Annotated in this window: 99 protein-coding genes, 2 tRNA genes and 2 pseudogenes (1 of these 103 running past the window's edge); 58 read left to right on the top strand and 45 right to left on the bottom strand. The window is 64.8% G+C overall.

All coding sequences use genetic code 11. From position 1 onward, the window contains the following. Both M9921_09465 and M9921_09460 read right to left on the bottom strand, forming a co-directional pair. Positions 1–462, bottom strand: partial view of a hypothetical protein gene (locus tag M9921_09465; protein ID MCO5297071.1) — the 5' portion only. Its footprint begins 39 nt before the window's first position; only the first 462 of its 501 coding nucleotides appear in the window; it begins with the start codon at positions 460–462; the stop codon falls past the left edge of the window. 45 nt (positions 463–507) lie between these two features. Next, entirely contained in the window at positions 508–1,287 is a 780-nt protein-coding gene (locus tag M9921_09460; protein MCO5297070.1) for a nitroreductase family protein, read from the bottom strand. Between the two features lie 127 nt (positions 1,288–1,414). Here M9921_09460 and M9921_09455 point away from each other — a divergent pair, with 127 nt between their 5' ends. Continuing rightward, complete coding sequence (locus M9921_09455) at positions 1,415–1,915, top strand: hypothetical protein (GenBank protein MCO5297069.1); 501 nt, start codon at positions 1,415–1,417, stop codon at positions 1,913–1,915. Positions 1,916–1,934: 19 nt separating this feature from the next. Here the strand turns inward: M9921_09455 and M9921_09450 are convergent, their stop codons facing one another. Further along, on the bottom strand, positions 1,935–4,775 hold the full coding sequence (locus M9921_09450; GenBank protein MCO5297068.1) for a hypothetical protein: 2,841 nt from the start codon (positions 4,773–4,775) through the stop codon (positions 1,935–1,937). Beyond that, positions 4,772–7,663, bottom strand: coding sequence for a hypothetical protein (locus M9921_09445; GenBank protein ID MCO5297067.1), 2,892 nt, complete (start codon positions 7,661–7,663; stop codon positions 4,772–4,774). Before M9921_09445 ends, M9921_09450 begins: the two co-directional genes overlap by 4 nt. 104 nt (positions 7,664–7,767) lie before the next feature. Between M9921_09445 and M9921_09440 the strand changes: the two genes are divergently transcribed. From M9921_09440 to M9921_09430, 3 genes are all read left to right on the top strand, one after another. Further along, complete coding sequence (locus M9921_09440; protein MCO5297066.1) at positions 7,768–8,331, top strand: hypothetical protein; 564 nt, start codon at positions 7,768–7,770, stop codon at positions 8,329–8,331. Beyond that, positions 8,332–9,534, top strand: a complete 1,203-nt coding sequence (locus M9921_09435) for a M48 family metalloprotease (protein MCO5297065.1) — start codon at positions 8,332–8,334, stop codon at positions 9,532–9,534. It begins immediately after the preceding gene. Between the two features lie 93 nt (positions 9,535–9,627). After that, complete coding sequence (locus M9921_09430; GenBank protein MCO5297064.1) at positions 9,628–10,356, top strand: DNRLRE domain-containing protein; 729 nt, start codon at positions 9,628–9,630, stop codon at positions 10,354–10,356. A 101-nt stretch (positions 10,357–10,457) separates the two neighbouring features. Here the strand turns inward: M9921_09430 and M9921_09425 are convergent, their stop codons facing one another. Beyond that, on the bottom strand, positions 10,458–11,141 hold the full coding sequence (locus tag M9921_09425) for an ankyrin repeat domain-containing protein (GenBank protein MCO5297063.1): 684 nt from the start codon (positions 11,139–11,141) through the stop codon (positions 10,458–10,460). Between the two features lie 896 nt (positions 11,142–12,037). On the opposite strand from M9921_09425, the gene M9921_09420 reads away from it, so the two are divergent. The 3 genes from M9921_09420 to istB all read left to right on the top strand — a co-directional run bounded on the left by M9921_09420 (position 12,038) and on the right by istB (position 17,588). Next, complete coding sequence (locus M9921_09420; protein MCO5297062.1) at positions 12,038–13,165, top strand: Fic family protein; 1,128 nt, start codon at positions 12,038–12,040, stop codon at positions 13,163–13,165. 2,119 nt (positions 13,166–15,284) lie between these two features. Continuing rightward, a complete protein-coding gene (gene istA / locus M9921_09415) occupies positions 15,285–16,820 on the top strand; it encodes an IS21 family transposase (GenBank protein ID MCO5297061.1) in 1,536 nt (511 codons plus the stop codon). A 12-nt stretch (positions 16,821–16,832) separates the two neighbouring features. After that, positions 16,833–17,588, top strand: coding sequence for an IS21-like element helper ATPase IstB (gene istB / locus M9921_09410; GenBank protein ID MCO5297060.1), 756 nt, complete (start codon positions 16,833–16,835; stop codon positions 17,586–17,588). 1,655 nt (positions 17,589–19,243) lie between these two features. Here the strand turns inward: istB and M9921_09405 are convergent. The 5 genes from M9921_09405 to M9921_09385 all read right to left on the bottom strand — a co-directional run bounded on the left by M9921_09405 (position 19,244) and on the right by M9921_09385 (position 22,656). After that, on the bottom strand, positions 19,244–19,756 hold the full coding sequence (locus tag M9921_09405; GenBank protein MCO5297059.1) for a hypothetical protein: 513 nt from the start codon (positions 19,754–19,756) through the stop codon (positions 19,244–19,246). A 17-nt stretch (positions 19,757–19,773) separates the two neighbouring features. Continuing rightward, positions 19,774–20,964, bottom strand: a complete 1,191-nt coding sequence (locus tag M9921_09400; GenBank protein ID MCO5297058.1) for an ISL3 family transposase — start codon at positions 20,962–20,964, stop codon at positions 19,774–19,776. Between the two features lie 173 nt (positions 20,965–21,137). After that, entirely contained in the window at positions 21,138–22,040 is a 903-nt protein-coding gene (locus tag M9921_09395) for a hypothetical protein (protein MCO5297057.1), read from the bottom strand. Between the two features lie 83 nt (positions 22,041–22,123). After that, positions 22,124–22,279 carry a hypothetical protein gene (locus M9921_09390; GenBank protein ID MCO5297056.1) on the bottom strand — a complete coding sequence of 52 codons (156 nt, stop codon included), beginning with the start codon at positions 22,277–22,279 and terminating at the stop codon, positions 22,124–22,126. Between the two features lie 301 nt (positions 22,280–22,580). Next, positions 22,581–22,656, bottom strand: a tRNA-Asn gene (locus M9921_09385). Positions 22,657–22,829: 173 nt separating this feature from the next. Between M9921_09385 and glpX the strand changes: the two genes are divergently transcribed. Next, positions 22,830–23,795, top strand: coding sequence for a class II fructose-bisphosphatase (gene glpX / locus M9921_09380; GenBank protein ID MCO5297055.1), 966 nt, complete (start codon positions 22,830–22,832; stop codon positions 23,793–23,795). Between the two features lie 81 nt (positions 23,796–23,876). Here the strand turns inward: glpX and M9921_09375 are convergent, their stop codons facing one another. After that, positions 23,877–24,149, bottom strand: coding sequence for a hypothetical protein (locus tag M9921_09375; GenBank protein ID MCO5297054.1), 273 nt, complete (start codon positions 24,147–24,149; stop codon positions 23,877–23,879). Between the two features lie 151 nt (positions 24,150–24,300). Between M9921_09375 and M9921_09370 the strand changes: the two genes are divergently transcribed. The 5 genes from M9921_09370 to M9921_09350 all read left to right on the top strand — a co-directional run bounded on the left by M9921_09370 (position 24,301) and on the right by M9921_09350 (position 32,018). Continuing rightward, positions 24,301–25,800, top strand: coding sequence for an AAA family ATPase (locus M9921_09370; GenBank protein ID MCO5297053.1), 1,500 nt, complete (start codon positions 24,301–24,303; stop codon positions 25,798–25,800). 66 nt (positions 25,801–25,866) lie between these two features. Further along, positions 25,867–26,625 (top strand): hypothetical protein, encoded by a 759-nt coding sequence (locus M9921_09365; GenBank protein MCO5297052.1) that lies wholly within the window; start codon positions 25,867–25,869, stop codon positions 26,623–26,625. Positions 26,626–27,197: 572 nt separating this feature from the next. Then, positions 27,198–29,300, top strand: coding sequence for an acetylornithine transaminase (locus M9921_09360; protein ID MCO5297051.1), 2,103 nt, complete (start codon positions 27,198–27,200; stop codon positions 29,298–29,300). Between the two features lie 14 nt (positions 29,301–29,314). Further along, the gene (locus M9921_09355; GenBank protein MCO5297050.1) at positions 29,315–30,526 is read left to right on the top strand and encodes an argininosuccinate synthase; all 1,212 of its coding nucleotides are present in this window, start codon (positions 29,315–29,317) and stop codon (positions 30,524–30,526) included. Between the two features lie 97 nt (positions 30,527–30,623). After that, positions 30,624–32,018, top strand: a complete 1,395-nt coding sequence (locus tag M9921_09350; protein MCO5297049.1) for an MBL fold metallo-hydrolase — start codon at positions 30,624–30,626, stop codon at positions 32,016–32,018. A gap of 116 nt (positions 32,019–32,134) precedes the next feature. Here the strand turns inward: M9921_09350 and M9921_09345 are convergent, their stop codons facing one another. From M9921_09345 to pckA, 4 genes are read right to left on the bottom strand one after another with little or no spacing between them, the layout of a single operon-like run. After that, entirely contained in the window at positions 32,135–33,301 is a 1,167-nt protein-coding gene (locus M9921_09345; GenBank protein ID MCO5297048.1) for a GNAT family N-acetyltransferase, read from the bottom strand. Then, entirely contained in the window at positions 33,288–34,676 is a 1,389-nt protein-coding gene (gene argH / locus M9921_09340) for an argininosuccinate lyase (GenBank protein MCO5297047.1), read from the bottom strand. The genes M9921_09345 and argH overlap by 14 nt, the downstream gene beginning before the upstream one ends. A gap of 25 nt (positions 34,677–34,701) precedes the next feature. Beyond that, on the bottom strand, positions 34,702–37,179 hold the full coding sequence (locus tag M9921_09335) for a hypothetical protein (protein MCO5297046.1): 2,478 nt from the start codon (positions 37,177–37,179) through the stop codon (positions 34,702–34,704). 42 nt (positions 37,180–37,221) lie between these two features. After that, on the bottom strand, positions 37,222–38,754 hold the full coding sequence (pckA, locus tag M9921_09330) for a phosphoenolpyruvate carboxykinase (ATP) (protein ID MCO5297045.1): 1,533 nt from the start codon (positions 38,752–38,754) through the stop codon (positions 37,222–37,224). Between the two features lie 98 nt (positions 38,755–38,852). On the opposite strand from pckA, the gene M9921_09325 reads away from it, so the two are divergent. The 4 genes from M9921_09325 (at position 38,853) to M9921_09310 (ending at position 41,742) form a co-directional block, all read left to right on the top strand. After that, positions 38,853–39,143: a 4a-hydroxytetrahydrobiopterin dehydratase gene (locus M9921_09325; protein ID MCO5297044.1), complete on the top strand. Its 291-nt coding sequence runs from the start codon at positions 38,853–38,855 to the stop codon at positions 39,141–39,143. 84 nt (positions 39,144–39,227) lie between these two features. Next, complete coding sequence (locus M9921_09320; protein MCO5297043.1) at positions 39,228–40,064, top strand: tetratricopeptide repeat protein; 837 nt, start codon at positions 39,228–39,230, stop codon at positions 40,062–40,064. Next, the gene (locus M9921_09315) at positions 40,061–40,708 is read left to right on the top strand and encodes an ankyrin repeat domain-containing protein (GenBank protein MCO5297042.1); all 648 of its coding nucleotides are present in this window, start codon (positions 40,061–40,063) and stop codon (positions 40,706–40,708) included. The genes M9921_09320 and M9921_09315 overlap by 4 nt, the downstream gene beginning before the upstream one ends. Positions 40,709–40,800: 92 nt before the next feature. Beyond that, entirely contained in the window at positions 40,801–41,742 is a 942-nt protein-coding gene (locus M9921_09310) for a PEP-CTERM sorting domain-containing protein (protein MCO5297041.1), read from the top strand. Positions 41,743–41,783: 41 nt separating this feature from the next. Here the strand turns inward: M9921_09310 and M9921_09305 are convergent, their stop codons facing one another. Next, the gene (locus tag M9921_09305) at positions 41,784–42,215 is read right to left on the bottom strand and encodes a hypothetical protein (GenBank protein ID MCO5297040.1); all 432 of its coding nucleotides are present in this window, start codon (positions 42,213–42,215) and stop codon (positions 41,784–41,786) included. An 88-nt stretch (positions 42,216–42,303) separates the two neighbouring features. Here M9921_09305 and M9921_09300 point away from each other — a divergent pair, with 88 nt between their 5' ends. The 3 genes from M9921_09300 to M9921_09290 all read left to right on the top strand — a co-directional run bounded on the left by M9921_09300 (position 42,304) and on the right by M9921_09290 (position 46,063). After that, on the top strand, positions 42,304–43,710 hold the full coding sequence (locus M9921_09300) for a M20/M25/M40 family metallo-hydrolase (GenBank protein ID MCO5297039.1): 1,407 nt from the start codon (positions 42,304–42,306) through the stop codon (positions 43,708–43,710). Positions 43,711–43,838: 128 nt separating this feature from the next. Continuing rightward, positions 43,839–45,230 carry a M20/M25/M40 family metallo-hydrolase gene (locus M9921_09295; GenBank protein MCO5297038.1) on the top strand — a complete coding sequence of 464 codons (1,392 nt, stop codon included), beginning with the start codon at positions 43,839–43,841 and terminating at the stop codon, positions 45,228–45,230. After that, the gene (locus tag M9921_09290; GenBank protein ID MCO5297037.1) at positions 45,230–46,063 is read left to right on the top strand and encodes a glycosyltransferase family 25 protein; all 834 of its coding nucleotides are present in this window, start codon (positions 45,230–45,232) and stop codon (positions 46,061–46,063) included. The genes M9921_09295 and M9921_09290 overlap by 1 nt, the downstream gene beginning before the upstream one ends. A 179-nt stretch (positions 46,064–46,242) precedes the next feature. On the opposite strand, the gene M9921_09285 is transcribed toward M9921_09290, so the two are convergent. Continuing rightward, positions 46,243–48,042, bottom strand: a complete 1,800-nt coding sequence (locus M9921_09285; GenBank protein MCO5297036.1) for an L-fucose isomerase — start codon at positions 48,040–48,042, stop codon at positions 46,243–46,245. 19 nt (positions 48,043–48,061) lie between these two features. Between M9921_09285 and thyX the strand changes: the two genes are divergently transcribed. The 11 genes and pseudogenes from thyX to hisC all read left to right on the top strand — a co-directional run bounded on the left by thyX (position 48,062) and on the right by hisC (position 59,462). After that, complete coding sequence (thyX, locus tag M9921_09280; protein MCO5297035.1) at positions 48,062–48,934, top strand: FAD-dependent thymidylate synthase; 873 nt, start codon at positions 48,062–48,064, stop codon at positions 48,932–48,934. Positions 48,935–48,943: 9 nt separating this feature from the next. Further along, positions 48,944–50,032, top strand: a complete 1,089-nt coding sequence (locus M9921_09275; protein MCO5297034.1) for an adenylate/guanylate cyclase domain-containing protein — start codon at positions 48,944–48,946, stop codon at positions 50,030–50,032. An 8-nt stretch (positions 50,033–50,040) separates the two neighbouring features. Next, positions 50,041–50,355: a hypothetical protein gene (locus tag M9921_09270; protein MCO5297033.1), complete on the top strand. Its 315-nt coding sequence runs from the start codon at positions 50,041–50,043 to the stop codon at positions 50,353–50,355. An 18-nt stretch (positions 50,356–50,373) separates the two neighbouring features. Continuing rightward, complete coding sequence (locus M9921_09265) at positions 50,374–50,616, top strand: hypothetical protein (protein ID MCO5297032.1); 243 nt, start codon at positions 50,374–50,376, stop codon at positions 50,614–50,616. Positions 50,617–50,678: 62 nt separating this feature from the next. Beyond that, complete coding sequence (locus M9921_09260; protein MCO5297031.1) at positions 50,679–51,350, top strand: hypothetical protein; 672 nt, start codon at positions 50,679–50,681, stop codon at positions 51,348–51,350. Positions 51,351–51,436: 86 nt separating this feature from the next. Next, positions 51,437–52,645 (top strand): bifunctional 3,4-dihydroxy-2-butanone-4-phosphate synthase/GTP cyclohydrolase II, encoded by a 1,209-nt coding sequence (locus M9921_09255; GenBank protein ID MCO5297030.1) that lies wholly within the window; start codon positions 51,437–51,439, stop codon positions 52,643–52,645. A 141-nt stretch (positions 52,646–52,786) separates the two neighbouring features. Beyond that, the gene (locus M9921_09250) at positions 52,787–54,076 is read left to right on the top strand and encodes an adenylosuccinate synthase (protein MCO5297029.1); all 1,290 of its coding nucleotides are present in this window, start codon (positions 52,787–52,789) and stop codon (positions 54,074–54,076) included. A 52-nt stretch (positions 54,077–54,128) separates the two neighbouring features. Further along, positions 54,129–55,427 (top strand): TolC family protein, encoded by a 1,299-nt coding sequence (locus M9921_09245; protein MCO5297028.1) that lies wholly within the window; start codon positions 54,129–54,131, stop codon positions 55,425–55,427. Positions 55,428–55,513: 86 nt separating this feature from the next. Beyond that, positions 55,514–56,074 (top strand): annotated as a pseudogene (locus M9921_09240) (ABC transporter ATP-binding protein). A 168-nt stretch (positions 56,075–56,242) separates the two neighbouring features. Continuing rightward, positions 56,243–58,357 carry an alpha-L-fucosidase gene (locus tag M9921_09235; GenBank protein MCO5297027.1) on the top strand — a complete coding sequence of 705 codons (2,115 nt, stop codon included), beginning with the start codon at positions 56,243–56,245 and terminating at the stop codon, positions 58,355–58,357. A gap of 25 nt (positions 58,358–58,382) precedes the next feature. Next, entirely contained in the window at positions 58,383–59,462 is a 1,080-nt protein-coding gene (hisC, locus tag M9921_09230; protein MCO5297026.1) for a histidinol-phosphate transaminase, read from the top strand. Positions 59,463–59,584: 122 nt separating this feature from the next. Here the strand turns inward: hisC and M9921_09225 are convergent, their stop codons facing one another. Further along, the gene (locus M9921_09225; GenBank protein ID MCO5297025.1) at positions 59,585–60,847 is read right to left on the bottom strand and encodes a hypothetical protein; all 1,263 of its coding nucleotides are present in this window, start codon (positions 60,845–60,847) and stop codon (positions 59,585–59,587) included. Between the two features lie 32 nt (positions 60,848–60,879). Here M9921_09225 and M9921_09220 point away from each other — a divergent pair, with 32 nt between their 5' ends. Together M9921_09220 and M9921_09215 are read left to right on the top strand one after the other, a co-directional pair. Further along, positions 60,880–61,803 carry a sugar phosphate nucleotidyltransferase gene (locus tag M9921_09220; protein MCO5297024.1) on the top strand — a complete coding sequence of 308 codons (924 nt, stop codon included), beginning with the start codon at positions 60,880–60,882 and terminating at the stop codon, positions 61,801–61,803. Positions 61,804–61,869: 66 nt separating this feature from the next. Then, on the top strand, positions 61,870–62,226 hold the full coding sequence (locus M9921_09215) for an STAS domain-containing protein (protein MCO5297023.1): 357 nt from the start codon (positions 61,870–61,872) through the stop codon (positions 62,224–62,226). Positions 62,227–62,506: 280 nt separating this feature from the next. On the opposite strand, the pseudogene M9921_09210 reads toward M9921_09215, so the two are convergent. Continuing rightward, positions 62,507–62,860 (bottom strand): annotated as a pseudogene (locus M9921_09210) (methylated-DNA--[protein]-cysteine S-methyltransferase). Between the two features lie 191 nt (positions 62,861–63,051). Between M9921_09210 and M9921_09205 the strand changes: the two are divergent. The 3 genes from M9921_09205 to M9921_09195 all read left to right on the top strand — a co-directional run bounded on the left by M9921_09205 (position 63,052) and on the right by M9921_09195 (position 66,270). Further along, complete coding sequence (locus tag M9921_09205; protein MCO5297022.1) at positions 63,052–64,404, top strand: ABC transporter substrate-binding protein; 1,353 nt, start codon at positions 63,052–63,054, stop codon at positions 64,402–64,404. Continuing rightward, positions 64,401–65,315 carry a sugar ABC transporter permease gene (locus M9921_09200; protein MCO5297021.1) on the top strand — a complete coding sequence of 305 codons (915 nt, stop codon included), beginning with the start codon at positions 64,401–64,403 and terminating at the stop codon, positions 65,313–65,315. Before M9921_09205 ends, M9921_09200 begins: the two co-directional genes overlap by 4 nt. Before the next feature lie 100 nt (positions 65,316–65,415). Beyond that, the gene (locus M9921_09195; GenBank protein ID MCO5297020.1) at positions 65,416–66,270 is read left to right on the top strand and encodes a carbohydrate ABC transporter permease; all 855 of its coding nucleotides are present in this window, start codon (positions 65,416–65,418) and stop codon (positions 66,268–66,270) included. Positions 66,271–66,326: 56 nt separating this feature from the next. Here the strand turns inward: M9921_09195 and M9921_09190 are convergent, their stop codons facing one another. The 3 genes from M9921_09190 to M9921_09180 form a co-directional block, all read right to left on the bottom strand. Then, the gene (locus M9921_09190; protein MCO5297019.1) at positions 66,327–66,698 is read right to left on the bottom strand and encodes a hypothetical protein; all 372 of its coding nucleotides are present in this window, start codon (positions 66,696–66,698) and stop codon (positions 66,327–66,329) included. A gap of 51 nt (positions 66,699–66,749) precedes the next feature. Further along, a complete protein-coding gene (locus M9921_09185; GenBank protein MCO5297018.1) occupies positions 66,750–69,296 on the bottom strand; it encodes a DPP IV N-terminal domain-containing protein in 2,547 nt (848 codons plus the stop codon). A gap of 222 nt (positions 69,297–69,518) precedes the next feature. Next, positions 69,519–70,430, bottom strand: a complete 912-nt coding sequence (locus M9921_09180) for a universal stress protein (protein MCO5297017.1) — start codon at positions 70,428–70,430, stop codon at positions 69,519–69,521. A 194-nt stretch (positions 70,431–70,624) separates the two neighbouring features. Here M9921_09180 and M9921_09175 point away from each other — a divergent pair, with 194 nt between their 5' ends. Continuing rightward, positions 70,625–71,056, top strand: coding sequence for an Hsp20/alpha crystallin family protein (locus M9921_09175; GenBank protein ID MCO5297016.1), 432 nt, complete (start codon positions 70,625–70,627; stop codon positions 71,054–71,056). Between the two features lie 174 nt (positions 71,057–71,230). Here M9921_09175 and M9921_09170 read toward each other — a convergent pair whose 3' ends face one another. The 3 genes from M9921_09170 to M9921_09160 all read right to left on the bottom strand — a co-directional run bounded on the left by M9921_09170 (position 71,231) and on the right by M9921_09160 (position 73,196). Further along, a complete protein-coding gene (locus M9921_09170; GenBank protein MCO5297015.1) occupies positions 71,231–71,875 on the bottom strand; it encodes a PAS domain S-box protein in 645 nt (214 codons plus the stop codon). Positions 71,876–71,946: 71 nt separating this feature from the next. Beyond that, positions 71,947–72,429 carry a DinB family protein gene (locus tag M9921_09165; protein ID MCO5297014.1) on the bottom strand — a complete coding sequence of 161 codons (483 nt, stop codon included), beginning with the start codon at positions 72,427–72,429 and terminating at the stop codon, positions 71,947–71,949. A gap of 20 nt (positions 72,430–72,449) precedes the next feature. Further along, entirely contained in the window at positions 72,450–73,196 is a 747-nt protein-coding gene (locus M9921_09160) for a PEP-CTERM sorting domain-containing protein (protein MCO5297013.1), read from the bottom strand. 194 nt (positions 73,197–73,390) lie between these two features. On the opposite strand from M9921_09160, the gene M9921_09155 reads away from it, so the two are divergent. Then, complete coding sequence (locus M9921_09155; GenBank protein ID MCO5297012.1) at positions 73,391–75,283, top strand: hypothetical protein; 1,893 nt, start codon at positions 73,391–73,393, stop codon at positions 75,281–75,283. A 64-nt stretch (positions 75,284–75,347) separates the two neighbouring features. Further along, on the top strand, positions 75,348–76,340 hold the full coding sequence (locus M9921_09150; protein MCO5297011.1) for an NAD(P)-dependent glycerol-3-phosphate dehydrogenase: 993 nt from the start codon (positions 75,348–75,350) through the stop codon (positions 76,338–76,340). A gap of 133 nt (positions 76,341–76,473) precedes the next feature. Here M9921_09150 and M9921_09145 read toward each other — a convergent pair whose 3' ends face one another. After that, entirely contained in the window at positions 76,474–77,880 is a 1,407-nt protein-coding gene (locus tag M9921_09145; GenBank protein ID MCO5297010.1) for a CRTAC1 family protein, read from the bottom strand. A gap of 70 nt (positions 77,881–77,950) precedes the next feature. Between M9921_09145 and M9921_09140 the strand changes: the two genes are divergently transcribed. Beyond that, positions 77,951–78,026 (top strand) — tRNA-Val (locus M9921_09140). 93 nt (positions 78,027–78,119) lie between these two features. Here M9921_09140 and M9921_09135 read toward each other — a convergent pair. From M9921_09135 to M9921_09120, 4 genes are read right to left on the bottom strand one after another with little or no spacing between them, the layout of a single operon-like run. Next, positions 78,120–78,674, bottom strand: a complete 555-nt coding sequence (locus tag M9921_09135) for a hypothetical protein (protein MCO5297009.1) — start codon at positions 78,672–78,674, stop codon at positions 78,120–78,122. Then, a complete protein-coding gene (locus M9921_09130; GenBank protein ID MCO5297008.1) occupies positions 78,671–79,009 on the bottom strand; it encodes a winged helix-turn-helix domain-containing protein in 339 nt (112 codons plus the stop codon). Before M9921_09130 ends, M9921_09135 begins: the two co-directional genes overlap by 4 nt. A gap of 22 nt (positions 79,010–79,031) precedes the next feature. Beyond that, positions 79,032–79,310 (bottom strand): type II toxin-antitoxin system HicA family toxin, encoded by a 279-nt coding sequence (locus tag M9921_09125; GenBank protein MCO5297007.1) that lies wholly within the window; start codon positions 79,308–79,310, stop codon positions 79,032–79,034. Continuing rightward, complete coding sequence (locus M9921_09120; protein ID MCO5297006.1) at positions 79,300–79,611, bottom strand: nucleotidyltransferase domain-containing protein; 312 nt, start codon at positions 79,609–79,611, stop codon at positions 79,300–79,302. The genes M9921_09125 and M9921_09120 overlap by 11 nt, the downstream gene beginning before the upstream one ends. Before the next feature lie 442 nt (positions 79,612–80,053). Here M9921_09120 and M9921_09115 point away from each other — a divergent pair, with 442 nt between their 5' ends. Further along, positions 80,054–80,347, top strand: a complete 294-nt coding sequence (locus M9921_09115) for a nucleotidyltransferase family protein (GenBank protein ID MCO5297005.1) — start codon at positions 80,054–80,056, stop codon at positions 80,345–80,347. Further along, a complete protein-coding gene (locus M9921_09110; GenBank protein MCO5297004.1) occupies positions 80,337–80,687 on the top strand; it encodes a DUF86 domain-containing protein in 351 nt (116 codons plus the stop codon). The genes M9921_09115 and M9921_09110 overlap by 11 nt, the downstream gene beginning before the upstream one ends. A gap of 715 nt (positions 80,688–81,402) precedes the next feature. Here the strand turns inward: M9921_09110 and M9921_09105 are convergent. Next, positions 81,403–81,621: a type II toxin-antitoxin system HicB family antitoxin gene (locus M9921_09105; protein ID MCO5297003.1), complete on the bottom strand. Its 219-nt coding sequence runs from the start codon at positions 81,619–81,621 to the stop codon at positions 81,403–81,405. 990 nt (positions 81,622–82,611) lie between these two features. On the opposite strand from M9921_09105, the gene M9921_09100 reads away from it, so the two are divergent. Beyond that, positions 82,612–83,331: an NAD(P)-dependent alcohol dehydrogenase gene (locus M9921_09100; protein ID MCO5297002.1), complete on the top strand. Its 720-nt coding sequence runs from the start codon at positions 82,612–82,614 to the stop codon at positions 83,329–83,331. Here the strand turns inward: M9921_09100 and M9921_09095 are convergent. The 3 genes from M9921_09095 to M9921_09085 form a co-directional block, all read right to left on the bottom strand. Further along, entirely contained in the window at positions 83,309–84,142 is an 834-nt protein-coding gene (locus tag M9921_09095) for a helix-turn-helix domain-containing protein (GenBank protein ID MCO5297001.1), read from the bottom strand. The two genes, M9921_09100 and M9921_09095, sit on opposite strands and share 23 nt — an antisense overlap. Before the next feature lie 150 nt (positions 84,143–84,292). Next, a complete protein-coding gene (locus M9921_09090; GenBank protein ID MCO5297000.1) occupies positions 84,293–85,699 on the bottom strand; it encodes an MFS transporter in 1,407 nt (468 codons plus the stop codon). Next, entirely contained in the window at positions 85,696–86,139 is a 444-nt protein-coding gene (locus tag M9921_09085; protein MCO5296999.1) for a MarR family transcriptional regulator, read from the bottom strand. The genes M9921_09090 and M9921_09085 overlap by 4 nt, the downstream gene beginning before the upstream one ends. 102 nt (positions 86,140–86,241) lie before the next feature. Here M9921_09085 and M9921_09080 point away from each other — a divergent pair, with 102 nt between their 5' ends. Both M9921_09080 and M9921_09075 read left to right on the top strand, forming a co-directional pair. Further along, positions 86,242–88,662 carry a PQQ-like beta-propeller repeat protein gene (locus tag M9921_09080; GenBank protein MCO5296998.1) on the top strand — a complete coding sequence of 807 codons (2,421 nt, stop codon included), beginning with the start codon at positions 86,242–86,244 and terminating at the stop codon, positions 88,660–88,662. Between the two features lie 129 nt (positions 88,663–88,791). Then, complete coding sequence (locus tag M9921_09075; GenBank protein MCO5296997.1) at positions 88,792–90,897, top strand: heavy metal translocating P-type ATPase; 2,106 nt, start codon at positions 88,792–88,794, stop codon at positions 90,895–90,897. 51 nt (positions 90,898–90,948) lie between these two features. On the opposite strand, the gene M9921_09070 is transcribed toward M9921_09075, so the two are convergent. Genes M9921_09070 through M9921_09055 form a run of 4 tightly spaced genes read right to left on the bottom strand, consistent with a single transcriptional unit; the run spans position 90,949 to position 94,174 of the window. After that, positions 90,949–91,398 carry a YdeI/OmpD-associated family protein gene (locus tag M9921_09070; protein ID MCO5296996.1) on the bottom strand — a complete coding sequence of 150 codons (450 nt, stop codon included), beginning with the start codon at positions 91,396–91,398 and terminating at the stop codon, positions 90,949–90,951. 6 nt (positions 91,399–91,404) lie between these two features. Then, entirely contained in the window at positions 91,405–91,878 is a 474-nt protein-coding gene (locus M9921_09065) for a DinB family protein (protein MCO5296995.1), read from the bottom strand. Between the two features lie 33 nt (positions 91,879–91,911). Further along, complete coding sequence (locus M9921_09060) at positions 91,912–93,414, bottom strand: serine hydrolase (GenBank protein ID MCO5296994.1); 1,503 nt, start codon at positions 93,412–93,414, stop codon at positions 91,912–91,914. Positions 93,415–93,457: 43 nt separating this feature from the next. Further along, on the bottom strand, positions 93,458–94,174 hold the full coding sequence (locus M9921_09055) for an AraC family transcriptional regulator (protein MCO5296993.1): 717 nt from the start codon (positions 94,172–94,174) through the stop codon (positions 93,458–93,460). A gap of 107 nt (positions 94,175–94,281) precedes the next feature. On the opposite strand from M9921_09055, the gene M9921_09050 reads away from it, so the two are divergent. From M9921_09050 to pip, 3 genes are read left to right on the top strand one after another with little or no spacing between them, the layout of a single operon-like run. Beyond that, positions 94,282–94,785 (top strand): hypothetical protein, encoded by a 504-nt coding sequence (locus M9921_09050; GenBank protein MCO5296992.1) that lies wholly within the window; start codon positions 94,282–94,284, stop codon positions 94,783–94,785. Positions 94,786–94,790: 5 nt separating this feature from the next. Beyond that, on the top strand, positions 94,791–95,969 hold the full coding sequence (locus M9921_09045) for a winged helix DNA-binding domain-containing protein (GenBank protein ID MCO5296991.1): 1,179 nt from the start codon (positions 94,791–94,793) through the stop codon (positions 95,967–95,969). 25 nt (positions 95,970–95,994) lie between these two features. After that, positions 95,995–96,936 carry a prolyl aminopeptidase gene (gene pip, locus M9921_09040; protein MCO5296990.1) on the top strand — a complete coding sequence of 314 codons (942 nt, stop codon included), beginning with the start codon at positions 95,995–95,997 and terminating at the stop codon, positions 96,934–96,936. Here the strand turns inward: pip and M9921_09035 are convergent. Next, entirely contained in the window at positions 96,908–98,644 is a 1,737-nt protein-coding gene (locus M9921_09035) for an alpha-L-fucosidase (protein MCO5296989.1), read from the bottom strand. The two genes, pip and M9921_09035, sit on opposite strands and share 29 nt — an antisense overlap. A 72-nt stretch (positions 98,645–98,716) precedes the next feature. On the opposite strand from M9921_09035, the gene M9921_09030 reads away from it, so the two are divergent. From M9921_09030 to M9921_09005, 6 genes are all read left to right on the top strand, one after another. Next, a complete protein-coding gene (locus M9921_09030; protein MCO5296988.1) occupies positions 98,717–99,694 on the top strand; it encodes a metallophosphoesterase in 978 nt (325 codons plus the stop codon). Between the two features lie 7 nt (positions 99,695–99,701). Further along, positions 99,702–100,493 carry a hypothetical protein gene (locus M9921_09025; GenBank protein MCO5296987.1) on the top strand — a complete coding sequence of 264 codons (792 nt, stop codon included), beginning with the start codon at positions 99,702–99,704 and terminating at the stop codon, positions 100,491–100,493. Positions 100,494–100,550: 57 nt separating this feature from the next. Beyond that, on the top strand, positions 100,551–101,486 hold the full coding sequence (locus M9921_09020) for a prepilin-type N-terminal cleavage/methylation domain-containing protein (protein ID MCO5296986.1): 936 nt from the start codon (positions 100,551–100,553) through the stop codon (positions 101,484–101,486). Then, a complete protein-coding gene (locus M9921_09015; GenBank protein ID MCO5296985.1) occupies positions 101,486–101,641 on the top strand; it encodes a hypothetical protein in 156 nt (51 codons plus the stop codon). The genes M9921_09020 and M9921_09015 overlap by 1 nt, the downstream gene beginning before the upstream one ends. 86 nt (positions 101,642–101,727) lie before the next feature. Further along, positions 101,728–103,149, top strand: a complete 1,422-nt coding sequence (locus M9921_09010; protein ID MCO5296984.1) for an alpha-L-fucosidase — start codon at positions 101,728–101,730, stop codon at positions 103,147–103,149. Between the two features lie 80 nt (positions 103,150–103,229). Continuing rightward, on the top strand, positions 103,230–103,967 hold the full coding sequence (locus M9921_09005) for a YwiC-like family protein (GenBank protein MCO5296983.1): 738 nt from the start codon (positions 103,230–103,232) through the stop codon (positions 103,965–103,967). Positions 103,968–104,023: 56 nt separating this feature from the next. Here M9921_09005 and M9921_09000 read toward each other — a convergent pair whose 3' ends face one another. Next, entirely contained in the window at positions 104,024–104,647 is a 624-nt protein-coding gene (locus M9921_09000; protein MCO5296982.1) for a hypothetical protein, read from the bottom strand. 35 nt (positions 104,648–104,682) lie between these two features. On the opposite strand from M9921_09000, the gene M9921_08995 reads away from it, so the two are divergent. Beyond that, entirely contained in the window at positions 104,683–105,213 is a 531-nt protein-coding gene (locus M9921_08995) for a hypothetical protein (GenBank protein ID MCO5296981.1), read from the top strand. A 37-nt stretch (positions 105,214–105,250) separates the two neighbouring features. On the opposite strand, the gene M9921_08990 is transcribed toward M9921_08995, so the two are convergent. After that, complete coding sequence (locus M9921_08990) at positions 105,251–106,993, bottom strand: hypothetical protein (protein MCO5296980.1); 1,743 nt, start codon at positions 106,991–106,993, stop codon at positions 105,251–105,253. Positions 106,994–107,082: 89 nt separating this feature from the next. Here M9921_08990 and M9921_08985 point away from each other — a divergent pair, with 89 nt between their 5' ends. Beyond that, positions 107,083–107,652, top strand: a complete 570-nt coding sequence (locus M9921_08985; protein MCO5296979.1) for a DUF1080 domain-containing protein — start codon at positions 107,083–107,085, stop codon at positions 107,650–107,652. A gap of 34 nt (positions 107,653–107,686) precedes the next feature. Here M9921_08985 and M9921_08980 read toward each other — a convergent pair whose 3' ends face one another. Genes M9921_08980 through M9921_08970 form a run of 3 tightly spaced genes read right to left on the bottom strand, consistent with a single transcriptional unit; the run spans position 107,687 to position 110,162 of the window. Then, positions 107,687–109,093, bottom strand: coding sequence for a hypothetical protein (locus M9921_08980; protein ID MCO5296978.1), 1,407 nt, complete (start codon positions 109,091–109,093; stop codon positions 107,687–107,689). Further along, entirely contained in the window at positions 109,090–109,914 is an 825-nt protein-coding gene (locus M9921_08975) for a 50S ribosome-binding GTPase (protein MCO5296977.1), read from the bottom strand. Before M9921_08975 ends, M9921_08980 begins: the two co-directional genes overlap by 4 nt. Further along, entirely contained in the window at positions 109,902–110,162 is a 261-nt protein-coding gene (locus M9921_08970) for a ferrous iron transport protein A (GenBank protein MCO5296976.1), read from the bottom strand. Before M9921_08970 ends, M9921_08975 begins: the two co-directional genes overlap by 13 nt. 85 nt (positions 110,163–110,247) lie before the next feature. Between M9921_08970 and mntR the strand changes: the two genes are divergently transcribed. Both mntR and M9921_08960 read left to right on the top strand, forming a co-directional pair. Further along, positions 110,248–110,655: a manganese-binding transcriptional regulator MntR gene (gene mntR / locus M9921_08965; GenBank protein MCO5296975.1), complete on the top strand. Its 408-nt coding sequence runs from the start codon at positions 110,248–110,250 to the stop codon at positions 110,653–110,655. A gap of 41 nt (positions 110,656–110,696) precedes the next feature. After that, entirely contained in the window at positions 110,697–111,233 is a 537-nt protein-coding gene (locus M9921_08960; GenBank protein MCO5296974.1) for a redoxin domain-containing protein, read from the top strand. 85 nt (positions 111,234–111,318) lie between these two features. On the opposite strand, the gene M9921_08955 is transcribed toward M9921_08960, so the two are convergent. After that, positions 111,319–114,975, bottom strand: a complete 3,657-nt coding sequence (locus M9921_08955) for an Ig-like domain-containing protein (GenBank protein ID MCO5296973.1) — start codon at positions 114,973–114,975, stop codon at positions 111,319–111,321. Positions 114,976–115,343: the final 368 nt, after the last annotated feature.

Here is a 115,343-nt window from a genome sequence, read left to right as displayed (position 1 = left end):
CGCGAGAATGACGATGAGCGCCAAAAAGAGGCAGCAGGCACCCGACTCCACTGTTCGTTGCCGCGGCTGGTAGATGGAATCGGAGGGCGGCTCGGTCCCGTAGGTCTTGCGAAAGCGGTCCTTCTGTGCCTCGACGCGTTCGCGAACCATGGGCTCGAAGGAGGAGGCGGCCACGCCACGCAGCCGCAATCGTTTGAGTACGATCCGAGGGTCGTGTTGGCAGGAGTGAAGGAAGGCTGCGAAGGCCTCCTCCGCGTGCTCGCCGGGCTCGGGAACGAGGAACCAGTACTGGCCAGCCGAGGCGGGGTATCCAAGGCTCCAGTAGAGGTCGCCGAGCTTCTTTCGTAGGGCCAAATCCTCTGGATACGAGCCGACGAGGCCGTGGAGCCGGTCTCGGGCCACGCCAAGCCGCCCCTGACGGATCTCCTCATCGATGCGGGCGAGGGTGGTTTCCTTCGACATGGCGACGTTTACCCGTATCGGGGTTCTCCTGGCCACCCCGGAGCGCTAGGGCAGGAACCCCTTCTCCTTCAGGACCTGCAGGATGTCCTTCGAGCACTCGGCGAAGAACTCGGGGTCGTACTTGATTTCGCTGGTGTAGAACTGGGCGAGGGTGGTGATTCCCCGCTCCTTCGCCATGGCTTCGAGCTCGGGGTAGGCCATGTAGCGTTCCCATCCCCGAACCTCGCGTTCGGCGTACACCTCGTCGATCTCCTCGGGGGTCGGCATCCGGTAGGTCTCGTCGTGCAGGAACGCTTGGAGCGGGAGGCGGTCCCGCTTGGGCGGGTCTTCGTCCGGGTAGCCGACCACGATCGTCGTGACGGGGATGCAGGTCTCCGGAAGGCCGAGCGCTTCGCCGATTTCGCGAAGTTTGAAGAGCGTCGTGCCCATGTAACAGATGCCCAGCCCCTCGTCTTGGAATCCCAGGCACACGCTTTGGGCGAGGATCATCGCGTCGTACGCCCCGACGTGGTACCCGAGGAGGTTGTTGAAATTGTCCCGCGCGCCGCGCAGGCGCAGCCATTCGCGGGTCCGCCACCAGTCGGCGCAGAACGTCATCACGAGCGGGGCCTGGAGGATCATCTCTTGCTCGGAGTGAAGCTCGAACAGGCGGCGTTTCCGCTCGGGGTCTCGGGTGAGGACGATCGAGACCGAGTTGAGATTCCCCGAGGAGGACGTCCCGATGATGGCTTCGTGACAGACCTTTTCGATCAGGGCGGGGTCGATGGGGTCCGGCTTGTACCGGCGGATCGAGCGGTGCGAGGTCAGCAGAGGGGAGAGGTCCACGTAGGGATTCTACTGGGCGTCGCCTGATCCGGGGTACGGCGCGATGGGCGATGAGGTGTTGCACAATGACTACGAGATGATGCTCGCGATTCCCTCGTTGTTCGCACTGTGTTGCCAACCTGTCCGAATGGCCATCCCGGACGATGCTAGACGATCGATCGAAGTTGAAGAGTGCCTCGTCCAATTCAGCGGGTTCGTGCAGAAGGGGACCAACTACCATGTCGTTCTCGACTCAAGCGCGGTGCCCCGGTCTCTCAAGATCTTCTCGAGCCGACGCAGGGACCTCGTGGGCTCGATCGAGGAGTGTGCTTGGCAAGTCGTGGGAAATCGAGTCCACGTGAAGATGGACTTGACAAGGCGTGCAGCATCGAAGTTGGCAACGGAAGGGGTCCCGCCCAAGGTGCTGCAGGCTTGCTTCAAGGAGGTGCTCAAACTTGACCCGAGTACGACCACGTGGGATTTTGAATACTCCGGCCTGGGAGCACTCCCAATCGACTCCAAGGTAGACGGCAAAGACGTGCGATGCCACTGCGTTTGGATTCAGAGTTGGCCTGTAAGGATTGGATGGGATGCGAACGTTGGCCTAGGCGAGGATGGCCGCGTTCTCTTTGTCAACCGAGGGATGTGACGCACGCGTCCGTCCGGTCTCAGTTGCCGTTTTCCCAGGGGGTGCGACCCACCTCAATCAGGTCCTCCAGTTCCCGCAACCCGCTCAGGAATTCGCCGGGCGTGACGCGAACCGGGGGACGCCGGTTGTTGGCCGGACGGCTGCCTGCGGCCATCGAGCGCTTCGATGCCTCCAGCGGATAGAGGGGTCCCTCCGGTGCCGTGGGCGCAGATGATGTTGCCTTGTGGTACGCCAGCCACAGACCCGACTTGTCGCTGATGCTCCCGTACGCGGGGCTGATGGTGTAGGACTGCGCCGACCCAGGGGACAAGCCGATCAGAGCGAGCAAAGCCTCCTCGATTTGCTTCTTGGACACGACACCGCTTGGCGCGAGGCTGGCGATGCCAGACCATGCTTGAATGCATCGGGGGTCGATCTTGAGCGCCTCCTCATAACTCGCAAGCGCCTCTTTGTCTTGTCCCGTTCGAGACTCGAACTGGGCACAGGCCACGAGGATTCCCAGATCCCGTGGATGGTCCCCTTTCAGGCTCTCAAGCAAAGAGCGTGCTTGGCGCCGATCGGTCTCGTTCTGAAGAATCCGTACGTTGGGCAACGCGATGGCTCCCGCTTGGTGGCCGGGGAGGATCTCAAGCGACTTCATGGACGCGGCGACCGCTTCTCGATGGTTGCCAAGGCTCTCCAAGGCCTGGGCGTATTGAGCTTGAACCGAGCCCTGAGCCGGAGAGAGGTTCAAGGACTGACGGTAGTGGTCGGCGGCTTGGGAGTAGAGTCCGACCCGCCACTCTCGATCGCCCTGATCGGCAAGACGTGCCGCCTCGACCCTTTGGCGATAGGCCTCTGCGCCCGCGTGATCCCCCTCTGCATCGAGGATGGCTGCGAAGATCTCCAGTTCCTGATGATGCGAAGTGACGCCCGAGGGATTGAGGGCCATCGCTGCGCGAACGCTCGCCTCTGCTTCCTTGAGCCTCCCAACCCTCAGCAGGAGGTCCCCCTTCCACACGAGGGAGCGGGCGTCCAGAGGGTTTGCAGCGACGCGCTGCTCGTAGAAGGACAGGGCGGCCTCGCCCTCCAATTCGTTGAGCAATGCGCAGGCTGCGTCGCTCCTGGGCTCGAATGGGATCAGGGAGTGCAGGATGCGCACGGCCAGAGGTGTGCGGCCGGTCTTTCCAAAGGCCCAGGCGGCATAGAACCCCAAGGGCTCGGTCTGGCCCCCGATGCTTGGGTAATAGTAGGTGCCCGAACGGTAATCGACAAGGTCGAAGAGATCGTTCGCTCCCCAACTCGGATACTCGTCGAGCAGCGTCAGGATCTCGGCAGGTCTGTCTGCTTTGTAGTACAAGTGAGCCAGTTGGACTCCCCTGTCTGGATACGCGTTGAGCAAACGTCCCTGACCTTCCGCGCTGAGATTGACGTTCTGAGTGTCCTGAGCCGCCGATAGGACGGCCTCCTGAGCGTCGGAGACCCTACCCTGAGACAGGTAGGCGCCGAAAAGGTCGAGGCGATTCACGTCGGTGCCCATCGACTTTGCCGCCTCGGCGACGAAGTCCAACGCTTCCCGATCCCCCACCACGGCTGCCAGGCGAAGGAGGGTGTCCGCATATTGCCTGGCGTTCAGACGTACGCACTCTTTGTACGCAGCGACGGCCGCCTTCGAACGGCCTTGTGCGAGGTCGAGAGTTGCCCTTTGGGCGAGGCAGAGCGCTCGGGATTCGGGTGCCAGATCGGGGTTGGAGATCCAGCGGTCCAAGCGTTGCGCGACCTCCTCGGATCGGCCAAGCGATCGGCCCAGAGCCGAGTAGAGCGACCAAAGCGCGTCAAAGGGCTTGCGATCGAGGAGCGTCGCAACCAGGTCGAAGAGCGTCTGTTCGTCCCAACCGCCGTTCACGTAGGTGGCGAGGTCGCCGCTCCACCCTCCGGCGATGCCAAGCACCCGTTCCGCCTGCTCCATCTGGCCCCTCTTGGCCAATCCGAGGGCATAGATCAAGCCCGCGGCTCCGGAAGTTCCATACTGAGTGAACGCGTCCTCGCCGAATCGACCCACCAGCGCGGCCACGTAAGGAAAATCGGCCAGGCCCCTGGCCAAATACCATTGAGGCATCTTCTGAGTGGAAAGCGTGGCGACGACGACGGCCATCGCAAGGTCCTGCGTTGCGGTTCCTTGGAACTGCGTGAACGGAGTCCCGGACCCCTCGAAAATCTTGTGGAGCATCGATTCGGCCCTCTCCTTTCCGAACTGCCGAACCAGGTCTGGAATTCCGTCCCCGCCCCAGAATGCGTCCCCGCCAGCCAACCGAACATAGACCTCCTCAAGGAGAGCGAGGTCTCCAGTTCGTAAGGCGATGGGTCGCTCGGCCTTTGAAATGGGGCTCTCGGGGGAAAAGGCGTCTTCCTTCTTCGAGTCCCCGTTCGGGCTGCGCATGCCCTCCAGGGAACGCAACACATCAGCGTCCTTTCCGAGAAGGTCGTCGAAGAGAAGGATCACCCGGTTCCGCTCTGCGTCGGCGGGTTGCTTGGCCAGGTCCGCCCGGATCAACGGCCAGGCCGCGGGCGCAGGGAGAGGCGGCATCATGATCTCCGCCCATTGGTATCCATTCGGATGGGATGGCATCGTCGAAGTGTCGGTTTCCCATCGCTTCAACAGGGCCAACCACTCGGCAGCGGCTTGCTCGGGCGACAGCGCATCCAACCGGGCGGACAGAGCCCGCGACGCGGCTCGAACGCCCTCAAGGGGACCCGATTCCGTCGACCGCGGAGGGTTCGCTGCGAGTCTATGCGTCACCTCGTCTGCTCCGAGCAGCCCTTGTGGGTTGGTGCGGTCTTGGAACCCTGCGACGATCAGGAGCAAGGGAATCAACATCATTCGAACGGGTACCGGGTGGGATGGAAGAGCTGAGCGATTTGGCCGATGTCCGACTGTTGGAAGAACGAGCCGGGAAGACGACCACGGGTATCGAGACTGTCAAATACGGGGAAGATCGTCTGCCCAGGATAAGGCTCCGCGCCGTGAAGTGCGAAGAGCGGGCCGTGGTCCTGTTCGGGCAATGTCCCGAGCTTCGTTTGGATCGCTTGGTAGGCCGATCCCAGATCGCTCACTGCGTCGAGATCAACCCACCTATCCCATGCGCGGTTCGAAATTGCATTCAGCTCGATCAACTTGAAGACGGCCTGTTGCGCCTCGGTGGGGCTCGGGAGCCCCTTGCTCGCCAACGATGCCAGCGACGCCCATGCGCCGACATGCGTTGGGTCCAGATCGGTCACCTTTCTCATGTCGGAGACCGCCTCCTTCGTGTCGCCCAGATTCATGTCGAGCAGACCCAGGGCGTAGTGGACAGAGGCGCTTTCGGGACTCTCAAGGAGGCGTCTGGAAAGGATCACCTTTGCCATCTCGCGCACCCTCGCGTTCCTGAATAGGACTCCCACTTCTGAAGGAGCTTCTGGACCGTTGCCAAGACACTCGGACACGTTTTCCAGCGCCATCCTGTAGTGCTCCATGGCGCGTTCCGGCAGACATTGGGCGACGAAGACCTCGGCCAACCGGGCTTGGAGGATGGCATCCTCTGGCCAGAGTTCCACCGCTTGCTCAAGCGCTTGACGAGCTTGGGGGAGCAGTTTGACCGCTTCGAGTTCCGCAGCCCGAGCCGCCAAACCGAGGGCGGTCGCTCGATGCTCGCCCTCTTCAGCCCCGACCGGATCGCCCTTCTTCCTTCGGATCTGGCCGAGGAGTTCGTAGAGCTTCGTTCTGTAGGAGCTTGTGGCGACGGGGTCGATCGCCACAGCCTTTCGCAAACACGCCTCGGCCTCGTCGGTGTTGCCAAGGCCAAACAGAAGATCACCCTTCCACAGCAAGGGCATCGCGGCGCAGGGATCGGCCTGAATGACGTCGTTGTAGATTCCAAGCAGGGAATCGCCGCCGATTTTGTTGAGAAGCGCGTAACAATGGTAGAGCTGGCTGTCGCGCAGCAGCAAGTTGCGGAGGATGGAGAGGGCCACCACCGGCTGTCCGGTTTCGCTGAGCGCCCAAGCCGCGTAGAACCCCAGGGGCTGGCTAACTTCGCTCTCGGCGTCGCTGTAGTCTCTGCTGGATCCGTTGTCGAGTTCCGAGAGATCCTTCCCAGGCCAGTCCGGGTAATTCCGAAGAAGCGCGAGGACGTCGATGGGGCGCTTGGCAAGATAGTAGATCGTGCAGAGTCCCTTCGCGTGGTACCAGTCATTCCCCTCTCGTTTCAGCAGCGAGTTCAACTCGAGCTGTTCCAACAGCACCCACTTCCCTTGCTGGGAGAGCGCCCGGAAGAGCGATCCACCTGGCCAAATGGGGTTCCCTGTTGCCGCCAAGTCATGCTGGATCCCGTCTTCGATGAGTCCCTCGTCACGGGCAGCGAGTCCGATTCCGAGGATCATGGAGTCCGGGTCGTAGTCGGAACGCGTTCGGTCGAGGCTACCAAGCATCTCCCTGTCGCGGGCAAGCGCCGGAAGGTCGCCCTGTCTCGCGTCCAAGCCATAGAGAGACTGGAGCAGCCGAAGCCTCAGCTTCGGAGCGACCCCTGGATCGGCGACTACGGAACGAAGCCGCGTTGCCGCCTTGTCGGTGTGGCCGGAAGCGACGGCCGCACTCTCGTACAGGTCCCACAGATCCTTCGACGGAACCCGCTCCTGCAACTTGGCGACGAACGCATCGAGGTCCTTCGCTGCTCCCCAATCCTCCGGATCGATCCGGGGCGCCTCGTTGCAATCCTGAATCAATCGGGCGGCTTCCTCCAGCTTGCCGGTCAGGGCGAGATCCCGAAAGTAGATCTTCTGGGCGGAGGATCCTAGATTCCGTGGGTCGAGGAGGCTTGCGTATCCGTAGTGGTCGATGAGCTGGCGCACATAGGATGAATCGCTCCAATCGTCGGCCAAGTCGAAGATCGCCCGGGGAAGGTCTTCCAAATGGTCCAGGACGGTCTGTCTGGCAACTCTCCGATTCTGTCGATTGCGGAAGGGTACCCAGTGCTTGGCTTGCTGAACCGCATGAAGCATCACCTGCTGGAGCTGGCCCGGAGGCAACAGGTCCGCAAGGTTTGGCAGCTCTTGAACAGCGTCAAAGTCTCCGAGCATTCTCTCGATCAGCCGTGGATCGCCAAACCTTCCGAGCCGGCGCGCGGCGGCCATCCGGATCCTCGTCGTCCCAAGAGGGGGAAAGACTTCGCGCTTCTCGGGGCCGAGGAGGCGGTCGTACTCGTCGCAGAGCTTCAGCACCTCTTCGTCGTCGCCCACAAGCCGCGCGCACAACATGAGCAGCGCGGTCCGATCCAACGAGGGCGGCCTCTTGGCCACGAGGGCGCGAATGTCGAGCCAGACCTGGGGAGTGGGAAGAGTGATGAGAACATTGAGCAGGGTCCCGACGGGTTGCGGCGGCATACCTGCCATAGCACCGTTGAAACTGCGATGCGGAAGCGCGATCGCCTCGTCGACCAGTGCCAACCACTCGGTCGCCAAGGCCGAGGACGCGGTGTTGCGGCGATCTGCGAGAGATCGTGCGTGCTCGGCGAGCGCCTTCTCCGCGCGCTCGATCTTGGCCTCGGGATCGTTCTCCGAGATTCGTCGAATAACAGTACGGGCGTCAAGGAGCTCTTGCTGCTGTCCGAAAGAGGAGGTCACGAGAGCTGGTGCAAGAAGGACCGCAACGACGAGATGCCTCGCGAACGTCAGATTCGGCGATGTGGAGCACCAAGAGTCGATGCGCGCGTTCGGTGATCGATCCCAACGCATGCTCCCAGTGTACGACTCAAGTCGTCTTCGTGGGGCCGCAACCTCTCGGGCGTGCCGCTGCCCTCTGTTCGGGTGTTAGGCAAGTAACGTATCCTGTCATCAGAATGTTCACTTTTCTTCCAGCGATCCTTGCCCTTTCGGTGGCGTCCGCCGCGCAAGACGTGGCGACCAACTGGGAGGTGTTTGCATTAGGTCGCATGAGGTCGGAGGACCTGGTTGCCGGGTATCCCGTACACTTCCACAACGGCGCTTGGTCGAAGTTCGAGCTGGCGGTCGCCGCCCACGCGACCACCCGCCATTTGCGGGAGGTGGTGTCTGAGCGAGAGAAGTTGTTGCGCGACGCCAATCCCGGTCCTGATCGAGATGGGGTCGTCAAGATGATACAGGCCAGCAGTGGTTGGCGCTATCTCTTCGCCGATCTTCGCAGATTGACCGTCATGCGGCGTTACGAACTCGAGGCCATGGAGATCAATGTGGACGCCCTCTTGACCTCTCAGAGCGAATACGTTCGGCGTTATCTTGTGCTCACCGCGCAAGCAAACGGACCGTTCGTCGATGTACCCAACGACCACTGGGCTTCTGAGGCCGTGGAGGAGTTGCGGTTGGCTGGCATACTCGTGGGCAATCCCGACCTGAGCTTCCAAGGCGGTCTCCCTGAGTTGAACTAAGTGGAACTCGCGTACTTTGCTCTGGGATTCGTCTTGCTTTGGCAGACCAGTCTGTCGGTTTACGCGCGTCGCCCACGTTCCTCGAGTGCTGAGGAGTATGCGTGGCCGAGCTTCGCATCGCTCGCGGAGCTGCACTCTCGAATCGCCCGGCAGATCGTGGGCTGTTGGGTGGGGCTCTCGATACTGTTCGTCGTCGGCCTGTTCGGCATGGCTTACCGTTGGAAGCCGTGGATGTTGTGGACAGATGGGAGGTTGGCCTTTGCGGTGGCCGGTTTGCTGCCCGCGGTCCCGATGCTCCTCTACCTCGCCGGCAATCTGTTCATCCAGTTTCGTTGGGAGCGAGCGTTCGGCAAGCGTTACCCTCGGTTTGTGCATTGTGTGCCGTCGTTCGGCAGCCGGCTGGTGGGCGTGGGTGTCCTGGTGCTTGTAGGGGCGATCGTGGGACTCACGGCGCCCCTTTTGCCGAGGTCGATCGAATTCCTTCTCCGCTTGGCGATCGTGTTGCTCATCGCCCAGATCGCGCTCCTGTTGGCGAGACGCCTTGTGATCGTGTGGGCGCGCTCGACCCGGGTGCGACTGCCGGAGGATTCGTCCTGGCACGAGGTCGTACGCAGTGCGGCCGATGCGAGCGGCGTCGAGGTGGGGCGGACCTACGTGCTCCGATCGCTGGTGGCCAATGCCATCGCCGCGCCGACTGGAGACGTGATCACGACAACGGCTCTGCTCGAGCTGCTGGAACCCGAAGAGGTGAAGGCGGTGCTCGCCCACGAGTTCTCACATCGCATCGACAAGGACGCGAAGAAGACGACGGGGGTGTACTTCGTGCTTTCGATCGCGGTCCTCGTCCTGCTGGTGGTGCTTGTGGGCCATCCAGCCGAGGCTTATCGTGACGCGTCGGGGATCTTCTGGTTCCCGATTGTCCTGTGGTCCGGCCTTCCGATCGCGGCCTGGGCCGCCCGCATCCTGTACTCGATCGGGTCTCGTGCCCGGGAGTTCAAGTCGGACCGGTTTGCCGCCGAGAGGGTTTCCGCCGAATCGCTCGCGACCGGTCTGCTCAAGCTGCACGCGTTCCTGAACCAGCCCCTCGAGTGGTCTCCTCTGATGGCTTTTACGCTCACACACCCGTCGGTGGGCCGGCGGGTGCAGGCGATGGGGGTCGACTTGGACCAGGCGTTGGCCTCGGCCGGACTTTCAAGAGTGTAGGAAGGGGCGAGGAAGTGGCATCGAGCCTCGGGATCGTCGGACCGGCAGTATTGCCAGTTTTGCCACGTTGTGTGCTCTGCAGAAGTCGGTTCTGTGGAGAGTTTGTTACACTCATGGATAGGTTTTTTGGCAATTAAGGGAGAAATCAATATGAAGCAATTTTTTGTCCGTTTGGCTCTGGTGGGTGCGCTGTCGGCGTTCATGGTCGGAAGCGCTTTTGCGCAGGTGACGCTCGGTGCGATCGGGGACGCTGACGCCATTGCGGGCGGCGCCTCAGGCAACGATTATAGCGATGACAATTTCGGCGGTCGGCCTTGGATCGCTGAGAACTGGGATGGCGCGACCGACGTGATCGCGCACATCCAGTTCGATGTCTCCAGCTTTGCAAGCGGCACGGTAACTGGCGCAACTCTGCGGCTCTTTCAGGACTTCAACGGTGTATCTGGGATCACTTACAACGTGTTTCAAGTTCTTGATCCCTGGGCCGAAGGAACGCTGACCTACGCGACTCGCCCAAGCCTCGCCGCCACGCCTTCCGCGAGTCTGACGACAAGCTCGAGTGCGACCGGTTGGAAGGAGTGGGACGTGACGTCGCTCGTCCAGTCTTGGGTCGATGGTGGCGCCACCAATTACGGCATGGCGATCATTCGCGATCCCAACACCTCGCCTTGGCCCTACTTCCGATCCAAGGAGAACACATCTGGCAACAACCCGGAACTCGTGGTGACTGCGAGTCCCGTTCCCGAGCCGGCAACGATGGGTCTCGCTGCGTTGGCCCTGGTCTCGGCGGCCCGTCGTCGACGGAAGGGCAAGAGCTCCTGAGTCTATCCCTGTAGGGACTTAGGATCGACGGCATCTGCATGGGTGGGGTTCCTCTGACCCCGCCCATGCCCCTCAACAGAGGATCGACGCGCATCGAATGCCTAGCCGCCCGCGGATGGGCGGAGAAGGCTCAGGAGTTCGCCCTCCCCCGACCTCCCTTTGAAGAGTCCCGTCGCTGCCCAATCGTAGGCGGTCTGGCCCTTCGCGTCCTTTGCGTCGAGGTCTGCACCGAGGTCGATCAGCAGCCGGACGATTTCAATCGGAGCCTTGTCTTTCGGGAGACCGGAAGAGAAGACGCTGTGCATCAGCGGGGTCATTCCCCGGTTGTCCTTTGCGTTTACGTCCAAGCCCTGATTCACGAGGAACTTCACGATTTCGAGATCTCCGCCGTTGGCGGCGTAATGGAGGATCGTCTCCCCGCTCTGACCCCGTTCATCCAACCGTGCGCCAGCCGCGACAAGCCGCTTGAACGGCTCGGGGCCCGTCTCCGATGCGAGACCCACGGCGTAGGAGAGCGGGCTTAGGCCGTTTGCGTCCTTCAGGTTGGGGTCGGCCCCGTGGGCCAGCAGGACGTCGAGGATGTCGAGGTGCTCCAGGCTCGAGATCAAGACCGAGAAGCCGCGTGCCGGGTTGGGGTCCCGCGCGTTGGGGTTTGCGCCTTGGGAAAGCAGTTCACGGGTCTTCGCGAGGTCCCCCTCTCCCACGGCCTTCACAAGCGCTGCATCAAGTTCGGCATGCGAGGGCCCGCATCCGCCGGCAAGCACGACCAGGCAGCCGAGGAGCATCCCGAGGGCATTTGTGGCCGTTCTTCGATCACGGGAAAGGGACTGTCGCATCTTCTTGTCCCCACGATTCCAAGCGTCGCAAGGATGACCCCATTCTAGGCCAAACCCGTGTGGCGTCTACCGGGCATCAGAGATCTCGGAACTCCTTTGGTTCATGCTTACGACCGGCACTCGCATTGGAGAAGCTACCGGAGTCCGTTGGGTTGATCTCGATTTGCCGGCGAGACAGGTCCACTTCACGGGCCAGCTTCAGCGAGACGGGAGCAAGCTCGTTCGACGCGTGGGCACCAAGACCAACCAAGACCGCATACTACCCATCGGCTCTGACCTCGTTGCGGCGCTACGGACATGGAGTCCCGTCAGATGTTCGATGGAATCAAGGACCCCGAAGGGATCGCGTTTCTGAACGCCTACGGTCGTCGGCTCGACCCGAAGTACGTTGCGCAACGCCTGAAGGCACTCTGCCGGAAGGCGGGCTCCCCGAGGTTTCGCCTCACAAGCTCCGCCACCCCGCTGCGAATCTGGCCTTGGCCGAAACGGGGGACCTCCACGCGGTGGGAAAGATGATCGGACACGCACTGATCGCGCTGACGGCCGATCTCTATGGGCACGCTGACGCAAGACGGTTGAAGCCCGTGTCGGTTGCTTTGGGTTTGGGGGGGCCTTGACGGGCAATCATTCGGGGAAGCTGAAGGCTCAAGGTTCGCAGGGTCCTTCATTGTCGGCTCTTCTGTGGCTCAGGTATCTGTGCACGGGCTCAAGAACCCTCGGAATACGGGCTGTGGAAAACCGTTGAGTCTTTTTTGGCCATTTGTACGTCTTCCGTGACATGTTATCCTCTGTTGTAATGGATAACGCCACTTGGCATTACAACTCCAATCGGGATGTCACGGATCATGATCGGTAGATATATTTCTCAGCCAGCAGGTTACAAGGCCTTTATTCCAGAGGCATTCCCACCCATAAATCTAACACTCAGTGAGAGTGTCCTGTCCGTTCTTGAGGCTGCCAACCTAAGCTTGGGAAGGCTTGATGGCATTACTGAGTTACTGCCCGATCTTGACCTTTTCATCTTGATGTACATCCGCAAGGAAGCTGCCCTTTCCAGCCAGGTGGAGGGTACTCAAGCCACTATGGTGGATGCCATGAAAGCTGAGGCCCAGATGATCTCGGGGCTCCCAGATGATGTTGACGACATCCGCCGCTACATACAAGCGATGAACCAAGGTCTGGCTCGCCTCAAGGAACTTCCTCTCTCGCTTCGATTGGTTCGGGAAGTGCACGAGACACTTCTTGCTTCGGGGTGTAGATCCCATGGCCACGTGTATCCCGGCGAGTTCAGAACGACGCAAAACTGGATCGGGGGAGGATCGCCGGCAAATGCACGGTACGTTCCCCCTCCGCCGGATCCCATGAAGAGCGCTTTGGCCGATCTTGAGAAGTTCATCCACGCGCCCTCATCACTACCAATCCTCATTAGGGCAGGACTTGCCCACGCCCAGTTCGAGACGATCCATCCCTTCGTGGACGGCAACGGACGGACTGGCCGCTTGCTAGTGACGTTCTTTCTCTGTGAAACAGGCGCGCTGAAGCGTCCAGTCCTGTACTTGTCGGAGTTCTTCAAGCGCTACCGAGATGCGTACTTTGATCAGTTGCAGGCATATCACGATTCCTCTGACATCAATGGATGGCTCTCCTTCTTCTTGGAAGGCATCCGTCAAGTTGCCGACGAGGCGATTGAGACCGCAAGAGGAGTCAACAGACTCCGCGACAAGGACATTCCTCGAGTTGCGGCATTTGGCCGAAACCAGGCGACGGCCATGACTCTCCTCAAGCACCTTTACGGGAGCCCCTTCATTTCGGTGAAGACTGTCGAACGCGTCACTCAACTCTCGCGAACAAATGCGAATCGCCTCGTGGCCAAGTTCACCGATGCCGAAATCCTGGTTCAGACCGACGAGACTGTCGAGTACGGGCGGAGATTCGTCTATCGAGAGTATCTGGACCTGTTCACCTCAACGTAGGCGGACCACTTGGCCCGGCAGATCCGCACTCGCCCACAACCATCGATGCGGGCATGGTGTTGAGCCGTACCGCTCCTCCCTCGCCCACCGCTACGGGTGGGACTCGGTCCGGCGAAGGGTTTGCCAACCACGCGAGACACGGCTCTCATAATGGCGATTATCAGTTCGCTTCGCAAAGGACTCCCCCCCGCTGCGCGGGTCCCCCCTCTCTGATAATCGGGCATTATGAAGCCGCAGGAACCATGAGGATTGCCGTCTCTTGCCCTTCTCCGTGGCTCGTGCGAGGCGTAGACGGTCTCTAACGGTGCCGCCCCGGTGTACGGTCCGTGCGCCTTCTTCGGCGCTCTCCCCTGCCACCGATTCGGCTCCTCACCCCGTTCCCCTTGTCCTACCCTGCAACTCGGTACCCGCTTCGCCGCCGTCCCGCCCTTCCGCTACGACGGTCTCCGCCCACGCCCACGACGCCAGGACTCAGCCATGCCCTTTCGGGCCGCCTGATCGATCCCTTCGCTTCGCTACGGGCTATGATCGCCCTACGGGCACGGCTATGGCTGGCCCTGACGACGCGGTACCCACCGTCTCTGCTCCAGTTCGTGCCAGCATCGGCGCTCACGGGTGGCAGCCACTAATGCCGACGCGGTCAGCCAAGCCCCAGAAGTGCACTTGCAACCACCAAACCCATTTTCGGAGCTACAGCATTTCCAATGGCTTAACTTAGCTCCGTACGAGTTGCACTTGGATATGGCCCCTGGGTTACTTGATGGGTTGCCTACATAGTACGAGTATGGATTTGGACCAATGAGTTGACCATCGATCGTATTTCACGTTGCCAAGTCAAGGCTCAGGCAGTCCTTGGTGCGGCCGTAGACCTCGGACTGGCTCAGGCTCACGTCACCATTGAAACCGTCGATTCCTCGCCACCCGAACCTCGCATTCGACCCGACACCAGCACTGATTGCAGGATCGGAGGTACCTGCAACCTGAAGCAAAGCAATCAATAGAAGGAAATCGAGTACACCTAGGACTACCACTCCAACCACAGATTTCCATGATTTTAGCAGACTGGCGATAAGCAAGCACGTGGACCCTACGCAATAACAAGCGCCGCCGACAACGCTTAGAAATCCTGCTTGGAAATACTGAGACGAAGGAGCTTGTCCCTGACTTAGGCTTAGGATCAGCGGTACTGGCGACGCAAGCAGCAGCGTAAAACCTGCAACGCTCAGAAATCTAATAAAATGGCCTTTCAACGTCTTCACATTCTCTTTGCTTGTTGCGATAGCCGCCGTCTTCGCAGTATCCGTATTTCGTTAGACTGGCACAAAGAGCAAGCAACTGCTTATAGTATATATTCCACAGACCAACCACGAACTCCAGCTGGTCTTGCCTGGAAGACCACATTTCCTGTACATTGCATTGGTCGTTGCGGTTACTGCTACGCCGGCTCCAAGAGTGATCGTGTCAGAGGTGCCCCAATAGCCAGTATACGACAGGATGTGTGTCCGTGCTGTAGAAGTCTCCCGCTGAACCTCGAAGGGGAATCGAACTCCGCAACAGAGGGAGTTCAAACCGTTCCCATTAGGCGTCCCAATGTGAGAACCATCAGGTTAAGATGTGGGAAATTCAGCATTCCCCTTCGGTGGGCTTGGCGGGAGCGCATTCGCACTCTGTTGGCAGGTTTGTCCGAAGACGACCAGCGTTTCGTGGATGCAACTCCTTTTGACCGCAACCCAGACTCATCGAAGAATGGAGGAGTAGCATGAGCAGGGCGAACCATTCTGACTTGACCGCATCCTATCAACACATCTCCGAGATGGGAAGACTGGAGATTGCCAGGAGGCGAGCTCAGGGGAAACGATGGGTCAGGCACCACTGGGGTTCCGAAAGGTCCAGGTGAACGGCAAATCCACCATTGCATGCACCGGCCCAAAGCGATCGCTCATTCCGGGCCATGCCGATCACGGATTCCGGGGCATGGCGATCACGGATTCCGGGCCATGCCGATCGGTTTTGGGCTCTTGTCCGGAATGAGCGATCGGCATGCTCCGGAATCTTCCCAGGTGCTGGATAACCGAATCCGCCATCCTTGGCTTCTCGGAGTTCGCTCCAGGAGGTGGGAATGGCACAGGAGAAGTTGTCCGTGCGCAAGATCAGAGAAGTCATCAGGTTGAAATTGGGCTGCGGGCTGCCCAACCGGGCGGTGGCCCGGAGTTGCCGCGTTTCGCCCAGCACCGTCAGCGATTACGTCAATCGCGCCAAAGCGGCAGAGCTCGGTTGGCCGTTGCCGGAAGAGATGGACGACAAGGCGTTGTTCGCTCTTCTGTTCCCGGTGCCGCAGCGCGAATCCGGGACATCGGTCCCCCTGCCGGAGTGGGCCAAAGTCCGCGCCGAGCTGAGCCGCAAGGGGGTCACGCTCCAGTTGCTCTGGCGCGAGTACCGCGCCGAGCACCCGAACGGCTACGGCTACAGCCAGTTCTGCGAACTGTACGGACGCTGGAAGAAGACGTTGAACCCTACGATGCGGCAGAGCCACGAGGCGGGAGAAGGCTACGTCGACTACGCGGGGTTGACCATGTCCGTGGTCGATCCATCTACCGGAGAAGTGCGCGAGGCGCAGATCTTCGTCTATACGCTGGCGGCCAGCAACTACATCTACGCCGAGGCGCAGTGGACACAGGAACTGGCCAACTGGATCGGCGGCCACATCCGCGCCTTCGAACACTTCGGAGGCGTTGTGCCGCTGACGGTGCCCGACAATCTCAAGTCGGGTGTTCACAAGGCGTGCCGCTACGAGCCTGACTTGAACCCGACGTACCTGGCGTTCGCCGTCCACTGCCAAGCAGCGGTGGTGCCCGCGCGCGTGAGAACCCCCCGGGACAAGGCCAAGGTCGAGACCGGCGTGCAGATCGTCGAGCGCGACGTGCTGGCGCCGTTGCGCGACCAGACCTTCATCGGGCTCGCAGCCGCGAACGACGCAATCCGCCAGCGCCTAGCGATCGTCAACGAACGGACCATGCGTCACCTCGGGCAGAGCCGCAGGGAGCTGATGGACCTGGTCGACAGGCCAGCACTCCTGCCGCTGCCCGATCGGCCCTTCGAGATGGCGGATTGGAAGCCGGCCAAGGTCGCCATCGACTACCACGTGGAGTTCGACCACCACTTTTACAGCGTGCCCTACCAGCTCATCGGCAAGCAGGTCGAGATCCGCGCGGCCGCGCTCACCATCGAGGTTTTCGAAGGGGGCGTGCGCCTGGCCAGCCACGTGCGCTCGCAGCGTCGGGGCGGGCACACGACCGATCCCGCGCACATGCCCGAAAGCCACCGCGCCCACGCCCAATGGACCCCCGAGCGCTTCATCGCCTGGGCGGCGCGCATCGGTCCCCAGACGCAGGCCGTGATCACCGAACTCCTCGAAAGGCGCGTCCATCCGCAGCAGGCGTTTCGCTCGTGTCTGGGGGTGCTGCGCCTGGGAGACCGGTACACCCCCGAGAGGCTTGAAGCCGCCTGTCGGCGGGCGCTGGTCTTCGGGCTGGCCGGATACAAAGGCGTCAAGAACATTCTCGATACCGGGCTGGACGCAGCGCCGCTGCCCCAGCCTGAACTCGAACCGACGGCCGCCCATGCCAATGTGCGCGGCCCCGACTACTACACCTAAAGAGGAAAGAACATGCTCACGCAACCGATGCTCGACAAGCTGACCGCCATGCAACTGAACGGCCTTCGCGCCGGGCTGGCGGTCCAGATGCAGAGCGCCCAATACGCCGAACTCTCCTTCGAAGAGCGGCTCGGGCTGCTCATCGACGAGGAATGGACCGCGCGCCAGGCCGCGCGGTTCCAGCGCCGGCTCAAAGCCGCCCGCTTACACCAAAACGCCACTATCGAGGACCTGGACATGAAACCCGGCCGAGGAATGGACCGCGCGCGCATTCTCGGTCTTGCCGGGGGCGATTGGATCGCGCAGGGGCAGGGCGTCATCGTCGTCGGTCCAACCGGCGCGGGCAAGACCTACGTCGCTTGCGCCTTGGGCCATTCCGCCTGCCGCGCCGGGTTCACCGTGCGCTACGAGCGGCTCGGGAGGCTCCTCTACAGCTCCACGCTCGCCCACGCTGACGGCTCGTATCCCAAGTTCCTCGACGCGCTGCGGCGAGTCGAGCTCCTCATCCTCGACGACTGGCTTCGCGATCCCCTTACCATCGCCCAGGCTCGGGACCTTCTCGAAGTGCTCGACGACCGGTACGGCTCAAAGGCGACGCTTCTGGCTACCCAGATCCCGGTGGAAGAGTGGCATTCGCGGCTGGGCGATCCAACCTTGGCCGACGCGATTCTCGACCGGCTCGTCCACAACGCCAACCGTATCGATCTCAAGGGAGAATCCCAGCGCAAGGCCCGGTCCTCCTTGACCATGCCGATCGCTTCACGCTAACCTATGACCATCCAGCGCCAAGGCTCTGAACGTGATCGCCATGCTCCGGAATTGGTGATCGTTTTCGCCGGAATATGCACCACCATCGCTCCAGGCCCCGAGACCTTCCCTTTGGTCTGTCCCTCGGGAGCCGATAGCGAGAATCGAATCCCATTAACGTCCACGCTTTGAATCTTGCGACGTGGAACATGCCACCTCTGGTACCTCGGCCACAGAAGCCAGGCCTCAACCCGCTCGCCGGGCCGATAAAAGGAATCCGTTGGAGGTGGCAATGTCAAGCTATCTCCCTCGATACGCCATGGCACCACCTCATAACCCGGATCGCGTTCAGGCCACGGATCGAGTCGCACCAAGACCCTCAACTTCTCCTCTTCAGGAAGTCTCACCGACCCAAAGAAACGGAAACGATCTCCCCAGTCGGATTGATAAGAACGGACCTCTTACTTGAATAGCCCTTAAATGGACTGAAATCGACCGTAACCCAGATGCCTTGTCGAACTGAGGACAGCGTTGTGTGATGACTCTCGCCAATCAAGCTCAGAAAGTCTTGATCATGCATTGCGACCCTAAGAGCGTCAAAGCGCGCTGGATCGATTGGTGTCCGAAGGCCACTTGATGGAGGCGGAGACCCCTTCAAAGACGTTTCTATATGCACGTTCTTGCCCGGAAAGATCCGGACGACAAATTCAAAGTCGTGGCCGTTTAGGGGCCTGATGTGCATCACCGAAACCCCACCCTCAACCGAGGGCTTGCACACCCAACCACCACGCCCAAAACCCAACCTATAGTACATCAACTCCGCCTTGGCCACCGCCTGTGGGCTTGGATGAGCGCCGCCCCCTAAGCATCCAGTTGCCATGCCGGCCAGCACGAGAGTCACAATCCACTGTAAGACATTCATAGCCAAAGATCGCAGATTCGGGGTAATGCCCCCTGCTGGCAAACGATTCCTCTCCTTTGTAGGGCTCACATGTGGAGTCTATCCCTTGTGCACTCGCCCAAGCACCCGAGGTCGATCCGGACGATCTGTTCTTCGCTGAATCTCGATTTCTTCAATGCACGACTCCTCGTCTGTTCAAGACGGAGAGCCTAACGCTTCGGATGGTCTGAATTCTCGGGGGCACTCCACCAGTAGCGAGGTCAAACTCCGCCGATCCATAGGTCCAATTCCAATCTCGTTCGTTTCCCTGCTCAAAGGTGACAACCACAGACGTCTCGTCGGGAAAGAACGCATTGGAAGGATTTTGCCATCGTCCATTGTGGATCAGAGAAAGTCCTGTCGGTCCTAAGGCTGCCAGTGCCACCCGTCCACCCGAACCTCGGATCCGCCCGGGCTCCCGTCTTGGCCAGCCGCTCCCCATAAGGCTTGTAGCGGTAGGTGTTGAACACCGTGCCGGAAGAGTTCGCTGTTGCAACAACGGAACCCAAAGCATCGGTCAGGTAGTCCGTGCTGACACCGCCCGTGCTCTGCCCTCGGATCCGCCCGTTCACCGTGTGGTAGTACGTTGTCGCCATCAGCTCTTCTCGCCAAGATAGTCCGAGCCGTCCCAGATCAAGGTGGTTGGTGAACCATTCGCAAGTACTCGGCGTTTCAGACCATCGCAATCACGCATGGGTGATTATCCTATCATTACACACGCAAAGAAGCACGAAACCTACTTACCTTCCCTAAACAAGCCACTATCGCCCACGCCGATTAATCTGATGAGTCTCTCTATAGTTGCCCTTACTCTCTCTAAATCGCTCGGCCTGCGGTTCTCAGGGAGCCTCAATGCACATTCCAGTACATCGACGGACACTTCGAGTTGCGCCACGGTCACGTATTTGCGGTAACCTTGGTTCTTGTCAAGATCAGCAGTATATAAGAACAGTCTATCTACTATGTAGTCCGTGCAAATGACTTCGCTGTACCAGTCACGTAGGTAGCAAAGCATGAGACCACCAAAGTAGTACCATTTATATTGGAACTGCTCAATCTCCTCAAGCGGCGGATGTATCCGCCCTAGCTCCTCGCAGTTTAGTCGATCAAATGGACGATCATTAATCTCGCGAATCATCTCCGCAGCCATGTAATCATAAGGCGGATCCCCGTGAACGTCGCGTATCGTGGGCGTTTCGAAGACCGACCATGCTTGGAGGATTCTATCGTGGAGTTCTTGATCCAACATTTGTGGTTCCTCGCTATTTACTGTGGGTTCTCCTCCGCCAGTTTGCCATGGAGCAGATAGCTCATCGCGATGAGGTTCTTGGTGGTCCGATAGCCTCTGGCCTTGCGTTTGGTGGCCTGGAGCACGCTGTTGTAACCCTCAAGGAGGCCCGTCGAGATTTGGGTTTCGAACCAGTTGAGCACGTTTTTGGCGGCGTTGAAGAGCGTGACCGCGGCTTCCTGAATAGGCCGGACGCCGGATTCGAAGGCCCGTGCGATCCACCTGTAGAACTCGTGGCAGGCCTGCTCTCTGGGAAGGTGGAACAGCTCTTGGAACTCGAGCTTGAGGCCGTAGCACCTTGCGGTTTTGGAGAACGGCTCGGCTGTGAGCGCGGCTTCCAGCGCCAGCCGCTGCTTGTCCGTCAGGCTGGTCGGATTCTTCAGCCAGAGCCACCGAGTGCGCTTGAGGCTCCTACATCCCCGGCTCTCCTCGCGCCTGACCTCGTCCAGGGCTCGGGAGACCAGAGCGACCAGATGGTATTTGTCCAGCGTGACTCCAGCTTTTGGAAAGTGTCGGCGGATTCCCGAGAGAAACGCCGGGCTCATGTCGCAGGAGAACTCCAGCACGCTGCCCGGCTTGACTCCCTTGGAGCGCAGGTACTTCTTGAACTTGCCGAGCGTGCTCCCCGAACGGCCCGCCGTGACGAACAGGGTTCTCCTCTCGACGAGGTCGACGAAGGCCGTAACGTAGTCGTGGCCGCGTCTGGCCGACGTCTCGTCCACTCCGACCCTGCTGGGCTCGCCGATGTCGGTCGCGGCGAGACACCGCTTCACATATGCGTGGAGAATCCTCCAAAGGCGCGTGTCGTGCACCTTGAGCTTGCGCGCGGCCGCATACACAGGCATGTCACGCATCAGGGAGATCGCACACGCTTCGAAGTCCATCGTGAACCCGCTGCCGGGCCGGGCCCACGGAACCTCGACCGTGCGCACCTTCCCGTCCTTGCCCTTCACGCGCGGCACTCTGGCCTCGATGTAGCACGGGTACTTGAAGAAATCCAGATGCCGCCAGCTGCGCTTGGCCGTGTCGTGGACCGGAAGGCCCTCGAACCTGCCGCCCCGCTCGAAGTCCACCTCGATGTGCACCTCGCCGTCTCTGAACTCGAGTTCGACGATCTTCCAGGGCGAGACGAGTCCGAGGCCGAGTTCGAAGAGCTTGGTGGAATCCATGCCGCCGAGCATACGCCAGCACGAGACCGACTGCCAAGACCGTCGACGGACCCGTCAACCCGCCGTTTGGAGGCGCTACACTCGTGAACCTCTACCCACAGTAAATAGCGAGGAGCCACAAGCTCTTTCTTCTGCTTCAGTTCAGGCAGAACGGGAATGTGTGTCCTCTGTCACTACTTCATTCTACGCCAGCTCGGCTCTCCAAGATCCTGTATTCCTAACCGCTGAATGTACTCCTCAATAGCAGCCTTCGCGCTCTGGCGTTCGGCGAGGATCTTCTGCCGTACCTCCGCAAGCACCGGGCCGAAAGCGGATGTCGCTAGGACCGGTTCCGCCGCGGCAAGGAGCTTATGAACATGATCCAACGTGACCTTTCTACGCATGAATGCGTGGTTTGCCGGCAAGAACGCCGGCTCGATCTGTAGGCTATCTAGATCATAAAGACGGATCTTGGCCATCTGAACACGCCCCCGCCATGCTGAAGGAACATCGGTACCCATCAGGCCAGCGCCAAATGCGGTCCACCATTGCCCACGTCCAGCAGTCTTAACATCGCACAATTGGTCCCAGATGCGATCGGTGATAGCGAACGAACACCCCAGGGCATTGAAGATCGACAGAGACATGGAGCATTCCCTCTCATCAGGCATATGTCTCTCCGCACTAGTCCCGGCCGTGGGATTATCAATGGCATCGATGAACGCATCGACCATCCACGTGAGCACGGCATTGCGTTCTCGCTCATCGAGCATCCTTTCCAGAACCCCTCCGTCTGTCACGGACCCATAGAACTTCTGGGGCCCCCCTGATCGATCCGCCATCCCTCGCCACAACGTGATCAAGAGAGAGGGAAAGAGATACGTAAACAGATCCGGTTGTAGTTCTTCAAATCTGAGGTCATCTAGATAGCCAAAGAACTCGTGTTGTTTCGTCTCGCCCCATGGAGCACGCAGGAGCTTCCATAGCTCCTCCTGATCAAAGTCGAATTGAATCTCCGTGATGACACTCGGGCGCCTCGGCTCGCCAAAGATCTCGACAAGTCGAGCTATGAGGGGGTGCCCTTCATTGTCGATCATCCATAAACCTCTCTCTGCCCACAGTATGTGCGACTCACAGTTGACTCATTCAGGGGTGCTTAGCAGAACCCACAATCCCGCAATCAAGCCTCCCGGAGTTCGCCCTGCTTCCTGCGGATCTCGTCGGCTGCGACCAGAATCGCCCGCTCGTCCATCTCGGCCCTTTCTCTTTGGATGATGCCGATCTGCTCCAGCAGTTCCTCGTCCGTCAGGTGGGCATACGGACCCTCGATCCCCACAGCCCTCTAGGTTCGGCATCGCCTTGTCGAGCAGTAACCTGGCACCGTGAATCCGCTGATCTAGGTTCGCCTTCTCGCCTGCGATCTCGTCCCCGCGCTGTACGGCGGCAAGAAACTCCAGCGGGTTGCCATTGCCTCGTCGCCAAAGTGTCAAGAACATCAAAGGACTCTTTCCGGTTAGCTCGGCACGCTGCACGGAAGGCGGAAGCGAATCGAGGAGCCCCGTAAGCCCTCTGCTGTCAATCCGGTCGCAGTCGAGGGGCGAAGTAACCCGGCCATGGCGGATTTGAACCTGGAAAAGTGGCTGCCGCACATGGACTCGAACCATGGACCCGCTGATTAACAGTCAGCTGCTCTACCAACTGAGCTATGCGGCAGCGCCAGAGGAGAGATTATACCTCTCGGGTTGATTCTTGGCTGGAAGTTCGGCCCGCCTTAGAGCGAACTCGCCTGCGCGCCGGGTTCGGCCCGGAGATTGCACCCGCAAGTGATAAACTGGAGACCCCGCGGCCGCAACGACGCGCCCGGGGCGCAAGGGAGCGTTCTTTCTATGTCACTCGACCGCAATCACCATCTCGACTTTCTCCGCGTCACCGAAGCCGCGGCCCTCTCGTCCGCGCGCTGGGTCGGCAAGGGCGACCGCAACGGCGCGGACAACGCCGCCTGCGAGGCGATGCGGCGGACCCTCAACGAGCTCGACATGCAGGGCACCATCGTCATCGGCGAAGGCGAACGCGACGAGGCGCCGATGCTCTACATCGGCGAGGAGCTGGGCACCGGCGACGGCCCCAAAATCCAGATCGCCGTGGACCCCTTGGAAGGCACCAACCTGTGCGCCAACGGCACCCCCAACGCCATCGCCGTGCTCGCGGCGGCCGAAGAGGGCGAGGGCTTCCTCATGCACGCCCCCGACTGCTACATGGAGAAGCTCGTCGTCGGCTCCGAGTGCGTCGGCGTCATCGACATCACCCTCCCGCCGCGCGTCAACGTCCGCCTCATGGCCAAAGCCCTGGGCAAGGACGTGGACGAGCTGATCATCGGCGTCCTCGAGCGCGAACGCCACGACGCCCTCATCGCCGAAATCCGCGAGGCGGGCGCGCGCGTCCACCTCGTGCCGGACGGCGACCTCTCCGTCGCCATCGCCGCGCTCGATCCCGAAGCGGGTATCGACGGGCTGATGGGCATCGGCGGCGCCCCCGAAGGCGTGCTCTCCGCCGCCGCCGTGCTGTGCAACGGCGGCGAAATGCAGGCCCGGCTCAAATTCAGCACCAAGGAGCAGCGCGAACGCGCCGAGAAGATGGTGGACGGCGACATCGACCGCGTGTTCCGAGGCGAAGACCTCGCCAGCGGCAACGTCATGTTCTCTGCGACCGGCATCACCTCGGGCGACCTGCTCAAGGGCGTCCGGTACCGCCGCGGCTACGTGCTTACCGAATCGATCGTCATGCGGAGCGGGACGGGAACGATCCGTCGCATCGAAACGATGCACCGCTACGCCGAGCGGTATGAGTTTTGAGGGGACGGGAATCGGGAGACGGGAATCGGGAGACGGGAATCGGGAATCGGGAGTCGGGAGACGGGAATCGGGCCTAGTTTGTTAGGTCAGTTCTTGGACCAGGTGGGTCCACTCTTCCTGGAACGAGCCTGAGAACACCGAGGCGCCGGTTCGGGTGTACCAGTAGCGCGCGTTGTCGAGATCGCCTTCCTTGCGGTGCAGATACGCGTGCACGAGGGCGGCCTCGCGGCCGGGATCGTCCTGCACCAACGCGTGGGCCTTGCCCCACTCGTCGTGGGCGTCGTGCCAAAGGGCGCGAACGGCTGGAGGCCCCTCGGGGGGCGTCGTGGATTCAGCGAAGATGCCGGGGTCCATAGATCCTTAGATTCTACGACAACTTCGATCAAGGCGTTGCCCCAACTCGGTTCCCGACTCCCGTCTCCCGATTCCCGCTCCCGAATCCCGATTCCCGACTCCCGATTCCCGATTCCCGATTCCCGGCCCCTCCAGAGGTAGCATCCCGGGGATGGACGCTTCCAGCCGCATCGAGGTCCTCATCCGGGCCAAATACCCGATCCTCTACGTCGTTTCGTGGGAGGAGCGGCGCGTCGAGGAGGCGGTTCAGAAGGTGTGCGCGGGCCTCAAACGCACCCTCCACACGTGGACCATCACCCAAGGGATGCGGCCGCCCACGACCGGTCGGGGCACCGGCTCGAAACCCAGCCTCCCCGGCGAGCTGGAGGCGCTTGCGCTCGTCCACGAGGCGCAGGACTTCACGGTCTTCCTGCTCAAAGACTTCCATCCCTACATGAAGGACTCGCGGGTCATCCGCCTCCTGCGCGATCTCGCCCAGCGCCTGCGCGGCCGCGCGCAGACCGTCGTCCTCATGGGCCCGATCCTCAACCTCCCCACCGAGCTTCAAAAGGACATCACGGTGGTGGACTTCGGCCTGCCCGATGCGGAGGACATCTCCAAGTCCCTCGACAAGATCTGCGAGGCCGTCCAGGAGAACAAGAACGTCGATTGCACGCTCACGCCCCTCGAGCGGGAGCTGCTCATCAAATCCGCGCAAGGGCTCACCCTCGACGAGATCGAATCGGTGTTCGCGCGCAGCCTCGTCGAAAAACGCCGCTTCGACGTGGACGTCGTGCTGGAAGAGAAGCAGCAGATCATCCGCAAATCGGGACTCCTCGAGTACTACCCCGCCTCGAACCACCTCACCGACGTCGGCGGCATGGAGCTGCTGAAAGACTGGCTCCGCAAACGGACCCAGAGCTTCACGGACAAGGCGCAGGCGTTCGGCCTCCCCGCGCCGAAGGGCGTGTTGCTGCTGGGCGTACAGGGCTGCGGCAAGTCGCTGATCGCCAAGGCAATCGCCGCGCATTGGAACCTGCCGATGCTGAAGATGGACGTGGGCCGCATCTTCGGGAGCCTCGTGGGGCAGAGCGAAGAGAACATCCGGCGCGCGATCGCCGTCGCCGAGTCCGTCGCGCCCTGCGTCCTGTGGGCCGACGAGCTGGAGAAGGGCTTTTCGGGCCTGTCGGGAAGCGGCGCCGGCGACTCCGGAACCACCGCCCGCGTGTTCGCGACGTTCCTCACGTGGATGCAGGAGAAGACCGCCCCGGTCTTCCTCATCGCGACGGCCAACGATGTCACCAAGTTGCCGCCTGAAATGTTGCGCAAAGGCCGGTTCGACGAGATCTTCTTCGTGGACCTGCCCGACGCGGCGGAGCGGCGCCAGATCTTCGATATCCACCTCAAGAAACGGGGCCGCGACCCCGCGACGTTCGACCTGAAACCGGTGGTGCGGGCGACCAAGGGCTTTTCCGGCGCCGAGATCGAGCAGGTGGTGGTGGGCGCCTTGTTCGTGGCGTTCGACGGCGCGCGCGAACTGACCGCCGAAGACTTGATGACCGAGGCCGAAGCCGTCGTTCCCCTGAGCGTGATGATGCGCGAGGAGATCGAAGAGCTGCGGGCCTGGGCCGAGCTCCGCTCGCGCCCCGCCTCCAAGCACGAAGGCGACTGACGAACGACCGCACAGGGCTTGACAAAGTACCTGTGTCGTGGTACTGTCAGTACAGGAGGTGATTTCATGAGGAAACGACTGTTCCTGGCAACCGCTCTCTTGGCCGTCGCGGGGGCCGCGTGGTCTCAGGTGTCCTACGTGGGGGGAACGTACAACGAATCGTTCGACACCCTCACGAGTGGAACGTGGACCGACGATTCGACGCTGGTCGGCTGGTACTCCAACCGCACGTCTTACTTCTTCAGCACGGGAACGGGGACGGCGGGCGGCCTCTACGCCTACGGCGCGTCTTCGGGCGCGGAGAAGGCCCTGGGGGCGCTCTCGTCCGGGTCGGCCGATCCGGTGCTCTTCGCGGTTCGCGTGCGCAACAACACGGGTGGAACGCTGACGTCGTTTACGCTTTCGTTTCGAGGCGAGCAGTGGCGTTCGGCGGACACGGCGGTTGAAACGCTCTTCTTCGACTACAAGATCGGCGCGTCGGGCATCACGGACACGGGTTTCACCGGTGTGTCCAGTCTCGACTTCGACAGCCCGAACGTGACGGGCGGGGGCGCCGTCGATGGCAACGACGCCGCCAACCGGGAGTCTCTCGCCGAGACGGTGAACGGATTGAACTGGGCCGATGGCTCGGATCTCTGGCTGCGTTGGAGCAAACCCGACACGGCCGGTTCGGACCATGGGCTGGCGATCGACGACCTGGCGTTCAGCGCGTCGGCGGCGCCGGTTCCGGAGCCGTTCACGCTCCTCTTGGGTGCGGCAGCACTGGGCGCGGCCAGGCGGCGCAGACAGGAGGGGACCCCCCGACCCTCCGGGCAGAGGAGGTGATTGGGTCGTTTGACACTTTTTGCTTGCCTTGCAACTCTTGCGGGGCTATAATCGTCTTCAAGGTAGGCGGGCCCAAGGGCTTGTCTGCTTCCGGCGGCTTCGGCCGACGGGCGCGGGGAAACCCGCAAAGCGAGGCTCCCGGCAGGGACCTCTGAAACGGAGGAGGTGTTTGATGAAAAAAGTTTTCTCGATTCTGCTAATTGTGAGCGTTATGAGCCTCGTGCTCGGTGGTTGCGCCAAGGAAGAAGCCGCGGATAATGCCGCTGCTCCTGCAGCGTCGGCTCCCGCAGAAGGCGGCTAGTCGAGTACAGCGCTTTAGCGCCACGGGCTCCGAAGACTTTTCTTCGGGGCCCGTGTTGTTTTTGGAGCCCTCCGCAGCGACCCGGTATACTTCCGCGCGATGACGTCGGCGAACCTTGCCAGCATCTCGTACGCAGTGGCCGTGGGCCGTGCGCGCCGACGCGCCCGTATCTAGGGGAGCCAGCCGCCTCTTCCCGGCACCGCCGCCAACTGGTTCCCGCATTCTCGATCCCACGCGCAACGAAGCGCTCCCACCGCCTTCCCGACGAGAAATGCTCAAATACGACACGATCAAACACGCCGACGACGAGTCGGTGCTTCCGCTCTACAACCGGTTTCCCGCCCTCATGGTCCAAGGCGCGGGCTGCAGCCTTTGGGACAACCGCGGCAACGAGTACCTCGACCTCCTGGCCGGGATCGCCGTGTGCCAACTCGGCCACTGCCACCCCGCCGTGGTCTCCGCGCTGAGCCGCCAGGCCCAGCAACTGATCCACACCTCGAACTTCCTGCTCACCGCGCCCCAGGCCCAGCTCGCCCAGAGGCTGTGCACGCTCTCGGGCATGGACCGCGTGTTCTTCACTCCGTGCGGCACCACCGCCCTCGAAACCGCGCTCAAAGTCGCCAAGAAGCACGGCAACACGAAGCGGCCGGACGGCGATTACGAGATCGTCACGCTCCACCGTTCGTTCCACGGCCGCACGCTCGGGTCGCTCTCCGCCACGGGCCAGCGCAAGTACCAGCGCCCGTTCGAGCCGCTCGTGCCCGGCTTTCGGCACATCGACGCCAACGACGCCGCCGCGCTCCGCGATGCCGTGTCGCACAAGACGGCCGCGATCGTCCTCGAACCCATCCAAGGAGAGGGCGGCGTCGTTCCCCTCACCACCGCATTCCTGCAAGAGGCGCGGCGCCTCGCCGACCAGCACGACGCGTTGCTCGTGCTCGACGAGATCCAAACGGGCGTGGGCCGCACCGGCACGTGGTTCCACTTCGAGCAGCACGACATCAAACCCGATGTGTTGGTGCTTGCCAAGGGGCTGGGCGGCGGCGTGCCCATCGGGGCGTGCCTGATGCGCGGCAAGGCGGCGAGCGTCCTCGAGAAAGGCGATCATGGCACGACCTTCGGCGGCAACCCGCTGGCGTGCGCGACGGCTCTGGCCGTGCTCGACACGATCGACCACCAGAACCTCCTGGAGCACACGCGCGAAATCGGCGGCCAGTTGCGCGCCGGACTGGAGGCCCTGCCGTTCACCGAGGTGCGGGGCGCGGGACTGATGCTGGCCGCGGTGCTGGAGAAGCCGATCGCGCGCGACGTGGTGGCGGCGTGCTTCGAGAAGCACCTCATCCTCAACGCGACCGACGAGCACACCCTCCGATTCGTCCCCCCGCTGGTGCTGAGGCCCGACCAGGTGCAGCACGCCCTCTCGGTGCTCGCCGAGGTGCTCGGGGTCGACGCGCCCAAGGTCGCCGCGGCGGCGACGGAACGGCCGACGCCGCTACACGACGTCCTGTCGATCGACGATCTCTCGTCGTCGCGGCTGCAGGACGTGCTGACCTTGGCCGCCGATCTCAAGATGCGGCGCCGGGAATCGCCCAGCCCGATCGCCGCCGTGGAAGGGCGCACGGTCGCCCTCGTGTTCGAAAAGCCGTCCCTGCGCACCCGCATGAGCTTCGAAGCCGGCATTCGAGAGTTGGGTGGCAACGCCGTCTATCTCACGAAGGCCGACATCGGTCTCGGCGAGCGCGAGGCGCTGAAGGACATCGCCGCGAACCTCTCGCGCTGGGCGTGCATGATCGTGGCCAGGCTGTACTGGCACCGTCAGATCGTCGAGATGGCCGAGGTTGCCGACGTGCCCGTGGTCAACGCGCTCACCGAGTGGGAGCACCCGTGCCAGGCGCTTGCGGACATGCTGACGATCCAGGAGAACTTCCCCGGAGAGAAGGTGAAGATCACCTACGTGGGCGACGGGAACAACGTGGCGCGCAGCCTCGCGAAGCTCGCGGGCAAGCTGGGCTACCCGTTCACGATCTGCGGCCCGGAGAACTTCCGCCTGGAGCCTATCGAAGGCGTGACGCAGACCAGCGACCTCGAGGAGGGACTGGCCGGCGCAAAGGCCGTGTACACCGACGTGTGGATCTCCATGGGCGACGAGCACGAGCAGGAGCACCGCCTCAAAGTGTTCGAGCCCTACCGGGTGGACGGGCGCGTCTTCTCGCTGGCCGACGACGACGCGATCTTCCTGCACTGTCTGCCGGCGCACCGCGGCTTCGAGGTGACCGACGACGTGATCGACGGCCCGCAGAGCCGCGTGATGGACCAGGCAGAGAACCGGCTCCACGCCCAGAAGGCGCTCCTGCAGAGGATACTGGAATCATAAGGAAACCTAACGAAATGAAGAAGGCACTCATCATTTACTCCGGCGGTTTGGACACCACCGTGTGCATTCCCCTCATGCGCGAGGAGGGGTTCGAGGAGATCTCGACCGTCACGATCGACGTGGGACAGCCCGCTGAGGACATCGCCCAAGCGTCCGAGCGCGCAAAGATTCTCGGCACCAACCACCACGTCGTTGACGCCAAGGCGGAATTTGCCGCGTCGTACTGCATGCCCGCCATCCACGCGAACGCCGACTACTTCGGCTATCCGCTTTCCACCGCGATCGCACGCCCCTTGATTGCCAAGGCTGCTGCGGAGAAGGCCAAGGAGATCGGCGGCGTGGACGCGTTCGTGCACGGGTGCACGGGCAAGGGGAACGACCAGTTCCGTATCGAGTTCGGCCTGCGGCTCTTCGCTCCGGAGATCCCGATCCTCGCCCCCGTTCGGGAGCGCAACCTGACCCGCACGTGGGAGATCGAGTACGCGGAGAAGGTGGGCGCGCCCATCGGGCAGAGCAAAGACAAGATCTGGTCGATCGACGAGAACCTCTGGGGCCGCTCGATCGAAGGCGGACGCCTGGAGGAGCCGGGCTATGCGCCGCCGGAGGAGATCTTCCAGTGGACGGCTTCGCTCGAGAACGCGCCCGACACACCCGAGACGGTCGAAATCACGTTCAAGAACGGGTCGCCGGTGGACATCACGAGCCACGAATACGAGCTGCACCTGTCCGACACCCCGATCCCGTTCGACATCGTGGCCGCCGCGAACGACATTGCGGGACGCCACGGCGTGGGTCGGGTGGACATCATGGAAGACCGCCTGCTAGGCCTCAAGGTGCGCGAGAACTACGAGTGCCCCGGCGCCGTGCTGCTGATCGCGGCCCACAAGGCCCTGGAGGCGCTGGTCACGACGCACGCGGAACGCGCCTTCAAGGCGCAAGTCGACCAGCAGTGGGCCGACCTTGCCTACAAGGGGCTGTGGTGGGATCCCTTCATGGAGGATCTCAACGCGTTCATCGGCTCGGTGCAGCAGAGGGTCAGCGGCAAGGTGCGGCTGCGGCTGTTCAAAGGCGGGATGCAGGTCGTCGGCCGCGAGAGCGAGTGGGCGCTCTACAGCGAAGCCGCCGCCTCCTTCGACGACACCGAAGCGCTCGAGCAAAGCCAGATGACCGGGATGGTGCGCACGCACGGGATGGAGAGCCTGCTGTACGCGAAACTACGGCGGTAGCATCGCTGATCGTCGGTCGTTTGTCGCCCATCGGCCCACCACTCTGCCCGACAAGCGACGGACGAAAGACGACCAACGAAATGGCATCATAGATGCCATGGTCTTCCGCCGCTTCTACGACACGTCCATCGCGCAGGCGAGCTTCCTCATCGGGTGTGCCGAGTCGGGGGAGGCCGTCGTCGTTGACCCCAACCGCGACGTCGAGGTCTACATCCGCGCGGCGGAGACCGAACGGCTTCGGATCGTGGCGATCACCGAGACCCACATCCACGCGGATTTCGTGTCGGGTGCGCGGGAGCTGGCGGCGCGCACGGGGGGCACGCTCTACCTCTCGGCCGAGGGCGGCCCCGACTGGCAGTACACCTACGGCGCGGAAGAGGGCGCGGTCGCGCTGCACGACGGCGACGAGGTGCGGGTGGGCAAGGTCGTGCTCACCGTGATGCACACGCCCGGGCACACGCCGGAACACCTGGTCTTCCTCGTGACGGACAAAGCCAGCTCCTCGGAACCGGTCGGCATGCTCTCGGGCGACTTCCTGTTCGTGGGCGACGTCGGCCGGCCCGACCTGCTGGAGGTCGCTGCAGGCGTCAAAGACACGATGCGGGTCGGGGCCGAAACGTTGTTCGGCTCCCTGGCCAAGGTGAGGAAGCTCCGCAACGACCTGCTGGTCTGGCCCGGCCACGGCGCGGGTTCGGCGTGTGGCAAGGCGCTGGGTGGACTGCCCGAAACGACCCTGGGATACGAGATGGCGACGAACTGGGCCTTCAAGGGCGACGAAGGTTCGTTCGTCGCCGAGGTGCTGAGCGATCAGCCCGAACCCCCTCGCTACTTCGCCACGATGAAGCGGGTGAACAAGGAGGGTCCGTCCCTCGTGGGGAAGCTCGCCGCGCCTCCGCAGTATGGAGCTTCGCGCCTTCCGAGCGTGCTGGACTCCGGCGCGACGGTGGTCGACGTGCGCTACTACGATCCGTTCGAGGCCGAGCATGTGAAGGGGACCGTGGGGATGCCGCTCGACGACGCGTTTGCCAAGGAGGCGGGCTCGCTGCTGGACGAGAAGGCGCCCGTCTATCTCATCGCAGTCGACGAGGGCCAGGCGCGGGAGGCGGCGGCGGTGATGCTCAAGATCGGATTGGAGGGGGTGTTCGGCTGGTTCGAAGCCGCGCCCGCGCTTTGGGCCATGCGCCGGCTTGGCCGCACGGGCCCCTTGCCCATGATCGAGCCCAACGCGTACCTGGAACGGCTGCGGGATGGGTCGATGGCTGGGCTCGACGTGAGGGGCCGGGCGGAACTCGCACAAGGCGAGGTGGCCGAGGCGAAGCTGATTCCCCTCGTGGAGCTGGCGGGCCGGTTGTCTGAGATCGACCGCTCAAGGCCGGTCGGAGTGTTCTGCCAGGGAGGCGGCCGGTCCATGGTGGCCACCAGCTTCCTGAGGCGCCACGGGATCGACGCCTCCAACGTGGCCGGTGGGCTGGAAGCGATCCAAGCGCTGTAAGCGTATGGGAGTGCGCGCGCTCGCGCGTCGCCCTGTCCCCGAGCGGCTCGCCGCGAGTCAGAAGTCGGGCAAACCCGACTCAGTCAGGGCGACGACCAAGGTCACGCACTCCCATATTAGAAGAAGTCCATGCAGTACGCGCGGCCGCGTGGGAAGAGGGTTTGAAGGCGCCGGCGGGCCTCGGGTTGGCACTGCATCACGCCCGCGATAACCAACTCTTCCGCACACGGCTCCCCGTGCGCGGCTTGCGTGAGGGCGCCGATGGACGCCGACGCTTCGGGGGTCCCGCCCCGGACCGTCTCCATCCCGTCCTCCGACCAGCTCACCGTCCACTGGCCGGCGTTCTCGGGAAGCTCGGGGTCGAGCACGTCGATTCCCAACGAGCCCTCGCCCGCCGGCTGAAGGGCCGCGAGCACGGTGGGTACGTCGAGCACGCGGCTCGTCATCCACCGCTCGAGAGAAACCTGCACCCCTTGGTCCAGCGAACGCGCGAGGAAGGGCGAGTCGCCCGGCTCGTACCAAGCCAAGGCCGACTTGTTCGAGGCCAGAGAACGGAAGAACGCGAGCAACCCGTTGTAACCAGCCCCCGACGACCAGGCCACTTCCGAAACCGCCTGTTGCTCCCAAAACGCGCTCTGAAGATGCACCACGGCGTACGCCTCCGCCGGGTCTCCGATCACGAACAAACGGGTCTTGCCGCCGGTCCCGCGCGTCACGGTCTTCCACTGGTCCGGCGAGCGGAGGTTCATGCCCGAGTAGTTCGAGGCGAACGCCTCGTAGACCGGCGCGGCCAGCGTCCAGCCCTCCTCGTCCATCGCCCGCACCTCCAGAGGACTGGCGACGGAGGGCAGCCGCGACTGAGGGCAGACGATGCGGAAACGCCTGCCGACCACCTCGTACCCCACCGGCCGGTAGAAGCTCTCGCGGAACGCGTAAAGCGAGGCCATCGCGTAGCCGCGTTCGCGCAGGCGGGGAAGCGACCAGCGCATCATCTCCCGGCCCAGACCGCCGCCGCGGGCCTCCGGCCGAACCGCGACGGCGGCGATGCCCGCGCAGCGAACGGGGTGGCGGGGCATCGTGGCGCGCATCGGGAGCACCTCGAAGTAGGCGAGGATGCGACCGTCGCGCTCCGCCACGTAGGCGTGGCCGTCGCCTTCGACCAGGGGTCGGTCCTCGGGCAACGGCTCGCCCGATCGGTACACCAGCGACAGCAGTTCGGCAGCTTGTTCCCGATCCTGGGCGTCGGTGTACTCGCGGAAGCGCACGCCGTCAGTAGGGCTCATGAAATCCCTCTCTCCGGAGCAACAATCCCGCCCGTCGAAACTGCGTACCGAACGCGCGGGGTCCGGTGCCTCCGAACGACTCCCTCGCGCGGACGCTGCGCTCCGCCTTCAGAGCTTCCAGCACCTCGGGCGGAGCCTCGGGCGCCACGATCGCCAATCGTTCGGCATCCAAACGATCGAGCGTCCACCCGCGCTCGATGCAGGCACGGACGGCGCGCCCCACCACTTCGTGAGCCTGTCGGAACGGCATGCCGCCCGCGGCGAGCGCATCCGCGAGGTCGGTAGCGGTCGAGAAGTCGCCCTTGCAGGCCTCGCGCATGCGGCGCGTCTGCCACTCGGCCCCCTCGACCATGAGGTGCACCAGCGCCAGCGAGTCGCGCGCGAGGTCGATCGATTCGAAGAGTCCCGGCTTGTCGTCTTGGGTGTCGCGGTTGTAGCCCAGCGGCAGGGCTTTCATCGTGGCGGCAAACGCCGTCCAGTTGCCGAGCGCCCGTCCGGCGCGGCCGCGGACCAGTTCGGCCATGTCGGGATTGCGCTTCTGGGGCATGATGCTCGACCCGGTGGTCACCGCATCGGCCAGTCGGACGAACCCGAACTCGGGGCCCGACCAGACGACCAGCTCCTGCGCCATCCGGCTCAGGTCGAGCATCAGCGACGCGCAGACGTGGAGGGCGTCGAGCACATAGGAGCGGTCGCTCGTGGCATCGAGCGCGCTGGGGATGGGCGCGGTGAATCCCAGGGCTTGGGACGTCGCGTGGCGGTCGATCGGAAAGCCGGTTCCGGCGAGCGCGGCCGAGCCCAAGGGGCAGTAGTTGGCGACGCGGACGACGTTCTCCAAGCGCCAGCCCTGGCGTTGGAGCGCCCAGAAATGCGCGAGCAGATGGTAGCCGAGGGTGATGGGCTGGGCGTGCTGCTGGTGCGTGCAGCCGGGCATCAGCGCCCCCTTGTGGCGCCTCCCTTGGGCAAGAAGCGTCTCTTGGAGCCGTTTGACGCCGCCCAGCAGACCGTCGAACCGCACGCGAAGCACGAGGCGCGTGTCGGTCGCCACCTGGTCGTTTCGGCTCCGCGCCGTGTGCAGCTTCGCGGCGACCTCGCCCTCGAGCTCGCCCAGGCGCATCTCGACGGCGGTGTGCACGTCCTCGACGTCTCGGGGGAGGCGCTGCGGGCCTTCGCTGAGGATGGTCTCCAGCCCGCGCACCAGATGCGAAGCCTCCTCCAAGGAAAGAATGCCCGTCTCGCCGAGCATGCGGGCGTGCGCGATCGACCCGAGCACGTCCTCGCGCCAGAAGCGCAGGTCGGTCTCGATGCTCTGTCCGAACCGATCGACCAGCGCGTCGCTCCCCTCGGCGAACGCTCCTCCCCAGAGTTTTCTCACGTTCGAATCTTAGCGTGTTTTGCGCCTAGAGCAGGATCGAGTTGAGCAGCAGCTTCTCGAGCCCTGGCCACAACGCCCGGTCGGTCGGGTCCTTGGTGAACAGCAGCACGTGCCCGCGGCCTACGGGCTGGTCGTGCAGCCACACGATGCCCGAGAGGTCGTTCTCGGTCTCGTCGGGCCACACCCATCCGCTCAACACCTTCGGTTTGGACGGGAGCCGAACCACGGCCCCACCCTCCTCTTTGGGCAGGAAGAACGTGCCGCCCGAGACCGGCAGCGCGATCCGCTCCGAACGGTAGCCAAACGCCCAGGGGAACCGAAGGTCCAGCGTCCCCTGCACCAGCGCGCCCGGCAGGTCGGCGCCGTCGCGGGTCTCCAATCCGCCGAGGGCCTTGTCCCGGTTCACCCATTGGGGCGACCCGAGCACCACCGCGTTGCCCCCCTCTTGGATCCACTTCTTCAAGTTCTCGTAGACGCCGTCGTAGCGGCCCCGGGGGAACACGAGGCACGTGTAGCGCGAGAGGTCGCCGTTCAGCGCGGAGGCCGACAGCGGCGTGAACGGCAAGCGGAACTCGCGCTCCATCAGATACCAGAGAGACCCCGCGCCGCCCATCCAGTCGCGATCGCCGAACACGATCCCGATCTCGGGCTTGCGCAACGAGCGGACGCCGGAGGAGCCGAGCGCGTCCTTGCCCGCATCGGGGTAGCCGGACCGGAGAGGGATCCAAAGGCCCGAAGCACCCAGCTTTTCCCGCACGCCGTCCTCGTTGCGCGCGCGCAGGACGAGGAGGGTGCCGCGAGGGTACGTCCGGCCGTCCAGCCGCATCGGTTTCTCGCTGATCTGAACGCGCACGCCGTCCCGGAGCAACCGTGCGGCATCGAGGAGATCCTCCCGATCGGTGTAGAGCCGCGCCCAGCCGATCGCCGACTCCGCCACCTTCGCTGGTGCGGTGGGCTGTGACGCGTCCTGGAAGTCGGGCGTGGAGGCGCTCCACCAAGCATCGAGGTTCTGGGCGTAGATCAGGCACCACGCCGTCGTGTCGTAGAAGTCCGCGCCCTCTTCGCCGGGGTACTGTTCGCCCCCCTTCTCGGCGTTGCGTTTTCGAATCTGTTCGCGGGTGAACGCCTCTTCAAAGTCCGACCCCGGCTCCAGCAGGGCTTTGGCGATGGCGCCCTGGGGCTGCTGGAGATCGATCACGAGGGCGCCGGCCGGCACCGTGTGGGAGCCGACCTCGTCCGCCCAGTAGTCGTGGGCGTCGGGCTGCTCGAAGGATTTGCCCGCGACCCGGGCGACGATGCCGGAGCGGGCAAGCTGCCGTGCCAGGCGCTGGAGGGGGCGGGGGTCTTCGGACTCGACCACGACGCGGCGGAACGAGCCCAAGGCGGTTCCGTCCACGATCTGCGATTTGAACCGAGAAAACGAGGCGAGGAGCTCCTCGTGCTTGGCGGCCGCCGTGGCGATGAGCGTGCGCGCGCTGACGAAGTGTTTGGCGATCCCGTCGCGGAAGGTCCAGACCGTCCCGTCCTCGCGCTCCATCGCCAACGTGTTTCCGCCGTCGGTCTCATGGGTCATGCCGATCGCGCCCGCGAGACTTGTCCAGGAATCCAAGTAGCCCGCGTAGTACAGATCGAACGCGTCGCGGATGTTGTACTCCCACTGGTTGGAATCGAACGCGCGCGAGAGGGCGCGGCCGAACGTGTCGGTCCACTTCTCGATGCGGGCGCGGTCGGCGTTGGCGTTCACCGACATGGGGTTGGGAGGGAAGAAGTAAGTGCGCGTCTGGCCGTGCTGGTCGGCGTAGACCTGGGGGTTCCACCGCAGGAACTCGGCGACTTCCGCGCGGGTCTCCTCTTGCGAGAACGCCACGCGATCGCGGTTGAGGTCGAACCGGTAGTGGTTGGTGCGCCCCCCGATCACGCTCGGTTCCAGGTCTTCGAACGCGCCCCGGGCACTGCTGCCGACGGCGACGGAGTTGGACCAGACGGCGAACCGCTCGTGTCCGTCGGGGTTGTAGACGGGGTTGAGCAGCACCACGACGTGGTCCAGCGTGGCGAGGGTTTCCGGTGCGTTCGAGGCGGCCAGGGTGTAGAGCAGCCACATGCCGGACTCGAAAGAGGCGGGTTCATTCCCGTGGATGCACTCGTTGATCCACACGAACGCGGGGCTGTCGGGCTTGGCCGGCGTCTTGCCGGAGGCGATGGCGGCATTTTCCTTCCGCAGCTCCTCGAGGCGCGCGATGTTCTTCGGGGAGCTGATGGCGAACACGCGCAACGGCCGGCCCTCCGTGCTCTTGCCGAACTCGACGGCGCGCACGCGGTCGGTGGCTTTCCCGGCGATGCCGAGCACCACCCGCTCCTGGTCTCGGTACGTCGTCTGGCGCGCCCCCGCCTCGTACCCGAGGATCGACTCGGGACGGGGAACGTCCTTCCGATAGGGTCCGTCGGTGTAGAAGTCGAACGGGGTGGCGTGCAAGACGCAGCCGAGGGCAAGCAGAGCGACCATAGGCGGCAGTCTACTAGGCCCTCCAGGGACACTCCCCCAGGTCTACACGAACTTCTTGTAGTTGGTCTCGAACATCGCGTGCAGCTCGCGCGCCTTCGCGTCGTACGCCTCTTTGTCGGCCCACGTTTTGCGGGGCACGAGCACGTCGTCCGGCACGTTCGGGCACGAGGTGGGGATCGAGAGCCCGAACACAGGGTCGACCGTGTAGTGCGATCCATCGAGCTGACCCGCCAGGGCGGCGTGGAGCATCGCGCGGGTGTGCGCGAGCTTCATGCGGTTGCCAACCCCGTAGGGACCGCCGGTCCAGCCCGTGTTCACGAGCCACACCTGCACTCCGTGCTTTTCGATCTTCTGGCCGAGGAGTTCGGCATAGACCTTCGGCCTCAGCGGCAGGAAGGGCGCGCCGAAGCACGTGGAGAACGTCGCCTGGGGCTCGGTGACGCCCGCCTCGGTGCCCGCGACCTTGGCCGTGTACCCGTTGAGGAAATGGTACATCGCCTGTTCCGGAGTGAGTTTGGAGATCGGAGGCAGGACGCCGAACGCGTCGGCCGTGAGAAAGACGATGTTCCTGGGATGTCCGCCGATGCTCGGTCGGACGGCGTTTTCGATGAACTCGATGGGGTACGCGCAGCGCGTGTTTTCGGTGAGCGTGCTGTCGTCGAAGTCCGGCACGCGGTGGTCGTCCAGCGGGACGTTCTCCAGCACCGCGCCGAACCGGATCGCGTCCCAAATCTGGGGTTCGCCCTCCTTGCTCAGCTTGATGCACTTCGCGTAGCAGCCGCCTTCGAAGTTGAAAACGCCCCGATCGTCCCAGCCGTGCTCGTCGTCTCCAATGAGCCCTCGGCCGGGGTCGGCGGAGAGGGTGGTCTTGCCCGTGCCCGAGAGCCCAAAGAACAGCGCGGTGTCGCCGTTCTGGCCGATGTTGGCCGAACAGTGCATGCTCAGCACGCCCTTCAGCGGCAGGAGATAGTTGAGGACGGTGAACACCGATTTCTTCATCTCGCCCGCGTACTGCGTGCCAAGGATGAGCACGGTTTTCTCCGCGAAGTTCAGGGCGATCGAGGCCTCGCCTCGCGTGCCGTCTGTCGCGGGGTCCGCCTCGAGGTAGCACAGGTCGATGACGGTCCAATCCGGCTCGTAAGTCGCCAATTCCGAGTCGGTGGGACGCAGGAGAAGCTGCTTGATGAACAACGCGTGGTAGGGTCGTTCGACGATGAAGCGGGCTCGGATGCGGTGGTTGGGGTCGGCTCCCCCGTAGGTATCGACCACGTAGAGGTCCTTTCCGCGCATGTACGCGTGGGCCTTGTCCATCAGGCGCGCGAAGACTTCGGGGGAGATTTCGGCGTTGTTGTCCCACCAGATGTTAGCTTCGCTGCCCGGCTCGCGGACGGTCACTTTGTCCTTGGGCGTGCGCCCGGTGTACTTGCCGGTGTACGCCACGAGCGCGCCGCTGGCGGCGAGAAGGTCGCCGCTGCGAACCGCGTGCTCGACAAGCTCGGCCGTGGGCAGGTTGGCATGCAGGGTGGCGCTGGCCAGGACGTCGGAAAGAGCGAGGTTTGGAGTCGTCGTTGACATGTCGTTTCTGATCCTTTTCGACAGCGAACGGGCGGTCGCCGACGGTCGAATCAGTGGGTTGGGCGAGGCCTCGCTGTCGTGCTATTCTACCTCTGGCCATGGCAGATCTCGAGTACGTGAAGCTGAGCGACGAGCAGGTGGAGCGGGAGGTGAATCTCCTGGATGGGTGGCTGGCGATCGACGGCCATCTCGCCAAGACGTTTGAATTCGACCGCTATCTGGACGGGGTGGCGTTCGCCGCGAAGATCGGCCAGGCTGCCGAGGAGTTGGACCATCACCCCGACATCTCGATCGGCTACAAGAAGGTGTTCGTGTCGATGAACACCCACGCCGTGGGCGGGCTGAGCCCCTACGACTTCGAACTCGCCCGGCGCATCGAGAGGCTTTGAGTTCGTCGGTCGTCCGTCGTCTGTCGTATGTCGGGGGGGCTGACGGAAGGACCGGCGCAGCGCGCGTCGAAATCCATCGCGGCGATGGACATCGATGCTCTGTGGGATTTCAACGATCCGGCGGCCTCCGAAGACCGGTTTCGCAAGGCTCTGATCCAAGCTGAGGCGCCGGAGCTTCAAGCCGAACTCAAGACCCAGTTGGCACGCTCCCTCGGGTTGCAGCGGCGCTTCGACGACGCGCACGCCTTGCTGGACGAAGTCGTCGAACTTCCCGATCCCTCGCCTCGGTTGCGTGTTCGTTACCTGCTTGAACGCGGGCGGGCGTGCAACTCGGGAGGGGATCCCGAACAGGCCCGGCCGCTGTTCGTCGAGGCGTGGAACGTGGCAACCGAGACGGGTCAGGACGCGCTGGCGGTGGACGCGGCGCACATGGTGGCCATCGCTTCGCCCACCGCCGAACAGATGGGCTGGAACGAGAAGGCCCTCGCCCTGGCCTTGGCTTCGCCCGACCCGAATGCGCGGCGATGGCGGGCGAGCCTCGCAAACAACATGGGCTGGACGCTCCACGACCAGGGTCGCTACGACGAAGCGCTTTCCAAGTTCGAGGAGGCCCTTCGCGCACGTCGGGAATTGGGAGATCCGCGCACCGAGGCCATCGCCCGGTGGTGTGTAGCCCGATGCCTGCGCTCGTTGGGGCGCTTGGAGGAGGCTCTTGCCATGCAGGTCGAGCTCGTCGACGAGGACCCGACGGGATACGCCCACGAGGAGAGGGCCGAGTGCCTTCTCGAACTTGGGCGGAAGGCGGAGGCGGCGCCTTGGTTTGCCAAGGCGGCGGAGAAGCTGGCCGACACGTTGGGCGACGATCCGGCGTTCGAGGAGAGGCTCGCTCGACTGCGCGAGTTGGGGATGGAATCGTCGTGATCGAGCACAAGGCGATGATGGACGCGGCCCGCAAGGGGGATTTGGACGCGATCGCGCGCTGCGCAGCCGAAGATCCTGCCAGCGTCGACGCGGTGAACGAGCAGGGCCTCCCCGTCGTTCTGGCCGCGGCCTACCATGGACACCGGTCGGCGGTCGAGAAGCTCATCGAACTCGGTGCGAAGCTCGATTTCTGGACCGCGTGCGCGGTCGGCCATCTCGACACGGTGACCCGTCTCGCCCCGGACCACTATGCGGAGCTCTCGCCCGACGGATTCACCCCGCTCTGTCTCGCTGTCGCCTTCGGGCACCCGGAGGTGGCGAAGGCGTTGATCGAAGCGGGCGCCGACCCGAACCAGCGTTCCGAGGCTCTGGGCGGTGTGGCCCCGCTCCACTCCGCGGTGTTCGGCCGCAACCTTGAATGCCTGCGGGTCGTCCTGGACGCCGGCGCCGAAGTCGACGCGCCGCAGGAGGGTGGGTTTACGGCGTTGCACGGCGCGGCGCAGAACGGGCATCGGGAGGCGGCGCGCCTCCTCATCGACCGCGGCGCCGATCCCAAGCGCCCGACCGAGCGCGGCCAGACCGCGACCGACATCGCCGCCGAACACCCCGAGCTCAAGGCGTTTCTCCTCGATCACGGGGGTTGAGGCATGAGACACGCCGACTTTCTTACAAATGTGCGATATGATGAAGGTGATCTGTACTGACAGATTTGTTTGCATGAGGAAGGAGGTTCAAAGTGTTCAAGAATCACGTTCGGGTGCCCATGGCGATGTTGGGTCTCTTGGCGTTGCAGGCGACCGCCGGCGCGCAGACGATCGATCCCTACTATTCGGGTAACTACAGTTTCACTTCTCTGGGATCGGTCCCAGGTGTGGTTCCCCTCTACGGGGGTTTGACCCTGCTGGCGGGGACGACGGACCGATTGCTCATCGGCGGCTCGGCCAACACCGCTGGAGGCCAACTCTATGAGATCGGCATCACGCGCGACGGGTCGGGCCATATCAACGGGTTTTCGGGGACCGCGACGGTCTTCGCCGAGGCGCCATACAACGACGGCGGCGTGACCTACGGCCCGAACGGCGTGCTGTTTGCCTCGCGTTGGCCGGTCAACGAACTGGGCCAATACAAGTTCGGCAGCACGACCCCCGACAAAGTGATCGACATGGCGGCCCTGGGGGTCGCTGGGTCCCACGCGGCGATCAGTTTCGTGCCGACGGGGCAACCGGGCGCCGGCCGCGTGAAGTTGGTCTCGTGGAGCGGTGGTGAATTCTACGATGCGACGGTGACACCGGACGGCTCTGGAACGTTCGATCTCGTCGGCGTGTCGCAAACGGCGACGCTGGGCGGCGGGCCGGAGGGATTTGCCTACGTTCCGATCGGATCGGCTTTGTTTGGGACCCCCAGCATGATCGTGTCCGAGTACTCCGCCGGAAACGTCGCAACCTACGAAGTCGACGCCAACGGAGATCCCATCGTTGGAACGCGGCGCGACTTCATGGTCGGGCTCTCGGGTGCGGAGGGCGCCTACATCGACCCCCTGACCGGCGACTTCCTCTTCTCAACCTTCGGTGGTGGAGACCAGGTCGTCGTGGTGACCGGGTTTGCCGTCCCAGAGCCGATGACGATGCTCGTCCTTGCAGCGGGCATGGGGCTCTTGGCGCGACGGCGGCGGCGCTAGCCGCGCTTTTGAAGGCCACGTCGACGAGCATCGGCGTGGCCCTAAGCCTTGGTCTCTTCGGCGACACGCATCAGCCGCAGGGTCGCGTTGATCGGGCTCTCGAGCTTCCACTCCAAGCGGTTTTCCTTCGAGAGGAACCGCATCTTGACTTCGCCTTGGCCCTCGATGAATCGCAGCGACCGGGCGCCCCGGGAACCTGACTCGGGAGAGAGGTACAGGGTCTCGCCGTCGTACTTCCATGTCCCCTTCTGGGACTTCATCAAGTTCAACTCGAACGAGCCATCCGCGCGGATCTCGACGCGGACGGTCGAAAGGGCGGCTTGGGCGAAAAGGACCTGCTCGGGGCTGGTCGAGGGAAGCTTCGAACTTGCCAAATCCACTCCCCACGTCCCGACGACGTCGGCCGAGGGATCCATGCGGCAACCGGCGACCAGGAGGGCAAAGAGCAGGGGAACCGACCAGCGCACCATCATTTGGTAAGAACGCACAAAAGGCCCGATCCGTGCCCGCCACGCAGGAGCGATTCGGGACCTGTCGAACGTAGTGTCCTTCGGAGGAATTATGAAACGAATTTCCGCAACGTTGCTCGTTGCGGCGGCGGGGGTGTTTGTCTTTGGACAGGCGGATCCCGCCACCGTGGCCAAGATCGTCGACGAAGGCAAGAATCACAACCAGGTGATGCAGCATCTCGCCTACCTCACCAGTGAAATCGGCCCCCGACTCACGGGCTCGCCGCAGCTTGAGCGAGCCTGCGAATGGACCATGTCCAAGTTTAGGGAGTACGGCCTCCAGAACGTGCACCTGGAGCAGTGGGGCGAGTGGGAAGTGGGCTTCGAGCGCGGCAAGCGCCAGTCCGCGAAGATGGTGGCCCCCGTGGAGCGCACTTTCGAATTCACCTCGCCCTCATGGACTCCGGGCACCAACGGGCCCGTCCGCGGCAAGGCCGTTCCCGAGCCGGCCACCATGGCCGACTTCGAGAAGGTCAAGGACTCGCTCAAGGGCGCATGGGTCCTGCGGCGCACCGCCGCCGGGGGGCGCCGGGGTCCCCAGCTCACCGACGAGCAGAAGCAGGTCCAGGAGGCGGTGGCCGATGCCGGCATCGCGGGAATCGTGTCGGGCTCGCGCAACGAGCTGGTCCTCACCAGCGGCCGCTACAACATCACGTGGGACGCGCTGCCCACCGAGGTGCGGCCGACGATCCGCAAGAGCGACATGGACGCGATCTTCGAACAGATCGACGCAGGCAAGAACGTCGAGCTCGAATTCGACATGGAGCAGCGTTTTGTGAAGGGGCCGCGCCAGCTCAACAACGTCGTGGCCGAGATCCCGGGGACCGAGCGCCCGGACGAGGTGGTGATCGTGAGCGGGCACCTCGATTCGTGGGACGGCCCCGGATCGCAGGGCGCGTTGGACAACGGCACGGGCACGATGGTGGCGCTCGAGGCCGCGCGCATCCTCATGAAGGCCGGCGCCAAGCCGAAACGGACCATCCGCTTCATCATGTGGACCGGCGAGGAGCAGGGCCTTTTCGGCTCGCGCGCTTACGTGCAGGCCCATAAGGACGAGATGGACAAGATCTCGGCGGTGTTTGTGGACGACGGCGGCACCAACTACCAGGGTGGCGTGTCGTGCACCAAGGAGATGGAATCGATGCTGGCGCAGGCGTTCAAGCCGGCGATGGACGCGTTCCCGGACATGCCGATGCAGATTCGGGTCGGAGACCGCATTCCGCCTGGCGGAGGCAGCGACCACGCGTCGTTCAACGCCGTGGGTGTGCCCGGATTCTTCTGGTTCGAGACCGGAACTTCGGACTACAACTTCGTGCACCACACGCAGCACGACCGGTATGAAAAGGCGATCCCCGAGTACCTGGTGCAGTCGTCCACGAACAGTGCGGCGGCATCGTACATCGTCGCGTGCGCACCGACCCTGCTCCCACGCCCGACGCCGCCTCCGGCCGGACGGTAGGGTTCGTTCTTGGTCCTTCGTCCTTGGTCCTTGGGCCCGGTTGTTCTTGGGCCTTGGGCCTTGGGCCTGGGGCGTTCTTTGCGTGCGTCTTTCCCCGGCCCGGGCGAGGCCGGGGTAACTTTGCTCCCATGAAGCTACGAGGCCTTTCCGTCGCCCTGCTTGCCGCATGGGTGGCCCCCTTCGCCCTCGGCCAAGGCGATGCCGCGACGATCGCGCGCATTCTCGACGAGGGCAAGCAGCACAACCAGGTGATGCGCCACCTCACGTACCTCACCCAGCGCATCGGGCCGCGGTTGACCGGTTCGCCCCAACTTCAGCGCGCCTGCGAGTGGACCGCGGGCAAGTTCCGCGAGTTCGGGCTGCAGAACGTGCACCTGGAGGAATGGGGCGTCGTGCCGGTCGGGTTCGAGCGGGGACCGCGGCAGTTCGCACGCATGGTGAAGCCGTTCGACGTCCCGATCGAATTCACCACGAACGCGTGGACCGCCGGCACCAAGGGCCTTGTACGCGCGCCTGCCGCGATGGAGCCCGCGACCCTCGCCGAGTTCGAGAAGAACCCTGCTCTCTACCAGGGCGCATGGATCGTGATGCGCGCGCCGGTCACCATGCGTGGGCCCCAGGCCGTGGACAGCGACGAGTGGCGGGCCGTGCAGGCCAAACTCGACGCCGCGGGCATCGCCGGCCGCATTTACGGCTCCGCCGATGAACGAGTGCACACGCACGGTCGATTCCAGGACGTGTCGCGCGACCACCTGCCGAAAGACGTCCGCCTCACGGTGCGAAGGAGCGACTGGGACCGGATGGTGCGCAACCTCGAGTTCGGTCGCGAAACGGTCTTGGAGTTCGACGTCGAGAACCGGTTCTTGCGGCCCCAGCCCGTCTACAACGTCGTGGCGGACATCCCGGGCACCGAGAAGCCGAACGAGTTCGTGATCTTCAGCGCGCACCTGGACTCGTGGAACGGGCCGGGCTCGCAGGGAGCGGTGGACAACGGCACGGGCACGATGGTGATGCTCGAGGCCGCCCGCATCCTTGTGGCAAGCGGAGCCAAGCCCAAGCGCACGATTCGCTTCGTGCTCTGGTCCGGCGAGGAGCAGGGTCTCCTGGGATCCGCGGGTTACGTAGAGAAACACGCCTCAGAACTTGACGGAATCTCCGCAGTGTTCGTGGACGACGGAGGGACGAACTACCAGGGCGGCGTGTCGTGCCTGGAGAGCCAGGTCGCGATGATCAAAGAGGCGCTCGCACCCATGGCGGCGGCGTTCCCCGACCTGCCGCAGACCGTGAACGCCGTTCCAGAACTGCGCGGCGGCGGCAGCGACCACGCCTCGTTCCTGGCCAAGGGCGTGCCCGGATTCTTCTTCATGGAGACGGGCCGCGCTGACTATGGCTTTTCGTGGCACACCCAAAACGACCGCCTCGAGTATGCGATCCCCGAGTATCTCGTGCAGTCGAGCACGAATTCGGCGGTCATGGCCTACAACCTGGCCTGCGCGCCCTCGTTGCTGCCGCGGAAGTAGTGGACAGCTACGTCATCAATCTCGACCGCTCGCCCGAGCGGTGGCAGTTCATGCAAGCCCTCTGCGCCGACCGTGGGCTCGACCCGGTTCGGGTGCCCGCCGTGGACGGCGCCACTCTCACCGAAGAGGAGCTTGAGTGCGTGAGTCCCGCGGTCGACGGAGCGCGGCGGCTGGCCGCGCCGGAGATCGCGTGTTTTGAGAGCCATCGCAAGGTCTGGCGCCTGATCGCGGAGAGCGAAAGCCGGCACGGGTGCGTCTTGGAGGACGACGTGTATCTCGCCAAGGGCTTCGTCCAGATCTGCGAGCGGGTCTTGGAGGAGCGCTCCGAGGTGGATCTGGTCAAGCTCAACAGCTACGACAAACCGATCTACCTTGCTGACGTGCCGGACCTCCGGATGGGGCCGCTCGCCCTCTACCGGCTGATGCAGCGCACGATCGACGCCAGCGCCTATCTGATGTCGCGCGAGTGCGCCCGCTTCGCGCTTGAGGCGTTCCCGACCTACCAGGACGCGGTGGACATCCTGTTGTTCGATCCCGCGCTGGCTCTCACAACGTACCAGGCGGTTCCGGGGGTGGCCGTCCAGGCCAAGTTCGCCGAGTTCGAGTTTCTCGATCCCACCGCCTCGGCCAGCCTGATCCAGCCTTTTCGATCCACGAGCCGGAGGGCCGAGAAGCGGCGCCGGGAACGCAAGGCTCCGTCGGTGCGGATGCGAAACGAACTGAGGCGATTTTGGCGGCGCAGGTTCGTGCCAGGGACCCTGTTCCTGACCAACCGGTTTCGGAGACGGGAGAACCGGATGAGCCGCCTCTTGATCTCGTTCGTCGACCTCTAGAGAGCGTCGATGAAGAGACTGTCGCAAACTGCAGTGGAGGGCTCCGGGTGCCACGCCCGCTGGACGGGCGTGAGTTCAAGGTTGTAGCCGAAAGCCCCCGCACACCCGCCAAGGGGGCATGGCACCCAGGGTTTTGCGACTGTCGATGAATCGCCGCACTCCCACACGGGTCCGCTGCGTCAATAGAGGGGCCCGTAGGCCGCGCAGGCGCGGTAGTCGGCCCCGTACGAATCCTCGCCGCCGCCGAACCGGTGCCACGCCGTGGGGCGAAACACGTCCGCCTCGTCCACGTTGTGCATCTCCACCGGAATGCGCACCATCGAGGCGAGCGTCAGGAGGTCCGCACCGATGTGGCCCGCCGATATCGCCCCGTGGTTCGCGCCCCAGTGCGCCATGACCGTGTACACATCTCGGAACGCCCCCTTGCCCGTCACCCGAGGCACGAACCACGTCGTGGGCCACGTGGGGTTCGTGCGCTCGTCGAGGGTCTTGTGGATGTCGTCGGGAAGGGCGATCGTCATGCCTTCGGCGATCTGGAGCACGGGACCGAGCCCCTTCACGAGGTTGATTCGGAACATGGTGACCGGCATGCCGCCGCGCGTGGTGAAGTCCGTGGACCAGCCGCCGCCGGGGAAGTACTCGACCATCGAGGGGCACCACAAGGTCGCGTCGAGGCACGCCTGGGCATCCCCCGGAGTTACGTCCCACCACGGCTTCACCGTCGGATTCCCGCTGGCCAACTGCTCGCCGGTGAAGTCCAGCGGCGAGGGGCCCGAGTTGATGAGGTGAAGGAACCCCTCCTCGCCGTGGCCCGTGAGATCGCGCCCGATCACCCGCCGCACCGCATCCGGAGACCAGTAGGTGCGCACGTCGGAGAACATCTGCGCGGTGCCGGTGAGCAGGTGCCCCAGCAACATCGAGGCGCCGTTGAGCGCGTCGTTTTCCGTGGCGAGCATGAAGGGCTCTCGCATGCCGTTCCAGTCGAACGACGAGCAGAGGATCGCCTCCATGAAATCGCCGTTGGGGAAGTGGTCGGTCCACTGCCGCTGGCCCTGGAATCCGCCGGCCAACGCGTTGTGCCCCTGCGCCTGTTCGCGGAATCCCTTCTCGGCCAGGCGCGGGTTGCCGACCATGAGATCGCGCGCGATGAGCGCCATCTTCACGCTCGTCTCCCAGTCGGCGTCCTTCTGCGCGCGCGATCGCGGGTTCGAGTTCCAATCCTTGCCTTCGGGACAGCGTTCCTGCACCCAGCTCAGCGCCGCCGCGAACTCCTCCTCGTCGAAGATCCCCTTCTCGATGCGGCCCACGAACTCCGTCATGTCGATGGCTTCCGTGCGCATCCCCAGCCATGAGTGGAAGAAGTCGGGCTCGACGATGGACCCGGCGATTCCCATGCTCGTGCCGCCCATCGAGAGGTACGAGGCCCCGCGCATCGTGGCCACGGCGAGGCCGGCGCGGACGAAGCGGAGGATCTTGGCGCGCACGTCCGCGGGAATGGTCGAATCACCGAGGTCCTGCACGTCGCGTCCGTAGATGCCGAACGCGGGCAACCCCTTCTGGTTGTGGCCCGCAAGGGTCGCCGCAAGATAGACGGCGCCCGGCCGGTCGGTGCCGTTGAAGCCCCAGATGGCCGTGGGGCGCTTCGGGTCCGCCTCCATGGTCTCGCTGCCGTAGCACCAGCACGGCGTCACGGTGAGGGAGACGCCCACACCTTCCCGGTCGAATTTCGCCGCGCACTCGGCCGCTTCGGCCACCCCGCCGACGCACGTGTCCGCGATCACCACTTCGACCGGCAGTCCGCAGGCGTGGCGCACCTCGCCTTGGACCAAAGCGGCCACGGACCGCGCCATGCCCATCGTGACCTCTTCCAACGACTCGCGCACGCCGCCGTAGCGGCCGTCGATCGTCGGGCGAATCCCGAGTTTCGGGAGGGGACCGCGGAGGCGGTTCATGGGGGAGCACTGCGTGAGGGGCGCCATAGGGGAATTATAATCAGCCATGGCACGGATGATCGTGGAGGCGGCCGAGGCGATGTTGGACCAGGAGATCAAGGTCCTGGACAAGGGGTTCGTGCGGCTCGTGGACTATCTCGGCGGCGACGCGCGGATCGTGCAGAGCGCGCGCGTCTCGTACGGAAGCGGAACCAAGACGGTCCGCCAGGATCGGGGACTGATCCACTACCTGCTCAAGCACGCGCACACGTCGCCCTTCGAGCAGGTGCAGCTCACGTTCCACACGAAGATGCCGATCTTTGTGGCGAGGCAATGGGTTCGCCACCGCACGGCGCGGCTGAACGAGATTTCCGGACGCTACTCGATCATGCGGGACGAGTTCTATCTGCCGGATCCCGAGCACGTGTGCGCCCAGAGCGAGTCGAACAAGCAGGGCCGCGCAGAAGCTCTGCCGGCCGATCAGGCGCTGGCGATCATCGAGGCGCTGGAGCGCGAGCAGAGGGAGACCTACGCCAACTACGAGAAGCTGCTCGAAATGAACGTCGCGCGCGAACTGGCGCGTGTCAACCTGCCGAACTCCCTCTACACCGAGTGGTACTGGCAGATCGATCTGCACAACCTCTTCCACTTCCTGCGACTGCGGATGGACGCGCACGCGCAGTACGAGATCCGGGTGTACGCCGAGGCGATGGCGCGCTGCGCTCAGGCCGTGGCGCCGCTTGCGTACGAGGCGTTTGAGGAGCACGTTCTGGGTGCCGTCACGTTTTCGCGGGCCGAGTGCGAGGCGCTTGCCGCCATGCTGGAGGGCCGTCCGGTCGCTCTGGAAGGGCGCCCCCTCGGCGCGTTCGAGGAGAAGGTCTCGAAACTGCGCGCCGCCCACGCGGCCGAAACGCCGGAAGAACCCGTCCTGCCGGGCTAGGGCCTGCCCATGCACCCTCTTCTCCGAGCGTATCTGGTCAACCTCGCGATCTCAGTGGGGTTCGCAACGAGCTCGGCTCTGGTGGTCCCTCAGATGCGGGGCGTACCGCTTTGGTTTACGGTGCCGCTCTTCGCCGTGCCGTTCTCGATCCTGATGTTCATCGCCGCGACGTGGGTGCGGCCGAAGATGCGCCACCGCTCGTTCGTTGTGACGGTCCTGGGCCAAGCGTTGCTCTACATGGTCGTCATCGCCGCGTCGTTCTCGGTCTCGCTCTGGGTGTTCATCGCGCACCTCAACGACGTGAGCCCCTTCGATCCCGGATATCTGAGGCAGTTTGGCCAGGTCCTGGTCTCCGGTGCGGTTCTTGGGCCTGCAGCCGCCTGCTTTGTGTTCGCCGTGACGATCGGAGGGATCTACCAGATCTCCCGCAAGATGGGCCCGGGCGTGCTCTGGAACTGGGTCACGGGCCGGTACCACGAGCCAAGCGAGGAGCCACGCTTCTTCATGTTCCTCGACCTCAAGGATTCGACGACCCTGGCCGAGCAGCTCGGAAACAAGAAGTTCAGCGCTCTGGTGAGGGATTTCTTCGAGGATTTGACTGACCCGGTGGTGAAGACGAGGGGTGAGGTCAGCCACTTCATCGGAGACGAGGCGGTGTTGACTTGGCGGATGGACCGCGGCGCGGCGCGGGCGAACGCGGCGCGCTGCTTCTTCCTGATGCGCGACGCGCTGGAAGCGAGGCGTGCTCACTACTTGCGGTGCTACGGCCACTTTCCCGGGTTCAAGGCGGGCCTGCACTGCGGGCCGGTCGTGGCCACCGAAGTCGGCGAGATCAAGAGCGAAATCGTGTTTCACGGAGATGTGCTGAACACCACGGCCCGGATCACCGGCGTCTGCGCGGCCCTGGGCGAGGATTTCCTTGCTTCCGACGCCGCTCGGCTGGCGTTGGCACCCCAGGAAACGCTGGCCTTCGAGTGTCTGGGGCCGCAAATGTTCAAGGGCAAGAGCGAGTCCGTGGTGATCCATGCCGTGCGCGTGAGGGCGCCGGCCGCGGACTCGAAACCGGGTAAACAGGAATCCGCGCGGGAGAACCTATGAGCGAGAACATGGACAAGTTTCGAAGCTTGGACGGCAGTTCGGCGATCGTCGAACAACCGTTCATCAAGATCGTCTTCCAGCACGGCCATCCCAACGAGGTTGGGATCAACGGCTGCCGGATCGACGACGTGCTGGAGGTCGTGGTCAATCGTCTGCTCGACTTCCAGGGGCGCGACCTCGCGTGCGCGGAGAACGCCGAGGCCCTCGAACACCTCCATTTGGCTCGGGAGGCGCTCCTGAGGCGTAGGAAGATCCGGGAGGAGCAGGGCGTGATCAACACCCAGAAGCCTCACGTCAGCTCCACCACCGCGCGGAAAAGCTGACCGCGCAAGGAGCGAACCATGGCTGTGCACCGCGATTTCACCGTCCCCCAAGTCTCGGGGCCCTGTGCTCGTTGCGGCTCGGAGGAGGTGGAGATGGGGTGGGTGCGCGACAGCCACCTGCATCGGCTCAATTTCCAACTCGAACCACGCTCGGAGGCCAGCAAGCTCGCGGGGCGCGGCACCGGGTTGATCTACGGACGCATGTGCCGGAGCTGCAACTTCCTCGAGTTGTTCGTCGACGGGATGGAGTTCGACGACTGATCTCCGGCGACTTTTGACCCAGCCCGCGTAACCTCGGCTCCGCAAGGAGCGTACGAGGGGGTATGCGAATTCGACTGCTCTCCCTCGCGACGCTGCTTGCCCTGAGCGCCGTGTCTTTCGGCGCCGACAAGGACGTCGAGGCCCTGCTCGCCAAGATGACCGGCGTGTACAAGTCGGCCAAGTCGGCCAAGTTCACGACCCACTCGATCATTCCCGGACCCCTGGGCGAAGCCGAGGTGATCACCGAGGTCTCCTACCTCGCCCCGAACAAGATCTACGCGAAGGTCAAGGGTTTCGAGGCAGCCGGAGCGGCCGAAGTGACGTTCCGAACCGACGGGAAGAAGATGGTGGTCGAGGGGTTGCCCACCGGCAAGGTGGAGCAGAACTACGACGTCCAAATGGTCGTCCAGGCCCTGCCCGTCAACCTCGAGACGCTCAACTTCTGGGACTGGAAGCGGCAGCTCTCCACCGCCGAGGGCGGGAACATGAAGCAGAGCACCTTCAAGATCGTCAAGGGCGAGAAGTGGAAGGGCAGCGAATGGACGGTGCTCGAGGAGACGGCGAAGGAGCAGAACGTGTTCGTGCGCTACTTCATCGATCCCAAGACGTTCCTGATGATGCGGACCGTCGTCTCTCCGATCGACGACAAGACCAACATCCAGATGGACGTGCGCATCGACAAGATGGAGCTCGGCGCAAAGGTCGACCCGTCCCTGTTCAAGATCACCGACTGACACCCCAAGGACGAAGGACCAAGGACAAAGAACGAGTAGCTTCCGGTCCAGGGCGCCAGCCCTCGACCGGAAGCTACAATAGGGCCATGGAGTTCGCCTCGATTCCCGACGCCCTGGAAGATCTGAAGGCGGGACGCATGATCATCGTGATCGACGATCCCGACCGGGAGAACGAGGGCGATCTGATCATGCCGGGCGAGACGTGCACGCCCGAAGCGATGAACTTCATGATCCGCCACGGCCGTGGCGTCCCGTGCATCCCCACCACCGAGGAGCGCCTCGAGCAGCTTGCGATTCCGATGATGACCAAGCAGAACACCGCCAAGCTCGGCACCGCGATGGGCGAGACGGTCGACGCGATCCACGGCACCACGACGGGCGTGTCCGCATACGATCGCGCGCGCACCGTCGAAGTGTTTTGCGACGATCTGGCCGTCCCGTCGGATCTCGCGCGACCCGGCCACATCATCCCGTTGAAGGCTGAGCGGGGAGGCGTGCTGCGGCGCTCCGGCCATACCGAGGCCGCAGTGGATCTCGCGGTCATGGCCGGGTTCAAACCCGTGGGCGTCTTGTGCGAGATTTTGGACGACGACGGCACGATGATGCGGGTGGACGGCCTGACGGCCTTCGCCCAGCGGCACGGCTTGAAGACGATCACGATCGCGGACCTGATCGCGCATCGGCGCAAGCACGAGAACCTGGTGACGCGCGTCGCGGGCCCGATCGCCTTTCCCACCAAGTTCGGCGAGTTCGACCTGTACGGGTACGAGACGACGGTCGAGCCCCACCCCTATCTGGCGATCGTCAAGGGCGACGTGTGCACGGAGGAGCCGGTGCTCGTGCGCGTGCACTCGAGCTGCCTCACCGGCGACTTGCTGGGCTCCCTTCGCTGCGACTGCGGCGACCAGCTCGCGATGGCGCTGGAGATCATCGAGCGGGAGGGTCGCGGAGTGGTGCTCTACGTCGCGCAGGAGGGCCGCGGGATCGGCCTGCTCAACAAGCTTCGCGCGTACGCCCTCCAAGACCAGGGCATGGACACCGTGGAGGCGAACCAGGCGCTGGGCTTCAAGCCCGATCTCCGCGACTACGGCCTCGGCGCCCAAGTGCTCGCCGACCTCGGGCTCCGCAAATTGCGCCTGATGACCAACAACCCCACCAAGGTGTCGGGGCTGCAGGGTTACGGATTGGAGATCGTCGAACACGTCCCCCTCGTCGCCGCACCCGCCAAGGCCCGAGCGAAGTATCTGGAGACCAAACGCACCAAGATGGGCCACTGGATGCCGAAGGAAGAGTAAGGCCTGGTTTGTGGTTTGTCGTTTGTGGTTTGTGCGATACTGTTCGGGTTGAGATAAGGCTCAACGGCTGAGCAGGCCGGCGGATCCTCGACGGGAGGGTCGCCGGTTTTTGTTTTGCGAACCTCCGAGGAGGCAAACGACATGGCGACTCTGGTGATCGTCGGCGCCCAGTGGGGCGACGAGGCGAAGGGCAAGATGGTGGACGTGCTCGGGGCGCAAAGCGACGTGGTCGCGCGCTTCAGCGGCGGGAACAACGCGGGGCACACCGTCATCATCGGGAAGGAGGAGTACAAGTTCCATCTCCTTCCGGCAGGCATCCTGCACCCCCACGTGACCGCGGTGCTCGGCAGTGGCATGGTGATCTGCCCCAAGGGGCTGCTCGCCGAGCTGGACGCGACCCGCGCGCAACAACCGGAGTTGGGCACGCTCCTGATCAGCAAAGGCGCGCACCTGGTGTTTCCGTACCACCGCATGCTGGACCGTTTGGAAGAGGACGCGCGCGGCGAGAACAAGATCGGCACCACGTCGCGCGGGATCGGGCCGGCGTACCAGGACAAAGTCGCGCGCTTCGGCATCCGGATGAGCGAGTTCGTGCGTCCCGAGGTGTTTCGAACCCGCCTGCGCGAGGTGCTCGGCTACAAGAACCGGCTCCTCGAGATGTTCGGCGAGGAGCCCTTGGCCTTCGACCCTCTCTTCGACGAGTACTCGGCCTACGCGGATCGCCTGCGCCCGTACGTGGAGGACACCGACGTCATCTTGCAGGAGGCCGTTCGAAGCGGCAAGCGGGTTCTGTTCGAAGGCGCGCAAGGGGCGATGCTCGATCTCGACTCGGGCACGTATCCGTACGTGACGAGCAGCCACCCGGTCGCAGGTGGGGCGTGTCTGGGAACCGGGGTGGGCCCCCGCGATATCGACTCGGTGCTCGGCGTGTGCAAGGCGTACGCCACGCGCGTGGGCGAGGGACCGTTCCCGACGGAGCTTGACGATGCCACGGGCGAGCGCATCCGCAGCGTGGGGAAGGAGTACGGGACGACCACCGGCCGCCCGCGCCGGTGCGGTTGGCTCGATCTCGTCGTCCTGCGCCAAAGCTGCCGGTTGAACTCGCTGAGCGGGCTGATCATGACCCGGCTCGACATCTTCCGTGGATTCAAGACCCTCAAGGTGGCCACGTCCTACTCGCTGGACGGCGAAACGGTCGACCACGTGCCGGCGGACGCGACGGACTTGGGACGCCTCACCCCGAACTACGTGGAGGTGCCGGGCTGGAGCGAGGACGTCGCCGACGCACGCACGCTGCAGGATCTGCCGGAAGAGGCGCGAGCCTACCTCCGCTTCGTGGAGGAGTTCACGGAGACGCCGGTCGCCATCGTGAGCGTCGGACCCGATCGCGACGAGACCATGGTGCTCCGTCCCGACCTGATTTGGGGCTAGCCCCGCCCAAAGCCTCAGCGGGAGGCTGGCGGGGCGGTATCTTGGAGGAGCGATGCGGTGGACTTCACTTGTGCGGCTCGGCCTATTGGCGTGTTTGGCTGGCAGCGGCTCGGCGTGGGCGCAAGACAAGCTCGGGCTCGAAGACGCCCTGAGGATGGCGCGCGAACGAAACGGCGACGTGCGGGCCGCCTTTCTCAACGTGCAGTCGGCCAAGAGTCGGGTGGACCAATCCCTCGGCGCTTTCTATCCGATGGTCACGCCGGTCTGGCGGTGGGACAGTTCGCGCCAAACCGGACCGAACTTCCCCGGAGCCGTGACGAGCGACGGGAGCCAGTCGGAAATCTCCGCGACGTGGCGCCTGCTTGACTCGGGCCAGCGCAACTGGAGCCTCGGAGCGAGCCGGGCCTCCGCCGAGGCGCAGGTCCAGAGCTCGATCCAGACCGTGCGGCAGATCCTCTTCGCCGTGCACCAGCAGTACTACGATGCGCTGCGCGCCGACGAGCTGTTCAAAGTCGCCGAAGCCCAGGTCGGGCGTGCCGAGAAGGTCTTGGCCCAGACCGAGGCCCAGGTGAAAGTGGGAGACGCGCCTGAAAAGGACGTCTACCAGGCACGGGCCGACTACCTGAACGCGAAGGTGCAGCAGCTTGTCGCCCGCAACCGAAGCAGCACGGCACAGGCGGCGCTCAAGGCGACGATCGTGTGGAACGTCGAAAAGCCCCTGCCCCCGCTCGAGCCGCAGCCTCAGCCGGAGGTGTTCGCGGAGGTGCCATCCCTCGACACGTTCGTCGAGCGGGGTCTGAGGCAGCGTCCCGACCTGATCGCCGAGCGCCTGGGCGTCGAGGTGGACCGCTCGAACGCGAGTCGCGCCGACCGCGAGGCCAGCTTCACGTGGACGCTCGATGCGACCTACAACCGCAGCGTGACACCCGACGTGGCCGACGGCCGTTTCGTGACGTTTCTGGTGTCGCTGCCCCTTTTCGACGGCGGCCAATCGCGCGCCGCGGCGCGCGGGGCGAAGGCGTCCCTCGAGGCCAGCAAGAGCTCCTTGAGCCAAAGCGAGAGGGCGGTGGAGTCGGAGATCGAAGCGGCCCACGCGGAGTTGGTCCAGAACACCGAGCGCGTCGGGGCCGCGCAGCTGGCTGTCGAGGCCGCGCGCAAGAACTACGAAGCTGCCGTCGAGGCCCAGCGCCTTGGCGCGGCGGGAACGAACATCGTCACCGTGTCGACCGCCCTGGTCAGTCTCGTGACGGCCGAATCGAACTACGTCGAAGCCGTGTACGACTACTTCATCTCCGACGTGCGCCTTCGCGTCGCGACCGGCGATCCCATCGCGGGCGAGGCCGGCGCGTGATCGAAGCCGTCGACCTGTGCAAGGATTACGTGATGGGCGATGTGGTCGTCCACGCCCTGCGCGGGGCCACCCTCACGATCCAGTCGGGAGAATTCGTGGCGATCATGGGCCCCTCCGGTTCGGGGAAGTCCACGTTCATGAACCTGGTCGGTTGCTTGGATCGGCCGACCTCGGGCATCTACAAACTCGACGGCACCGATGTGTCGGGTCTGGACGACAACGCGCTGGCCGAAGTTCGCAACCACTCCATCGGCTTCGTCTTCCAGACCTTCAACCTCCTGCCGCGCACCACAGCCCTCAAGAACGTGGAGCTGCCCCTCATGTACGCGGGCGTGAAGAACCGCCAGGAGCTGGCGGTCAAGGCCTTGGAGACCGTGGGGCTCGCCCAGCGGATGGACCACCGCCCGAACGAACTCTCCGGAGGCCAGCAGCAGCGCGTGGCCATCGCCCGCGCCATCGTGAACGACCCCGTGATCGTGCTGGGAGACGAGCCCACCGGCAACCTGGACACGCGCACCTCGGAAGAGATCATGGCCCTGTTCCAGGACTTGAACCGACAAGGCAAGACCGTTGTGATCGTGACGCACGAAGAGGAGATCGCCAAGCACACGAAGCGGATCGTCCGGTTCCGCGACGGCCGCATCGTGAGCGACGATCAAGTGGTGGATCCCGTCGACGCGAGGGAGATCCTGAAGCGCCTGCCCGATCCCGACGCCGAACCGGTGGCCGTCGGCTTCGAACTGTAGGCCTGGCAGCCTCACCAACGACCAACGACCAACGACAAACGAGCAACGACGTGTAGGTATCGTTCCCACATGGTCGAGTGGCTGCTTCTTGCGGGGTTCGCGACGATGGCGGGAGGGCAATTGCCGCGCGACCTGCCCAAGGTGTTCCCCGTTCCTTCACCCCGACAGCTCGCCTGGCAGAAGCTCGAAACCTACGCGTTCGTGCATTTCGGCCCCAACACGTTCACTGACCGCGAGTGGGGCGAAGGGCGCGAGGACCCCAAGGTCTTCGCACCGACCCAGCTCGACTGCCGGCAGTGGGTGCGCGCGTTCAAGGACGCGGGCTTCAAAGCGGTCATCCTCACGGCCAAACACCACGATGGCTTCTGCCTGTGGCCGTCGAAGCAGTCCACCCACACCGTCGCCCAAAGCGGCTGGAAGGGCGGGAAGGGCGACGTGCTGCGCGAGCTCAGCGACGCGTGCCGCGAGGCGGGTCTCAAGCTGGGCGTCTATCTCTCGCCCTGGGATCGCAACCACCCGCTGTACGGAACGCCCGAGTACAACGAGGTCTTCAAGAACTGCCTGGAAGAGGTGCTCACCGGCTATGGCGAGGTCTCGGAGGTGTGGTTCGACGGGGCCAACGGCGAAGGGCCGAACGGGAAGCGCCAAGTCTACGACTGGCCCGCGTTCATCGACGTGGTGCGCCTGCACGCGCCGAACGCCGTCATTTTCAGCGACGCCGGGCCGGACATTCGCTGGGTGGGCAACGAAGCGGGCTACGCGGGCGAGACCAACTGGAGCACCTTGAACCGGGACCTGTTCGTTCCCGGGACGCCCCTATCCCAGCAGCTCACGCAAGGCCACGAGGACGGTTCGCACTGGGTGCCCGCCGAGTGCGACGTCTCGATTCGGCCGGGCTGGTTCTACCACGCGTCCCAGGATGGTCAGGTGAAGTCGCTCGAGAAGCTGCTCGACATCTACTACGGTTCCGTGGGGCGCAACGGGTCCATGCTGCTGAACGTGCCGCCGGACCGCAGGGGGCTCATCCACGAAACCGACGTGAAGCGGCTTCGCGAGTTCAAGCAAGCCCTTGACCGGATCTTCGAGCACGACCTTGCGCGGGGCCGGCCGGTCGTCGCGACGGGCACCTTCTCCGAGGCCAAGACCTACGCTGCGGCCAACGCGACCGACGGCAATCCCGACACCTTTTGGGCCGGCGCGGCACCGCGCGACGGGCTCACGATCGAGCTTGGATCGCCTCAGGTGTTCAATCGGGTGGTGCTGCAGGAGGCGATCGCCTACGGGCAGCGCGTCAAGTCGTTCTCGATCTGGGTGCGCGTGGACGGGAGTTGGAAGCCGGCGTTTGAGGGAGGCACGACCATCGGCGCCAAGCGGATTCTTCGCCTGCCCCCGGTGACGGCGGACGCCGTGCGGCTGAGCGTCCTCGATTGCAAGCAGCAGCCGACGATCGCGTCGTTCGAGCTCTACTGCGCCCCGCCCGAAGTCATCGCGAAGGCGGACGAAACGGATTTCCTGGAGCAAACGACCGTGCATCTGGAAGCCGACCTTCCGGGCTGCGACATCCGTTACACGCTGGACGGATCCACGCCGAACGCGCGATCGAAGCGGTACGAGGGCCCGTTCACCGTGGACCGCACCGCGACGGTCACCGCGCTGGCGTTCCGGGCCCGCAAGTCGGGATTGTGGCCGGCGACGCTCCATCTCACGCGCTTCGACCGCTCGAAGATCGTGGGCTCCGGACCCCCGCGGCCCTCCCTTTGGCCCGGGCTCTGGTGCGACGTCTACGATCAGGGCTGGCAAAGCCTGGTCGATCTCGATCAGGCCTCCCCGACAAGCAGCAAGGGTTGCGCCCTTCCATCCCTCGACGAGCGGACGCGGGACGAGCACTTCGCCCTGCGGTTCACCGGCTATCTCATCGTTCCCAAGGAGGGGGTCTACACGTTCCGCTTGACCAGCGACGACGGCAGCCGCCTCTGGATCGCCAACCGGTTGGTGGTGGACAACGACGGGCTGCACGGGATGGAGGCGAAGCAAGGCGTGATCGCGCTCGGCGAGGGCCCCCACCCGTTCGAACTCGCCTACTTCAACGCGACGGGCGGCATGGGCCTCGAGGCCGCCTGGCGCGGTCCTGGGTTTGAAGAGCGCGCGTTCGTCGCGTCCGACTTTATGCGGACCGTCCGCTGATCCGACTCACGGGTACAACGGAGCCATGATCCGTCCGAACGTGCTGAAGATGCACCCCTACTCGCCGGGCAAACCCATCGAGGAGGCCCAGCGCGAACTTGGGTTGGAGCGCGTGATCAAGCTCGCGAGCAACGAGAACCCGCTGGGGCCGTCCCCGAAGGCCGTTCGGGCCGCAGCCGACGCCGCGGCCCAGATGCACCTCTATCCCGATGCGTCCGGCTACGCCTTGCGCCAAGCGCTGGCCAAGCGCCATGCGCTGCCGTACGAGCAGATCGTGCTGGGCAACGGCAGCGACGAACTGATTCACCTGCTCGGGCTTGCGCTGCTCGGGCCGGACGACGAGCTGATGGTCGGCAATCCGTCGTTCGTCCGCTACGACGCGGCGGCCCAGATCGCCCCGTGTCGGCTCGTGAAGATCCCGCTGGACACGCGGTTCCGGCACGATCTGTCCGCGATGGCGAAAGCGGTCACCGAGCGCACGAAGCTCGTGTTCGTGGCGAACCCCAACAACCCCACCGGGACGGTCGTGACCCGCACCGAGTGGCGCGCGTTTCTGCGCGATCTGCCCAAGACGACGCTGGCCGTGCTGGACGAGGCGTACTTCGAGTTCGCCGCGCACCTGGAGGATTTCCCCGACAGCATGGAGGACGTGCGCGAGGGGCTCCCCGTGGTGGGCATGCGCACGTTCAGCAAGACGTATGGGCTGGCGGGCATCCGCATGGGCTACGCGGCGTGCCCGCCCGTGATCGCCGACGCGCTCTTCCGCATTCGCGAGCCGTTCTCGGTGAACTCGCTCGCCCAGGCCGCGGCGATGGCCGCCCTCGACGACGAGGCGCATCTGGCGCGAACGATCGAGAACAACCGGCTCGGGCTGGAGACCATTGCCGGCGCGTTCCGCGCCGTGGGAGTCGAGCCGTGCGAGAGCTACGGAAACTTCGTGTTCGCGGATCTCGGCCGCCCAGCGGCGCCCGTGCTCGACGGCCTGTTGCGGAAGGGCGTGATCGTGCGGGGGCTGGGGCATCCGCAGTGGTTGCGGGTCAGTGTCGGCACCCCCGAAGAGAACGAGCTGTTCGCAGAGGCGCTGCAAGCCGTTTGGCCTGGGTAGACACGCCCGCTGAACGGGCGTGGCACCTCTGCTTGGGGTTCGACCTTCGGGGTTCGTTCGGTTCGGGTCGTTTGGTCGGTTCGGGTGCCACGCCCGTTCATCGGGCGTGCTAGCTGGGCGTGCTACCCGGGTGCGCGTTCCAACCTCAGGTCGGGGGTGGTGAAACTCTCGTCGGTGTCCCCTCCGTCGTCCTCGAAGTCGGGCCCCACGCTGTAAAGAGAGTACACCCCTCCGGCGGCCCGGTACACGAACTCCTGTCCCGTGTATGGATCTGTCTTAAGATCCGCGCGAAACTCGGACAAATCCTTGGGAGCGGAGCCGGTGGACTTGATCGCTCGCTGGATCTGGGCCTCCAGGCAGAGGAGGCGGGTGCGGGCGAGGGTCGCGTCGTGGACGTCCAGCAGGGGGTCCGCGGCGAGGAAGAACTGCTTGGCCAGACGCCGCCACGGCCTCAGCTCCACGGTCTTTGGGTCGCCGATCGACTTCCGTTCTGCAGCGGGCACGGCGGCGACTTGGCGAAGCCAGTTGCAATGGTCCTCGGCCTCTTGCGCGAAGCCCTGGAAGTAGCCGGGCCGCTCCTTCCGGTCCTTGGGCCGCATCGCGTCCAAATACTCCACGGCGTTTTTCACATCGGACCCGAGCTTGGCCTCCAACTCGGCCAGGGTGCGGTCCCGATACGCGTCCTGGACGAACTGGACCGCGCCGAGCATCTGCAGGCGCTCGTTGGCGATCATGGGTTCGAGTCCGGGTGCGGCTTCGAGAAGGTTGCCGACGCGCAGGGAGAGCGTGTTGAGGCTTGCCGCCGGCATCTGGTCGAGCGAAGGGGCCAAGGCCTCGCGCGCCTCGTTGATGACGGCCAGCCCGAGCGATGCGTCGGTCGCTCCCCCTTGCGTGAGGTCGAAGCCGAACTTCATCAAGTCCACGGCTTCGCGGATGGCGTCGTCCCAACGCTCCTCGACGAGCGCGTCCTGGGTCTTCCAGAGCATGCAGCGGGCGAGCAGCCGCCAGCCCGCTTGATAGGGCGCTTTCTCGAACGGCTTGCGGGGGACGAAGAGAAACGTGCACGGTTGGGAGACCGCCTGCTCCAAGCGGGAGAGCGGGCCGGCCACCACCGCCAGCGCGTCCCGTCGAAGGGCCGGGGTGAAATAGACTCGGGTCAGCAGGTCGCCGCGGGAGGGGTCTTTGGCTTCCGCGGCCTTCGTGGCCGCCTCGGCCGCAAGCGCCGCCTCGGCGTAGGCGTCGAACGCGTTGGGACCCGCGACCACCGGCGGGGACGGGGCGGGGGTCCAGGTGGCGTAAGGTGGTGGCGCAGGTTCCCTGCACCCGCTCGCAACGAGGAGCAGAAGCACTCCGAAGAGGGTTCGCCGATCCATGGCTGGCCGCACGCCCAGATGGTACCGCAGGTATTCTAAGGGTAGTGAAAGGAGTGATTCTCGCCGCTGGAAAAGGCTCGCGGCTCTACCCCGTCACCCATCGCATCCCCAAGCCACTCCTGCCTCTGGCGAACCGCCCGACGTTGGAGTACGCGTTCGATCGCCTGAAGGAGATCGGGGTGACGGAGATCTGCATCGTGGTCGGCGAAACCGAACCCCAAATGCGCGAAGCGCTGGGTGACGGTTCGGCGTACGGCGTGAGTCTGAGCTACGTGAGGCAGACCGAGCCGAAAGGTCTGGCCCATGCCGCTGGTTTTTGCGAGCGGTTCGTGGGCGGCGATTCGTTCGTCCTCTACCTCGGGGACGCCATGTACAGCGAGGGATTTCAAGCGTTTGCCAAGCGGTTCACCGAGTCGGGGTGCGCCAACCTCAACATCGTCAAGCCCGTGGAAGACCCGTCGCGTTTCGGGGTTGCCAATGTGGACGGCGAGCGCATCGTGAAGTTGGTGGAGAAGCCCTCGCAGCCGGAGTCGAACCTGGCGATGGCGGGCATGTACTTCTTCGGTCCCCAGATTTGGAGCGTGCTCCCCACCCTCCAGCCGAGCGCGCGGGGCGAATACGAGATCACGGATGCGATCCAGACGTTGGTGGACCGCGGCGAGACGGTGCTCGCCGGCGTGTACACGGGCGACTGGTTCGACACCGGAACCCTGGACTCGTTCCTGGCCACCAGCGCCTACCTGGTGAAGGGGGGATCGCTCATCGCCGAGGGGGCTCGGGCGAGCGGCGAGGTCGGGCCCGGCGTCGTGGTTGGCGAAGGGGCATCCGTCGCGTGCGGGCGCCTCGAGGATTGTGTGGTGTTGCCCGGGGCGGACGTCCGCGTGGGCGGGACCCTGAGGCACAGTGTCGTGGGGGGCACGCTCCGGGCGGACGGCGATGTCGAGGGGCTGTTGTCCTACGAGGATTGACGGGATGGCTGAACGAACACCTGTGGAAGAAGAGTCCAAGAGGAGGGGAAGGACCCCCGAGCGATCATGGCGTTGACCGTTGCTCATCCGTTTCAAATTTGCGTGCGCGCGTTGCGTCGCGCGACGCTCGTCGAGGTCCTCGGGACGCTTGACGGCCCCCTGCTCGGCGACCCCGAGGTGGCCGAGGTCTTCACGGGCGCCAAGGTCGTGGTGTTGGACCTCACCCGGGTCGAGGCGTTCGATCCCCGCGGCCTCGAAGCCCTGGAGCGCGTGAGCGCCATGGCCGACGCCGCGCAGGTTCGGCTGAGGGTGGTTTCACCGCGCGGCTCCAAGCTGCGCCGCGCCCTGGACCTCCTGCGGTTCCCGTCGTTCGTCGTGGTGGAGGACACCGTCCTTCGCGCGTTGCGCTACGGCCGGCCCTAGGCCTCACGTGGGAGTGCGCGCGGCGCGCCGCCTTCGTTCCACGTGGGAGTGCGCGCGCTTGCGCGACGCCTTCGTTCCACGTGGGAGTGCGCGCGCTTGCGCGTCGCCTTCGTTCCGCCGGGCTTGCCCGGCGCTCGTGACTCGCGGCAAGCCGCTCGGGTTCAGGGCGGCGACCAAGGTCGCGCACTCCCAGAGTCTTCGGGACTCGCGGCAAGCCGCTCGGGTTCAGGGCGGCGACCAAGGTCGCGCACTCCCAGAGTCAAGTCGCGCGCTCTCAAGTTCAATCGAACAGGGAGCCTTGCTCGAGTTCCAGCAGCCTTGCCTTGAGCGGGAGGCCGCCTCCGAAGCCCGTGAGGGCGCCGCTGGCGCCGATGACGCGGTGGCACGGAATCACGATGGCGATCGGGTTCGCGCCGTTGGCGGCGCCGACGGCGCGGCTCGCGTCGGGGCGCCCCAGCCGTGTGGCGATCTGCCCGTACGTGGTGGTCTCGCCGTACGGGATCGTCTGCAACAACTGCCACACGGCGAGTTGGAACTCGGTGCCCGAGAGGGCGAGCTCCAGCTCGAAGCGCGTCCGCTCGCGTCGGAAGTAGGCGTCCAGTTGCTCGGCGACGTGGGCGCAGGCGCCCGGGTCCTCCCGGTCTCCCTCGCGCGCATGCCGCTCGGCGGGGAAACGCCCGCCGACAAAGCCCAGTCGAGCAAGTCGGCCCTCGTCGTCCACGGCGAGGAACAGCGGGGTGAAGTCCCGGGGAGGGTCGTAGACGCAGACGTTCATCGCTCCCCCAAGTGTAGTGCGGACGACCTAGATTTCGCCGAGGCGCTCGAATGTGCGAAGATGGTGGGGTGTCGACGCTCCCCAAACTCGGCATGCCTCTTATCGGCATCGTGGTGTTGGCAGCCTTCGTGGCCTCGGAGCGGGTCACGGCACCTCCGCCCCAGGGCGATCGCGTGGTCGTGACCTACTGGGAGAAATGGACGGGTTTCGAGGGAGACGCCATGCGGGCCGTGGTCGACGAGTTCAACCGCAGCCAGAACCGCATCTTCGTGAAGATGCTCTCGGTCGCAGGCATCGAAGACAAGACGCTCTTCGCCACGGCGGGTGGGAACCCGCCCGATGTGGCGGGACTGTATGGTCCCAACGTGGCCTGGTACGTGGACGACGGAGCGATCCTGCCCCTCGACGATTACTGCCGCAAGTTCGGCATCAAGGAGGAGGACTACATCCCGATCTACTGGGATATCTGTTCGATCCGCGGCGGCCTCTATGCGCTCCCGACCACCCCGGCCTCGACCGCCCTCCACTACAACAAGCGGCTGTTCCGACAGGCGGGATTGGACCCCGAGAAGCCGCCGGAGACCATCGAGCAGATGGACGCCATGGCCGAGAAGCTGACCAAGCGGGACGCAAGCGGTCGGGTCGTCCAATCGGGCTTCCTGCCCGCCGAGCCCGGGTGGTGGAACTGGGGCTGGGGGTTCGTCTTCGGCGGCAAGCTGTGGGACGGCAAGGACAAGATCACGGCCAACTCTCCTGAGAATGTGCGGGCGTTCGAGTGGGTGCAGGGCTACTCGAAGCGGTACGGGGCGTCGGATCTGCAGTCGTTCCGAAGCGGGTTCGGCAACTTCGCGTCGCCTCAGAACGCCTTCCTGGCGGAGAAGGTCGCCATGGAGCTCCAGGGCGTCTGGATGTTCAACTTCATCTCCCAGTTCGCCCCGAAGTTGGAGTGGGCCGCGGTGCCGTTTCCCCACCCCGCGGATCGTCCCGATCTCTCGGGACTGACGTTCGCCGACCTCGACATTCTGGTCATTCCACGCGGCGCGAAGCACCCCGACGAGGCGTTCGAGTTCATCCGTTACGTGCAGTCGCAGAAGGCCATGGAGATGCTGTGCCTGGGACAGCGCAAACACTCTCCCTTGCGCAAGGTGAGCGATCACTTCTGGCAGACGAGCAAGAACCCCAACATCCGCCTGTTCGCGGAGCTGCCGGGCAAGGTCGCCGTGGTCTCGCCGCCAAAACTGGCGATCTGGCCGGAGTACAGCGCCGAACTGAACGCCGCGTTCGACGAGATCGCGCTCATGCGGAAGACCCCGAAGGAAGCCCTCGACTACGTCCAAGTCCGGGTTCAAGCGAAGTTGGACGACTACCTGATGCGCCAGCAGGCGCGGGAGGGAAACAGGTGACCCCCGACCGACAGCAGAAGGTCGGGCCCGGTCGCCAGCGCCGGTCGGAAACGCGCATCGCCCTGTTGTTCGCGGCGCCGTGGATCATCGGGTTTTCGGGTTTTCTGCTCTATCCGCTCCTCGCTTCGCTTTACTACTCGTTCTGCGATTACTCGGTGTTGAAGGCGCCGGTATGGATCGGCGGCGCGAACTACAAGGGCCTGTTCGCCGACGAGCTGTTTTGGGCCACGCTGGGCAACACGTTCTACTACGCGGCCTTCGCGCTGCCGTTGGGCATGGTCGTGGCGCTCGGCTTGGCCATGCTGCTGAACACGAAGGTGCGCGGCCAGACCGTGTACCGGACGATCTTCTTCCTGCCGTCACTCGTGCCGATGGTGTCGCTCGCCGTGCTCTGGCTGTGGATGTTCAACAGCGAGCACGGGCTGGTGAACCAGGCCATTCGAGGCGTGGGCCTTCCTGCGCCGAACTGGCTCACCGACCCGATGTGGTCGAAGCCCGCGTTGGTGCTGATGGGGGTGTGGGGCATGGGCAACGCGATGGTGATCTACCTCGCGGGTCTGCAGGACGTCCCGACATCGCTCTACGAGGCCGCCGAGCTCGATGGCGCGGGCGCCTGGCAACGGACCCGAAACGTCACGTTGCCGATGATTTCGCCGGTGATCCTGTTCAACTTGATCATGGGCATCATCGGGACGCTGCAGATCTTCACGGTGCCCTACGTGATGTTCCCCAACGGCAGCCCGGCGCGCTCGACCTACTTCTACACGACCTACCTGTTCGACAACGCGTTCAAGTACCACAAGATGGGCTACGCGTGCGCCATGGGCTGGATCATGTTCATCATCATCCTGGTGCTCACGTTGGTGAGCCTGCGCCTGACGGACAAGCACGTCCACTACGGAGGGGGCTGATGGGAGCGTTTGTCGATCGTCGTTGGTCGTTGGTCGCACGAGGTCCCATCTCAAGGAGCCAGCGGTGAACGGGAAGATGGGGCCTAGGAAGGGGATCTCGATGAAGCGCACCCAGGTGTGGCGCATCACGTTGATCCACGTCGTGCTGGTCGTGCTGTCCATCCTCTTCCTGTTTCCGCTCATCTGGATGCTCTCCACCTCGGTCAAGCCGATCGAAGAGACCATGCAGATTCCGCCGACGTGGATCCCCAAGCACTGGAATTGGTCGAGCTACGTCGACGCGATCACGTACGGGAGCGACAAGGTCGGGTTCATCCCGTTCGTGATCTACGCGCGCAACACGTTGCTGTTGGCGATCCTCGGCGTCGCCGGAACCTTGTTCTCCAACTCCGTGGTGGCGTACGCGTTCTCACGGCTTCGGTGGCCCGGACGGGACATCGCGTTCGCCGTCACGCTCGCCACGATGATGGTTCCGTTCCCTGTGCTGATGGTGCCCATCTACGAGCTGTTTCGCAACCTCGGTTGGATCGGCACGTTTCGGCCGCTCTGGGTGCCGACGTTCTTTGGCAGCGCGTTCAGCATCTTCCTGCTCCGCCAGTTCTTCCGCACCATCCCGTTCGAGCTCTCCGAGGCCGCGAAGCTCGACGGCGCCTCCGAGTGGCGCATCTTCCGCGATGTGATCGTCCCGCTCGCCAAGCCGGCGCTCGCCGTGGTCGCCCTGTTCCACTTCATGGCCACGTGGAACGACTTCCTCGGACCGCTCATCTACCTGCAGGACCAGGACACGTTCACGCTCTCGCTGGGGCTGCAGTTCTACCAAAGCCAGCACGGCGGCACGCAGTGGAATCTGCTCATGGCCGCCTCGACGATCGTGGTCGCGCCCGTGATCATCCTGTTCTTCTTCACGCAGAAGCAGTTCATTCAGGGGATCGCGGCGACGGGGCTGAAGGGGTAGGGACGGGAGTCGGGAATCGGGAGTCGGGAGTCGGGAATCGGGAATCGGGAATCGGGCTAGCACTTTTCTGAGCGTGCTTTGCCTCGCGAGGCGATTCTGCCGGCGGCGAAACAACAGAGCGAAGCAAAGAGGAACCCCAGCGCTGGAGAGAGGGCCTTGCCGTTCCCTCCGCTCCACTGCAGCAGCCAGTAGACCCCGAGAACGGCGAGGGCCAGACCGTCGAACGCGAGGGCCCAGGCGAGCCATCTGGGCGGCACCATCAGCGACATGGAGAACAGGGCCCAAAGGCCGAACATCCCGTTGAGGTCGTCGAGCGGATTGACCCCGACGGCAAAGGACAGGACGGTGGCGCCCAAGAGAAGAACGCCACCGAAGATCTGCCGGATCAGGAAGGGTCCGATCCGGTCGCTCGTCCAAATGGAGCCCATACCGTTCCTACGACAAACGACAAACGATAAACGACAAACGATAAACGACTCCTACCCTCCCCGATGGTCGTCCATGTCCGCGCTGTTGCGGTAGTTGTCGCCCAGCAGGTGCTCGGCGAAGTACTCCATCAGCATCTGGTTGAAGTAGCCTTGCATGTCGCCGTAGCCGTGGGCCTTGCCCGGCATGATCATGAGGTCGAACCGCTTGTTCGCCTTGATGAGGGCGTTCACGAGCCGGATCGTGTTGCCGGGGTGCACGTTGTTGTCCATGTCCCCGGTCACCAGGAGCAGCTTGCCTTTGAGGTTCGGCGCCAGCTCGATGTTCGTCGGCACCTTGATCTCGAACTTGGACACGAACTCGCCGTCCTTCAGCTCCATAACCTCCTTGAGGCCGTGGTTCTGCTCGGACCAGTTCTGGTTGTAGATGTTGTTGTCGTGGTTGCCCGAGCTCGACACGCCGACTTTGAAGAAGTCGTTGTACGGAGGCTGCATCAGCGCGGCGGCGGTCATGAACCCGCCGCCCGAGTGGCCGTAGATGCCGACCCGGTCGATGTCGATCCACGGGTGGAGAAGCGCGAGCTGCTCGATGCCGGCCTTCTTGTCGGCCAGGCCGTAGTCCCGCAGGTTGTAGTAGCCGAAGCTGTGGTACGCGTTCGATCGCTTCGGGTTGCCCCCACGGTTGCCGATCTGGATCACGATGAACCCGAGTTGCGCGATCCGCTGGTTGTTCGCCGTCGCGCTGAACGTGCTGATGACGCTCTCCGTCTGCGGACCGGGATAGACGTTGGCGATGATCGGATACTTCTTGGCGGGGTCGAAGTCGATCGGCTTCCACATCACGCCGTAGATGTCCGTCGTCCCGTCCGCGGCTTTCACCTGGAAGGTCTCCGGCATCTGCCAGCCCGTTTCCCGAAGGCGGGTGAGATCCGTCTCCTCGAGTTCCATGACGACCTTGCCGTTCGCGTCGCGCACCACGGCTTTGGGGGCCATGTCCGCGCGCGAGAACACGTCGACCGCGAACTTGCGTGAGGGGGCAAGGGTCGAACTGTGGTCGGCATCGCCGGGATCGATGAGCTTGAGATCCGAGCCGTCGAACTTCACCCGGTAGAGGTGGGTGTAGTAGGGGTTCTCGCCCTTCTCGCGGCCCGTGGCGGTGAACCAGACCTCCTCGGTTTTGGGATCGACGGCCGTCACGCCTTCGACCCGCCACGGACCGGAGGTGATCGCGTTGAGGAGCTTGCCCTCGTAATCGTAGCGGTAGAGGTGTCCCCAGCCGGAACGTTCCGACCACCAGATGAAGTCGCCTCCGGGCTTGATCTCCTTCGTGGGCTGGCGCTCGAGGAACCCGTCCACGATGGACTCGGGGATAAGGCACGTGGTCTCGCCGCTGGCGAGGTCCATCTCGCAGAACTCGCTGTTGCGCTGCAGGCGATCTCGCCGCAGGAACCGAAGCTTGGTCGAGGAGCCTTCGCGCCAGTCGATCTCGGAGACGCGCTGGTCCTTCCACTTCTCGACCTTGAGCCGTTTGAGCGTTTTCGTGGCGGGGTCGAAGGCGAACACCTCTTGCTGGGGCACGTTCTCCTCGCCGGGCATCGAGTACTTGTACGACATCAGCGTGGGCCGGGGCTCGGCCAACACGTTGACGAGGTAGAGCTCGGCGACCTTGCGGGAGTCGGTCCGCGTGACGAAGAAGGACTTGGAGTCTTTCGACCACGTGACGTTGGCCCGCACGCGCGTTTCCGGGGCGGGGCGCTCGGTGCCCGTCTGCTCGCCTTCGTCCTGTTGCTGCTGCTCCTCCTCTTGTTGTTGCTGTCTTTGGAAGCCGCCGCCCTGGCCCCGGGCGCCGAAGCTGTAGTTCTCCTCGCCGTCCTTGGTGAGCTGGATGGGGTGCTCTTCGTCCGAGACGTCCACGTAGAACAGGTTGTGGTCCTGCGCGTAGACGTAGGCCTTCTTGTCGGGCGACTCGTTCTTGAAGCTGGTGCGACCCCCTTGTCCGGGAGGGCCTCCCTGGCCGCCTCGGCGTCCCCCTCCGCCCCCGCGCCCCTGGAACGCGCCACCGCCGCCCGCAGGGGGCGTCGGGGCTTTGCCCAGGGTCTTCAGCACCTGGGTTTCCAGGTTGTATTCAAAGCGCAGGCCTTCCGCGGTGAAGGAGATGGTCTTTGCATCCTTGGAGAACGTGAGCGTGGTGATGGGAAGCGTGTTGACGTCGAACGGCTTCTTGGTGGCCTCGGAGAGTTTGGCGGCCATGTCCGCGCTGTCGAAGAGTGGCTTTTTGGACTTCTCCTTGGGGTCGACCACGGTGAAGGTCGTGCCGTCGCTGCTTCGCCACGAGTACCAGAAGGAGTCGGTGTCGTTGATAAACCGCGGTTGGATCGAGGTGCTGTAGACGAACGGGCGCAGCGCCTCGGATGTGAACCGATTGGCAAGGGCCCAGTTCGCCCGGTTGCCTTCGAGTCCCGCGAGCACGGCGGTGCCGATGGTGTGGCCCTGAGCGGGGGCTTGCGCGGCGCACAGGCTCAGGCCGGCCAACAGGGCAAGGCGGAGGAACGACGAAGAAGCGGGCGCGCAGGCGCGCCGGGAAGAAAAGAACGCAGTCATGGGCAAAAGCCTCCCTCCCGAGGAGCTACGTAAATCTACCGTGCGGGGGCGGGCGGTGGGTTCCGAATCGGCCAAAACCCTGTACATTTCGATTAGAGCCCTATACTGCCCGACCTCACCCAGCTTCCCAATCCCGGCCGGAACCAGGGGGCGAACGCGATCGGATACGCGGACGGCGGCGCGAAGATGGCCGCTATCGGCGAGCACTTTTGAGTTCCCCCGCTATCCGAAGGGCAGCACATCGCGCACGATCAGCACCGAGCAGGGGGCCGCAGTGGCGGTCTCGTACGCGCAGCTTCCCGTGAGGAGCCGTTCGATGGTTCCGTGGCGGTTCGCGCCGAGAACGATCAGGTCCACATCGTGCGTTTTCGCCTCGTGCGCGATGGCGGCCGAGGGGCGTCCCGCCGACGTGATGGGGATCACCTCGGCCGCGCAGCCCTGCAAGCGCTGTGCGGCCAGTTCGGCCACGGCTTGGGCGCCCGTCGTTCGGTCGCTGGCGCGCACGATCGGCCAGCTCGGCACATTGTCCACGCAGAGGACAAACAGCTTGCGAAACACCGGGTCAGGGAACGCCTCAAGGCTCTGGATCCCCATGTCCGAACCGGGCGATCCGTCCACGGCGAGCAACGCGTCGAGATGCTCCTTCTCGACGATGCGCTGGTACGAACCCTCGGGAGGCACCTCTTGGAAGTGCTTGCCCACCAGCACCGAGGCGCCGCAGTGGAGCACAAGGTGTCTCGACACGCTCCCCAGAAGCATGGCGGTCACGCTTCCCGTGACGCCGCTTCCCACGACGACCAGCGAGGCGTCCTTCTCCTGCGCCAAGCGCTCGATCTGCTCCGCAGGGTCTCCGTCGAGCAGGGCCATTTCGGCTTGGAATCCCTGCTGCTCGATCCGTTCGTGGACGCGCCGCAACGTCTGGTCTGCGACCATGCGCTGGATGCGCTGGTTCTCGCCGATCCAGGTGTCGGCAGCCAGCGTGGCTTCGGGGATCAGGCCGATCCCGATCGGCACGCTGGTGTGCACGGCCATCGCGACGGTGACCATGCTGCCGGGGGGCAGAGGCAACTTTGAGCAGACCGCTTCCGCGAGGTCCGCCTCGATCGCTCCGTCTGTAGCTAGGATGACGCGCATGTCGACTCCTATGAGTGTACGGACGACCTGGCAGATGCTCCAGTAGACGCTTCCCTGTCATCCAAACCATCTACATGCGGCACCCGGATTCTGTCCTCGGAATGAATGACGGGGAAAGGGTGTCTTGCCGGAGCCGGGGTCTGCCCCCACACTGAAGTCAGTCAAGTTCGCTTGGCCAGGGAGGATTTGCCATCATGACGACTCGGTTCGTCCCCGACGTTTCAAGCCCGGACCTTTTCGGTCAGGCGCGGGAGCGTTGGTTGGGTGAGTTGGCGTCGCCGCGGTGGATTCCTCCAATCGATGTTCGCGAGACTGATCGCGAATGGACGTTCTTGTTCGAGCTCGCTGGGCTCACAGAGCAAGACGTCGAGGTTGAGGTGCGGGGCGACCTCCTGACGGTGCGCGGAGAGCGCGGGTTCGGCGACGAGGGGCGAAAGGAAGAGTTCGTCTGTCTCGAGCGGGGCCATGGCGCTTTTCTGCGATCGTTCAAGCTCGACGAGCCCCTGACCCCTGAGAACGTGGAAGCCAAGTTCGACAACGGCATCCTCACAGTCGTTGTCCCGAAGGCGAAGGCGATCAGACCCCGCAAGGTGTCGATCCGCTCAGCCGATCGGGTACTTGGTTAGGCGAATCGGGCATCGCCCGCATAAGCCAATTGCACCTCTTGCGGGCCGATCGTCTAACCCCCCAGACGGTCGGCCCGCCCTCTTGTGGGCCTTGAGCGGCTTGGGAGCGGCGGCAGGAGTGGGAGTCGGGTATCGGGTGCCACGCCCGCTCGTCGGGCGTGCGGTCACGGGGGCCTAAGGGGCTTCTCCGGCGGGGCGGATGATGCACATGATGCGCATTCCCGCCGCCGATTCGGCGGGCGCCAGCGTGGCTGCGATGCGAAACTCGCGGCCCAGCCGGTGCCTTCCCACGGTGGAGAGGTGCTCGCCCATGCGCCTCCGATCCGCGCCCGACGTGTAATCCTCCCGGTGGCGTTTGTGGACCTCGCGATACCGATCGGGAATGAGCACCGTCAAATCCTGGCCCTCGAGTTGACCCAGCTCGTAGCCGAACAGGCGGCAGGTCTCCCGGTTGGCCGTCTCGATGACCCCTTGCTCGTTCACGATGAGGATGGCGTCGGGAGCGTGCTCGATCAGGTCGCGGTAGAAAGAGTCGTTCTCCACTGGAGGCTGGGCGCTGTGCTCGCGCAGCTCGGTCAGAAGCTGCTGGTTGCGCTGCTTCAGCTCATCCACAAGCTCTTGAGACTGTTCGCGGACGAAGCGCGCCACGAGTTCGGAGCGGTTGAGGGGGCCCAGCTTGATCCGGATGCGCCCCCAGTACGTCGCGACCGTCGCCTCGCTGATCCCGAGAAGATGCGCGATGCGCGTGTCGGTGTGTCCCGACGCCGCAAGGTCGAGCAGTTGGTGTTCGCGTTCCGAAAGCGTCTTCCTGCGATCCATGGCGAGTTCCCTAGAATCATACACGGAGGCGTCCGGCTTCTGCCGAGGGGTGTGCCCAGCGCGAGCCGTTTCTACGCCGGAAATCCGGGAGCGGTGCGGATTAGGTGCACCTGCCCCTGGTGGTAGCCCGAGTGGAACGCGATGCGCGCCAAGGCGCCGGTACCGTCGATCACCGGTCCGAGCGCGCTCACGATCTCCTTGGCGCGGACCGCGTCCGACGGATTGCCGATTACGGGCTCGACCATCGCGCGGGCGTCCGCCAGGGCCTCCGCGACCAGCGTCGGGGTGATCTCTTCGGCCGCGAAGGGGAAGGGGTGGTCGTTCACGACCCCCTCGGTCGCCGCCGCCTTGATGCGCGCATGAAGGGGCGAGAGCGCCGTCCCGAGCAACTGCGAGAGAAATGAGACCTCCACACCCGCCACGTGGAGCGCCATCTCGCCGATGGTGAGGGCGTTGGAGTGGAGCCTCCAGTTCAACTGTTCGGCGGACAGGCCCTCGAGCTCGGCGTTGAAGCGCCCGCGCGAAAGCGTCCAGGATGCGGCGAAGTCGGACATATCAGGACGATACCGTCCCGTCACCGTCGGCGGCGCGGACGAAGGGCGAGGGCGCCCATCGCCAGAACCGCCAGGGTGGCGGGTTCGGGAACTGGGTTGGCTTCGACCCAAGAAACGCCCGCTCGGCCCGAGGCCGAAGTGGTGTTGTCGCCGAAGAACAGGAAGTCGGGGGTTTCGTAAGGGTCCGGGAACCCGGTGAACGCGGAGTAGTCCTTCCGGGTGCCGTTCATGATCGTTGTCCCGTTGGCCTTCAGCTCGAACGCGTTGCCGACCATGGTGAGGTCGTATCGCGTGAGGCTCGTGGTGTCGAGGAACGCGCGTTCGCTGGACGGCGAGTGGATGAACAGGGGCGTCTCCTGCTGGGCCCAAACCTCGTCCTGCCAGAATCCCAGCTCGACCCCCTTGGCGTCGCTCCCCAGGACGATGATGCTGAAACCGGCCCGGTCCGCGAGGCCGTCGCCGTTCTTGTCCGCGCTTGCCGCGCTATGGGTTTCCGCTTGGATTTGGATGTCGAAGCGGACGGTGAAGCCGGTGCTCGCATCGAGGCTGAACGGTGCGGTGCGTCCCCAACCTGCGGCGAAGAGGTCGTTCGCCGTGGTGTCGAGGTTCGCCATTCCGCCGCCCGTCGAAGCGCTCCCGCCGGTCGCCGCATAGCTCCACCCCCACGAAGCGTCGTCGGGCAGGACGCCGGAGGAGCCGTCGTAAAGGACGTTCGCTCCCGCGGCGGCGGGGAGCAGGGCAAGGCTGGCGAGAAGCAAACGATTCACCCTACCAGTATGCGACGTCGGGACCGGAAGGCCAACTGGCAGGAATGCCTGGTGGGCTTGGTCGGGATGACTTGGGTGGCGGCCGCTCGGGATGACGGCGGACGAACCTTCCTTTGCGCCCTTCGCGTTCCTTGCGTGCAACACGCCCCCTACCGTCCATTGCATGCAACGTGGCAGTTACTTATACTGTCCGCATGTGGATTTCCGCGATCCTCGCCCTGTCCATCGCCAGCGCGCCAGGGAACATCTCCATGCAGGGGCGGACCAAGACCGGCGCGCCCGACAACATCCCGCACAAGGACGTTCCTTCCGACTCGGTGGAGGGGCGGCGATATGTGGGTGGCGGGATTACGGTCACGACGCACTCCTATTGGGCGCACGTGACGAGCGGCGAGTACCCGTTCAAGGCGACGTGCGTGCTCGCTTGCAACGGCAAGAAGCACCTCTCGCACCAGCAATGCGACACGACGTGCGACTCGGCCTGCACGGCGCTGCACCAGCACACGTTCACGCCCGAGTTCGAGTTCGAGACGGCACCCGGGGGTGGCGCCCCCTCTTGGGAAGCCGGGGTGGCGAAGGAGATCGCCAAGGCCGGGGGGAGAGCCTCGCAAGCCGGCCCTTTGGCCAACCAGGTCCGCGACGCGGCGATGAAGCCGATCCAAGACCACGTGTCGGAATACACCTACACCTACAAGAGCGGACACTGGAACGACAAACCTTGCTCCTCGCAGTCGCGGACGTTCCACTACAGTCTCTATTCGCTGTTTTGCGCCTACTCGGTGGTGAAGGACGGTCGTCTGCTGGCCAACGCCACATCGCTCGTGGGCACGATCAAGATCCCGCATCAGGCCTTTCACGAGGAGGATCCCGTGGAGAGCTGCGCATGCCAGATCGTGCCGGAGCAGAGACGGGCCATCGATACGAAAGGTCTTCTGATTCCCAATCCCACGGGCACCTGGACGCACGGCATGATGCTTCCCAATCCCCAACCGGGGAAGGGCTACAAGGTCGGGGGTCTGGTGATCGACAACGAGGGCGATGGGAAGTACTGTGCGGTTCCCGGTGGTGACGCATCGAAGTTCGGTGTCACGACCCGTATCCAGGCGAAGGATCTCAACAACTTCAGCCTCGAGACCACCAACGCGACGGGGCAACTCGTCAGCATGGGCCTCCTGCCGGGAACAACGTTCAAGCCCGACAGCGGAGGATTCCAGAGCATGGTGAACCTCGACTTCCTCCAATGGGACATTCCGCCCAACTCGACCGCCGAGATCATCGTCCGCCACGGCCCCTCCGTTGTTGATGCGGTCGAAGGGTACATGGCGTGCCTCGACATGGCGAAGAAGCAGCCCGACGGGAAGGTGGGCTATTCGCTGGTCGCGACCACGGACCCGACGATCCTCGACCTCGGATTCGCCATTTCGCAGCAGCGCTTCCGCGGACCCTGGAATCAGGCACAGCTGTGGGCGTACCGCGACGGCGCCTCGATCGACCAGATCAACGAGCGGCTCGGAATCGGGGTGAGCACGTCGCACTATCTCGTGGGTATCTACGAGCTTGCACACCTATACGGCGTTCCGCTCGACGAAGCGAAGTACAAGGGGGTATGGGATCCGAAGCTGCTCCTCGCGCACGCCGCGGAGGCGGGGCAGATCGAGTGGCTCGTGGACGGGTTGACGCGCCACGATGCGAAGGGGTTGGCGGCGTGGGTGCGCAAAAACGTGGGGGCGTTCGCGCCGTTGTTCGAGCCGGGGGGCCAGGAGTGGTACGTGCCCCATGCCGCGCACGTCGCGACGTCGCTGTGCCACGCATCGAACGCGGACGTCCAGGCCGCGGGGCTGGAGTTCTTGGAGAAAGGGGTTCCGGTGGCTGCGCGGGCGCGGATGCTCGAGGCGGGCGGCCTGGATGGGCTGGTGCAGCTCGCGTGGGGGGACGGTCCGAACCAGAAGCGAGCCCTGGCGATCGCGGAGATGTTCGACCCGGCGTTGGCGAAGGACCTCAAAACCCCGCCCGACCCCAACGCACCGATGCCGGAAGTCAAACCACCGCCACAGCGCCACCGCGCCTCTTCCAAGAGCTTCCCCTAGCGGCCCTTAGCGTCCTTTGCGTGCCAATCCCTTCTGTGCCTCAATGCCAGAGTAATCTGCCTGCATGACGGTCACGGTTCTAGGCGCCGGCAGTTGGGGCACGGCGCTGGCGATCTTGCTGGCGCGCAACGGCCACCCCGTGCGGCTGGCGGGCCGCGAGCGCGACGAAGTCGAGGCGATGAGGCAGGCGCGCGAGAACCTGCGCTATTTGCCCGGGTTCGCGTTCCCCGACGGGTTGGAGGTCGCGTGGGACGGCGAGCCGTTGCCGGAATGCGGGGTGTGGATCGTAGCGGTTCCTTCGAATGCGGTGCGCGAGGTGATGCCGTTTTTGACGGGCGCGGCGCCGCGCGCGATTCTGGTGAGCAAGGGGTTGGAGCCGGGCTCGGCCAAGCTGGCGGCCGAGGTGGCCGCCGAGGTGCGTCCCGACGCGGACGTTGCGGTGCTGAGCGGTCCGAACCTGGCGGTGGAGGTCGCGCGCAAGATCCCCACGGTCGCGGTGGCGGCGGCGCGGAGCTTGGAGTCGGCGCGCGAGGTCGCGCTGCTGTTCAACTGCGGCACGTTCCGGGTGTATCTGAGCGACGACGTGCGCGGCGTGGAGCTGGCGGGCGCGCTGAAGAACGTGCTGGCGATCGGCGCGGGCATTTCGGACGGTCTGGGGTTCGGGGACAACACGAAGGGCGCCTTGCTCGCGCGTGGGCTGCGCGAGATGACGCGGCTGGGGGTGGCGATGGGTGCGCGCGTGGAGACGTTCATGGGGGTGGCGGGGGTCGGCGACCTGTTCGCCACCGCGGCCAGCAGCCTGTCGCGGAACTACCGGGTGGGTCGGTCGTTGGGCGAGGGGCGTTCGTTGGCCGACGCGCTCGAGGCGATCGGCCAGGTGGCCGAGGGCGTACCCACCAGCGCCGCGGCCGTGCTGTTGGGGCGCCGGCACGCGGTGGAGACTCCGATTTTCGAGACGATCCACCTTGTGATCCACGGGCAGTTGACCCCCATGCAGGGGGTGGCGAAACTGATGGAGAACATCCCCAAGCCCGAGGGCTTCCCAACAAACGGCTAGCCGTGTGTGAGCGGGTGCCACGCCCGCTCGACGGGCGTGAGTTCCACGTCCGAGCAGAGAGTCTCAGCGCGCCCATCCAGCGGGGGTGGAACCCAGGGTATTTGCGACCGTCACTTCAACCGTTCAACCCGACTCAGTCCCTGTTGAGAGACTTGGGCGCAAACCGAACCTCGACGATGGTTCCGGGCCGGGCGCCTCGAACCGTCTGCACCGTTTGGTTCGGCCAAAGCACCTCGAGGTCCACGGGGCCTTGGTGCGCCCCCAGCCCGAAGTGGAGGGTGAGGTCGTTCTGGTTGCCTTCTCCGGTGCCGGCCTCGACCTGGCGGGTCAACGTTTCTTCTCCCAGACGGATCCGCACTTGGGCGCCGATGGCGGCTCGGTTGACGCTCTTGCCGTCGCCGCGCAGCCGCACCTCAATCCACTGATTCGGCGTGCCCAGGTTCACGAACAGCTTGCCGTCAGTCACTACGTCCAGGTCGCCATCGCGATCGAAGTCGGCCCAGGCGGCCTGGTAGGTGGGTCCCAGGAAGGAGAGGCCCGCCGTGGCGGTGGCATCGGTGAGGGCAAACTTGCCGTCGTTGCGGTAGAGCACGGGGTAGTTCTTGCGCCCGAAGCTCGCCGTGGCGTACACGGTGGTGAACAGCAGGTCGAGGTCGCCATCGTTGTCGACGTCCCCCGCGGCGGGGCTCGCGTAGGACTCTTGGTAGAACACGCCGCAGGAGCCCCGATCCTCGAACTTGTAGCCGCCGGCGGCGCCGAGGTTGCGCAGGAAGCGGGACTTGGGCTGGTCGCCGCGCGAGTCCACGTGGGCGAAGTTGCCGGCGAACAGATCGAACTCGCCGTCGTTGTCGAAGTCGGCCCAGCACGCGCCGATCGAGTGCCCTCCGCCAAAGCCCTCGGAGGTTGCGACGGCGTTGCGCGCAGGCGCGACGTCTTGGAACGCGCCTTGGCCGTCGCCCCGCCAAAGGCGGTTGGGCATCAGGCGGTAGTTGGAGACGTAGACGTCGAGGGTCCCGTTGCGGTCGAAGTCGCACGCTGTCACGCCGCGGGCGCGTCCGGTCGCATCGGTCCAGGCGGCTTCGAAGGACGTGCCGCCCCGGTTGATGAGGAGGATGTCGGGGTAGGTGATTCCGGCGTCCCAGTCCTCGTAGCCGCCGATGTAGAGGTCGACGAACCCATCACCATTGAAGTCGCCCCAGCACGCGCCGCGGGACACGGTCTTGGGGAGTTCGGGCAGCGGTGTGGGTTCGAATCCGGAGCCGGCGTTGCGCCAAAGGCGGGGCGGCGACCACGAGAACAGGTCGACGCGGCCGTCGTTGTCGAAGTCCGCGGCGACGGATGGTCCGGTGTCGGCGATCTTGGTGAACCGCACGCCCTTCTCGTTGTGCCAGGCGGTGCCGCCGGCGCACAGGTCGGGCCAGCCATCGCCATCGAAGTCGGCCCAGCACGCCCCATCGCCTCCGATGGCGAGTCCAAGGGCCTGGGTGCGATCGAGGAACACGGGGCCCGGCGCCGCGATGAGGAGGGCAGCCGCGAGCATGGTTCGAGTATGGGCGATCCCACCACGCTTGACACCCACCCCCGTCGGATTCCATACTCAGGCGTCCTCCGGGCGGTTAGCTCAGCTGGTAGAGCACTACAATGACACTGTAGGGGTCACAGGTTCAAGTCCTGTACCGCCCACCATTTTGCAGGTGGTCCGTTCCGGACACAGGGGCGACAGGTTGTTCTGGACACATAGGTTGCACCTTGACAGCTCGTAGCGATTGCGGGCGTCTTCTAGTGGACATCGTCCAAACTCTGGATGAACTCCTGAAACTTCCCAGTCTCTCCGTGTCGAGCCGCCCAGTCTCCTATCTCAGCGAGATCCACATCCGACGGCCGGGCTTGCGCCACGCCCCTGGCGGCGGCCAGCGCCGACCGATCGCGGTACCAGAAGAAGCTCGCGAGCCTATCCCGTACGCAATCGGTCGGTGTGAGTATGTGAAGGACGGAGCCCGCCTCCTTCATAGTCGCGTACCGCTCCACCAACTCGCTCCCGATGCGGATGTCCTCGCCGGGGAAGTCAAGGGTGGTTGGAACCGCCGGATGGACGTAGGTTCCTCCCTGCTCGGTGAACCCCAGAGTGGCGATTGCCGCGCGAAAGTCGGCCGCCCGTTTGACCACGTAGACAATAAAGTCGGCGTCGCGCGATTGGTAGACGTCGGGTGCGTAGATCGTTGCCGCGCTTCCTCCGGTGAGAACCGCGGTGACCCCGAACTGCTCAAGGACGGTGCAGACCTTGAACGCGATCGTTCGCAGGTCGTCCTCGGATTCGATCTGAATCGCCGTCAAATCTGTTTGCCCCGCTTACGTGGTCGCCGGCGAAGCGATTCGGCTGCTGCTGCGGTTTCATTGTCCCGGCGGGCGAGCGCCGAAAGGAGTTGCTTGAGCTCCGGCCCCGCGAAGTAGCGGTCATCGAGTCGCACGCGGCGCTCGCGCCCAACCGTGCGCCCACTTACAACTCCCTCCTCCTCCAGGGCTGAGACGATGCGTTGGACCGTCTTGAGGGTTGCGCCAAGGAGCTTGGCGATCTCCGAGGCGTGCGTTTCCTCGAGGAGGTGAATGAGGAGGAGCACCTGGGTACGCCTCCGAGTGCCGAAGATTTTGAGGGGCGAGAGAATGCTCATGTACGTCTATCATGACGTGATATCACGTCAGAACGGACCTGGATCGTCGGGTTGAACTGCAAAGCAGACGCCTTCCACGCGACGGTGGATCGGCGCGACGCATTACCACGTGGCTGCCCCTTTGCCGCTGGAACTCAAAACCGACCTTCTCAAGGACCTTGCGCAGGGATGCGCCGCTCACCATCGCCCGAAGCCCCTCGTCCTCCAGGTAGTCCGCCTCGGACTTGTCTTCGAGAAACTCGAGTGCGTTGCCTCCCTCGCGGAGGATATCCTCGAGCCACTTGCCCGCCTCACGATGCATACAGCGTCACCGCACCCGACTGGGCGCTACGCCGGAGCCTCGAGTTCTCGATGGCGCTCTCTTCGAGAAGGTCGACGGGACGGTCGAAGAGGCCCTCGAGCTCATCGTGCAGCCCAAAGAACTGAACGCCGAGGCGCATCCCCACCGGGGGCGGCCCAAACTCCACTAGGAAGTCCAAATCGCTTCGCTCGGCGTCGAAGTCCGCCCGCGCAGCAGATCCGAAGATCTTCAGCCGCCGCACGGCATACTTCTCGCAAAGTGCCTCCAGAGCCTGCCGCGTCGCATCATCGAGGCTTACCATCGCTTCATTGTAGCGCCGTGGGCAGTGGTTCCCTGGAAATCTCGCGCTCTGGCTCGGCGCAGACCGGAGGCGAACTGCTAGCCCTATTCGCTAACCCTATCGGTGCGCCGTGAGGTGTCCCCAGGTTCCGTGAGGTGCCCCGAGGTGCACCTTGGTCGAACTCGCGAACCTGGCTAGCCAACAATGACACTTGTAGGGGTCACAGGTTCAAGTCCTGTACTGCCCACCACTTCTAGGTTCAAAGCGACCATCTTTGTTTTTCCGATGAGAGAGACCTACTGAGAGACCGGGTGTCGGTGCTGACCGAAAACTGCACCACGGTGCCCCAGAGGAAATCCACCACGCGCCCAGGCATCATACGCCATCGCGTCCGGCCCCTCTTTGGCTAGGCCAGGCCTTTCGAGGTTCGCCCAGCTCCTGCTTCAATCTACAATCAGGAGCGATGACCCCTGAGAGCGTTGCCGAAAAACTAGAGCCGCACCGCCACGAGTTCCAGATGCGGTACGGAGTCGAGGAGATCGTGCTCTTCGGGTCCGTCGCCAGGGGGGAGGCGACGGAGGAGAGCGACGTCGACCTGATGGTGCGTTTCGCGCGCCCACCGACGTACGAGGTGTTCTTGGACCTTGCCGACGGTCTGGAAGCCGCGCTCGGCAGGCCCGTGGACCTGGTGACCGCTACGGCTGTGCGGACGCGTCTGCGGTCGCGCATCGCCAAGGAGGGAGTCCGTGTCGCGTGAGCGGGACGACCTCCTCGCCGACATCAAGGAGGCGGCTGAACGGGCCGTCCGGCATGTGCACGGCCTTTCCAGGGAAAGGTTCCTGGAGGATGAGAAGAGCGTCGACGCGGTGATCCGGTGCCTACAGATCGTCGGCGAGGCCGCCAAGCGGGTGAGCGCAGCAGACCGGGCTGCGCTGCCACACCTGCCGTGGCGAGCCATGACCGGTCTCCGAGACCGCTTGGTCCACGACTACCTGGGCACGGATCCGGAGATCGTGTGGGACGTCGTCAGCATCCAACTGCCCGCCCTCCTCGCCTCCCCGCCGTTCCCAGAGATCGCCTCGGACCAGGATGCTTGATCTGGCTTCCCGAGGCATGTCTCCTGGGTAGTAGTCATTCATGCTGCGATCCCAAGTGGAATCGCTAACCCTATTCGCTAACCCTATCGGTGCGTCGGGAGGTACCACCACGTTCCTAGAGGCGCTTCCCGGTGCATCGCCTTCGAATCCGGGAACCTGACGAACCGACAATGACACTGTAGGGGTCACAGGTTCAAGTCCTGTACCGCCCACCACCGATTTAGGGTCCGTTCCGGACACATAGGTGACAAACCGTTCCGGACCCATAGGATAGACCCTTAGTGCGGTGTCCTCGTCCAGCTTGGACGGGAAGACCTGATCCGGCGGCTCCCTGTATTCTTTGCCGGAACTCTGGACAAGCCGCTGACTTCAAATGGGTGGAGCCTTGTCCAGCTGCTCGACCGGCGTGAGGTCGTGTCGGCGCTGATCGAAGAGTGCACCACCGTGCTGGCCTAAGAGTTCACCGCGCGCGACGAAGTATTCTCGACGCGATCACAAGAGACTTTGCAACTGTTCGACCGTGAGTCCAGCATCGGCGAGGATCTGGCGCAGAGTTCCCGGCCTCAAGACGCGGTGATCGGGAACGACGACACGCGTCGGCGGATCGGAGCGGCGCATCACCATGTGGCTGCCTCTCTGTCGCTGGACTCAAAGCCGACTTTCTCAAGGGCCTTCCGGAGGGATGCGCCGCTCACATCGGTGGGCAGCTTCGCCATCAGGCGCTTGCCGTCAACTCGATGGTCGCCTGCTCGGCCTCGAGCGGAACGGTCTCGCCGGCGGCAAGGCAATCCTCGACGTAGGCCTCGGCAGCCTCGCGGATGTTGAGGAGCGCCTCGTCTCGCGTGTCCCCTTGGCTCACACATCCCGGCAAGGCCGGCACCCGCGCCACAAACCCGCCGTCGGGCTCTTGGAGGAGGATCACCGTGTACTTCATGCCTGATTGTAGACTGTTCTCGGGATGGCGTCGGCAACGGGTAGAGCATTAACCGTCACTCAAATGTCTCTCAGTTGGAGGAGACGGTGTGAGACGTCCTGAGACGACTGCAGACTCGGAGACCGCAGTTTGAACCTGCCAGAACTCCCATGACACTGTAGGGGTCACAGGTTCAAGTCCTGTACCGCCCACCACCGATTTAGTGGGTCCGTTCCGGACACATGGGTTACAGTTTGTTCCGGACACATGGGTGACACCTCGGTTGGCCCATACGGGTCTAGGAACTTTCAGCGGTCATGCAGCCCGGGTCTCACGACTCCAAGCGCAAGAGGTGATCACCCCCGCGGCCTCGGGTAGCCGATTTGTTCAAGGAAAGCAGCCGCTTCATCCAATCCCGAAGGGTGACCTCGAGGCGATACTTTCTCTTGTTGGCGCGATCCAACAAATCCATCAAATCGGAGATTCCCATGTCAACCAACTCGAACATCTGTAACTGCTCCCCTTGCCCCGGTGCGTCCTGCACCTGTGGCTGCCAGGAGGCGAACGTCGTCGGCCAGGCGACCGGCTGCCAATGTGGCGATGCATGCACCTGCTCCCCCGTCTGCAAGTGCGGCGACAAGTAGATCACGTCTTGGACGCCGCGCAATGGTCGCCTCCGGGCTCCCCGCCTGGGGAGAGAATCGATGCGATGCGCGGCGTCAACCCCAAGACCACACCCAAGAGACCAAGATGACTACCGTTTATTGCCCGCGCTACGGCCCTCCCAATGTCCTTGAGCTTCGCAAAGCCGAGGCACCGACGCTCGCGGATTCCGAACTCCTCGTCCGAACCTGCGCGACCTCAGTGACCACAGGCGACTGCCGAGTGCGCGCCCTCAGAATGCCCACGGGCTTCGGGCTAATCGGACGCCTAGTCATGGGCCTCACGAAACCGAGACAACCGATTCTGGGCTCGGAGCTTTCGGGGGTCGTCGTTGCCATTGGCAAGGACGTGTCCAAGTTCAGAGTCGGCGACGAGGTCATCGTCTACACGGGCGCGCGGCTGGGATGCCACACCGCACTCAAAGCCATCTCGCAAGACGGTGCCGTGATCGTCAAGCCCGCGAGTCTCTCCTTCCAAGAAGCCGCCGCCTTGGCATCGAGCGGCACGACGGCACTCGCCTTCCTCAAGCGGGGTGGCATCCGGAAGGGCAGCAAAGTCCTCATCGTTGGCGCGTCCGGAGCGGTCGGCTCGGCAGCAGTAATGCTGGCGAAGCACCTTGGAGCCCATGTAACCGCCGTGTGCAGGTCAAAGAACGTGGAGTTCGTGGCCTCCCTGGGCGCCGATCGGGTGATCGACTCCACGAAAGCGGACTTCAGGCAAAGCGGAGAGACCTACGACGCGATCCTCGACACGTCCGGAACGCTGTCCTATCTGCGGGCCAAAGCATCGTTGAAGGATCGTGGCGTCTTGCTCCTCGTATCGGCGACGTTGCCAGACATGGTCCAGGCTGCCCTTGCGGCGTTCACCAGCAGACACAAGGTGGTTGCCGGTCCCGCGCCATGGACCCATGACGACCTCCGTGATCTAGCGCAGGTTGTCGAGTCAGGCGCGTACCGAGTGCCCATCGATCGAACCTATCCGATTGAGCAAATGGCAGAGGCGCACGCGTACGTGGACACCGGCCGCAAGACCGGCAATGTCGTCATCAGCATGGGGGCTGCTTCGTAGCAACAGATCGCCCTCGCTGTTCGTCCCCGTCGCTGGACTCAACAAAGGGAGAGGGAATCTCCGCGAACTTGCCGCGCATCAAGATCGAGGGAGCCATGCCCACCATCTGATGGAAAGTCCGGGTCATGTGAGCCGCGTCGGCGAAGTCGGCGGCGTGCGCGGCGGCCGAGATGGTTCGCTCCGACGCGATGGCCACCATTGCCCGCGTCAACTTACGCCACAGCATGTAGCGGCTGTACGGCAGCCCGATCTGCTCCTTGAACAAGTGTGCGAAACGGCTGGGGGATAGGAAGGCCAACTGCGCGGCCTCCTCGAGGGACAAGCGAAGATCGTCACGCTCGCGGATCGTGCCGAGAACGGTGGAGATCCTCTGATCCGGCTTTCTCGACGGGGGAGCGCCAGGGCTCAGGGCATGCACGCAGCGCCGGATCGCCTCCCCGATCTCCAAACCCTCGAACGGCCGTTCGATGGTCGCGCGCAACTCGGCGATGCACGAGGCGAGACGAACCTCCGGCACGATCGCAATCTCCTCATCCAGCGCTTGACGCAGCCACCTTCCTTCGCTCGACTCTGGGTCCACGAAGAGCATCGCACCCATCGCGCCGCTGCAATCGAACGAGTGGATCACATTGGGTTGCACGATGACTCCGCTTCCTTGGCGCCAACGGTTGTCCTCGCCGCGGATCGCGACCCTGCCATCGAGCGCGACCACGATCTGGATCGCGTGGTGCGCGTGCGCGGGTACGACGCCTTGGGCGCGACCGACGAGAAGGAATCCACCCTCCCAAAGGTGCCAGCGGGGTTCGCTCAACCACTGATACTCCGTGTTCTTCGGTGCCTTCCCCAACCGTCCAAACCACCCTTGCCTCTATTCTAGCTGTGCGCGTTTGAAGGCACCGCGGTCCATGAGAAGCAACCCGCGGGCATTCTTGGGCACGGACCCCTGCACCGAAGTCGCCAGTTACGCTGGGCAACCACCCACACGCTGCGGCGAAACCGCGCGGGCCCTCCCCAGGACGGCCCACGCCGCGACGATCAGCAACGCGGCGAACGCGTAGGTGACGCGCATGCCGGTGGCCACGGACGCTGCGGGGGCGAGGGTCACTTCGGCGGCGCCGGACGCCCTGGCGAACACCGCGCCCATCAGGGACGCACCGGTGATGAGGCCCAGGTTTCGGGACAGGCTCAGGATGGCCGACACCACGCCGCGCCTGTCCGGGGGGATGCCGACCATCACCACGGTGTTGTTGGCGGTCTGGAACAAGGCGTACCCGGCGGTGAGCAGCGCGAGGGGGCCCGCGTAGCCGGGAACGCCCAGCGCGGTGGGCGCGACGACCAGGAGGAGAGCCCCTCCGGCCATTGCCGCCAGCCCCACCCCGGACACGCGCTGGGCGCCGAGACGGTCGGTCAAACGGCCCGCGGGCACGCCTGCCAGCGCGGCGACGAGAGGGCCGACCGTCAGCACGATCCCCACCATCGCGTCGCCCAGCGACAGGGTGCGCGCCAGATAGAACGGGCCGACCACCAGCGTGGACATCATCACCGTCGACACGAGCCCGCTCGCCGTGAGACTGCCGCCAAGCACCGGGTCGCGCAGCATGCCCCACTCGAGCAGGGGCGAGCGCACCCGCGCCTGCATCCGTACGAACAGCGCCGCCCCAGCCAGGGCGACCACGAGCAGCACGGCGTTGAGCAGCCCAAACGACCCACGGGCGGTGGTCAGAGCCAACGCGTAGGCGGATAAGACGCCGGCCAGAAGCGCCGTGCCCAACACGTCGAACGACCCCTTGCCCGAATCCGACGGCTTGGGATCGGCGGGAAGGTGCCTCCACGCAAGCGCGAGCGCCACCACCCCAAGCGGCACGTTCACCAGAAACAAGGCCCGCCAACCCAAGTTCGCGAGGAGCAACCCGCCCAAGGACGGGCCGAGCGCCGTGCCGACCGCAGAAAGGGTGCCCAACAGTCCCATCGCGCTGCCCGTGCGCCCCTGCGGCACCGTATCGCCGACGAACGCCACCGTGAGGGCCATCATCAGGGCCGCACCGAGGCCCTGGGCCGCGCGGCCTGCGACCAAGGCGCCCAGCGAGGGAGCCAGTCCGCAAAGGACCGACGCGAGCGTGAACAGCGAGACCCCCGCAAGCAACAGCCGTCGGCGCCCCAGCACGTCCCCAAGACGCCCCGCGCCCACGATCAGAGCCGTGATCGCCAGAAGGTACGCAAGCACGATCCACTGGACCTGAGCGAACGACGCCCCCAACGCGCTCGCCAGTGCGGGCAGCCCCGCGTTGGCGATGCTCGTGTTCATCGAGCACAAGAGCATCGACAGCGACAGTCCCGCCAGCGCCCCCCGCGTCGAACCTCGACTCACCGCCCACCTCCGAGCCCCATCGCGCTCTGGAGGAGGCCGACGATCACGGCCGCCTGGTCGTCGGGGAGGTCGCCGAAGAAGCCCTCGGCCATCTTGGAGCGCAGTTTCGCAATCTGGGCGGCCGTGCGACGCCCCTTCGCGGTGATCCGCACCGCGCGCGTACGAGCATCCTCCTTGCCAGCGCGACGCGCCACGCAACCCTTGCCCTCGAGCGACTTCAACGCCCGCCCGGCATTGCTCCGATCGATCGTCAGCATCCCCGAAAGCACGTCCTGACTCGCCTCCCCGCCGTGCCCCTGCAACAAGGACAGCAGCCGCGCCTCCGTGTGGTTGAGCCCAAGCGTCGCGAAAGCCCGCTCGCCGGCCTGAAGCCGCAGGCGCGCCAGTTCGCCGACGAGGTCGAAGAGCGCGGCAAAGCTGCTCGGTGATCGATGATCCATGGAAACAATATACCATGCGTGCGCACGCATATATCAAGGAGCGCATCCATAGGAACCAACGCCATCGCGTCAAGCGTCAACCCTCTGGGAGGGATAGCAACGATGCTCGTCGCTTTGTCTTTGAGCCTGGCCCTGATCCAAGCGTCGCCGATGGTCCGCAACTGGACCTTGCCCACCGGTTACGGGACATCAATCCTCGGCAGTCGAAACGGGGTGTGCTACTACACCACGCCTCGCCTCGTGGGAGCCGTGCGCGAGGTCGATGGCAAATCGCTCTGGGAGAAGCGGTTTCCCTCCCTCCCGGCGGCCCACCTCGGGCCAAACTTCATCGTCCTCTCCCAAGGCGACGAGAAGATAGCGTCGGTGATCGTGCTGGACTTGAAGAGCGGAGCCCAGCTCGCCAGCCGCGCCATGCCGGCTGTGGATGCGCTCACCGTCGACGGCGACACGATCTACGCCTTGTCCGGCACGACATTGCACCTCCTAACCCCGAAACTCGCTCCCATGACGACGCTCAAGCTGACGGAGAAGGCGTCGCGAATGCCAGGGCGGTTGGCGGTGTCGGGCGACATCCTCGCGGCGGCGCTCTACGGCGAAAAATGGGTCGCCCTCGACACGAAGAGTCGCAAGAAGCTGTGGGAGCTCCGCGACCAATATGCCGGTCTTTATCCCATGGTCCTGTCGAAGGGACTCCTCCTTCTTCATGGTCAGAACGACGGGGTGTTCGATGCTCGAACGGGGCGCAAGGTCTGGGGTCTTGGCGGGGCCGACTGGGCCGTTTTATCTGGAGAGGTCTGCCTCCTCAAAGTGAATACGGACTATGTCGCACGGGACTGGAAGACGGGGCGCGACCTTTGGCGCGTGTCCGGCGCGCCCGACTACTCCGGTGGCAACGACGAGGGCTCGGTGAGCGAGGACGGAAAAACGTTCTATGCGGGTGGCGAGCACCTGACCGCCCTTTCCGTCACCGGCCAACGGCTGTGGACGGCCAACCTCGACCGCCCCGACATCGCTCATCAGGACCGCTGGATCGTGTCGCAAGGCGATCGGCTACTCGGATACTCCCCGGGCAAGATGATCCAAATTCCAACGGACCCCGGCGAACGGGAGCAGCTCGCCCAGCGATTGGTGCGGGACTTCGAACTCCTGGACAACCGCGAACGCGACCTCCTGATTCCTCTCGCCCGCGAAGCGATCAAGCCGCTGCTGATCCGCTATGCGCAATGGGCGAAGGAGTACGAGGCTTTGGAGGAGAAACGGGACTCCGATCCACGCGATCGGGGCCAAACCCTGTATGGGCTCTTGGAGGGCGATTCGGGCCGAAGGTTGGACAAGATGCTGACCAAGGCGGATACGGCTCTTCTTCTCAACACGATCAGGCAGGTCGAGTCCGAGTGGTGGCGAGAGCGAGTCCTCGTCCCGCTCCTGATGGAGCATTGCGACGTCGATCTCGCGGCACCTTTCTTCCTGGAGCAGATCAGGAAGGAGAAGCAGCCCGAGCGCGGCAGCTCGTCTCTCGAAGCGATCGCCAAGTCCAGCCATCCGGACGCGGTGAAGTTCCTCATCGAGGCCCTCAACGATCCCAAGGCCCCTTCCGCATGGCGAAGAGCCGCGTTTGTCCACCTCGCCGGCACGGGCGGAGACGCCGGGGTGGCGGCGGTTCGAAACGCGATGCCGAAGCCAGGGCCGCGGCCGAGGTGGCAGACTCGCGTCGATCCCGGCGCGACTACCCGCCGCTCCAAGCCGAAAGAAGCCAAGGACTCCAAGGGCCGGACGTGGGTGCTTTTCCAATCGGGCGCTCTCGGTAACTACTCGGATTACTACATGGCCGAGAAGATCGGTTCGAAGTACGGAGAAGCCCTTTTCCTCGGATTCTACGACGGCCGCACGTGGGACAAGGAAGCTCCCAAGGAGTACCGGAAGATCCCGATGGCGAAGCTGGTGGCCACCGAGTGGATCAAGATGTTTCCCGAAGACCCGGAAGTGCGAAAGGATGCCGATGCCGATGGGTTGACCGACCTCGTCGAAGCGCGCCTCGGCACCGACCCAAAATCACTGGACACGGACAAGGACGGCCTGCGGGACGACGTCGACCCCTGTCCGAACGCCGCTCCTCGAGCCCTTGGCGATCGGGAGAAGATCGTGGCTGCGGCGGTGGCCGCTCAGTTCTTCGAGAACGATTGGGGCGTCCCCGCGGTGATCTCGGTCGACCACGTCGAACCCTTCGAAATGGCCGGTTACCCGGAGCCCCTCCTGTGGGCCGTGGGGCGTCGGGAGGGGTCCCTCGGGTCGATGTATGGAGGCGGGGTGAACAGCATCGCCTTCGGTCCAGTCATCCGGGACTTCGACCAGGAGGTCGCGAAGGACGCGGACTGGCTGGAGATTTCCGCGGACGGCAAGACGGCCCATACGATGATCAGCCGCTATTCGGGCGGGCTCAATGGCGAGGGTGTCGAGGTCGTTCTCCGAAAGGTGGGAGACGAGTGGTACGTGACGGATTTGATCACGCGCTACGTGTCGTAAACCGAGGACTCGACGCATGGGGAGCGCGGGCCCGCCCGCACCGTCGGGCCTGCCGTGAGCCGGACTCCTGATATGATCGGGGGAACGGGAGGAGCGGCCCTTTGGCCGCGGAGTCAGCAAACGGCATCCATGAGCAACGTCAACACCTTCACCATCGACGCCATGGACTGCCCCACCGAGGAGCAGATCATCCGCAACCGGTTCAAAGGCGTGGCCGAGGTCGAGAGCTTGGAGTTCGACCTCATGAACCGGCGCCTCACGGTCGCCCACCGCTTCCCGGACGCGAAGCCGCTCGTCGCCATGCTCAAGGGAATCGGCATGAAGCCGAACGAAGCCCTGCCCGAGAAGCCCTCCGAGCAGATTCCCGACAAGGGCGGTCTCGGCGAGAAGTGGAGGGTCGGAATCGCGCTCGGGCTCGCCCTCGGGAGCGAGATCGCGACCTACGCGCTGCAAACCGAGCACTCGCCCCTCGTGATCGCCCTTGCGGTCTCCGCCGTGCTGCTCGGAGGCCTCAAGGCCTTTCGCAAAGGCCTCGTCGCGCTGCGGACGCTGACGCTCAACATCAACTTCCTCATGGCCGTGGCCACGGTCGGCGCGATGGCGATCGGCGAGTGGCCCGAGGCGGCGATGGTCATCGTGCTCTTCGAGATCGCGGAGCTGATCGAGGGCTACTCGCTCGACCGGGCCCGCAACGCGATCCGCGGCCTGATGGCGATGGCGCCGGACCGGGCGTTCGTCAAGAGCGGCTCGGGAGAGTGGGTGGAAACCGAAACGGCGACGGTCGAGCAGGGCGCGATCGTACGGGTGCGGCCCGGGGACCGCATCCCCTTCGATGGCGAAGTGGTGGAGGGCCAAAGCACCGTGGACCAGGCGCCCATCACCGGCGAGAGCGTGCCGGTCGAGAAGACTGCGGGCGACCCGTTGTTCGCGGGCACGATCAACCACGACGGAGTGCTGGAGTTCCACGTGACCGCCAACTTGGGAAACACGACCCTGGACCGGATCATCAAGACGGTCCAGGAAGCCCAAGCGTCGCGTGCGCCAAGCCAGCGGTTCGTGGACAGTTTCGCGCGCGTCTACACGCCATCGGTCGTGGCTCTGGCGGTGCTCGTCGCCGGCCTTCCACCCCTGTTCTTCGCCGAGCCGTTTGTGCCGTGGCTCTACCGGGCGCTCGTACTGCTCGTCATTGCGTGCCCCTGTGCGCTGGTGATCTCGACTCCCGTCACGGTTGTCAGCGGCCTCGCCTCGGCGGCGCGCCGGGGCATCCTGATCAAGGGAGGCGTCCACCTCGAGAACGGTCGAAAGCTGAAGATCATCGCCCTCGACAAGACCGGTACGCTCACCGAGGGAAGGCCCAAGGTCACCGACTTCCAGCCTCTCCACGATCACGAGGACGACCATGCCCTTCAGATTGCGGCAAGCCTGGACGCGCTGACCGATCACCCGATCGCCAAGGCGATTCGTGAGCGCTGGGACGGGGCCTTGTTGCCCGTGGAGGGGTTCCGCTCGCTCTTCGGCAAAGGGGTGGCGGGCAAGATCGCCGGCCAAGGCTACTTCGTCGGCAACCACAAACTGGCCGAGGAGAACGGCGTCTGCTGCGACCACGTCCACGAAGTGCTCTACGCCTTGCAGGCGCAGGGCAAAACGGCCGTGGTCTTGACCGACGACGTCGAAGCGCTGGCCGTCTTCGGGGTGTCGGACACGTTGCGCGAAACGAGCGTGGAGGCCATCCAGGGGCTGCACCGGCTCGGCCTTCGAACGCTCATGCTCACAGGCGACAACGAGGCCACCGCGCGCACGATCGCCGAGAAGGCGGGCATCGACGACGTCCGCGCCGAGCTCTCGCCCGAGGAGAAGCTGGCGCACATCGAGAAGCTGCAACGAGAGGGCGGGCACGTGGGAATGATCGGCGACGGCGTGAACGACGCGCCCGCCCTGGCCAAGGCGGAGATCGGGTTCGCGATGGGCGCGGCGGGGACCGACACCGCGCAGGAGACGGCGGACGTGGCGCTGATGCAGGACGATCTGCGCAAGGTGCCCGAGTTCATTCTGCTGAGCCGAAGGGCGGTCGGGATCTTGTCGCAGAACGTCGCCATCGCCCTGGGAATCAAGGTTGTGTTTTTCGCGTTGGCTTTGTTCGGCGTCGCGACCCTTTGGATGGCCGTCTTCGCGGACATGGGCGGGAGCCTCCTGGTGGTCGGAAACGGCCTCCGGCTATTGCGTTCGCGTGGATGAGGACCGGAGGCCCTCTACCGGCGACCAGAGGTGCCGAGGTCGGCCAGTCGATCAGCCGTTCGAGCTTTTTGGGCCGCGGAATTCACCGTCGGCAAGCATCGCGCAGACGCGTCCGATCCGCTCCTTCCGCGCCTCTCGGTCCTCGGCCTGCTCGATCCAATCCGTGATGTCGCGGCGCTCGGCGGAGTCGAGACCGCCCCACGTCGCCTTGGCCGCGGGGTTGCTTCCGAGGGCCTTGTAGAGGTCCATTGGCACCACGGCGTAGCAGCACGGGCGCCGCTTGCCGGCCGCGAGGTTCTCGCAGCACCTTTCGATGCGGCGCTGGCGCGTTGTTGCCTGCTTGGCCTCGTTGATCCAGCTAATGAAATCGCGCTGGGCGATGGGCGTGAGGCTGTGCCACGCCGCCACGGCTGCGGGCGCCGCCGCGAGCGCGTCCGCGAGGTCCTCCGGCACTCGGGTCTCGACCGCCTCGGATGCCGGCTTGGGTTTCTTGCTGCCCATGGGTTCTCAGTTGTCCGGCGTCTCGTGCCCCAGAAGGTGCCGGACGGAAAACATCTGACCGACATGGTACGCCACGTGGAACGCCTGGTACTCGACTGCATAGCCCCACGTCCAACCCTCGCGGTTAGGGCAAGGCTCTTCGGAGTCGTGCGGATGGTCTGCAAAGGCGGCCTTGCACCGTTCGTGGATCCGCTGAACCTCTTGGTAGAGCGCGTCGGCGCCCAAAGGCACGGTGAATGGCTGGCCGACGTTGGCGGTGTAGTAAGCCGCGTCCGGAACGAGGAGCGGGCTTTCGACCTCCGTGTCACCGAGGAAGGTCTGGGCCTCTCCGAACGCCACATGGGCGGCCAACTCGCCGACGCTCAGCAACCGGGGATCGGGACGGCGCCAGACGTCGGTGTCAGGCAGGCCCTTGAACGCCTCGCTCATCTCCCAATGGGCCGAGTCCAGAGCTTTCAACAGAGGATCCAAATATGCCATGCCGCGACCATAGCACGGACCCCCGGCGTCTGGCTACCGCTTTCTCTCGAAGCGGATCGAATCTCCCTCGGGATCGAGCACCAGCCCGGTGACACGCTTGCCCTCCACCACGAATCGGATCGTGTCCGACGCGCGCGCGTCCACGCTGTCGTGCAAGGTTGCCATGTCCATGCCGCTGCTGACGAGTAGCTGCGAGAGGTCTCCCCAATCCAACTTGAGTTGCCCGCCCGTTAGCGAGACCTCGATCGAACCGTAGGGTTCGTTGGCGAACACGCCTGCGTACGCTTCCGCCGGCAACGAGAGCTGGCCGGAGAGGGCGGGGTTGGGGCCGAACGTCTTTCCCGCCACGATGCCGTCCGAGAACTTCCTGGCCTGGGCGAGGTAGTCGGCCCTCAGCTCTTTGTCCACGGGGTAGCCCAGCATCCGGTCGAGCATGTCGATCGCCACCAAGGTGCCGAACGCGCCGCCCGACTGCCCCGTGTTGACGAACACGGCCACCGCGGTCTTCTCTTTGGGCAGCATCGCGATGTAGGCGCCGTAGCCCGTGTAGCTTCCGCCGTGCGCGGCGAAACCCTCGTGCTTCCGGTAGGCGCCGAGGTTCCACGCGTAGCCGAAGCCGCGCAAGATGCGGATGCTGCCGTTCTCCTCGATGGGCGCCTGGATCGTCAGGGCGTCGCCCACGGTCTTCTCCGGCAAGACCCGAGTGCCGCTCCACGCCCCCTGGTTCATCCACATCTGGAGGTAGGCGACCATGTCGCGGGGCGTCGTGACGATTCCTCCCGCGGCGTGCATGGTCCGGTCGGTCTTCATCATCTCCGCAATCTGCACCCCACCCCGTCCAAACCGAAGCGGCACGGCCTTGTTCGCGTCGTCGTGCATCGCGGAAATGAAGCCCGTCGTGCGGGTCATGCCGAGGGGCGCGAACACGTTCTTGGCCAGGTACTCCCGCCAGCCCATGCCCGTCACGGCCTCGATGACGCGGCCCAGGATCGTGAAGTGGGCGTTGGAGTAGGTCACCTTCTTCTCGGGTTGCGAGGTGCCCAGGATCTTGTAGAAGCGGTCGTCGTTCACCTGCCCGGTGTAAGCCTCCAACAACCAGACCCGTCCGCCCCCGATGCCTGGGCGGTGGCACAAGAGGTCGCGCAGCGTGATCGTCTTGGCATACTCGGCGTCCGCCAGCGTGAACCGCGGAAGATACCGCTGCACGGGCGCGTCGAGCTCGAGTTTGCCCTGCTCCGCGAGCTGCAGAATCGCTGTCGCCGTCATGGTCTTCGTGATCGAGGCGATGTAGTAGCGCGTGTCGAGGTCGGCCTTGGTGCCGCGCGTCGGATCGGCGGACCCGATGCCGTCCAGCAGCACCACCTTGCCCTCTTGGATCGCCACAACCGAATAGCCCGTCACGTGGAAGTCGGGCATGAGGGCCTCCCACTGCTTGCCGAGGTCGCCAAAGATCGGATGACCTTCCAGGGGGACGCGCGGCGACTGGTGAATGGGCAGCGAAAGCGTCATCAGGGCGGCAGCAAGACTGGCGAACATAGTCGTTCTTACGCCCGGACCGGAAAACAACTCTGGAATGGATTTAGCCGTTTGAGAGAAACTTCGCGCGGAAAGCCGACGGCGAACATCCAATCCAAAAACGGAAGGAGCGCGAAAAGTGTGCGCCATCGGCGTAGCCGAGTTCTGCGGCGACCTGCCCCAGCGTGGTCGGTTCCCGAAGGGCATCGAGCGCACGCTCCACCCTGCGACGGTGCACGATTTCGGTCTTGCTGGTGCCGGCCCTTTGGAAAGCGCGCGAGAGGCTCACGGGATGCACGGCGACCTCGTCGGCGAGTGCGACGAGCGACGGGGGCGAATCGTGGCGCTCTTCGAGAATGGAGCGCGCTTTGGCAAGCCAGCCAGGTTCATGCCTGAGCCGTTGGACGGCGTTGCCCGCCAAAGCGAACAGCACCTCCTCGATGGCCACGGCCGGATCCTCTATCCGACCCGCGATCATTCTGACCAAACGGCCCACACAGGGTTCGAGAGGCATCCATCGATAGTCGGCTGTCAGCGACGCCCACGCGTCGCTCGCTTCGCTCGACTGCGGTGTGGCCGCAAGGCTCAGCATACAAAGGCCACGCTCTCCCACGACGTCCTCGTGGAGCACGCCTCCCGGCTTAACCACAATCCACCCCGCCTGCGCAACACGTTCGCCTGCGACGCTGCGCTCCAGAACGGAGCCCGAGAGGACGACGCTCACCTTGTCAAAGGCGTGCGCGTGCCGCGCCATGAAGGTCATCGGTGCGTATCGCGTCACCCGCAAGTTCCCCGAAGGCGAATGGAAGGAGAGCATCTGCACCCAGCGTACATCCGGCGCCGCGCTGGCGGTGGGGCGTTCGTCCCTGGGTTCGGGTTCAATAGGCGATGGATCTCGCCGAACAGCTTCTCGATTCCTGGGATCGCCAGTGCCGCATCGTCGACGCCGTCTGCAACCTGGTCGACGAGGAGAACCGACACGTCAAGCCGTCCGAGGACGGGTGGGGGCTCGACCGCCAGCTCGCCCACATGCACAACGTGCGCCGGTTCTTCCTCTCGCAAGTCGCTCCCGAGCACGCGGCGGGCCTCACGAGCGCCTCCGCGGACGATTTGGGTTCGCCGCTGGCGGATTTGGACGCCATCAAAGCGTGTCTCAGGGCCAGCGGAAAGGCCGTTCGAGACGCGGTGCGCGACGGTCTCAAAACCGGTGGCCCGATGGCGAGCAACCACGTGGTCTACGACAATCCCGTCGTGCTCCTCCAGCACATGGTGTGGCACGACGGGTGGCACGTGGGACTGATCTTCCTCGCCCTTCGCCTCAACGGGCAGGAGCCGCCTGAGGAGTGGGAGGAGCCCAACGTCTGGGGGCAGTGGCGCACCGAAACGTGGTGAGCGCGGTGTCCCTGTCCAAGCCGGACGTTCGCCGGGCGCTCGTGCGGCACCATTTCGCCCCGTGCGCGACGCAGGAGGAGGTGTTCGAGCGGCTTCGGAGCATCCAGTTCGACCCGATCGCGCCCGTCGGATGCAACCATGACCTCGTGCTGCAGTCCCGCGTCCCGGGCTACAAGATCGGCGATTGGCAGAAGCTCGCGTACGAGGATCTCCACATTTACGATGGCTGGGACAAGATGGCCTCGCTGGTGCCCTACGAGGGCTGGCCCCTGCGGCGGTACATCCACGCCGTGGGTCGGCGCGCGTTCGAGAAACGGATCTTCCAGGACCACAGCGACGCCGTGGAGGCGATCCTCAAGGAGATTTCCGACCGAGGTCCCCTGATGCCGAAGGACTTCGAGTTCCAGCAACGGCGGGAGGAGTGGAAGGGGTCCTGGTTCGGGCCGAGCGTTACCAAACAGACGCTGCGAGCGCTCTGGCACGCCGGGCTGATCATGACGTCGGGGCGCGTGGGCGGCCAGCACGTGTACGACCTTGCCGAGCGGTTGGTTCCGCAACCTCTGCGCGACCAGCCGCTGCTCCCCGAAAACGACGCCATCCGCGAACTGGTGCTCGAGCGGCACCGGGCCATGGGCGTCGTGCGGCCCGCGGCGCCTTCGGAAGTGTGGTCGAACCAAGTGCTGTCCTACCGGAAGCGGCCCGCGATGGCGGAGTTGGTCGAACGCGGCCAGATCGTTCCCGTGGAGATCGAGGGCGTCAAGGCGCACGCGACGCCCGAATTCCTCGCTTTGCTCGACCAGCCCTCGAACGAGCCGCGCGTGGTGTTCGTCGCGCCCCTGGACCCGTTCATGTGGGACCGGAAGATGACCGCGCACCTGTTCGATTTCCAGTACATCTGGGAGATCTACGTGCCGCAGGCGAAGCGCCGGTGGGGCTACTACGTGCTGCCCGTGTTGTTCGGCGACGAGCTGGTGGCGCGAGTGGAGTTCTGGAACCGGGACGGGGTCCTCGAGGTGCGTGAGTGGCACTTCGAGGAGACGCGGCCCGGCAAGGCGTTTTGGCCGGCGTTGGAGCAGTCGGTGGCGCGGTTCATGGCGTACGCCTCGGCCACGCGAACGGTGGTGAGGGATCCGATCGACGCCGAGGTGCGCGAGGTCTTCCTGCGCGCGACGGGGAGTGGGTAGGGCGACTCGGTAACCTCGACGGGTGATGCGCGACGCCGACGGGCGATACCCACCGATCGAGCCGTTCGAAACCGGAATGCTCGACGTGGGCGATGAGAACCTCGTCTATTGGGAGCGGTGCGGAAACCCGCAGGGGGAGCCGGTGCTCGTGGTGCACGGCGGGCCGGGTTCGGGATGTTCGACCAACCAGCGGCGTGCGTTCGATCCGGAGCGGTGCCAGATCGTGCTGTTCGACCAGCGCGGATGCGGGAGGAGCACTCCCCATGCGAGCGATCCGGCCACCCGCATGGAGTGCAACACGACCCACCACCTGATCGCCGACATGGAGCGGCTGCGCCGGCATTTGGGGATCGAGCGGTGGCTTCTGTTCGGAGGCTCGTGGGGGTCGGCGTTGGCGCTCGCCTACGCGGTGAGGTTTCCGGAGAGGGTTCGTCAGATCGTGCTCGTCGATGTGACCACGGGCTCGCGCTCGGAGTACGACTGGCTGTACCGCGGCGTGGGGATGTTCTTCCCCGAGGCGTGGGAACGGTTCCGCGCGGGAGCACAGGACTCGGATATCCTGGCTGGCTACGCCCGCCTGATGGACAGCGAGGACCCCGACGTGAGGGACCAGGCCGCGCGCGACTGGTGCGCGTGGGAGGACGCCGTGCTCTCCCTCGAACCGCACGGGAGTCCAAACCCTTATGGCGACCGCCCCGACGCCGCCCGTCTCGCGTTCGTGCGCATCTGCGCCCACTACGCCGCGCACGCCGCGTGGTTGGAGGACGACCCGCCGTGGCACCGCTTGGCCGGCATCCCCGGGACGCTCATCCACGGGCGTCTGGACATGAGCGCGCCTGCCCGCACCGCGTGGGACCTCGCCCAGGCGTGGCCGGAAGCGACCTTGCACCTCGTGGAGGACGCCGGCCACAAGGGAAGCCCGACCATGCAGGCCCTGCTCAACGAGGCGTTGGACATGCGGGCATGATTTTGAGTTGGATTGCCCGGAGATTCATGGGCTTCCACCCCTGCGCCACGGGGCGGACGACCAAGGTGTTCTTGCCCGCGACCACGGGAAACGTTCCGAGATTCACGGTTTGGTACGTGTCGTACGAGCCGGTGGCCGGCGAGTCGAACCGCACCGTCTTGCCGCCCAACGTCACTTCGAACGCCGCCGAGGCGGGAGCGGCGATCTCGGTGGTCGCGGCCACATTGCCCGCGCGAGGGGCGGTGAACGTCCACTCCGCGGTGTCCTTGGGATCGGTCCAGAACCCGAGGTTGGGTTTGCCGCCCCGCTGTTCGGACTGCAACCCGCCGTGCAGGGTGGCGTCGTCGGGACTCAGCGCCAGTGTCCCTTCCAACTTGAGCACCAGCTCGGGCTGCTCGACCACCAACGCGCCTTTCACCATGAGCTGGATCGTGGTGGAAACCTTGTCGGGCGCCTGGGCCGGCACGTCGACCTCGACCCCTTCCGCCGTGTTGCGGCAAGCCAGTTTCGTTCCCCCCACCAGCAGCGAGGCGCCTCCGACCGGGGACCGAAGGCCCGGCACGAGCAGCTTCCCGTTCGTCGGCCAGTCGAACACGTGGAGGTACAGCGCCGCGCCATCCTTGCCGAGCACCTTGGTGCACCGGCCCCATGACAGCTTCTTGAACGGACTTGCGGTGGTCGCGTAGATCGCCGAGCCGTTCTGTTTCATCCACGCACCGACCGCCGCGAGCCGCTCGACGGAGGGAGCGGGAATTTCGCCGAGCGAGGTTGGGCCGACATTGAGCAAGAAATTGCCGCCTTTGCTGGCGATATCGATCAGGGTGCGGATGAGGGTCTCGCTCGATTTCCAGTTGTGGTCCGTGCTCTTGAAGCCCCATGTGTCGTTCATGGTCATGCAGGTCTCCCAGTCGCGGCCGGGATAGCCGGTCGCCGGGACGAACTGTTCCGGGGTCTCCGTGTCGCCCATGTAGCCCCCTCCGAGCCGGTTGTTGGTGATGATCCCGGGCTGGAGCTTGAGGAGGGGAAGAAGGAGATCGGCGCGCTCCTTGGTCATCTCGTAAGGGGTGTCCCACCAGAGCACCGAGATCTTGCCGTAGTGGGTCAGGATCTCCTTGACCTGCGGCACGGCGACCTTCTGGATGTACTCGGTCATGTCGCGGTCTTGTTTGGGATCCCAGTGACCGCCCGCCGCCGAGCCGCCATTGTTCCAGTCCTGGGCTTGGCTGTAGTAGAAACCGAGCCGGATGCCCTCGCGCTGGCACGCGGCGGCAAGCTCTTGGAGCGGGTCCCGCCCGAACGGGGTGGCCTTCACGATGTTCCAGTCCGACGCCTTCGAATCGAACATCGCGAACCCGTCGTGGTGCTTGGACGTGATCACGATGTACTTCATGCCCGCGTCCTTGGCGATGCGCACCCACTTCTCGGCGTCGTACCGGGTCGGGTTGAACTCCTTGGCGTACGCGCGATAGCGGTCCACCGGGATGCGGGCCTGGTGCATGATCCACTCCCCGATGCCGCCGATGGGCTTGCCGTCGTAGACGCCGGCCGGGACGGAGTAGACGCCCCAATGGATGAACATGCCGAAGCGCGCTTCTCGGAACCACTTCATGCGGGCGTCGCGCTGGGCGGCGGTCTCGTTGGCGTACGGGTCGGGGCTCGCTTGGGGGGTCAGGACAGCGACCAGCGCAATGGCCAAAAGCGCACTCATGGCGCTACGCTACCCTGCCCGCTTCCTCCGGCAGCGCCGGGTGGTACTTCGAGGGAGGGTAGCCTCCGGCGTATGAAACGCTTGGTCGCCTTCGTCGCCCTGTGCAGCGTGGCCGCTTGCTCCCCCGCCCAGAAGTGGAGTTTCGTCGTAGCGGGCGACGGTCGAGCCGACACGCGCACCGAGCGACCCGAGGACAAGGACGGCATCAACGTCGTCATCGGCAGCGAGATCGCCCAAGCGGTGCTGGCTGAAAAGGCGAAGTTCCTCGTGTGGACGGGGGACCTCGTCTCGGGATACGTCAAAGACCCTGCCGAGGCCGAGTCCCAGCTTCGCGCGTGGGTACGCATGATGAAGCCGGTGTACGACGCCAAGATTCCCGTGCTGCCGTGCCGAGGGAACCACGACGCGGGCGACGTCGACTCCGCGGCGATTTGGAACAAGGTGTTCTCGGGCGAGCGGGCGTTGCCGATGAACGGGCCCGCCGCGGAGAAGGGGCTTACCTACTACTACGGGAAGGGCGACGTGCTGATGATCGCCTTGGATCAGTACGGGGCCCGCAAAGAAGAGATCGAGCAGCCTTGGCTCGACGGGGTGCTGGCCAGGTACCGGAAGCCCTTCATTTTCGCCTTCTCTCACGAACCGGCCTTCATGGATGGCGCGCACAAGGACACCATGGACGCCAATCCCGTGGCGCGGGACCGGTTTTGGAACAGCCTCATCGATGCTGGCTCGCGGGTCTACTTCGGGGGGCACGACCACCTGTACGACCACATGACGATCGTGCGCGAGGGGTCCCAACCCGGTCCCGTGTTGCACCAGGTCACCGCCGGGACCGCCGGCGCCCCGTTCTATAAGAAGGGCGACTACACGGGCAAGAACGAAGGCTGGAAGCTGACGCGCGTGAAGAACATCACCGACACGTACGGCTACGTGCTGGTCACCATCGACGGCAACACGGCGACCGTCACCTTCAAGGGGCGCGTCGCGCCAGGCAAGTACGTGGCCATGGACACCTTTTCCTTTACCGGATCGAGGCGCGCCGGCCGCTGAGGAACCCGTGCAGTCGACGCTTCTCCACGCAGCAGGGGCCCACGCGCTCCGGATCTTGTTCGTCGGCAACAGCCTGCTGAACTTCAACGACGTGCCGGCCACGGTGGCGAAGATGTTGCAGAGCGACGGCTCGGGACGCGCAGTCACCGAGTCCCACGTGTTCGTCGGGCACCTTGAAGACGTCGCGCCTGGAAGCGCGACGGACCGCGAGGTGCGGTCCGGAAAGTTTGACGTCGTGGTCTTGCAGGCGGCCATGGTCAGCTCTTCGGGGAAGATCTCCTATCCCCAGACGCGCGCCATCGCGATGGCGAAGGCGGCCCGCACGAAAGGGTCGAGGACGCTCCTCTACGTGGAGTGGCCGAGGCGCGGAGTGGACGAGACGGCCTTCACCTTGGGCGTCTACCGCGGCATCGCCCAAGCGTCGGGCGCGGAACTCCTGCCGGTCTGCGATGCGTGGAACGCCGTCCTTGCCGCGGAGCCAAAGTTCGAGCTCTGGTCCCCCGATGGAAACCACGCGCTCCCGCTCGGTTCGTACCTCGCGGCTTGCTGCGTCTATTTCCGGTTGGCTGGCGTTCAACGGACGCCCGCGTACGTACCCGCCGGCTTGGACGCCCAAAAGGCGCGGACGGTCTTGGAGCGGTGCCGCGCGCAAGAGAAGGACCTTCGGACCAGACGGGAGCTGGTTTGGCCCCCGGAACACGCGCCCCCTTTCGAAAAGAGCGCCCGAGGGCGTAGAATTGTCGGAAGTGGGGCCGTGCGAAAATCGATTCGAGGGCCCAGCTCCTCTGAACTTTGGTAATATAGTTGGGCCATACTGGTTTCAAAAGTCTGTGAACCCAAGGAGAATCCCGAAAGAATGAAACGTGCCTTTACCCTCATCGAATTGCTTGTCGTGATCGCGATCATCGCGATTCTGGCGGCCATCCTCTTCCCGGTTTTCGCTCAAGCCAAGACCGCGGCGAAGAAGGCCGTCTCCATCTCCAACCAGAAGCAGATCGGTCTGGCCGTCATCATGTACGCGTCGGATTACGACGATATCTATCCTCGGAACGACGACTGCATCTTGAACGGCGCCCTGAACACGGCTCTCAACACCTTCGCGCCTGGCTCGGACCCCTCGTCCCGGTGCAACGGGAGCGATGCGGCCCACCCCTACGCGTTCCGCGTCAACCACTACAAGTGGCAGGCATGGGTGTTGCCCTACACCAAGAACGTCGCGCTCTTCTTCCACCCGGCGATCGACAAGAACGCCGCCAACTGGGACAAGAACGGCGAAATCATGAACTCGTACGCGCTCAACCTCGCATTGACGGGCGCCCTGAACACCTGGCCCAACTACTCGGGCAACGGGGCGTGGCGGGATCCCTTCCTCGGTGGAACCAGCACGGCCATTCCCTACCCGGCCGAGGGCTGGCTGATCATGGAACTGGTTGACCCGACGGTCAGCTTCGCGCCGGTGTTCCTCGACAGCTCGAGCGGCACCTCGCACCGCACCGCCTACCCGTTCGCGATCCGCGAGGCCTGGGCGACCAAGTTCTACACCATCGACACCAACTGCAACGTCTCGAACCAGTTGGACAACTCGAAGGTGCCCTTCGCGGGTGCGATCAACCTGAGCTTTGCGGACGGGCACACGAAGTCCATCTCGATCGGCCAGTTCCTGGCGAAGACGCCCTCCGCCGCCGAGTACCAAGTCAGTTCCCGCCCCGCGTGCGGACTGGGAAGCGGCGCGTGGACGGTTTCCGCGAAGCCGGTTTGGACGCAGTCGTGGCCGCTTTGGTCGCTCCAGTAATGCGCAGGTTCTTGCTTTTGGCGCTGCTCGTTTGGGTCGCCGTCGGATGTTCCGGCGGCGGCGTCTCGGAAGAGACGGCGAAGCAGCAGAAGGACATCGAGAACAAGGTCAACGCCAAGCAGGAGATTCCGCCTGGCGAAGGCCCCGCGTACTGAGCTTGCACCTCCTCGTCGGACTCGATCCGACGGGGAGGTTTGGCTTGGGGCAGGTGGCGAAGCGCCCAAGCTACAATGCGGACACCGTGATCTCACTCCTTTTCAGCCTCCCCTTTCCGCCAAACGAGCCCCCGGTGGCGCGCGACGTGCCGCCGGTCGAGGCCGGAGAGTTCGGCGCCCTGGAGGCGAGCCAGGAGTGGACGCGCCCCAGCGATCCCCTCGTCCTGAAGAAGCTGGAGGAGTGGCAGGACCGAAAGCTGGGCATTCTCCTCCACTGGGGGACCTACAGCCAGTGGGGGATCGTCGAGTCGTGGAGCCTGGTCACCACGCGCCACCCTTGGAACAACCGTCCCGCACCCTACGCGAACCTTGACGACCGCGCGTACATGAAGGTGGTCGAGGAGCTTGCCACCACCTTCAACCCGGTCCGGTTCGATCCCGACAAGTGGGCGCGCGCCTTTGAGGATGCGGGCGTGAAGTACGTGTTCTCGATGACGAAGCACCACGACGGCTTCTGCATGTGGGACACGAAGCAGACGGAGTACAAGATCACCGCACCCTTCGTGCCGTTCCACAGCGACCCGCGCGCCGACACGGTCAAGCGGATGACGGAAGCATTTCGCAAGCGAGGGCTCAGCTCCGGGCTCTACTTCTCGAAGGCGGACTGGCACAGCCCCCACTACTGGTTGCCCGAACTCGGACCGGGCAGCGGGCAAGGCCCCAACTACGAACCTTCGCAGCACCCGGACGAATGGCAGAAGTTCAAAGAGTTCACTTGGAGGCAGGTGGAGGAGCTGATGACGGGCTACGGAAGGCAGGATGTGCTTTGGCTGGACGGCGGGGCCGTCCGTCCTCCCAACGCGGCGATCGATATGGACGGCCTCGCGGCGATGGCGCGCAAGCACCAGCCCGGCCTGCTGGTGGTGGACCGCACCGTGGGCGGAGCGAACGAGAACTACGTGACGCCGGAGGGGTCGATTCCCGACCACTATCTGCCGTACCCCTGGGAGACGTGCATGCCGATGGGCACCTCGTGGCCGTGGCGCCCAAACGACGACTTCAAGAGCGTGGGCACGCTGGTGCGCAACCTGTGCCGGATCGTGGCGCGGGGCGGGAACTACCTGATCGGCATCGGTCCCGATGGGAGCGGCGAGTTCGATCCCGTCGTGTACGAGAGATTGAAGGGCCTCGGGGAATGGATGAGGTCGAACGGCGAGGCGATCTATGCCACGCGTCCGCTCGCTCCGTACGAGGACGGTCCGTGCGTGTTCACCCGGGCGAAGGACGGAACGATCTATGCGCTCGTGCTGGCAGGGAACGACACGGAAGGCCTCCCGGAATCGGTGGTTCTGCCCAAGGAGATCGCGTCGAGAGTGTCTCGCGCCGAGCTGGTGGGGAAGGGTCCGCTCCGATTGGGCGCGGATGGACGCCTCGTGTTCCCGTCCGGCATTCGGGACGACAGTCGGGGCGGATCGGCCTGGGCGGTCCGGTTGACGCCGAAGGATTAGGTGAGTCCTTGGCCGTCTCCGCTTCGCAAAGGCCTCGTCTGAAGCCCATTCTCCTCCCCGCCGAGCATGGGGGCTGGGGCTTGATCGGCGCACCGTTGCTTCTTGGGCTGCTTGTGGCGCCCTCGCCCGCCGGAGGGTGGGTGGCACTGGGGGCGTTGGGTATGTTCCTTGCCCGCCAGCCGCTCAAGATCGCCGGCAAGGACCTGGTGCAGGGCAAACGCTTCCCTCGAACGCGGTGGGCCTTTGGCTTCGGTGTGGGACTGCTTTGCGTCGCACTCGGTGCGCTGGCGTTCGCCATTGCTGGGAGTTCGAAGCCGTTGTGGTTGCCCCTTCTGGTGCTGGGCGTCCTCTCGTGCATCCAGTTCGGCCACGACGTGATGGGTCGGGGCCGAAGCGCCGTGCCGGAGGTTGCCGGGGCGTGCGCCGCCGCGACTTTCGCTCCCTTGATCGCCCTGGCAGGCGGGGTGTGGGAGCGGGAGGCGTGGCTCCTCGGAGCGGTGCTTGCCCTGCACGCGCTGCTGGCCGTCGTCTACGTGTCATCGCGCCTCGCGCTCGTCCGGGGTGGTTCGCCGTCCGTGCCTGCCGTCTGGGTGCTTGCAGCGGGAGCCACGGCCCTGGCGGCGGCGATGGTGGCTTTGGGGTGGGCCCGCTGGCCGCTTCTGGCGGCCTTCGCGGTGCTTGCGGGTCGCGCGCTGTGGGGCGTTTCTCGGTGGCGGGCGGAGGTTCGGCCGCAGGTCGTGGGGTTCCAGGAGACCGGCTACGCGTTGGGGTTGGTGCTCTCGACGGCTCTGTTCGCCGGGATCGCGTCGTCTGCGTAGCCGCGGGGCGCGGTTGGCGGCGACACTGCCCGAATTCCAGCACCCGATTGGAAGAGTCAGCGCAGCAAGAGCCAGGTGATGAACGCACCGCCCAATCCGCCGAGCGCGATGCCTGCGCTCAGCGACCAGAGGAAGAACCGCAGCCTTGGAAGGGGCGTTCGGAGCCGCGGGGAACGGGGCGGATCGAGTCGGACTTCCGCAATGGGGAACTCCTTCATCGAGCCCCAACCGTCGGACACGCTGACGGATCCCTGCCGCTCGTCGTAGCTGATCACGGTGCTCGTCCACCAGCCCCAGTCCGGCCACTGGCACACGATCCGTTGCCCGGGCAGAAACGTGCAGGGCTGGGTGGCCAGGGGGCCGACCGTCCGCTCGCCGCCCTTGACGAACCTCACGCGGATCGAGCTCTCGGCGACCTCGAGCACCTCCGCCACGTAGTACTTCCCGTCCGCCGATTCAGCGAACACCCAATCGCCCACAACGGCGGGTTCCGCCCCGCCGTGGACGCGCTCGCGCAACGCCTGGAGGACGGCCTGCCGGGAGAGGCCGGCCTCCTCGGCCGCGGCGACGATGCTCTCCAGTTCCGTCCCGTCCGCCTTGGGCCCGTGAGCCTCCATCTGGATCTCGCCGGCTCGGGCGAGGACCTCCCTGATCTGTTGCTCGTTGAGATGCGTGTCCACTTGCTTCTTCCCGTACGAGGCGGACTTCGAGCCGGTTGCGCGCGGGACTTCCCCGACAGAACCTCGCCGCCCTCAACGGCCTCGCCGACCTCCTTCGCAAGGGGGGTTACTGGACGACGGGGCGCCCGATCGAGGCCGATATCGCCCAGACCTTGCGCGAGTTGTTCGAGTCGCTGGCATGGGCCGACGGGCGCCTGCACATCGACGAGTGCTGGATGTTGGATGCGCTTTTGGAAGAGGACGCGTCGCACGGGGGGCATCTTCGGGAGGCGATCGCCACGCAGCCCGCTCCGGAGGCCGGTTCGTTCCGCGTACCTGGTTGCGTTGCCGCCGCGGCGCTTCACGACGCGGTGCGGCAAACACGGATTCGCGACCTGATCATCAACCATCTCGAGAACCTTGGGATGCTCTTTGTGATGGCGGACTCGCAGACGACGCATGAGGAGATGGAGGCGTTTCGCGCGCATTTCGCCAAGTTGCGGAAGATCGGAGCCACGCCCATCCCCGAGCCCGCGTTCGAGGAGGAACGTCCCTTCAAGAGGGGCGCTCCCCTGATCGAGGTCTAGCACGGCGGGCATCGGGTGATGGTTCCCGATTGTGGGTTTACTGCTTTCCGCCGCCAGGGATCGGCCCCAGCGCGATCGAATACTCCGCTTTCGCTCCTTTGCCCGTCAGCACGATCACATAGGTGCGAGTCTCGTCGACCTTCAGGATGCCATAGCGGTTGTGTTCGTCCACCTGCTGTCGTTGAAAGTCCGATGGTCGGCCCTTCTCGTCGTAGATGGCCACCCCGTACTCCCAACTGCTGGAGGCCCAATGCACCAGAAGCGGCGCGTCGGGAGTGGCTGTGAACTTCCAAACCTGGATCTCTCCCTCGCCGATCGTTCCCTTTGCGGCGGTGGTTCGACCGAACTCCTTCGAGTGGAAGACCGTGCGATCGAGCGCGTAGGCGCCTCCTCCTCCGTCGCCCAGGCAAGCGACCGCCACCAGATACCGCCCGGGCTTCTGGACGGTCATGCGCCACGAGTCCGAGGTCTGATCCGGTGCGGCGACGCTTCGACGGATTTCGGCGAGGTCGGGGTCGCGCACGACGATCTGTTGCGCGAAGGGGACGGCGCGGGCTTCCAAGCTCATGACATCCCCGGCCTGGGCGTCAAAGGACCAGTAGTCGTTGTCTCCGATACGAAGCGATCCCGTGTTCGGTTTGCCTTCGACGAACTCGGCGGCCGCGGGTTTGAGGGTCAGCGAGAACGACTGATCCGCGGGACCCGCCGCGTTGGTGGCGATCCACAGTTTCGCGTCTCGGCGGGCGCGGAACACGACTCGGCGATTGTCCCTGGCCCGGGCGGGCAGGAGGTCGAACGCCTCCCCGGGGGAGGGGCCCTTCCACTGGGGAATCAGGGGGTTGGTTTCGGGTTTGGAGAGATCCACGCCCGAGAAGTCCGGGGCCTCCGCAACCATGAGCGCGCAGTCGAGGTGGAGATGGGGCGCCGTCGCCTCGAGCAGGTCGCCCGCCTTCACGGAGACCTCCCACAAGGCGGGCGTGTTGGTGGGGGCGCTACCGGTCCGGGTCGCGCCGTTGGTGGACAGCGGGTTTGGGACGATGGTGCGCGTTCCGATCCGGACGCGGCCGTTTCCGCCCCGGTAGCCGTAGGGGTTGGCCATGACGTAGTAGTCCCCGGGCGCGGGCGCGATGAGCGCCCGGATGGCGGGACTGATCGGTGCGGCGAAGCTGGGCGAGCGTTCGGGCAGGCCGTTCGGAACGATCACGAGTCCGAAGTTGAAGTTGATGTAGTTCGCCTGACCCCGTTTCTCCGCCACGAGATCTTTGACTTGTCCCGCCTGCATGGGAATCCGGACGAGAAAGGGCTTCGTGGCTTCCACCACGCCTTCGACCACGGTGTCCGGAGGAACGTCGAGCGAGACGTAGGTGGTGTGGCGCGAGAAGAACTGCCCGCCGGCCTTGTTGTTGTAGCTTCGGACGCGGAGTGCGTAATCGCCGTCGCCGCCGCAACGCCACATCAGCAGCGGGCGCTGATCCCCGGGGTAGCGATCATCGTTGCTCGCCAGCACCTTGCCTTGGTCGTCCACCACCTCGAGTGCGGGATCGAACGCATCGCTGCGTGCCTCGGCGAACACGACCTGTCCGGCCTTGAGCTTCAGGGGCCACTCGTTGTACTCCCCCGGCGTGAGGATGCTCTTGTTCTCGTCGCCGTTGAGATACTGGCCGACAAGGCGGTCGATGGTTTGGGTGGTCGCGTCCATCCGGGGCCCTTGGTTGCCTCCCTGTTGGGTGATCGCTAGGGCGCAAAGGGGAAGGAGGGTGATTGCCGGTGTAAGTCTCATCGTGGGGTCTCCACGAGATAGGACGGCAGCGGCGGGGAAGAGGTGACGCCAGTGGTCGCGCTCGTGGGGGCCATGGGTCACAATGGACCATGCTCGCAGCTTTGCTCTTTTTCGCCAGCGCCGACAAGATCTTCGACGGCAAGACTTTGAACGGATGGGAGGTCGTTGGCGGCGGCCAATGGACCGTCGACGGAGGCGTTCTGAAAGGGCACTGCGCCCAGGCCGACGAGCAGGGGGTGCTGATCTACGAGAAGCCCGTCCGCGACTTCGAGGCGAACCTCGAGTTCCGGATCTCCGGCGGCAACAGCGGCTTCTACTTCCGTGCCGAGCGGATCAAGGAACAACCCCTGGTCAAGGGGTTCCAGGCGGAAATCGACGCCATCGAGGACGTGGGTGGCATCTGGGAGACCGCGGGGCGAGGCTGGGTGTTCAAGCCAAACGCCGAGGTCCACGCGAAGGCGAAATTCACCCCGGGGCAGTGGACGAAGATGGAGGTGAGCGCGGTCGGCAGCCACTACACGGTGAGGCTCAACGGCGCGACGATCACCGACATCGACGATCCGCAGGGCCGCAAGGAGGGTGTAGTGGCGCTCCAACTGCACGGCGGGATGGACATGACCGTGGAGTTCCGGAACATCTACCTGACGCGTAGGAACTAAGCGCGACTTTCACATTGGGTGGCCGAAGCCTCCCCTAGGCCCAGCCCAGAAGTCGGGCCAGGGACGCCGTCGCGAAACACACGAGGAACGCGAGCGCAAGCGGCAACAGAGCCGAGAGCGCCGTCCACTTCTTGCTTCCCGTTTCTCGGTAGATGGTGAGGAGGGTGGTGCTGCAGGGGTTGTGGAGCAGGCTGAAGAGCATGAGGTTGACGCCGGTGAGCAACGTCCATCCCCCCACCTGCTTGAGCACCTGCGACGTCATCTGCTCGTCCAACTCGAGCATCACTCCCTGGCTCGCCAGTCCCGACCGCGCCAGGTTGAGCGTGAGCATGAGAATCGTGGGGATCACGATCTCGTTGGCGGGGATGGCGACGATGTAGGCGACGAGGATCACGCCGTTCAGCCCAAGGGCGAACCCGAGCGGATCGAGGCCGGTCACCATCCAATCGGCCAACGAGCGCCCGCCGAGCGAGACGTTCGAGATGAGCCAGATCACGGCGCCCGCCGGGGCGGCCATCACGACGGCGCGCCACAGCACGATGAGCGTCCGGTCGATGATCGACGTCGCCAAGGTGCGCAGGATACGTGGTGGACGATAGGGCGGGAGCTCCAGCGCAAACGTCGAGGCCTCGCCTTTGAGCAATGTCTTGCTCAAGAACTTCGACATAAGCAGCGTGACCACCACGCCGAGAAGTGCGATCGCCACGACGCTGCCTGCGGCGACAACCCCGGCGATCGCTGGCGGGGCCGTCGCTCCGATGAAGATCGTTCCCACGAGGATCAGGGTGGGCCAGCGGCCGTTGCAGATCGCGAAGTTGTTCGTGAGGATGGCCACGAGCCGTTCGCGGGGGCTGCCGATGATGCGGGTGGCCACGACGCCCGCGGCGTTGCATCCAAACCCCATCATCATCGTGAGCGACTGCTTGCCGTGGCCGCCCGCCCAACGGAAGGCACGGTCGAGGTTGAACGCGACGCGGGGCAGGTAGCCGAAGTCTTCCAACAGCGTGAACAGGGGGAAGAAGATCGCCATCGGCGGGAGCATCACGGAGACGACCCAAGCTGTGGAGAGGTAGACGCCGTCGATGAGCAGTCCGCTGAGCCAGGGCCACATGCCGATGGCGTCCGCGCCGTGGTGCAGGGTGTCGTACAGCCGGTGCGTCAGCAGTTCGCCAAGCATCGCGGAGGGGACGTTCGCGCCTTCGATCGTGATCCAGAAGATCAGGGCGAACAGCACGCCCATGGTCGGGAGCCCCCAAACGCGGCTCGTGAGCAGGCGATCGAGGAGGAGGTCGAGGTGCTGCTTGCTCCGTTGGCCGTCGCGGGTCACGGCTCGATCCGCGATGCGGCCGGCTTCGGCGAACAGGGCTTCGACCACGCGGTCGTGCCGGTCGTCCTTGCCCTGCGCCCGGTTGCGCGCGACCACTTCGGCGAGGCGGCTCAAGCGTCTCTTGCCTCCGGCATGCCTTCGGCGGGATGACTGATGCGGCCCAGCGTCCCCTCGTCGAGCTCCCTTTGGATGCTCGCATCGCCCTCGAGCAGGCGCAGCGCCACCCAATGGGCGTTCGGCAGGTTCGGATACTCGGCCAGCAGAGCCTCGGAGATCTCCGCAATCGCGTTCTCGGTGTCCTCGTCGTAGCGGAGCACGCGGTGGGGGGCGCAGGCGATCTCGCCGTCGAGGACGCCGACCACGGTGCTCGTGAGTTCGGTGATGCCCTTGCCTTGGCGCGCGGCCATCGGCACGACGGGCACGCCGAGATCTCGGGCAAGAGAGCGGTGATCGATCTTCAGCCCGTTGCGCTCGGCCTCGTCCATCAGGTTCAGGGCCACCACCACGCGCGGCGTGATCTCAAGCACTTGGAGCACGAGGTTCAGGTTGCGTTCGAGCGCCGTGGCGTCCACCACGACCACGGTCACATCGGGCTGGCCGAAAAGGAGGAAGTCGCGGGCGATCTCCTCGTCGGGGCTGTTGGAAAGGAGGGAGTACGTGCCGGGCAGATCGACGAGTCGGAACTTCGTGCCGCCCGCCTGGAACGCACCCTCGGCGCGCACCACGGTCTTCCCCGGCCAGTTGCCCACGCGTTGGCGCAGCCCGGTGAGCGCGTTGAAGACCGTGCTCTTGCCCGTGTTCGGGTTGCCCGCAAGGGCGATCACGGCGTCGGCGCCACGGGTGTCCATCCCGGCGCGTTCGAAGGCGCCGGAGGGGCAGCGCGTACAGCCGCCACAGGCGCCGGGGGCGGGATCGGCGATCTTCAGCTCTTGCATCGCTGAACCTCGATGGCTTCTGCCTGGCTGCGTCGGAGCGCCACGACGGTCGACCGCAGGCGAAACGCGGTCGGGTCGCCCAGCGGGCTTTGAAAGATGCGTTCGACCACGGTGCCGGGCACGAAACCGAGGTCGAGCAACGCGCGCCGCTCGGGTCCGACCAGGCCGACGCGCACGATCGTTCCCGCCTCGCCCGGCAAGAGCGCGCTCAGCGGGATCGACGCCACGGTGCCAGCTTCCATAGCCATTACATCATATTATAGCCAAGGCTGGATCAGAACCCAAGGCCTTTCGGCATGCAGCCATGGGTGGAAAGTCGTCTACAATTGGAAGATGGCCCGAACGACGACCTTGAACGGCTTCGCCCGAGCCCGTGCCGCGCACGCGAAGGAGACCGCCGAGGATTACCTCGAGATGGTCGAGGAGCTGCGCGAGGAGCAGGGCGAGGCGCGCGCGGTGGACCTTGCCCGCGCCATGGAGGTCAGCCACACGACCGCCACCAAAGTGTTGGCGCGCCTCGAGCGCGAGGGGTTGGTGACCTCGCGCCCTTACCGCGGCGTCGTGCCGACGGAAGCGGGCCGCAAGATCGCGGAGGAGTCGCGGGAGCGGCACGAGGTGGTCGTGGCGTTCCTCAAGCGTTTGGGCGTGCCGGACGCCGAGGCTGAGGCCGACGCGGAGGGTATCGAGCACCATGTGGGGCAGGCGACCCTTCTCGCCATCCGCCGCTTCCTCACCGGATAGCCCCTTCCCGCGGCCGAGCGCGAGGTGGGTACAGTCCCGTGATGCGACAAACCAAGACTCTTGCAATTGCGGCGATGGTGGCGCTGCTGGTCGCCGGTTGCGGAAAGGACCCGTCGACGGAGGCGTCCGCAACGCCGGAGACCCAGGGCCGCACGGTGCCGACCTTGGCGTCTCTCGCGAAGGACGGGCCCGCGTTCCTCTACTTTGCGAAGAAGGACTGTGGCTCAAATTCGCGGGCGATCCCGCTTGTGCAGAGCGTCTACAAGCCCTACGAGGGCAAGGTGAAGATGCTCGCCGTGGTGAACACGAGCGAGGAGGCCTACCCCGCGTGGAGCAAGCGCTATGGCACGACGCTCGAGCTTCTTCCCGACGAGGCCCTGGAGCTGGTGCGCGAAATGGGTTTTCGGGAGTCGCAGCACTTGGTGGTCGTCGAGAAGGGCGGCCAAGCCCGCGAGATTCCCGGCGGTTTCAGCCGCGAGGCGCTGGTGGCCCTCAACAACGCGCTTGCCGCCGAGGCCGGGGTTCCCCCCGCCCAGCTTGACTTGAGCGACGCGCCCGATGGCGCCGCCTTTGGCTGAAGCTACTAAGAGGCGCCCCGGTCGGGGCGCCCAAACTTCTGGGATGAGGCCCACGCCCGCTGGACGGGCGTGGAACCCAGGGTGTCTAACGTCCGCCGAAGATGCCGGCGCCGTTCACCAGGAGAGTCACCGTGTTGTCCGTGCGGTGCATCCCGCCGGAGTCGATCTTGCTGCGGCGGAACTCCAGCGTGACGATCGACTGCCCCACCAACGTGCCGCCCGGCGACCAGTTGAGGCGCAACGCCACGTCGTCGACGTCGCCCGTCGAGAGTCCCAGCACGTCGCTATGGCGCGCCCGCGACCAGATCGCGCTGGCGCTCACGCCGTGGAACAGCTCGTAGTCGGCCTGGAGGCGCAGGTTGTCCTGTCGGTCGTGCCCGTCGATGAGGTCGAACGTGAGCGGATCCCGATCGAAGCGCGAGACCCCGTTGTCGCTCCAGTCGCCCCGCAGCGCGACGCGCCCGGACTGGTACCCAAGGCCCACTGAGACAAACCGCGTCGTGCGGTCGTTCGGCGTATCATTGAGCGGGTCGTTGAAGTCCTGGTAGTCGCGGTAGCGGGCCACGGAGTACGAGAGCGACGCGTCGACCGGGCCGAACCGGTGGGACGTGCCGAGAGTCCACGTGGAGTCTCGCGTGTCCGCGCCCGGCAATCCCGGCACCAGGGAGTCCCCTTTCGCCTCGGTCTGCTGATAGGACAGTTGCAGGGGAACGAAGTCCGGGATCTGCATGTCGAGGTTCGCGGTCAGCGTGTGTGTATCGCCGTCTGGAACCGAGCTGCCCGCCACGTTCTCCGCGCGCCCGTAACGGACGCTGAGGAACGTGGTCATCCCGATCGGCCCCGAGGCTTCGACATCCCATCCCTGCACGCTGTTCTGCAGCAGTGCCGCGGACGGCGCGAGGTAGCCGGTCTCGGTCCGCCGGTAACGCGCGGTGGCGTTCCAGCCTTGGGGTCCCTTATAGTCGAGCGCCAGTGTCTGCGCATCGCCCGAACTGCGCATGCGCGTGCCCGAGAGCGTCCGGAACGAGTTCTTGCTGTGGGCCATTTCGCCGCGCAGCGAGAACGAGTCGCCCAAGCGGTACCTGCCGATCACGCTCCAGATGTCGGCCTTCACCCCGCTGGCCTGGCCGTAGCCCGTGGCGCCGTAGCTCGAATTGGCTTGTTCGCTGCGCATCTGGACGAAGCGGAGGCCGGTCCCCTCGTTGAACGCGGCGGTCTCGAGCGAGCCCATGGTCACGTCCGGCGAGTTGCCGAAGTTCGAGCGCCCGATCGAGTCGTCCAGGGTCTTCGTGAAGTTGAACTTCAACCCGCCGGCCTGGGCGTTCGCTTGGAACGCGCGCGTGGTCGAGCCGTCGACGGTGAACTCGCTGCCGACGAGCCCGACGTCTCCCGCGGCCAAGTCGTAGCGGCCGTTGCGGTCGCCAAGGTTGCCGAGCAGCGTGCGCACCTCGAACGTCCCCCCTTCGAGCGGACGCGTCGCGGTCACGCTCATGCTGCCTTCCGCCGTTCCAAGCGCTCCTGCGCCCTCGAGGGTGGCGACGATATGGAAGGGATCGTCGTCGTGCAGTTCGCTCTGCAGCAGCAGGCGCAGGCCGTCGGCGACTTGCTCGGTGTTGCCTCCCTCACCCTCTTGGGGAGCGACCTCGAACCAAGAGCGCGCCTCCAACGCCTCGCCATCGGAGGTTTCGACCAGGAGCTGCAAGGTGTGGAGTCCACCCGAAAGCGCCCTCGGCGGGAGCCGGACGCCGGTCTCCCCAAACGTCGCCAGAGCGGAGACGTCGGTGCCGTCGAGCAGGAGGCGCCGTTTGGCCGCCTCGCTGGCGGGGTAGGCGACCATGAGCGCGCTCGGCGCGTCGAGGCGCGCACCCTCGGCAGGTGTGAAGGCGACGCCCTTCAGGGGCTGCCCGAACGCCGTGTGCATCGGGGCGAGCATCGGCGTCGGAGCGGTGGACACGACGCTCACCCGGGAGCTTGGACTCATGGCAAGGAGCCGTCCGTCCTCCGAATAGGCGAGGACCCGCCACTTGAGGGGCCGCCCGGGCATGAGGACGTTGCCTCCGACCGGATCGAGGTCGAGCCTCGGCTCGGAGGTGAGCGCTTGGAACAGGGGCGTTCCCTCGTCGCCTTCGGCAAAGACCTGCACCCGGTACTCCTTCACGCGCGTTGCCGCGAACGGCGGCGCCCAGGCAAAGGCGAGGTGCTTGGCGTCGAGCACGCCGCCCGCGCCCGGAGCGAGCAACGCCAAGGGCTCGGCGCCCGGCTCCAGCTTGATGCTGCCCGGAAAGGCCGCACGGTCCTGCATCGGTTCGTTGGAGGGAGGGAACAGGGGACGGACGGTCCAGAAGAGCGTGTTGGACCCCGCGCCGCGGAGCTTGGCGATCGCATCGGCCGAGAGGGAAGCTGCGGTTTGGGAGGCTCCCAGGACCCTCTGGTGGAAGGCGAGGGTGGAGGCATCGAATCCGCCTGAGGCCGGCTTGCCCTTCGCGTCGAGGCCGAGCTCGGCGAGCGTGGGCGCGATGCCGATCTCGTACCCGGAAGCGCCGGGGACGACTTGCCAGCGCAGCACCACGGGCGCGCCTTTGCCGAGCACCGCTCCAAACGCGGGCGCGACTAAGCGCGGCCGTCCGGACTGGAGGAGCGGCGAGACGGTGAAGTGCGACTCCCGGGACCGCATCGGGTTCGGGGAGAGGATTTCGAGTTGCAGGCGCCGTTCGCCCACATCGACCGTAGGGATCGGACGAACGGTGCCCACGACTGTGGGGCTGCCCGCGTGCACCGATGCCTGGAAGCTCTCGAAGGGCGTCCCGTCGAGCAGCCAGCGGCCGATGACGATGCCGTTGCCCGATGCGGTGATGAGGGCGCGACCCCTCACTTGTCCGCCTTGTTGGACTGCGAGCCCCTCGGTCGGAGAGGAGACGGTGAGTTCGCGGACGACGACCGCGCCGGTGATCGAGCTGATCAGGCGCACCTGGGTGACCGCGACCAGGCCTTGCGCGAACACGGTCCGGTCACCCGGATAGTTGTTGTAGACCGGCGTGTCGGTCAGGCTGCGCAGCGCGTTTCCGTTGGCGTCGAGGCCTTGGAGCACGCGGACCACCAAGATGCGGTCGAACGACGATGCGCGGGCGGCCGCGACCATCGCGGGTTCGATGACGGCCTCGTCGGAAAGGGTGAGGCTTGCGTTGCGTCCCAGGGACTCGTGGAGGGTCCCGTTGAGGCTCAGCAGCTGCGTGCCGTCGGGCAGCAGGTAGAGGGTGCGCGAAGCGCTGAGCGTCGCGCCGATCGGACTGAGGTTACGCACGAGGTAGGTCAAGGGCACCCGCTCGCCCGCGCCGGCCTGCGCGGTGGTGGGGAGCGAGGTTACGACGATGCGCGCGCTGCCTTCGGTGCTGAACTGGAACGTCGTCGGCGGGGCCGCCGGGGACCCGTCGACGTCGCGGACGTTGGAGAAGTCCACGGTGTAGGTCGAGCCTGGGTCGAGGGGAACGAAGGGGGTGAGCGTGATCGTGTGGGCGACGCTGTCGATGGTCTGGCTGCCCAGCACGTTTTGACGCGCGCCCCGGACGACCATCATGGAAGCAGGATCCGGTCTCCCATTGAACGTGAGCTGAATCGTTGTTCCAACCGGCACGTTCGTCGCGCCGGCGGCGGGATTGCTCGCCACGAGCATGAAGCCGCCGGTTTGCGCGTGGACGGCCGCGCATACCGCAAACACCAAGGCGCAGGTCCAACGAACTCGCATGTTGTTCACCTCTGGGTCCCCCCGGTTCCCAAGCTCTATTTCAAGGCCGTGCGCGCCAAGTCCTGCATTGAGGTCGCAGAGGCGCGTGGGGACGTTGCACGCAAAGAACGCAAAGGGCGCAAGGGGGGAGTCTCACGCAGAGGCGCAGAGGCGCGGAGGGGTTGCACGCAAAGAACGCAAAGGGCGCAAGGGGGGAGTGCCTTCGCGCTTCCGGTCATCCCGAGCACGGTCGAGGGATCTGGTTGTCCCAGCTCGTCGGGTCGCAGCAGCGACCTGGTCACGCTAGGCTTCGACCTCCAGATCCCTCGACGTTGCTCGGGATGACTGGGTGATGACAGGGATGGCCGTCTACCGACGTCCCCCCGCGC

The sequence above is a fragment of the Fimbriimonadaceae bacterium genome, from assembly GCA_023957775.1.
Taxonomy (GTDB): Bacteria; Armatimonadota; Fimbriimonadia; order Fimbriimonadales; family Fimbriimonadaceae; genus JAMLGR01.
Note: the sequence above shows the minus strand (reverse complement) of the source record. Positions and strands in the feature narration are given on the sequence as shown.

Bases quoted from the DNA above. Each gene is read 5' to 3' on its own strand.
- M9921_08970 (MCO5296976.1), bottom strand. From the start codon at position 110,162: ATGGCTATGGAAGCTGGCACCGTGGCGTCGATCCCGCTGAGCGCGCTC.
- M9921_09015 (MCO5296985.1), top strand. From the start codon at position 101,486: ATGCGCAGGTTCTTGCTTTTGGCGCTGCTCGTTTGGGTCGCCGTCGGA.
- M9921_09450 (MCO5297068.1), bottom strand. From the start codon at position 4,775: ATGATGTTGATTCCCTTGCTCCTGATCGTCGCAGGGTTCCAAGACCGC.
- M9921_09300 (MCO5297039.1), top strand. From the start codon at position 42,304: ATGAAACGAATTTCCGCAACGTTGCTCGTTGCGGCGGCGGGGGTGTTT.
- M9921_09265 (MCO5297032.1), top strand. From the start codon at position 50,374: ATGGCTGTGCACCGCGATTTCACCGTCCCCCAAGTCTCGGGGCCCTGT.
- mntR (MCO5296975.1), top strand. From the start codon at position 110,248: ATGGCCCGAACGACGACCTTGAACGGCTTCGCCCGAGCCCGTGCCGCG.
- M9921_09295 (MCO5297038.1), top strand. From the start codon at position 43,839: ATGAAGCTACGAGGCCTTTCCGTCGCCCTGCTTGCCGCATGGGTGGCC.
- M9921_09305 (MCO5297040.1), bottom strand. From the start codon at position 42,215: ATGATGGTGCGCTGGTCGGTTCCCCTGCTCTTTGCCCTCCTGGTCGCC.
- istA (MCO5297061.1), top strand. From the start codon at position 15,285: ATGGCACAGGAGAAGTTGTCCGTGCGCAAGATCAGAGAAGTCATCAGG.
- M9921_09190 (MCO5297019.1), bottom strand. From the start codon at position 66,698: ATGGGCTCCATTTGGACGAGCGACCGGATCGGACCCTTCCTGATCCGG.
- M9921_09170 (MCO5297015.1), bottom strand. From the start codon at position 71,875: ATGGATCGCAGGAAGACGCTTTCGGAACGCGAACACCAACTGCTCGAC.
- M9921_09320 (MCO5297043.1), top strand. From the start codon at position 39,228: ATGGACATCGATGCTCTGTGGGATTTCAACGATCCGGCGGCCTCCGAA.
- M9921_09325 (MCO5297044.1), top strand. From the start codon at position 38,853: ATGGCAGATCTCGAGTACGTGAAGCTGAGCGACGAGCAGGTGGAGCGG.
- M9921_09455 (MCO5297069.1), top strand. From the start codon at position 1,415: ATGGCCATCCCGGACGATGCTAGACGATCGATCGAAGTTGAAGAGTGC.
- M9921_09065 (MCO5296995.1), bottom strand. From the start codon at position 91,878: ATGGCATATTTGGATCCTCTGTTGAAAGCTCTGGACTCGGCCCATTGG.
- M9921_09180 (MCO5297017.1), bottom strand. From the start codon at position 70,430: ATGCGCGTCATCCTAGCTACAGACGGAGCGATCGAGGCGGACCTCGCG.
- M9921_09125 (MCO5297007.1), bottom strand. From the start codon at position 79,310: ATGCATCGTGAGGCGGGCAAGTGGCTCGAGGATATCCTCCGCGAGGGA.
- M9921_09420 (MCO5297062.1), top strand. From the start codon at position 12,038: ATGATCGGTAGATATATTTCTCAGCCAGCAGGTTACAAGGCCTTTATT.
- M9921_09130 (MCO5297008.1), bottom strand. From the start codon at position 79,009: ATGAGCATTCTCTCGCCCCTCAAAATCTTCGGCACTCGGAGGCGTACC.
- M9921_09235 (MCO5297027.1), top strand. From the start codon at position 56,243: ATGGTCGAGTGGCTGCTTCTTGCGGGGTTCGCGACGATGGCGGGAGGG.
- M9921_09070 (MCO5296996.1), bottom strand. From the start codon at position 91,398: ATGGGCAGCAAGAAACCCAAGCCGGCATCCGAGGCGGTCGAGACCCGA.
- M9921_09370 (MCO5297053.1), top strand. From the start codon at position 24,301: ATGGACGCTTCCAGCCGCATCGAGGTCCTCATCCGGGCCAAATACCCG.
- M9921_09245 (MCO5297028.1), top strand. From the start codon at position 54,129: ATGCGGTGGACTTCACTTGTGCGGCTCGGCCTATTGGCGTGTTTGGCT.
- M9921_09440 (MCO5297066.1), top strand. From the start codon at position 7,768: ATGTTCACTTTTCTTCCAGCGATCCTTGCCCTTTCGGTGGCGTCCGCC.
- M9921_09355 (MCO5297050.1), top strand. From the start codon at position 29,315: ATGAAGAAGGCACTCATCATTTACTCCGGCGGTTTGGACACCACCGTG.
- M9921_08960 (MCO5296974.1), top strand. From the start codon at position 110,697: ATGCGACAAACCAAGACTCTTGCAATTGCGGCGATGGTGGCGCTGCTG.
- M9921_09120 (MCO5297006.1), bottom strand. From the start codon at position 79,611: ATGGTAAGCCTCGATGATGCGACGCGGCAGGCTCTGGAGGCACTTTGC.
- M9921_09050 (MCO5296992.1), top strand. From the start codon at position 94,282: ATGGATCTCGCCGAACAGCTTCTCGATTCCTGGGATCGCCAGTGCCGC.
- M9921_09250 (MCO5297029.1), top strand. From the start codon at position 52,787: ATGGCGACTCTGGTGATCGTCGGCGCCCAGTGGGGCGACGAGGCGAAG.
- M9921_09400 (MCO5297058.1), bottom strand. From the start codon at position 20,964: ATGGATTCCACCAAGCTCTTCGAACTCGGCCTCGGACTCGTCTCGCCC.
- M9921_09115 (MCO5297005.1), top strand. From the start codon at position 80,054: ATGACCCCTGAGAGCGTTGCCGAAAAACTAGAGCCGCACCGCCACGAG.
- M9921_08955 (MCO5296973.1), bottom strand. From the start codon at position 114,975: ATGCGAGTTCGTTGGACCTGCGCCTTGGTGTTTGCGGTATGCGCGGCC.
- M9921_09285 (MCO5297036.1), bottom strand. From the start codon at position 48,042: ATGGCGCCCCTCACGCAGTGCTCCCCCATGAACCGCCTCCGCGGTCCC.
- M9921_09275 (MCO5297034.1), top strand. From the start codon at position 48,944: ATGCACCCTCTTCTCCGAGCGTATCTGGTCAACCTCGCGATCTCAGTG.
- hisC (MCO5297026.1), top strand. From the start codon at position 58,383: ATGATCCGTCCGAACGTGCTGAAGATGCACCCCTACTCGCCGGGCAAA.
- M9921_09395 (MCO5297057.1), bottom strand. From the start codon at position 22,040: ATGATCGACAATGAAGGGCACCCCCTCATAGCTCGACTTGTCGAGATC.
- M9921_09445 (MCO5297067.1), bottom strand. From the start codon at position 7,663: ATGCGTTGGGATCGATCACCGAACGCGCGCATCGACTCTTGGTGCTCC.
- M9921_09425 (MCO5297063.1), bottom strand. From the start codon at position 11,141: ATGCTCCTCGGCTGCCTGGTCGTGCTTGCCGGCGGATGCGGGCCCTCG.
- M9921_09035 (MCO5296989.1), bottom strand. From the start codon at position 98,644: ATGAGTGCGCTTTTGGCCATTGCGCTGGTCGCTGTCCTGACCCCCCAA.
- M9921_09205 (MCO5297022.1), top strand. From the start codon at position 63,052: ATGTGCGAAGATGGTGGGGTGTCGACGCTCCCCAAACTCGGCATGCCT.
- M9921_09405 (MCO5297059.1), bottom strand. From the start codon at position 19,756: ATGTTGGATCAAGAACTCCACGATAGAATCCTCCAAGCATGGTCGGTC.
- M9921_08985 (MCO5296979.1), top strand. From the start codon at position 107,083: ATGCTCGCAGCTTTGCTCTTTTTCGCCAGCGCCGACAAGATCTTCGAC.
- thyX (MCO5297035.1), top strand. From the start codon at position 48,062: ATGGCACGGATGATCGTGGAGGCGGCCGAGGCGATGTTGGACCAGGAG.
- M9921_09030 (MCO5296988.1), top strand. From the start codon at position 98,717: ATGAAACGCTTGGTCGCCTTCGTCGCCCTGTGCAGCGTGGCCGCTTGC.
- pip (MCO5296990.1), top strand. From the start codon at position 95,995: ATGCGCGACGCCGACGGGCGATACCCACCGATCGAGCCGTTCGAAACC.
- M9921_09255 (MCO5297030.1), top strand. From the start codon at position 51,437: ATGGAGTTCGCCTCGATTCCCGACGCCCTGGAAGATCTGAAGGCGGGA.
- M9921_09020 (MCO5296986.1), top strand. From the start codon at position 100,551: ATGAAACGTGCCTTTACCCTCATCGAATTGCTTGTCGTGATCGCGATC.
- M9921_09145 (MCO5297010.1), bottom strand. From the start codon at position 77,880: ATGCTCGCGGCTGCCCTCCTCATCGCGGCGCCGGGCCCCGTGTTCCTC.
- M9921_09195 (MCO5297020.1), top strand. From the start codon at position 65,416: ATGAAGCGCACCCAGGTGTGGCGCATCACGTTGATCCACGTCGTGCTG.
- M9921_09105 (MCO5297003.1), bottom strand. From the start codon at position 81,621: ATGAAGTACACGGTGATCCTCCTCCAAGAGCCCGACGGCGGGTTTGTG.
- M9921_09185 (MCO5297018.1), bottom strand. From the start codon at position 69,296: ATGACTGCGTTCTTTTCTTCCCGGCGCGCCTGCGCGCCCGCTTCTTCG.
- M9921_09360 (MCO5297051.1), top strand. From the start codon at position 27,198: ATGCTCAAATACGACACGATCAAACACGCCGACGACGAGTCGGTGCTT.
- M9921_09365 (MCO5297052.1), top strand. From the start codon at position 25,867: ATGAGGAAACGACTGTTCCTGGCAACCGCTCTCTTGGCCGTCGCGGGG.
- M9921_08990 (MCO5296980.1), bottom strand. From the start codon at position 106,993: ATGAGACTTACACCGGCAATCACCCTCCTTCCCCTTTGCGCCCTAGCG.
- M9921_09080 (MCO5296998.1), top strand. From the start codon at position 86,242: ATGCTCGTCGCTTTGTCTTTGAGCCTGGCCCTGATCCAAGCGTCGCCG.
- M9921_09335 (MCO5297046.1), bottom strand. From the start codon at position 37,179: ATGGTCGCTCTGCTTGCCCTCGGCTGCGTCTTGCACGCCACCCCGTTC.
- M9921_09060 (MCO5296994.1), bottom strand. From the start codon at position 93,414: ATGTTCGCCAGTCTTGCTGCCGCCCTGATGACGCTTTCGCTGCCCATT.
- M9921_09270 (MCO5297033.1), top strand. From the start codon at position 50,041: ATGGACAAGTTTCGAAGCTTGGACGGCAGTTCGGCGATCGTCGAACAA.
- istB (MCO5297060.1), top strand. From the start codon at position 16,833: ATGCTCACGCAACCGATGCTCGACAAGCTGACCGCCATGCAACTGAAC.
- M9921_08975 (MCO5296977.1), bottom strand. From the start codon at position 109,914: ATGCAAGAGCTGAAGATCGCCGATCCCGCCCCCGGCGCCTGTGGCGGC.
- M9921_09215 (MCO5297023.1), top strand. From the start codon at position 61,870: ATGGCGTTGACCGTTGCTCATCCGTTTCAAATTTGCGTGCGCGCGTTG.
- M9921_09260 (MCO5297031.1), top strand. From the start codon at position 50,679: ATGCGAATTCGACTGCTCTCCCTCGCGACGCTGCTTGCCCTGAGCGCC.
- M9921_09345 (MCO5297048.1), bottom strand. From the start codon at position 33,301: ATGAGCCCTACTGACGGCGTGCGCTTCCGCGAGTACACCGACGCCCAG.
- M9921_09150 (MCO5297011.1), top strand. From the start codon at position 75,348: ATGACGGTCACGGTTCTAGGCGCCGGCAGTTGGGGCACGGCGCTGGCG.
- M9921_09155 (MCO5297012.1), top strand. From the start codon at position 73,391: ATGTGGATTTCCGCGATCCTCGCCCTGTCCATCGCCAGCGCGCCAGGG.
- M9921_09075 (MCO5296997.1), top strand. From the start codon at position 88,792: ATGAGCAACGTCAACACCTTCACCATCGACGCCATGGACTGCCCCACC.
- M9921_09085 (MCO5296999.1), bottom strand. From the start codon at position 86,139: ATGGATCATCGATCACCGAGCAGCTTTGCCGCGCTCTTCGACCTCGTC.
- M9921_09165 (MCO5297014.1), bottom strand. From the start codon at position 72,429: ATGTCCGACTTCGCCGCATCCTGGACGCTTTCGCGCGGGCGCTTCAAC.
- M9921_09350 (MCO5297049.1), top strand. From the start codon at position 30,624: ATGGTCTTCCGCCGCTTCTACGACACGTCCATCGCGCAGGCGAGCTTC.
- M9921_09375 (MCO5297054.1), bottom strand. From the start codon at position 24,149: ATGGACCCCGGCATCTTCGCTGAATCCACGACGCCCCCCGAGGGGCCT.
- pckA (MCO5297045.1), bottom strand. From the start codon at position 38,754: ATGTCAACGACGACTCCAAACCTCGCTCTTTCCGACGTCCTGGCCAGC.
- glpX (MCO5297055.1), top strand. From the start codon at position 22,830: ATGTCACTCGACCGCAATCACCATCTCGACTTTCTCCGCGTCACCGAA.
- M9921_09175 (MCO5297016.1), top strand. From the start codon at position 70,625: ATGACGACTCGGTTCGTCCCCGACGTTTCAAGCCCGGACCTTTTCGGT.